85 protein-coding genes (2 of these 85 only partly in view) are annotated in these 115343 nt (G+C 72.1%); 55 read left to right on the top strand and 30 right to left on the bottom strand.

Annotated features, from left to right (window positions below; genetic code table 11):
* Window positions 1–393, top strand: partial view of a nucleoside/nucleotide kinase family protein gene (locus LC193_RS04630; RefSeq protein ID WP_226071801.1) — the 3' portion only. Its footprint begins 261 nt before the window's first position; the window shows 393 of its 654 coding nt (coding positions 262–654); its start codon lies off the left edge, out of view; its stop codon occupies window positions 391–393.
* A gap of 112 nt (window positions 394–505) precedes the next feature.
* Window positions 506–946, top strand: coding sequence for a DUF6224 family protein (locus LC193_RS04625; protein ID WP_226071799.1), 441 nt, complete (start codon window positions 506–508; stop codon window positions 944–946).
* A 48-nt stretch (window positions 947–994) separates the two neighbouring features.
* Here LC193_RS04625 and LC193_RS04620 read toward each other — a convergent pair whose 3' ends face one another.
* Window positions 995–2422, bottom strand: a complete 1428-nt coding sequence (locus tag LC193_RS04620) for a WGR domain-containing protein (RefSeq protein WP_226071797.1) — start codon at window positions 2420–2422, stop codon at window positions 995–997.
* A 133-nt stretch (window positions 2423–2555) separates the two neighbouring features.
* On the opposite strand from LC193_RS04620, the gene LC193_RS04615 reads away from it, so the two are divergent.
* The 4 genes from LC193_RS04615 to LC193_RS04600 all read left to right on the top strand — a co-directional run bounded on the left by LC193_RS04615 (window position 2556) and on the right by LC193_RS04600 (window position 5779).
* Window positions 2556–3005: a type II toxin-antitoxin system PemK/MazF family toxin gene (locus LC193_RS04615; RefSeq protein WP_226071795.1), complete on the top strand. Its 450-nt coding sequence runs from the start codon at window positions 2556–2558 to the stop codon at window positions 3003–3005.
* A gap of 147 nt (window positions 3006–3152) precedes the next feature.
* The gene (locus LC193_RS04610; RefSeq protein WP_226071793.1) at window positions 3153–3866 is read left to right on the top strand and encodes an exonuclease domain-containing protein; all 714 of its coding nucleotides are present in this window, start codon (window positions 3153–3155) and stop codon (window positions 3864–3866) included.
* Window positions 3867–4043: 177 nt separating this feature from the next.
* Window positions 4044–4766: a PIG-L deacetylase family protein gene (locus LC193_RS04605; protein WP_226078480.1), complete on the top strand. Its 723-nt coding sequence runs from the start codon at window positions 4044–4046 to the stop codon at window positions 4764–4766.
* A gap of 392 nt (window positions 4767–5158) precedes the next feature.
* A complete protein-coding gene (locus tag LC193_RS04600) occupies window positions 5159–5779 on the top strand; it encodes a M23 family metallopeptidase (protein ID WP_226071792.1) in 621 nt (206 codons plus the stop codon).
* A gap of 105 nt (window positions 5780–5884) precedes the next feature.
* Here the strand turns inward: LC193_RS04600 and LC193_RS04595 are convergent, their stop codons facing one another.
* Complete coding sequence (locus LC193_RS04595; protein WP_226071791.1) at window positions 5885–6490, bottom strand: hypothetical protein; 606 nt, start codon at window positions 6488–6490, stop codon at window positions 5885–5887.
* A gap of 86 nt (window positions 6491–6576) precedes the next feature.
* The gene (locus LC193_RS04590) at window positions 6577–7497 is read right to left on the bottom strand and encodes a glycerophosphodiester phosphodiesterase (protein ID WP_226071790.1); all 921 of its coding nucleotides are present in this window, start codon (window positions 7495–7497) and stop codon (window positions 6577–6579) included.
* 155 nt (window positions 7498–7652) lie between these two features.
* On the opposite strand from LC193_RS04590, the gene uvrB reads away from it, so the two are divergent.
* A complete protein-coding gene (uvrB, locus tag LC193_RS04585) occupies window positions 7653–9761 on the top strand; it encodes an excinuclease ABC subunit UvrB (RefSeq protein ID WP_226071789.1) in 2109 nt (702 codons plus the stop codon).
* 40 nt (window positions 9762–9801) lie between these two features.
* Here uvrB and LC193_RS04580 read toward each other — a convergent pair whose 3' ends face one another.
* Entirely contained in the window at window positions 9802–13269 is a 3468-nt protein-coding gene (locus tag LC193_RS04580; protein WP_226071788.1) for a phosphodiester glycosidase family protein, read from the bottom strand.
* 121 nt (window positions 13270–13390) lie between these two features.
* Complete coding sequence (gene uvrA / locus LC193_RS04575) at window positions 13391–16381, bottom strand: excinuclease ABC subunit UvrA (RefSeq protein ID WP_226071787.1); 2991 nt, start codon at window positions 16379–16381, stop codon at window positions 13391–13393.
* A gap of 197 nt (window positions 16382–16578) precedes the next feature.
* On the opposite strand from uvrA, the gene LC193_RS04570 reads away from it, so the two are divergent.
* From LC193_RS04570 to pgi, 12 genes are all read left to right on the top strand, one after another.
* Complete coding sequence (locus tag LC193_RS04570) at window positions 16579–17268, top strand: maleylpyruvate isomerase family mycothiol-dependent enzyme (protein WP_226071786.1); 690 nt, start codon at window positions 16579–16581, stop codon at window positions 17266–17268.
* Between the two features lie 12 nt (window positions 17269–17280).
* A complete protein-coding gene (locus LC193_RS04565; protein ID WP_226071785.1) occupies window positions 17281–17937 on the top strand; it encodes an MBL fold metallo-hydrolase in 657 nt (218 codons plus the stop codon).
* Between the two features lie 42 nt (window positions 17938–17979).
* The gene (uvrC, locus tag LC193_RS04560) at window positions 17980–19953 is read left to right on the top strand and encodes an excinuclease ABC subunit UvrC (RefSeq protein WP_226071783.1); all 1974 of its coding nucleotides are present in this window, start codon (window positions 17980–17982) and stop codon (window positions 19951–19953) included.
* Between the two features lie 59 nt (window positions 19954–20012).
* Window positions 20013–20936 (top strand): RNase adapter RapZ, encoded by a 924-nt coding sequence (gene rapZ, locus LC193_RS04555; protein ID WP_226078479.1) that lies wholly within the window; start codon window positions 20013–20015, stop codon window positions 20934–20936.
* On the top strand, window positions 20937–22010 hold the full coding sequence (locus LC193_RS04550; RefSeq protein WP_226071780.1) for a gluconeogenesis factor YvcK family protein: 1074 nt from the start codon (window positions 20937–20939) through the stop codon (window positions 22008–22010).
* Entirely contained in the window at window positions 22001–22978 is a 978-nt protein-coding gene (gene whiA / locus LC193_RS04545) for a DNA-binding protein WhiA (protein WP_086161196.1), read from the top strand. Before LC193_RS04550 ends, whiA begins: the two co-directional genes overlap by 10 nt.
* Before the next feature lie 167 nt (window positions 22979–23145).
* Window positions 23146–24150 carry a type I glyceraldehyde-3-phosphate dehydrogenase gene (gene gap / locus LC193_RS04540; protein ID WP_226071778.1) on the top strand — a complete coding sequence of 335 codons (1005 nt, stop codon included), beginning with the start codon at window positions 23146–23148 and terminating at the stop codon, window positions 24148–24150.
* Between the two features lie 107 nt (window positions 24151–24257).
* A complete protein-coding gene (locus LC193_RS04535; RefSeq protein ID WP_226071776.1) occupies window positions 24258–25460 on the top strand; it encodes a phosphoglycerate kinase in 1203 nt (400 codons plus the stop codon).
* Window positions 25461–25464: 4 nt separating this feature from the next.
* A complete protein-coding gene (gene tpiA / locus LC193_RS04530; protein ID WP_226071775.1) occupies window positions 25465–26241 on the top strand; it encodes a triose-phosphate isomerase in 777 nt (258 codons plus the stop codon).
* Window positions 26242–26337: 96 nt separating this feature from the next.
* On the top strand, window positions 26338–26568 hold the full coding sequence (secG, locus tag LC193_RS04525) for a preprotein translocase subunit SecG (protein WP_226071772.1): 231 nt from the start codon (window positions 26338–26340) through the stop codon (window positions 26566–26568).
* 107 nt (window positions 26569–26675) lie between these two features.
* Window positions 26676–27011: an RNA polymerase-binding protein RbpA gene (locus LC193_RS04520; RefSeq protein WP_077062098.1), complete on the top strand. Its 336-nt coding sequence runs from the start codon at window positions 26676–26678 to the stop codon at window positions 27009–27011.
* 246 nt (window positions 27012–27257) lie between these two features.
* Entirely contained in the window at window positions 27258–28910 is a 1653-nt protein-coding gene (pgi, locus tag LC193_RS04515) for a glucose-6-phosphate isomerase (protein ID WP_226071770.1), read from the top strand.
* A gap of 52 nt (window positions 28911–28962) precedes the next feature.
* Here pgi and pgl read toward each other — a convergent pair whose 3' ends face one another.
* Genes pgl through tkt form a run of 5 tightly spaced genes read right to left on the bottom strand, consistent with a single transcriptional unit; the run spans window position 28963 to window position 35589 of the window.
* Entirely contained in the window at window positions 28963–29715 is a 753-nt protein-coding gene (gene pgl / locus LC193_RS04510) for a 6-phosphogluconolactonase (protein ID WP_226071769.1), read from the bottom strand.
* Window positions 29712–30827, bottom strand: coding sequence for a glucose-6-phosphate dehydrogenase assembly protein OpcA (gene opcA, locus LC193_RS04505; RefSeq protein WP_226071768.1), 1116 nt, complete (start codon window positions 30825–30827; stop codon window positions 29712–29714). The genes pgl and opcA overlap by 4 nt, the downstream gene beginning before the upstream one ends.
* The gene (zwf, locus tag LC193_RS04500) at window positions 30824–32359 is read right to left on the bottom strand and encodes a glucose-6-phosphate dehydrogenase (RefSeq protein WP_226071767.1); all 1536 of its coding nucleotides are present in this window, start codon (window positions 32357–32359) and stop codon (window positions 30824–30826) included. Before zwf ends, opcA begins: the two co-directional genes overlap by 4 nt.
* 6 nt (window positions 32360–32365) lie before the next feature.
* Window positions 32366–33484 carry a transaldolase gene (gene tal / locus LC193_RS04495; RefSeq protein WP_226071766.1) on the bottom strand — a complete coding sequence of 373 codons (1119 nt, stop codon included), beginning with the start codon at window positions 33482–33484 and terminating at the stop codon, window positions 32366–32368.
* Between the two features lie 35 nt (window positions 33485–33519).
* Window positions 33520–35589, bottom strand: a complete 2070-nt coding sequence (gene tkt / locus LC193_RS04490) for a transketolase (protein WP_226071765.1) — start codon at window positions 35587–35589, stop codon at window positions 33520–33522.
* 443 nt (window positions 35590–36032) lie between these two features.
* Here tkt and LC193_RS04485 point away from each other — a divergent pair, with 443 nt between their 5' ends.
* Together LC193_RS04485 and LC193_RS04480 are read left to right on the top strand one after the other, a co-directional pair.
* Window positions 36033–36980, top strand: coding sequence for a heme o synthase (locus LC193_RS04485; RefSeq protein WP_404819347.1), 948 nt, complete (start codon window positions 36033–36035; stop codon window positions 36978–36980).
* 74 nt (window positions 36981–37054) lie between these two features.
* Window positions 37055–37618 carry a hypothetical protein gene (locus LC193_RS04480; RefSeq protein ID WP_226071763.1) on the top strand — a complete coding sequence of 188 codons (564 nt, stop codon included), beginning with the start codon at window positions 37055–37057 and terminating at the stop codon, window positions 37616–37618.
* Between the two features lie 69 nt (window positions 37619–37687).
* Here the strand turns inward: LC193_RS04480 and LC193_RS04475 are convergent, their stop codons facing one another.
* The 3 genes from LC193_RS04475 to LC193_RS04465 form a co-directional block, all read right to left on the bottom strand.
* The gene (locus tag LC193_RS04475) at window positions 37688–38704 is read right to left on the bottom strand and encodes a COX15/CtaA family protein (RefSeq protein WP_226071761.1); all 1017 of its coding nucleotides are present in this window, start codon (window positions 38702–38704) and stop codon (window positions 37688–37690) included.
* Window positions 38705–38836: 132 nt separating this feature from the next.
* The gene (locus LC193_RS04470) at window positions 38837–39553 is read right to left on the bottom strand and encodes an ABC transporter permease (protein WP_404819516.1); all 717 of its coding nucleotides are present in this window, start codon (window positions 39551–39553) and stop codon (window positions 38837–38839) included.
* A 65-nt stretch (window positions 39554–39618) separates the two neighbouring features.
* Window positions 39619–40554 (bottom strand): ABC transporter ATP-binding protein, encoded by a 936-nt coding sequence (locus LC193_RS04465; RefSeq protein WP_226071757.1) that lies wholly within the window; start codon window positions 40552–40554, stop codon window positions 39619–39621.
* Between the two features lie 194 nt (window positions 40555–40748).
* Here LC193_RS04465 and LC193_RS04460 point away from each other — a divergent pair, with 194 nt between their 5' ends.
* From LC193_RS04460 to LC193_RS04425, 8 genes are all read left to right on the top strand, one after another.
* Window positions 40749–41522, top strand: a complete 774-nt coding sequence (locus tag LC193_RS04460; protein WP_086161209.1) for a helix-turn-helix transcriptional regulator — start codon at window positions 40749–40751, stop codon at window positions 41520–41522.
* Window positions 41519–42940, top strand: coding sequence for a Fe-S cluster assembly protein SufB (gene sufB / locus LC193_RS04455; protein WP_086161210.1), 1422 nt, complete (start codon window positions 41519–41521; stop codon window positions 42938–42940). The genes LC193_RS04460 and sufB overlap by 4 nt, the downstream gene beginning before the upstream one ends.
* Before the next feature lie 122 nt (window positions 42941–43062).
* A complete protein-coding gene (gene sufD / locus LC193_RS04450; protein ID WP_226071756.1) occupies window positions 43063–44244 on the top strand; it encodes a Fe-S cluster assembly protein SufD in 1182 nt (393 codons plus the stop codon).
* Window positions 44241–44582: a non-heme iron oxygenase ferredoxin subunit gene (locus LC193_RS04445; RefSeq protein WP_226071755.1), complete on the top strand. Its 342-nt coding sequence runs from the start codon at window positions 44241–44243 to the stop codon at window positions 44580–44582. The genes sufD and LC193_RS04445 overlap by 4 nt, the downstream gene beginning before the upstream one ends.
* 9 nt (window positions 44583–44591) lie before the next feature.
* Window positions 44592–45353, top strand: a complete 762-nt coding sequence (gene sufC / locus LC193_RS04440; protein ID WP_086161213.1) for a Fe-S cluster assembly ATPase SufC — start codon at window positions 44592–44594, stop codon at window positions 45351–45353.
* Window positions 45350–46621 (top strand): cysteine desulfurase, encoded by a 1272-nt coding sequence (locus tag LC193_RS04435; RefSeq protein ID WP_226071753.1) that lies wholly within the window; start codon window positions 45350–45352, stop codon window positions 46619–46621. The genes sufC and LC193_RS04435 overlap by 4 nt, the downstream gene beginning before the upstream one ends.
* Before the next feature lie 15 nt (window positions 46622–46636).
* Window positions 46637–47101, top strand: coding sequence for a Fe-S cluster assembly sulfur transfer protein SufU (gene sufU / locus LC193_RS04430; RefSeq protein ID WP_086161215.1), 465 nt, complete (start codon window positions 46637–46639; stop codon window positions 47099–47101).
* The gene (locus LC193_RS04425) at window positions 47098–47427 is read left to right on the top strand and encodes a metal-sulfur cluster assembly factor (RefSeq protein ID WP_086161216.1); all 330 of its coding nucleotides are present in this window, start codon (window positions 47098–47100) and stop codon (window positions 47425–47427) included. Before sufU ends, LC193_RS04425 begins: the two co-directional genes overlap by 4 nt.
* A 64-nt stretch (window positions 47428–47491) precedes the next feature.
* Here the strand turns inward: LC193_RS04425 and LC193_RS04420 are convergent, their stop codons facing one another.
* A complete protein-coding gene (locus LC193_RS04420; protein WP_226071751.1) occupies window positions 47492–47728 on the bottom strand; it encodes a hypothetical protein in 237 nt (78 codons plus the stop codon).
* Window positions 47729–47947: 219 nt separating this feature from the next.
* On the opposite strand from LC193_RS04420, the gene dapD reads away from it, so the two are divergent.
* Both dapD and LC193_RS04410 read left to right on the top strand, forming a co-directional pair.
* Window positions 47948–48940 (top strand): 2,3,4,5-tetrahydropyridine-2,6-dicarboxylate N-succinyltransferase, encoded by a 993-nt coding sequence (gene dapD, locus LC193_RS04415; protein WP_226071749.1) that lies wholly within the window; start codon window positions 47948–47950, stop codon window positions 48938–48940.
* A gap of 95 nt (window positions 48941–49035) precedes the next feature.
* Entirely contained in the window at window positions 49036–49791 is a 756-nt protein-coding gene (locus LC193_RS04410; RefSeq protein ID WP_226071748.1) for an EI24 domain-containing protein, read from the top strand.
* Between the two features lie 23 nt (window positions 49792–49814).
* Here the strand turns inward: LC193_RS04410 and dapA are convergent, their stop codons facing one another.
* Entirely contained in the window at window positions 49815–50768 is a 954-nt protein-coding gene (dapA, locus tag LC193_RS04405) for a 4-hydroxy-tetrahydrodipicolinate synthase (RefSeq protein WP_226071747.1), read from the bottom strand.
* A gap of 78 nt (window positions 50769–50846) precedes the next feature.
* Complete coding sequence (locus tag LC193_RS04400) at window positions 50847–52697, bottom strand: endonuclease/exonuclease/phosphatase family protein (protein ID WP_404819346.1); 1851 nt, start codon at window positions 52695–52697, stop codon at window positions 50847–50849.
* Window positions 52698–53018: 321 nt separating this feature from the next.
* Here LC193_RS04400 and LC193_RS04395 point away from each other — a divergent pair, with 321 nt between their 5' ends.
* Entirely contained in the window at window positions 53019–54536 is a 1518-nt protein-coding gene (locus LC193_RS04395; protein ID WP_226078477.1) for a hypothetical protein, read from the top strand.
* A 114-nt stretch (window positions 54537–54650) separates the two neighbouring features.
* Here LC193_RS04395 and LC193_RS04390 read toward each other — a convergent pair whose 3' ends face one another.
* Together LC193_RS04390 and brxD are read right to left on the bottom strand one after the other, a co-directional pair.
* Entirely contained in the window at window positions 54651–56783 is a 2133-nt protein-coding gene (locus LC193_RS04390; RefSeq protein WP_226071746.1) for a DEAD/DEAH box helicase, read from the bottom strand.
* Window positions 56780–58102 (bottom strand): BREX system ATP-binding protein BrxD, encoded by a 1323-nt coding sequence (gene brxD, locus LC193_RS04385; protein ID WP_226071745.1) that lies wholly within the window; start codon window positions 58100–58102, stop codon window positions 56780–56782. Before brxD ends, LC193_RS04390 begins: the two co-directional genes overlap by 4 nt.
* Before the next feature lie 153 nt (window positions 58103–58255).
* Between brxD and LC193_RS04380 the strand changes: the two genes are divergently transcribed.
* Both LC193_RS04380 and LC193_RS04375 read left to right on the top strand, forming a co-directional pair.
* Entirely contained in the window at window positions 58256–60061 is a 1806-nt protein-coding gene (locus LC193_RS04380) for a GmrSD restriction endonuclease domain-containing protein (protein ID WP_226071744.1), read from the top strand.
* A 7-nt stretch (window positions 60062–60068) separates the two neighbouring features.
* Complete coding sequence (locus LC193_RS04375) at window positions 60069–61106, top strand: CBS domain-containing protein (RefSeq protein ID WP_226071743.1); 1038 nt, start codon at window positions 60069–60071, stop codon at window positions 61104–61106.
* Between the two features lie 6 nt (window positions 61107–61112).
* On the opposite strand, the gene pglZ is transcribed toward LC193_RS04375, so the two are convergent.
* The 6 genes from pglZ to LC193_RS04345 form a co-directional block, all read right to left on the bottom strand.
* Window positions 61113–63968 (bottom strand): BREX-2 system phosphatase PglZ, encoded by a 2856-nt coding sequence (gene pglZ / locus LC193_RS04370; RefSeq protein ID WP_226071741.1) that lies wholly within the window; start codon window positions 63966–63968, stop codon window positions 61113–61115.
* A gap of 35 nt (window positions 63969–64003) precedes the next feature.
* Window positions 64004–67912 carry a BREX-2 system ATPase PglY gene (gene pglY / locus LC193_RS04365; RefSeq protein ID WP_226071739.1) on the bottom strand — a complete coding sequence of 1303 codons (3909 nt, stop codon included), beginning with the start codon at window positions 67910–67912 and terminating at the stop codon, window positions 64004–64006.
* 22 nt (window positions 67913–67934) lie between these two features.
* Window positions 67935–68399, bottom strand: coding sequence for a type II toxin-antitoxin system VapC family toxin (locus tag LC193_RS04360; protein WP_226071731.1), 465 nt, complete (start codon window positions 68397–68399; stop codon window positions 67935–67937).
* The gene (locus tag LC193_RS04355; protein ID WP_226071728.1) at window positions 68389–68658 is read right to left on the bottom strand and encodes a type II toxin-antitoxin system Phd/YefM family antitoxin; all 270 of its coding nucleotides are present in this window, start codon (window positions 68656–68658) and stop codon (window positions 68389–68391) included. The genes LC193_RS04360 and LC193_RS04355 overlap by 11 nt, the downstream gene beginning before the upstream one ends.
* A 133-nt stretch (window positions 68659–68791) precedes the next feature.
* Window positions 68792–68983, bottom strand: coding sequence for a DUF397 domain-containing protein (locus LC193_RS04350; protein ID WP_226071726.1), 192 nt, complete (start codon window positions 68981–68983; stop codon window positions 68792–68794).
* Window positions 68980–69864, bottom strand: coding sequence for a helix-turn-helix domain-containing protein (locus LC193_RS04345; RefSeq protein WP_226071724.1), 885 nt, complete (start codon window positions 69862–69864; stop codon window positions 68980–68982). The genes LC193_RS04350 and LC193_RS04345 overlap by 4 nt, the downstream gene beginning before the upstream one ends.
* A gap of 193 nt (window positions 69865–70057) precedes the next feature.
* Here LC193_RS04345 and LC193_RS04340 point away from each other — a divergent pair, with 193 nt between their 5' ends.
* Window positions 70058–70771 carry an ATP-binding protein gene (locus LC193_RS04340; protein ID WP_226071722.1) on the top strand — a complete coding sequence of 238 codons (714 nt, stop codon included), beginning with the start codon at window positions 70058–70060 and terminating at the stop codon, window positions 70769–70771.
* A gap of 23 nt (window positions 70772–70794) precedes the next feature.
* Here LC193_RS04340 and pglX read toward each other — a convergent pair whose 3' ends face one another.
* Window positions 70795–74562 (bottom strand): BREX-2 system adenine-specific DNA-methyltransferase PglX, encoded by a 3768-nt coding sequence (gene pglX, locus LC193_RS04335; protein WP_226071720.1) that lies wholly within the window; start codon window positions 74560–74562, stop codon window positions 70795–70797.
* 4 nt (window positions 74563–74566) lie between these two features.
* Entirely contained in the window at window positions 74567–79231 is a 4665-nt protein-coding gene (gene pglW / locus LC193_RS04330; protein ID WP_226071709.1) for a BREX system serine/threonine kinase PglW, read from the bottom strand.
* Between the two features lie 227 nt (window positions 79232–79458).
* Here pglW and LC193_RS04325 point away from each other — a divergent pair, with 227 nt between their 5' ends.
* The 13 genes from LC193_RS04325 to LC193_RS04265 all read left to right on the top strand — a co-directional run bounded on the left by LC193_RS04325 (window position 79459) and on the right by LC193_RS04265 (window position 101647).
* A complete protein-coding gene (locus tag LC193_RS04325) occupies window positions 79459–82743 on the top strand; it encodes an AAA domain-containing protein (protein ID WP_226071707.1) in 3285 nt (1094 codons plus the stop codon).
* A 112-nt stretch (window positions 82744–82855) separates the two neighbouring features.
* Window positions 82856–87736 (top strand): DUF3320 domain-containing protein, encoded by a 4881-nt coding sequence (locus tag LC193_RS04320; protein WP_226071705.1) that lies wholly within the window; start codon window positions 82856–82858, stop codon window positions 87734–87736.
* A gap of 195 nt (window positions 87737–87931) precedes the next feature.
* Window positions 87932–89356, top strand: a complete 1425-nt coding sequence (rox, locus tag LC193_RS04315) for a rifampin monooxygenase (RefSeq protein ID WP_226071702.1) — start codon at window positions 87932–87934, stop codon at window positions 89354–89356.
* A 185-nt stretch (window positions 89357–89541) separates the two neighbouring features.
* Complete coding sequence (locus LC193_RS04310; protein WP_226071700.1) at window positions 89542–90234, top strand: GntR family transcriptional regulator; 693 nt, start codon at window positions 89542–89544, stop codon at window positions 90232–90234.
* Window positions 90231–91139 carry a dihydrodipicolinate synthase family protein gene (locus LC193_RS04305; protein WP_226071699.1) on the top strand — a complete coding sequence of 303 codons (909 nt, stop codon included), beginning with the start codon at window positions 90231–90233 and terminating at the stop codon, window positions 91137–91139. Before LC193_RS04310 ends, LC193_RS04305 begins: the two co-directional genes overlap by 4 nt.
* Window positions 91136–92872 (top strand): L-arabinonate dehydratase, encoded by a 1737-nt coding sequence (araD, locus tag LC193_RS04300; protein WP_226071696.1) that lies wholly within the window; start codon window positions 91136–91138, stop codon window positions 92870–92872. Before LC193_RS04305 ends, araD begins: the two co-directional genes overlap by 4 nt.
* Before the next feature lie 113 nt (window positions 92873–92985).
* Window positions 92986–93915, top strand: coding sequence for a carbohydrate ABC transporter permease (locus tag LC193_RS04295; protein ID WP_086161228.1), 930 nt, complete (start codon window positions 92986–92988; stop codon window positions 93913–93915).
* Complete coding sequence (locus LC193_RS04290) at window positions 93912–94805, top strand: carbohydrate ABC transporter permease (protein ID WP_086161229.1); 894 nt, start codon at window positions 93912–93914, stop codon at window positions 94803–94805. The genes LC193_RS04295 and LC193_RS04290 overlap by 4 nt, the downstream gene beginning before the upstream one ends.
* On the top strand, window positions 94802–95953 hold the full coding sequence (locus LC193_RS04285) for a Gfo/Idh/MocA family protein (protein ID WP_226071695.1): 1152 nt from the start codon (window positions 94802–94804) through the stop codon (window positions 95951–95953). The genes LC193_RS04290 and LC193_RS04285 overlap by 4 nt, the downstream gene beginning before the upstream one ends.
* Window positions 95950–97491: a glycoside hydrolase family 43 protein gene (locus tag LC193_RS04280; protein ID WP_226071694.1), complete on the top strand. Its 1542-nt coding sequence runs from the start codon at window positions 95950–95952 to the stop codon at window positions 97489–97491. The genes LC193_RS04285 and LC193_RS04280 overlap by 4 nt, the downstream gene beginning before the upstream one ends.
* 80 nt (window positions 97492–97571) lie before the next feature.
* The gene (locus LC193_RS04275) at window positions 97572–98900 is read left to right on the top strand and encodes an ABC transporter substrate-binding protein (RefSeq protein WP_226071693.1); all 1329 of its coding nucleotides are present in this window, start codon (window positions 97572–97574) and stop codon (window positions 98898–98900) included.
* Between the two features lie 59 nt (window positions 98901–98959).
* Complete coding sequence (locus tag LC193_RS04270) at window positions 98960–100297, top strand: pectate lyase family protein (protein WP_226071691.1); 1338 nt, start codon at window positions 98960–98962, stop codon at window positions 100295–100297.
* Between the two features lie 243 nt (window positions 100298–100540).
* Window positions 100541–101647 (top strand): serine hydrolase domain-containing protein, encoded by a 1107-nt coding sequence (locus tag LC193_RS04265; RefSeq protein WP_226078476.1) that lies wholly within the window; start codon window positions 100541–100543, stop codon window positions 101645–101647.
* Window positions 101648–101650: 3 nt separating this feature from the next.
* Here the strand turns inward: LC193_RS04265 and LC193_RS04260 are convergent, their stop codons facing one another.
* Window positions 101651–102502, bottom strand: coding sequence for an NAD-dependent epimerase/dehydratase family protein (locus LC193_RS04260; protein ID WP_226071690.1), 852 nt, complete (start codon window positions 102500–102502; stop codon window positions 101651–101653).
* A 161-nt stretch (window positions 102503–102663) separates the two neighbouring features.
* Between LC193_RS04260 and LC193_RS04255 the strand changes: the two genes are divergently transcribed.
* From LC193_RS04255 to LC193_RS04240, 4 genes are all read left to right on the top strand, one after another.
* Entirely contained in the window at window positions 102664–103593 is a 930-nt protein-coding gene (locus LC193_RS04255; protein WP_226071689.1) for a 5-dehydro-4-deoxyglucarate dehydratase, read from the top strand.
* Window positions 103593–104810 (top strand): hypothetical protein, encoded by a 1218-nt coding sequence (locus LC193_RS04250; RefSeq protein WP_226071688.1) that lies wholly within the window; start codon window positions 103593–103595, stop codon window positions 104808–104810. The genes LC193_RS04255 and LC193_RS04250 overlap by 1 nt, the downstream gene beginning before the upstream one ends.
* Before the next feature lie 95 nt (window positions 104811–104905).
* A complete protein-coding gene (locus tag LC193_RS04245) occupies window positions 104906–106351 on the top strand; it encodes an NCS2 family permease (protein WP_226071687.1) in 1446 nt (481 codons plus the stop codon).
* The gene (locus LC193_RS04240; RefSeq protein WP_226071685.1) at window positions 106348–106836 is read left to right on the top strand and encodes an NUDIX hydrolase; all 489 of its coding nucleotides are present in this window, start codon (window positions 106348–106350) and stop codon (window positions 106834–106836) included. Before LC193_RS04245 ends, LC193_RS04240 begins: the two co-directional genes overlap by 4 nt.
* A 19-nt stretch (window positions 106837–106855) precedes the next feature.
* Here LC193_RS04240 and pknB read toward each other — a convergent pair whose 3' ends face one another.
* On the bottom strand, window positions 106856–108799 hold the full coding sequence (gene pknB / locus LC193_RS04235) for a Stk1 family PASTA domain-containing Ser/Thr kinase (RefSeq protein WP_404819515.1): 1944 nt from the start codon (window positions 108797–108799) through the stop codon (window positions 106856–106858).
* A 217-nt stretch (window positions 108800–109016) separates the two neighbouring features.
* On the opposite strand from pknB, the gene LC193_RS04230 reads away from it, so the two are divergent.
* Window positions 109017–109670 (top strand): TetR/AcrR family transcriptional regulator, encoded by a 654-nt coding sequence (locus LC193_RS04230; RefSeq protein WP_226071682.1) that lies wholly within the window; start codon window positions 109017–109019, stop codon window positions 109668–109670.
* 82 nt (window positions 109671–109752) lie between these two features.
* Here LC193_RS04230 and LC193_RS04225 read toward each other — a convergent pair whose 3' ends face one another.
* Window positions 109753–110523 carry an IclR family transcriptional regulator gene (locus LC193_RS04225; RefSeq protein ID WP_226071681.1) on the bottom strand — a complete coding sequence of 257 codons (771 nt, stop codon included), beginning with the start codon at window positions 110521–110523 and terminating at the stop codon, window positions 109753–109755.
* A gap of 135 nt (window positions 110524–110658) precedes the next feature.
* Here LC193_RS04225 and LC193_RS04220 point away from each other — a divergent pair, with 135 nt between their 5' ends.
* Both LC193_RS04220 and LC193_RS04215 read left to right on the top strand, forming a co-directional pair.
* Window positions 110659–112200, top strand: a complete 1542-nt coding sequence (locus LC193_RS04220) for an aldehyde dehydrogenase (NADP(+)) (protein ID WP_226071680.1) — start codon at window positions 110659–110661, stop codon at window positions 112198–112200.
* Window positions 112201–112355: 155 nt separating this feature from the next.
* Entirely contained in the window at window positions 112356–114314 is a 1959-nt protein-coding gene (locus LC193_RS04215; protein WP_226071678.1) for a PhoX family protein, read from the top strand.
* 81 nt (window positions 114315–114395) lie between these two features.
* Here the strand turns inward: LC193_RS04215 and LC193_RS04210 are convergent, their stop codons facing one another.
* A protein-coding gene (locus LC193_RS04210; protein ID WP_226071676.1) for a PP2C family protein-serine/threonine phosphatase crosses the window boundary here: on the bottom strand, window positions 114396–115343 show its 3' portion. It continues 234 nt past the right edge of the window; 948 of the gene's 1182 nt are visible here — the last part of the coding sequence; the start codon falls outside the window, past its right edge; its stop codon occupies window positions 114396–114398.

The raw sequence follows: 115343 nt of genomic DNA, 5'->3' as shown, positions 1-115343 counted from the left end.
TACGACCTGTGGCTCGACACCGGGGCGCTGTGGCGCGAGGTGTTCACGCCCACGGACGCGGGCGGCAGCGGCCGGGTGCTGCCCGATCTGTGGGACGCCGAGCGCGACCGGGCCACGCGCAGCCCGTACGTCACGCTGCCCCCGGGCGGCGTGCTCCTCGTGCACGGCACGTTCCTCCTCGGGCGGTGGTTCCCGGCCGAACTGGCCGTGCACCTGAGCCTGTCACCCGCCGCCCTGGCCCGCAGGACGGACGAGGCGGAACGGTGGACCCTGCCCGCGTTCGCCCGCTACGAGGCGGAGGTGGACCCGGCGGCGGTCGCGGACGTGGTCGTGCGCGCCGACGATCCGCGGCGCCCGGCCTGGAGCGGGGCGGGGCGGCTCTCCGCCGAGTGACCGAAAGAGCATGCGACGGGGGGCAATCCCCCGCGGACCGCCCCGCCCCCGCCCGCGAACTGCCACACTGGGTGCCCATGTCGTCGACGCAGAGTTATCAGGGGTGGTAGCGATGGAGGACGTCGAAAGGCCGTACGACACCGAGGAAGTGCTGCACGCGGTCGCCCTGATCCAGGCGCATCTCGCGGAGGACGAGGAGGCCGTCAAGGCCCTCCAGGACGAGACGGAGGAGAGCGCCCGGCAGTGCGCGCGGTCCATGTTCGCGCTGGCGCACGTCATCGTGTTCGGCCAGATCATCCCGGAGATGTGGGTGATCAGGCAGAACATCGACTTCGGCCATACCAGCCGGGTACCCGAGCTGAACCTCGCGATCCACGTCCTGAAGCGCATGGAGGAGCGCATCGGCCTCGCCCACGTGCACCCGGTGGTCGGCGCGCTCTCCGCGGGCGACGTGATGGACCTGATCATCCAGTGCACCGGCACCACCATGGAGGAGGTGCCCGGGTTCCTCGACTCGGTGCGGGAACGGACCCTGCGCACGGCCCGCTTCTGATCACCGCGACGCATCACCGCGACGAACGCCCGCAGCCGCGGGGCCCGTTCAGGCGAGCCGCCGTATCTCCCCGCGCACCCGGTAGAACCCGCCGTCCGAGGCGTGCACCGAGTCCACGACGTACCGCGCGCCGGCCTGCCGGATCCGCCGGGGGAACTGCACGTTCCACTCCGGGTCGTAGCCGTCCGTCAGGACCCGCATCCGCAGCCGGGGACCGTCCTGCACGCACTCCACGAGCACGCCGCCGCTCGGCATCGCGGACACCGTCCGCGGCGCGGCGGCCGGCGTGTACGTGGGCAGCGCCGCGGCCGACTTCACGTCCAGCGCGGTGGGGACCCGGCCGTTCTGCGCCGCCGCGATGGCCGCCTCGCTCGCGTCGATGCACGCGAGGGAGCCGTCGGTGGTCACCACGAACAACTGCTCGTTCAGGTACTGCATCGACAGCGCAGAGCCCGCCCCGGTGCCCAGCTTCCACAACCGCGTGCCGTCCTGCGCGAAGCAGTACACCGACGAGGCGCTGTCGCCGGCGAACACGTACCGGCCGTCGGGCGCCGCCGCGCACGAGTACACGACCGTGTCGCACGCGTACGTCGCCTCCACCCGCCCGCCGCGCTTGGCCAGCCGCTGCACCACCCGCCGGTCGGTGCCCGCGTACACCGCGTCGTGCTCCTGCCAGCCGAACAGCACCGCGCCCCTGGTGGCCGTGTGCCACAACTCCCGTCCGCCGTCCGGTGAGTAGGCCGTGACCCCGCGTCCGTGGCCGTGGTACACGGCCCCGGCGTCCCGGCGCACCATCCAGGCGTGGTCCCCGGTGCTGCGCCGCGACCACTGGAACTCGTCCTCGTGGTCGATGACCGTCAGCCCGCCCTGGCGGTCCGCCACGTTGAGCACACCCTCGTGGATGTCGAGCCAGAAGATGTCCACGTCGGCCGCTATCTCGTAGGCGGCGAAGGGCAGTTTCGACGACAGGTCGTACACCGTGCCGTCGTCGCAGCCCGCGTAGATCCAGAAGTCGTCCGCCACGAGGCACTTCACGCCGTCCGGCAGCCGGTAGTGGGCCAGCACCTCGCCGTCGTGCGCCAGGGTGTGCACGTCGCCGTGCTGGTTCCCCACCCAGCAGCGGTCCTCGTCGATGTGGATGCCGAACGCGGCGGCGCCGGTCCTGAACCGCCAGAGCACCGGCGCGACCGCACGGGCCGTTGAGGGCGCCGAGGTCACCTGGCGCCGCGTCACCGGCCGCGCCGCGCGCCCTCCCCGCACCGCGGGCTCGTACCCCTTGCGCACCTTCTCGCCGATCTTCCTGGCGGCGGCGTCCCTGGCCTTCTGCGGTGTCGCGAACGCCGTCGTCCGCAGCTGCCCCTCCGTACCGATGCGGCCGTAACGCACGGACACCTCGGTCCCGTTCACCGACACCTCGTAGAACTTGTGCGCACCGCCGCCGTCCTCGGACAGTTCCAGATAGGTGGTCTCGGGCACGGCAGGCTCCTTCCCCCTCCGGCCGCCGGTGCGGCCGGACTCGATGCGGGAAACGTTAGGTGACGCCACTGACAGCCCCGGCGGCGCACCACGACCCGCGGTGCTGTCGGCGGGCGGCGATACGGTGTTCGCCATGGACCGCATGGACACAGTCCGCATACCGGGGCGCGGCGGCCCGGCCGCCACCGTCGAGATCGCGCCCCGCGCCGTCGGGCCGGTGCGCACCGCGTACGCCCCCGAGCCGGACGGCGATCCGGACCCCGGGGAGATCGTCTGGACCTGGGTGCCCTACGAGGAGAACGACGGGCGGGGCAAGGACCGCCCCGTCCTGGTCGTCGCGCGGGAGGCGGGACGTGACACGCTGCTCGCCGTTCAACTCAGCAGCCGCGGGCGGGCGCAGGGCGACGCCTGGCTCCCGCTCGGCACCGGTCCCTGGGACCGCGCCGGGCGCGACTCCTGGGTGGACCTCGACCGGGTGCTGCGCGTGCACCCGGACGGCATGCGGCGGGAGGCGTGCGCGCTGGACCGCGCGCGCTTCCACCGTGTGGTGCACAGCCTCCGGCTGCGGCACGGCTGGCGCTGACGGGATGGCCACGGGAGGGGATTCGGCCGGTGGACCGGTGAACCCGCGTGCGGGCGCGGGGAGTTGCGCGGGCGGCGCGCGCGGGACTGGGGCCGGGCGGGGCGCGCCGGCGTCCCGGCGTCCCCCGCTGGGGCCGGGCGGTGCCCGATGAGCTGGCTCGACGAACCCCTGATGGCGTTCGATCTGGAGACCACGGGGACCGACGTCGAGGCCGACCGCATCGTCACGGCGGCGGTGGTGCGCCTGGCGCCCGACGGCGCCGTCTCGGACGAGCGGACCTGGCTGCTCGATCCGGGAGTCGCGATACCCCGGCAGGCGTCGGCAATCCACGGCATCTCGACGGAGCGGGCCCGCGCGCACGGGCGGCCGGCCGCCGCGGCCATAGCGGAGATAGCCGGGGCGGTCGCGGAGGGGCTGCGTTCGGGGACGCCGCTGGTGGTGATGAACGCGCGCTACGACCTGTCGCTGCTCGACCGCGAGTGCCTGCGGTATGCGATCGCGTCGGTCACCGAGCGCCTGGGCGAGGCGCCGCGGCCGGTCATCGACCCGCTGGTGATAGACAAACATGTCGACAAGTGCCGGCGGGGGAAGCGGGCGCTCCACGCGCTGTGCGCCCACTACGGGGTGCCGCTCGACGCCGCCCACGACGCGCGTGCGGACGCCGTGGCCGCCGCTCTCGTGGTGCGCCGCATGGGCGAGCGGCACCGGCCCGTCGGGACGATGCCGCTGTCCGACCTGCACGCCCTCCAGGTGCGGGCGGCGGCCGAGCAGTCGGTCTCCTTGCAGGCCCACCTGCGGCGCACAGGGAAGCCTGCGGCCGTCGTCGAGCCGGCCTGGCCGCTCATCCCCCGGCGGGGGTGACCGCGCCGGCCGCCAGGACCGCGGGCGGCGGAGCGCCGTGCCGGTCGGCCGGGGTGACGCGCCCCTCGCGGTCCGGGGACGCCGGCGTGGGAGACGGCTTAGGGTGACAGGCCGGAGGACGAAGATCAGCGACCGGATCAGCGAGGAGACTTCGCGGTGACCGAGCCCCTGGCCCCCATGCCCACCGACTGGCGGCGCGCGCTTGCCGTCGTCGCGCACCCGGACGACCTGGAGTACGGCGCGGCGGCGGCGGTCGCCGAGTGGACGGACGCCGGCCGGGAGGTGGCCTACCTGCTGGTCACCCGGGGCGAGGCGGGCATCGACACCATGCCGCCCGAGGAGAGCGCGCGGGTGCGGGCGGCCGAGCAGCGCGCGAGCGCCGCGCTCGTCGGCGTCGAGTCGGTGACCTTCCTCGACCACAAGGACGGCGTGATCGAGGGGGGCGTCGGACTGCGCCGGGACCTGACCGCCGCGATCCGGGCGCACCGGCCTGACCTGCTGATCACGCTCAACCACCACGACACCTGGGCCTGGGACGGCCGCGTGTGGAACACGCCCGACCACCGGATCGTCGGCCGGGCCGTGCTCGACGCGGCGGGGGACGCGGGGAACCGCTGGATCTTCCCCGAGCAGCTGGGCCAGGACGGCCCCGGCCCGTGGGACGGGGTGCGCTGGGTCGCGGTCGCCGGGTCGCCGCAGGCCACCCATGCCCAGGCCGTCGGGGAGCCGGCCCTGGAACGCGCCATCGCCTCGCTCGCCGAGCACCGCGCCTACCTCACGGCGCTCGGCGACCAGGAGCCCGCGGCCTACGCCCGTGAGCTGCACACCACGATGGCGGACGAGGCCGCGGCCAGGTTCGGCGGGCGGCGGTGCGTTCCGTTCGAGCTGTTCACACGCTGACGGCGTGCGCCCGCCCGCGCCCCGGCGCAACGGCGCGCACCCCGGGCCGTGACGCTCCTCACCCCGCCTCCCGCGACTACGAAGCACCTTCGCAGCGGCGGGAGGCCAAGGACCCAGGACCCAGGTCCCGAGCGGCCGGGACCCATGCCGCAAGGCGCCGGCCGACCTGGTGCCCGGGGGCGCGCCGTGCCAGGTCGCGGGCCCGCTGCCCCGGGGTCCCAGGACCGCGGGTGGCGCGCCCCGGCCGGCGCGCGAGCCCCCGTATTCCGCCGGGCGCGGCTACGACCCCCCTTCGTGGCGCGGTCGCTTGCCGGGTTCGGGCGCCACCGCCTACCCAGGAGATTCACCCGGCCGGGCAAGGCCGGAACCCCGACTCTCCCGAGGTGGTCCCCATGACCGAGCACGTCACGCACCGCGCCCGCGGCCTCCACCGCTTCCGCACCCGCGCCGTCGCCGTCGTCACGGCCAGCGTGTGCGGGTCCGTCGCCCTCACGGGTGCCGCCGCTGCCACCGGTGGCGGCCCCCTCACCACCGAGGCGCCCTCCGCCGTGTCCGGGGCCACCGCGGGCGAGCCCGCGGCCGAGCGGACCGGCTCCTGGGTCGCGCCGATCGAGGAGGACTACGCGCTGACCGCCACGTACGGCAACAGCGGTGACCGCTGGGCGAGCAAGCACAGCGGCCAGGACTTCGCCGTGGACGTCGGCACCCCCGTGCGCGCCGTCCACGAGGGCACCGTCGTCAAGGCCGGCGGCAACGGCGCCGGCGACGGCCCCGCCTACGGCAACGCCGTCGTGGTCAAGCACGACGACGACACGTTCACCCAGTACGCGCACCTCTCCGAGGTCGGCGTCGAAGCCGGGCAGAAGGTCGGCACCGGCGAGGAGATCGCCCGTTCCGGCAACACAGGAAACAGCAGCGGCCCGCACCTGCACTTCGAGGTCAGGACCGCGGCGGGCTACGGAACGGCCATCGACCCCATGGCGTTCCTGCGGGAGCAGGGCGCGGACGTGTGACCCGACGGCGCACCCGCGACTCGCGAACCCGAGGGGCGCTCGGCACCTCGCCTGCGCCCCACCGCAACGCAACGCTCCGCCCGGCGCACCCCCGCGCCGGGCGCATCAGCGCGTCAGCGCGGCGGTCCGCTGCCTGCGGCACTCCGGTTCCAGCGCCGGATAGGCGGCCGTGATCGCTTCGAAGATCCGTTCGGTGAGGAGCCGGCGACCCTCGGCCCTGCACGCCCCGGGCGGCAGCGCCTCAAGCAGTGCCCCGTGACCGGCCAGCACGTGCCGCAGGTACTCGACCTGCCAGCGGGCCAGCTCCCCGGGCCGCGCACCGGCCGCGCTCGCGGCCCTCGGCCGGTACCCGAACGACGCGACCGCGCGCTGGGCCTCCCGCAGGTTCCGGTGCACCACCGCGCGCTCCGCCAGCTCGGCGGGCGACAGCGCGGGCAGGTCGAGGCCGGCCTCGCGGATCGCCGCCAGGGCGCGCTCGCGCCGCCCGGCCCGCGCCCGCCGCAGCACGTCGGCCCGCCGGCGCCCCAGGGCGCGCGCCGCGACGAAGTCGGGCCTGCGCTCCGCGTCCAGCACGCGCGAGGCCAGGAAGAGGCCGGTGGGCGTGGCCAGGTCGGGCCCGCCGAGGAACGCCCGCACCAGCCCCGGCGTCCAGCCGCGGGCGCGCAGCGCCTTCCACGTGAGGGCCGCCGCGGGCCGGGCGGGCGCAACCATCGGGGCCTCCTCCTGGCGGTGCCGGGCACGCCGCCGAAAGGGGTGATGCCCACGCCGCCCGGCCGCCATACGTCGGCGCGGGGCCGTCAGCCGTCGAGTGCCGCGCGGACCACGTCGGGGAAGTTGCTGATGATCCCGTCCACGCCGAGATCCGCGACGGCCCGCGCGGTGGGGCCGTCGTCGACCGTCCACGTGTGGACCTCGACGGGGCGCCCGTGCGGGCCCTCGGCGGCCTGGATGCGCGCGACGTAGTCCGCGGTGAGGTCGCGGTGCCTGGGGTTGATCTGGTCGGCCCAGGTCGCGTACGCCGGGATGTCGGCGACGGCCGGGGTGCCGATGAACCCGGTCTCCAGCTCCGGCGCGAGTTCGTGCACGGTCCTGACCGAGCCCGCGTCGAAACTCTGCACGACCAACCGCTCGCCCGGGTGCTGCTCGCCGGGCCAGCCCTTCGCGGACAGTTCGGCCAGGATGTCCGCTTCGATGCCCGGGTAGAGGTGCGGCGCCTTGATCTCCAGCAGCAGCCGCTGGTCGTTGCGCGCGAGGCGGTCGAGGAAGCGCGCCAGCGTCGGCACCGGCTCACCGGCGAACTCCTCGCCGAACCAGCTGCCCGCGTCCAGCCGCGCGATCTCGGCCGCGGTGAAGTCGGACACGTTCCACGGCGCCCGGTCGGGGAAGACCTGCTCGACGTTCGTGGTCCTGGCGAGGGTCGTGTCGTGCACGAGTACCAGCTCGCCGTCGGCGGTGCGCTGGACGTCGGTCTCCACCCAGGTCGTGCCGAGGCGGTCGGCCGCGTCCGCCGCCGCCAGCGTGTTCTCCGGGGCGTGCCCCGACGCGCCGCGGTGCGCGACGACGAGCGGCCCCTGGCCGGCGCCGGCCGGCCGCGCCCACTGGACCGGCGCATCGCCCTGGTCCGCCGAGGCGGTGGGGGCCAGGCCGAACGCGGTCAGCGCGAGGCCGGCCAGCCAGCCGACCCAGCCGATCCAGCCGGCGGATGTGGTGAACGGCATGGGGGGGACTCCTTGGGTTCTTTGAGACCGGACGGGGGGAGGCTGCCCGGCCGGCGGAAACGAGCGGGGAGGGGGCCGGTGACCGACAGTTGAACAGCGGACGGCGGACGGTAGGCGGTCCCCGGTTGTCAGTGGCGAGCCGTACGGTGGAGGACATGCGGCCCGTTTCAGAGATCGAACGCACGGTGGCGCCCTTCGAGGTCGTCAGCCCGTATCAGCCCAGCGGCGACCAGCCCGCGGCCATCGCCGAGCTGGAGAAGCGCGTGCGGGGGGGCGAGAAGGACGTGGTGCTGCTCGGCGCCACGGGCACGGGGAAGTCCGCGACCACCGCGTGGATGATCGAGCGGCTCCAGCGCCCGACGCTGGTCATGGCGCCGAACAAGACGCTGGCCGCCCAGCTGGCCAACGAGTTCCGCGAGCTGCTGCCGAACAACGCCGTCGAGTACTTCGTCTCCTACTACGACTACTACCAGCCCGAGGCGTACGTGCCGCAGACGGACACGTACATCGAGAAGGACTCCTCGATCAACGAGGAGGTCGAGCGGCTGCGGCACAGCGCGACCAACGCGCTGCTGACCCGGCGCGACGTGGTCGTGGTGGCCTCGGTCTCGTGCATCTACGGCCTGGGCACCCCGCAGGAGTACGTGGACCGCATGGTGCCGCTGAAGGTGGGCCAGGAGATCGACCGGGACGCGCTGCTGCGTCGTTTCGTCGACATCCAGTACACGCGCAACGACCTGGCGTTCACCCGGGGCACGTTCCGGGTGCGGGGCGACACGATCGAGATCTTCCCCGTGTACGAGGAGCTGGCCGTCCGGATCGAGATGTTCGGCGACGAGATCGAGGCGCTGTCGACGCTGCACCCCCTCACCGGCGAGGTCATCTCCGACGACACGCACCTCTACGTGTTCCCCGCCTCGCACTACGTGGCCGGGCCCGAGCGCATGGAGCGCGCGGTCTCCGCCATCGAGGCCGAGCTGGGCGGCCGGCTCGCGGAGCTGGAGCGGCAGGGCAAGCTCCTTGAGGCGCAGCGGCTGCGGATGCGCACCACGTACGACATCGAGATGATGCGCCAGATCGGTACCTGCTCCGGCATCGAGAACTACTCGCTGCACATCGACGGCCGGGACACCGGCTCGCCGCCCTACACGCTGCTCGACTACTTCCCCGAGGACTTTTTGCTGGTCGTGGACGAGTCGCACAACACCGTGCCGCAGATCGGCGCCATGTACGAGGGGGACGCCTCCCGCAAGCGGACCCTGGTCGAGCACGGCTTCCGGCTGCCGTCGGCCATGGACAACCGGCCGCTGAAGTGGGAGGAGTTCCAGCGGCGCATCGGCCAGACGGTCTACCTCTCGGCGACTCCGGGCGCCTACGAGCTGTCCCGGGGCGACGGCGTGGTGGAGCAGATCATCCGGCCCACCGGCCTGATCGACCCCGAGGTGGTCGTGAAGCCGACCGAGGGGCAGATCGACGACCTGGTGCACGAGATCCGGGTGCGCGCGGAGCGCGACGAGCGGGTCCTGGTGACGACCCTGACCAAGAAGATGGCCGAGGACCTGACGGACTACTTCGTGGAGCTGGGCATCCGCGTGCGCTACCTGCACAGCGATGTCGACACGCTGCGGCGCGTGGAGCTGCTGCGCGAGCTGCGCTCGGGCGAGTTCGACGTGCTGGTGGGCATCAACCTGCTGCGGGAGGGGCTCGACCTGCCGGAGGTGTCGCTGGTCGCGATCCTCGACGCGGACAAGGAGGGCTTCCTGCGCTCGGGCACGTCGCTGATCCAGACCATCGGCCGCGCCGCGCGGAACGTCTCGGGGCAGGTGCACATGTACGCCGACCGGGTCACCCCCGCGATGGAGAAGGCGATCGAGGAGACCAACCGGCGCCGGATCAAGCAGATCGCCTACAACGAGGCGCACGGCATCGACCCGCAGCCGCTCCGGAAGAAGATCAACGACATCGTGGCGACCATCGCCCGCGAGGAGGTCGACACCAGGGACCTGCTCGGGACCGGCTACCGGCAGGGCGCGGAGAAGGGCAGGGCGCCGGTGCCCTCGGTCCCCGCGGGTGGCGGGAAGAAGGACGCGAAGGAGCTGACCGACCGGCCGGCGGCCGAGCTGGCCGAGGCCATCGAGCAGCTGACCGAGCGGATGCGGGCCGCGGCGGCCGAGCTCCAGTTCGAGATCGCCGCCCGGCTGCGGGACGAGGTGTCCGACATGAAGAAGGAGCTGCGGCAGATGCGGGAGGTCGGCCTCAAGTGACCCCGCGGGGCCGGCACCGCCGCCGGCCCCGCGGCCGGCGTCAGCCGGTGACCCGCAGCCGTGTCGACTCCCGCGTGTCGCCCACGGTGGCCTGGAGCGTGACCGTGCCGGCGCGCAGGCCGGTCAGCTCCCCGGTCGCCGGGTCGAACGCGGCGACGTCGCGGGGGCCCGCCTCGTCGGCCGCGCCGACGTGCAGCCCGCGCGAGCCCGACCAGTCGGTGCTCACCCGCGAGGCCGCGGGTACCTCGCGGCCGTCCTGGGTGACCACGGCCCCGGCATCTGCGGTCTCGCCCACCCGCAGGGCGGTGGGGGCCTGGAGCGCCAACGCGTCGACGTGCGGCCTGGTCTGCACCGTCAGCCAGTCGGGCAGGGCCTCGTAGGGGTGCTGCCTGGCCCACATCTGCTCGCCGCGGGACACCTCGTCGACCCCGACGAGCGCCCACCCGGTGAAGCCGCCCTCGGCCGCGGGGGCCGACGGGTTCTTGCCCGCGTTGCCGCCGATGAAGTACGGCACGCCGGACTGGTGGTAGGAGTCGAAGAGGCCGACGTGGGCGCCGAAGTAGGCGGCACCCTTGCCGGTCTCCCTGCGGAACTCGGCCAGCCAGTCCTCCAGGAGGTCGGCCTCCAGCCGGTCCGTCAGCTGGCTCGCCGGCTGCGGCGTGGTGTCGCGCGGCGGCACGTGGCCCATGACCACGACCGACCCGACGGACCGGTCGGACGCCGCGTCGTCGAGTTGCTCGCGCAGCTCGTTGACCTGGTCCCAGCCGCCGCCGCGCAGCGACAGCGACGAGGTGTCGAGGGTGATGAAACGCGTGCCCTCGTGGTCGAACGTGTGCGGGCTCTCGCCGAACTCGGCCTCGAACGTCTCGATCGAGCCGCCCATCACCTCATGGTTGCCCGGCAGGTAGTACCAGGGCAGGTCGTCGCCCAGCTCCTCCTCGATCATGTCCCGGGCGAACTCCAGATCGGCGGGTGAGCCCTCGTCCACCCAGTCGCCGTTGATGACGACGAAGTCCGGGTCGGCCGCCCGCGCCTCGCGCAGCGTGCGGCGGGCCGCGGCGACCAGGTCGCTGTCGGGGTTGCGGGCGACGAACTGCGCGTCGGAGACGACGGCGAACTGCCAGTCGCGCGCGGCGGCCTCGGCGCCCGTGCCGATGAGCGGGTCGTCGAAGGGCGCGGCGGGCGGCAGGTCGACCGCGGGCGGCGTCTGGGCCCGCAGGTCGTCGATGACGACCTCGTCCGCGTACGCCGCGTCCTGGCGGGTCTCCGCCAGGTAGAAGCGGCGCACCGACAGCGGGTACGCCACGCCCTCGGGCACGTCGAAGGTGAGCTGGCGCCAGCCCTCCCAGGTGACGTGCTCGGCGCGCAGCACCTGGCTGGTGCCGTGGGCGTCCGTGAGGTGCAGGGACGGCCAGGAGCCGTGGCCGTCCCCCTCGACCCACAGGGTGAAGCTCTGCGGCTGGCCGGGCACGGGGATGTTCGCCGGCGGCGTCGCGTAGGCGGCCCGGGTGGCGGTGCTCAGCCCGAAGTCGTAGCTCATGCGGAGCGCGGTGCCGTCGTACCCCTCGGGCTCGGCGGCCAGGGAGCCGGCGGCGCGGGCGTGGCTGAACGCCCAGTCCTCGGCGTCCTCGAAGTCGGCGACGACCGTGTCCTCCAGGCCGACGGTGATGGCCAGGGCGGTGGTGACGCCGCCCACCGAGACCTCGACGACGCCGGAAGCGGAGGCCGCGGAGGAGAGCGAGGAGACGCGGAAGCCCCCGGCCCCCGGGTCCGGCTCGATGCTGAACAGCGAGGTGTCGTACGAGAGTTCCGCGTCGGCGGGCTCGATCGGCGCGGAGTTGCCCGCCGCGTCGTAGCCGAGCAGCCCGAAGGAGCCCTCCGCCTCGGGCCCGGCCAGGCCCACGCGCTGCGTGGTCGGCTCGACCCGCCGCAGCTCTCCGAGCACGGTCAGCTCCATGGCGCCGCGGGCGAGGTGCCGGGTGGCGGTGACCTGCGCGGTGCCGGAGCGTTCGGCGTGGAAGACGCCGCCGGCGTCGACCGTTCCCACGTGGGGGCGCGCGGAGCGCCAGCGGGGCGCGGGGGAGTCGGCGGGCCCGTAGGTCTCGTCGTGCGCGATCGCCGTCAACTGCCGGGTGAGGCCGGGGAAGACGCGGTCGGGGTGGCCGCCGGCCACGGTGTCCCCGGTGGGGGAGGCGGCCGGGTCCGCGGTGGTGGTGACGCGGAAGCCCGTGACCTCACCGCTGCCCCGGGGCGCGGTGATGGCGAGGCCGTTGGGTACGGAACGCTGGTGGCCGTCCGAGGGGCTGCCGACGACCTCGGGCGCGGCGTCCCCCGGTTCCCGCGCGAGGAACGTGGTCGAGCCGCCGCCGTCGAGGTTGAGCGCGTTGTGGGCGCCGAGGTCGGCCATCATGACGGCCAGTTCGGTCAGGGTCACGCCGCCCGAGTGGGACTGCCGGCCGTCGACGGTGAGGATGTACATGTCCTGGCCGTCGCGCGAGAAGCCGACCGCGGTGCGGGGCGCCGTGGCGTTGTTCGGCCGGCCCTCCCAGTTCTGCGGCTCGCCGTCGACCACGAGCAGCCCGCGACCTCCGACGGCGGTGTGCGGAACGGGACCGCCGTCGCCCGTGCGCGGCGCGTACTCGGTGGTGACCGCGTCACCCGCGGCCAGCGACGCGAGGGTCGCGGCCCCGGAGTCGCGGCCGAGCAGCACGAACGCGCCATCGGGTATCGGGCCGCTGCCGGGCTTGTCCGCGACGGACGTCACCAGGCCGTCCTCGACGACGACTTCGGTGACATCGGCCGCGGACTCCGTGGCCGGGGCGCGGTCGGCCTCGCCCCACCGGGGGGTGTAGAGGCCGATGCCGCCGGCGGGCAGGCGGGCCGCGTTGTAGGCCGCGAGCGGCGCCTCGCCGTCCGGCAGGGTGACGGTGCCGTCGAAGTACAGTTCCAGGATGCGGCCCGCGCTCTCGGGGCCGATGCCGACGGCCTCGGTGACCGGAGTGCCCGCGCCGCGGGGGCTGGGGGACTGCACCAGTTCGCCGCCCGAGATGCCGGCGCCGAGCGGCGCCTGGGTGGCGTTGATGTCGAAGAAGTCGCCGTTGATGGCCGCGACGGTGGTGCGGCCCTCGCCCGGGTCGTGGGCGGCGGCGAGTTCACCGACGGGCGCGGACGCGGCGACCTCGTCGCCTGAGAGGTAGTCGACGCGCAGGTCGCTGGTGAGGTCGACGGTGAGCGCCTGCGCGCTCAGCCACTTGTCGGATTCGAGGCTGCGAAACGTCGTCAGCTCGGCGCCGGGCGCGACGGGGTGTTCGGTGCGCGACAGTTCGAGACCGTCGCCCTCGGCCACTCCCGTCGTTGCCGCGGCGGGCGCCGCCGCCGCGACGGCCGCGGCGGAGGCCGGCGCGGCCGTCGCGCCCGGCGGGGCCAGGCCGACGGCCAGGGCCGAGGCGGCCCCCACCGCGATGAGCGAACGTGCGCCCAGTCTTCGGCGCACCACCAGTCGTGACACAGGAACTCCCTTGGAACGCTTGCCGTGGCCGCGCGTTCACACGGCCGGCGGTCAGCGTTCCAAGGGAGTGCGTCCCCCGCCAGGGTGCCGTCGGGAACTTCCGGAGAACAACTGCCCTATATCAGCCCTTGCGTGACGACCGGGCACGTCCCGCGGACCGCTTCCCCGCGGTCCCGGCCCCGCCTGCGGTGCCGCCGGTCCCCGCGGCCTTGCCGCGCGCGGACCCTCCCGTGCCGTTCGGGGCCGGGCGCAGTCCCGGGGAGTCGGTGACGGCGTCGCCGAGCAGGTCCCGCAGGAACTTGCCGGTGTGGCTGGACGGGACGGAGGCCACCTGCTCCGGGGTGCCCTCGGCGACGACGAGGCCGCCGCCGCTCCCGCCCTCGGGGCCCATGTCGATCACCCAGTCCGCGGTCTTGATCACATCGAGGTTGTGCTCGATGACGATCACTGTGTTGCCCTTGTCGACCAGGTTGGACAGGACGCCGATCAGCTTGCGGATGTCCTCGAAGTGCAGTCCGGTGGTGGGCTCGTCCAGCACGTAGGCCGTGCTGCCCGTGGAGCGCCGCTGCAACTCCGCGGCCAGCTTGACGCGCTGCGCCTCGCCGCCGGAGAGCGTGGGGGCCGGCTGGCCGAGCCGCACGTACCCGAGGCCCACGTCGTTCAGCGTGCGCAGGTGGCGGGCGATGGCGGGCACGGCCTCGAAGAACTCCACCGCCTCCTCGATGGGCATGTCCAGCACCTCGGCGATGGACTTCCCCTTGTAGTGCACGTCCAGGGTCTCCCGGTTGTAGCGGGCGCCGTGGCAGACCTCGCAGGGGACGTACACGTCGGGCAGGAAGTTCATCTCGATCTTGATGGTGCCGTCGCCCGAGCAGTTCTCGCAGCGACCGCCCTTGACGTTGAACGAGAAACGCCCCGGCAGGTAGCCGCGGACCTTGGCCTCCACCGTTTCCGCGAACAGCTTGCGGATGTGGTCGAACACGCCCGTGTACGTCGCCGGGTTGGACCGCGGGGTCCGGCCGATCGGCGACTGGTCGACGTGCACCACCTTGTCCAGCAGCTCGTCCCCCGTGACCCGGGTGTGCCGCCCGGGCACCGCCTTCGCGCCGTTCAGCTCGCGGGCCAGGTGGGTGTACAGGATGTCGTTGACCAGCGTGGACTTGCCCGAGCCCGAGACCCCGGTGACCGCGGTGAGCACACCGAGGGGGAACGAGACGTCCACCCCGCGCAGGTTGTGCTCGCGGGCCCCGTGCACGGTGAGCCGCCGCCCGGGGGCGACCGGGCGCCGCAGCTCGGGCGTCGGGATGGACCGGGCGCCCGACAGGTACTGGCCCGTCACCGAGTCCTCGTTGGCCAGCAGCTCGGCCAGCGGCCCGCTGTGCACGACGCGACCGCCGTGCTCGCCGGCGCCGGGACCGATGTCGACCACCCAGTCGGAGGTGCGGATGGTGTCCTCGTCGTGCTCGACGACGATCAGCGTGTTGCCCAGGTCGCGCAGCCGGACCAGCGTCTCGATCAGCCGGTGGTTGTCCCGCTGGTGCAGCCCGATCGAGGGCTCGTCCAGGACGTAGAGCACGCCCACGAGGCCGGACCCGATCTGCGTGGCGAGCCGGATGCGCTGCGCCTCGCCGCCCGAGAGCGTGCCGGCGGCGCGGTCGAGCGAGAGGTAGTCGAGGCCGACGTCGACCAGGAAGCGCAGCCGCTCGTTGACCTCCTTGAGGACGCGCTCGGCGATGGTCTTCTCGCGGTCGGACAGCCGCAGGCTCCGCAGGAAGTCGGCGCACTCGCTGATCGACATGCCGGCGACCTCGGCGATCGACCGGTCCTGCACGGTGACCGCGAGGATGAGCGGCTTCAGCCGGGTGCCGTGGCAGGCCGGGCAGGGGGCCTCGCGCATGTAGCCCTCGAAGCGCTCGCGCCCCGCGTCGCTCTCGGCCTCGGCGTGCCGCCGCCGGATGAACGGCAGCACCCCCTCGAACGCGGTCGTGTAGGCCCGCTCCTGGCCGTGCCGGTTCTCGTAGCGGACCTCGATCTTGGTCTTGTGGCCGTTCAGCAGCGCCTTCTTCGCGCGCTGCGGCAGGCCCTGCCACGGAATGTCGGTCCTGAAGTTGAGCGCGTCGCCGAGCGCGCCGATGAGCAGGTTGAAGTAGCCCTTGGTCTGCCCGTGGGACCACGGGTGGATCGCGCCCTCCTCCAGCGTCTTCTCCGGGTCGGGGACGATCAGCTCCGGGTCGACCTCCATGCGGCTGCCGATGCCGGTGCACTCGGGGCAGGCGCCGAACGGGGAGTTGAACGAGAACGACCGCGGCTCCAGCTCCTCGAACGACAGGTCGTCGTAGGGGCAGTACAGGTGCTCCGAGTACATCCGCTCGCGCTGCGGATCGTCCTCGGGCAGGTCCACGAAGTCGAGCACGACCATGCCGCCCGACAGGCCGAGCGCGGTCTCCACCGAGTCCGTGAGGCGGCGCTTGGCGCTGTCCTTCACGGTCAGGCGGTCCACGACGACCTCGATGGTGTGCTTCTCCTGCTTCTTCAGCTTCGGCGGGTCGGTGAGCTGCACCGTGGTGCCGTCGACGCGGGCCCGGCTGTAGCCCTTGGTCTGGAGATCGGCGAAGAGGTCGGCGAACTCGCCCTTGCGCTCGCGCACCAGCGGGGAGAGCACCTGGAACCTGCTGCCCTCCTCCAGGTCGAGCACCTTGTCGACGATGGCCTGCGGCGACTGCCTGGCGATGGGCCGCCGGCACTCGGGGCAGTGCGGCTTGCCGATGCGGGCGAACAGCAGCCGAAGGTAGTCGTAGACCTCCGTGATCGTGCCGACCGTGGAGCGCGGGTTGCGGGAGGTCGACTTCTGGTCGATCGAGACGGCGGGTGAGAGCCCCTCGATGAAGTCGACGTCGGGCTTGTCCATCTGCCCGAGGAACTGCCGGGCGTACGCGGACAGCGACTCCACGTAACGGCGCTGGCCCTCGGCGAAGATCGTGTCGAAGGCGAGCGAGGACTTCCCCGATCCCGAGAGCCCGGTGAAGACGATGAGCGAGTCGCGCGGAAGGTCGAGCGAGACGTTCCGCAGGTTGTGCTCGCGAGCGCCACGAACGATGAGTCGGTCGGCCACGCCGAAGGGCACCTTTCTTGTGTGGTCCGGGGGCTCCCGGGAGCGGGGGACCCCCGTCCCAGGGTATGGGTGGCGTCGGACAAACGTCCCTCGAACGGCCACGCCCCTGCTCTCCGCACCCTATAGCACGCCCGTTCGATTACCGGCGCTTTCGTGCCACCTTCCCTCGATCGGGTGACTCGGCTAGCGTGACGATCATGACCGGACCCGAGGCGGACCTCGCCGCACTCAAGGACGCGACCGAACGCCTTCTCGCCGCCGTCGAGCCCCTGGACGACGACGCGGTGGCGGCTCCCTCGCGCCTCCCGGACTGGACCCGCGGCCACGTCCTCGCCCACCTCGCCCGCAACGCGGACGCGCTGGTCGACGTCATCCACGGACGCCCGATGTACCCGAGCGAGGAGAGCAGGAACGCGGACATCGAGCGCGGTGCCCGCCGGCCCGCCGCCCTCCACCGGGCGGACCTGCGCGAAAGCGCCGCCCGCTTCGCGGAGACGGCCGCCGGGCTCTCCGGCCCGGCGTGGCAGCGCACGGCGGCCCTGCGCAACGGCGTCGTCGACACCCTGGCCGGCCTCCCGTTCCGCAGGCTGACCGAGATCGAGCTGCACCACATCGACCTGGACATCGGCCGCACGGTCGCCGACCTGCCCGGCACGTTCGTCGACCGGTCCGTCGAGCAGCTGGCCCGCCGCTTCGCCGGCCACCCCGCCCTGCCGCCGCTCGAACTGCGGGCCGAGGACGGCCGCCACTGGCGGACCGGCGCCGCGGAGGGCGAGCCGCGGGTCGTGGCCGGCACCCCCGCGGCCCTGGTCGGCTGGCTCACCGGGCGCACCTCGGGCAGCGGCCTCACCAGCGGCGGCCCGCTGCCCCAGCCGCCGCCCCTCTGACAGACTGCCGCCATGACCTACACCGGCACTGTCACGGTCGGCGGCCCGGCCGACGTCCACGAGCTGGCGAAGTTGATCATCACCAAGGTCGCGGTCGGCCCCATGGAGAACAACGCCTACCTGCTGCGCTGCCGTGATACCGGCGAGCAGCTGCTGATCGACGCCGCCGCGGAGCCCGACACCCTGCTCGGCCTCATCGGGGACGACGGACTCGCCGGCGTCGTCACCACCCACCGGCACGGCGACCACTGGCAGGCGCTCGACGAAGTGGTGCGCGCCACCGGCGCGCGCACGTACGCCGGGCGCCCCGACACCGAGGGCATCCCGGTGCCCACCGAGCAGCCGCTCGACGACGGCGCGGAGCTCGCCGTCGGCGTCTGCCGGCTCGCCGTGCGGCAGCTCGTCGGCCACACGCCCGGCTCCGTCGCGCTGGTGTACGACGACCCGGAGGGGCACCCGCACGTCTTCACCGGCGACTCGCTCTTCCCCGGCGGCGTCGGCAACACCCGCGGCGACGCCCGGGCGTTCGAGCAGCTGCTCGGCGACGTGGAGGCCAAGCTGTTCGCGCCGCTGCCCGACGAGACCTGGGTCTACCCGGGACACGGCGCCGACACGACCCTGGGCGCGGAGCGGCCCCACCTCGGGGAGTGGCGCCAACGCGGCTGGTGACACCGTCACTCGCCGTCAGTGCGCGGCAGTAGGGTGGCGTTCATGGCCGACCCCTCAAGCTACCGCCCAAGGCCGGGCGAGATTCCCGACTCGCCCGGGGTCTACCGTTTCCGCGACGACCACCGACGGGTCATCTACGTCGGCAAGGCCAAGAGCCTCAGGCAGCGGCTCTCCTCCTACTTCCAGGACCTGGCGGGCCTGCACCCCAGGACGGCCAGCATGGTCACCACGGCCTCGTCCGTGGAGTGGACCGTCGTCTCGACGGAGGTCGAGGCCCTCCAGCTCGAATACTCCTGGATCAAGGAGTACGACCCCAGGTTCAACGTCAAGTACCGCGACGACAAGAGCTATCCGTCGCTCGCCGTCACGATGAACGAGGAGTACCCGCGCGCCCAGGTCATGCGCGGGCCCAAGCGCAAGGGCGTGCGCTACTTCGGCCCCTACGCCCACGCGTGGGCCATCCGGGAGACCGTCGACCTGCTGCTGCGCGTCTTCCCGATCCGCACCTGCTCCGCCGGCGTCTTCAAGCGGGCGCGGGCCGTCGGCAGGCCCTGCCTGCTCGGCTACATCGACAAGTGCTCCGCGCCCTGCACCGGCCGGATCGACCCCGATGAGCACCGCGCGCTCGCCGAGGAGTTCTGCGACTTCATGGCCGGCCGCACCGGCGCCCACCTCAAGCGCCTCGAAGAGGAGATGCACCGGGCGGCCGAGGCACTGGAGTACGAGCGGGCAGGCCGGCTGCGCGACGACATCGAGGCCCTGCGCCGCGCCCTGGAGAAGAACGCGGTCGTGCTCGCCGACGCCACCGACGCCGACCTGATCGCCCTCGCCGAGGACGATCTTGAGGCGGCGGTGCAGATCTTCCACGTCCGCGGCGGCCGGGTGCGCGGCCAGCGCGGCTGGGTCACCGACCGCGTCGAGAACGTGACCACGGCCGACCTCGTGGAGGCGGCGCTCCAGCAGCTCTACGGCGAGGAGAGCGGCGAGAGCGTGCCCAAGGAGGTGCTGGTCCCGGCGCTGCCCGAGCCCTCCGAGCCGCTGGTCGAGTGGCTGGGGGAACGCCGCGGCTCACGCGTCGGCCTGCGCGTTCCGCAGCGCGGCGACAAGCGCGACCTGATGGCGACCGTGCAGCGCAACGCCCAGCAGTCCCTGGCCCTGCACAAGACCAAGCGCGCCTCGGACCTGACGACCCGCTCGCGCGCCCTTGAGGAGATCGCCGAGGCCCTGGGGCTCGACTCGGCGCCGCTGCGCATCGAGTGCTTCGACGTCTCCCACCTCCAGGGCGACGACGTGGTCGCCTCGATGGTCGTCTTCGAGGACGGCCTGGCGAGGAAGAGCGAGTACCGGCGGTTCCAGATCAAGGGCTTCAGCGGCCAGGACGACGTCCGCGCCATGCACGAGGTCGTCTCCCGCCGGTTCCGCCGCTACCTCAGGGAGCGGGAGAAGACCGGTGAGTGGGCCGTCGAGGAACCGGAGGAGGACGCTCCGGCGTCTCCCCGGGACGAGGACGGCCGCCCCAAGCGGTTCGCCTACCCGCCCCAGCTCGTGGTGGTGGACGGCGGGCAGCCGCAGGTGGCCGCCGCCCGCAGGGCGATGGACGAGCTCGGCGTCGACGACGTCGCCGTGTGCGGACTCGCCAAGCGCCTTGAGGAGGTCTGGCTGCCGGGCGACGACGACCCGGTGATCCTGCCCCGTTCCAGCGAGGGGCTCTACCTCCTGCAACGGGTCCGTGACGAGGCGCACCGCTTCGCGATCCGCTACCAGCGGGGCAAGCGGTCACAATCGATAAGGAAGGGTCCCCTCGACGCCGTACCCGGCCTCGGGGAGACCCGGAAGAAGGCCCTGCTCAAGCACTTCGGATCGGTCAAGCGACTGCGCGCCGCCACGATCGAGGAGATCTGCGAGGTACCGGGAGTGGGCCGCAGGACCGCGGAGACGGTCGCCGCGGCCCTGGCCGGGGACCGCCAGGCCGTCCCCGCGGTCAACACCGCGACCGGCGAGATCATCGAGGACTGAGCGGGAGAGCGAACCCACCCACTTCACGCACGGAAACAGACACGCGGGGGACTGCGATGATGAGCGAACAGAGCAGAGGAGCCGAGCAGCCGGGCACGCCGCCCGGCGGCGAGGAGACCCTCACCACCCCGGAGCTGGTGATCATCTCCGGCATGTCCGGGGCCGGGCGCAGCACCGCCGCCAAGTGCCTTGAGGATCTCGGCTGGTTCGTCGTGGACAACCTGCCGCCCGCCCTGATCCCCACCATGGTCGACCTCGGCGCCCGCTCCCAGGGCAACGTGGCGCGCATCGCCGTCGTCGTCGACGTCCGCGGCCGGAGCTTCTTCGACAGCCTCCGCGAGTCGCTGACCGACCTCGACACCAAGGGCGTCACGCGCCGCATCGTCTTCCTTGAGGCGTCGGACAACGCGCTCGTGCAGCGGTTCGAGTCCGTCCGCCGCCCGCACCCGCTCCAGGGCGACGGCCGGATCGTCGACGGCATCGCGGCCGAGCGCGACCTGCTGCGCGAGCTGCGCGGCGACGCCGACCTGGTGATCGACACCTCCAACCTGAACGTGCACGAGCTGCGCGCCAAGATGGACGCCCAGTTCGCCGGCGGCGACGAGCCGGAGCTGCGCGCGACGGTGATGTCGTTCGGGTACAAGTACGGCCTGCCGGTGGACGCCGACCACGTCGTCGACTGCCGCTTCCTGCCCAACCCCCACTGGGTGCCCGAGCTGCGCCCCTACACGGGCACGAGCGAGGAGGTCTCGGGCTACGTCTTCAACCAGCCGGGCGCCAAGGAGTTCCTCGACCGCTACGCCGAACTGCTCCAGCTGATCGCCACCGGCTACCGCCGCGAGGGCAAGCGGTACGTCACGATCGCCGTGGGCTGCACGGGCGGCAAGCACCGCAGCGTCGCGATGTCCGAGCGGCTGGCCCGCAGGCTCGCCGCGGAGGGAGTCGAAACGGTCGTCGTCCACCGGGACATGGGGCGCGAGTAGATGCCGCGCAAGGGCCTGTGGCACCGCAGGGGCGCCGAGAGCCGGCCGCTCGGCCGCACCACCGCCCGCCCGCCGCGCGGCGGGCGGCGTGGCGCCCAGCCCAAGGTCGTGGCCCTGGGCGGCGGCATGGGGCTCTCCGCCTCGCTGACCGCGCTGCGCCGCATCACGGGCGATCTCACGGCCGTGGTGACCGTCGCCGACGACGGGGGGTCGAGCGGCAGGCTCCGCGACGAGCTCGGCGTCCTGCCGCCCGGCGACCTGCGCAAGGCTTTGGCCGCGCTCTGCGGCGACGACGAGTGGGGCCGCACGTGGTCGGAGGTCGTGCAGCACCGCTTCACGAGCGAGGGGGCGCTGCACGACCACGCCGTGGGCAATCTGCTCATCGTCGCGCTGTGGGAGCAACTCGGCGATCACGTGCGGGCGCTCGACCTGGTCGGCAAGCTCCTCGGCGCGCACGGCCGGGTCCTGCCGATGTCGGCCGTGCCGCTCGAACTCGAGGCACTCGTCCGGGGCCACGACCCGCGGCACCCGGGGGAGCTGAGCCGGGTCCGCGGGCAGGTGGCCGTCGCCCTCACCCCCGGCGAGGTGCAGCGGGTCGTGCTCGTTCCGGGCGACCCGCCGGCCGTTCCCGAGGCCGTCGAGGCGGTGCTCGACGCCGACTGGGTGGTGCTCGGACCCGGCTCGTGGTTCTCGTCCGTCATCCCCCACCTGCTGGTCCCCGAGCTGCTCGACGCCCTCGTCGCCACGAGGGCCCGCCGCGTCCTCTCCCTCAACCTGGCTCCGCAGCCGGGCGAAACTGATGGCTTCTCCCCGCAGCGTCATGTGGAGGTTTTGGTACAACACGCCCCTAAACTCGCCTTTGACGTGGTGCTGGCAGACCAGGCCGCCGTTCCGGACCAGGAGAGTCTGCGCCGGGCGGCCGAGCGGCTGGGAGCCGGAGTCGAGCTGGCGCCGGTGGCCGCCCGCGGCGACCGCTCGGTTCCGGGTGGTTCTCCCCGGCACGACCCGGAGCTGCTCGCCGCCGCGTACGACCGTATTTTTCGGATGCATGGAAGGATCGGCCCATGGCGATGACGGCTGCGGTGAAGGACGAGATCTCCCGGCTCCCCGTCACCCGCACCTGCTGCCGCAAGTCGGAGGTGTCGTCCATCCTGCGCTTCGCGGGCGGCCTGCACCTGGTGAGCGGGCGGATCGTGATCGAGGCGGAGCTGGACACGGGCATCGCCGCGCGGCGCCTGCGCCGGGACATCCTGGAGATCTTCGGCCACTCCTCCGACCTGGTGGTGATGGCGCCCGGCGGGCTGCGCCGCGGCAGCCGGTACGTGGTCCGCGTCGTCGCGGGCGGCGATCAGCTGGCCCGCCAGACCGGCCTGGTCGACGGCAGGGGCCGCCCGATCCGCGGCCTGCCGCCGCAGGTGGTCTCTGGGGCGACCTGCGACGCCGAGGCGGCCTGGCGGGGCGCGTTCCTCGCCCACGGCTCCCTGACCGAGCCGGGGCGCTCCTCCTCGCTCGAAGTGACCTGCCCGGGACCCGAGGCCGCGCTCGCCCTGGTCGGGGCGGCCCGCCGGCTCCAGATCGGTGCCAAGGCCCGCGAGGTGCGCAGCGTGGACCGTGTCGTCGTGCGCGACGGCGACGCCATCGGTGCGCTGCTCACCCGCCTGGGCGCCCACGAGTCGGTGCTGGCCTGGGAGGAGCGCAGGATGCGGCGCGAGGTACGGGCCACGGCCAACCGCCTGGCGAACTTCGACGACGCCAACCTGCGCCGTTCGGCCCGGGCCGCGGTCGCCGCGGGCGCCCGCGTGCAGCGCGCCCTGGAGATCCTGGGCGACGAGGTGCCCGACCACCTCGCGGCGGCGGGCCGGCTGCGCATGGACCACAAGCAGGCGTCCCTGGAGGAGCTGGGCGCGCTCGCCGATCCGCCGCTGACCAAGGACGCGGTCGCGGGCCGCATCAGGCGGCTGCTCGCGATGGCGGACAAGCGGGCCCAGGACCTGGGCATTCCCGGCACCGAGGCGAGTCTCACCGAGGAGATGGTCGGCTGAGCCGACCGGTGGGAAAGGCCGTTCGGGCCCGTATTTCCGGGCCCGAACACGCCTGGCCGATGTCACCGGGGGAACCCGGGCGCGGTAGGGTCGGAAGTGGTCGGGGACATCCCAATACAGCATCGCCGGTGCTCGATTCGCCGGCGTACCAACGAGGAGATCGGTTCGTGACGATCCGCGTAGGCATCAACGGCTTCGGCCGCATCGGTCGCAACTACTTCCGCGCGCTCCTTGATCAGGGAGCGGACGTCCAGATCGTCGGTGTCAACGACCTGACCGACAACGCCACCCTGGTGCACCTGCTCAAGTACGACACCATCCTCGGCCGCCTCAAGGAAGAGGTCACCCACACCGAGGACACCATTTCCGTCGGCAACCAGACGTTCAAGACGTTCGCCGAGCGCGACCCGGCCGCGCTGCCGTGGGGCGACCTGGGCGCCGACATCGTCATCGAGTCCACCGGCATCTTCACCAAGCGTGACGACGCCGCCAAGCACCTGACCGCCGGCGCCAAGAAGGTCCTGATCTCCGCGCCCGCGAAGAACGAGGACCTGACGGTCGTCATGGGCGTCAACCAGGACGCCTACGACGCCGGCACGCACCACGTCATCTCCAACGCCTCCTGCACCACCAACTGCGTGGCGCCCATGGCCAAGGTGCTCGACGAGAACTTCGGCATCGTCAAGGGCCTGATGACGACCGTCCACGCGTACACGAACGACCAGCGCATCCTCGACTTCCCGCACAAGGACCTGCGCCGCGCCCGCGCCGCCGCGCAGAACATCATCCCCACCACCACCGGCGCCGCCAAGGCGACGGCCCTGGTGCTCCCGCAGCTCAAGGGCAAGCTGGACGGCATCGCCATGCGCGTGCCGGTCCCGACCGGCTCCGTCACCGACCTGGTCGTCGAGCTGGGCCGCGAGGCCGACCGCGACGAGGTCAACGCGGCCTTCCGCGCGGCGGCCGAGGGCGAGCTGAAGGGCATCCTTGAGTACACCGAGGACCAGATCGTCTCCTCGGACATCGTCAACTGGCCGGCCTCCTGCACCTTCGACTCCTCGCTCACGATGTCGCAGGGCACGCAGGTCAAGATCGTCGGCTGGTACGACAACGAGTGGGGCTACTCCAACCGCCTCGTCGACCTGACCCGTTACGTCGGCGAGCGGCTCTGACCCGTCCGCGCCCGCAGGGCCCGCAGTGTGCTCCACCGCCCGCTGCGGGCCCTCGTGCCATGGCAGAGCAGCCTGTAGGAGTTCAGACCCCAGGAGTCCGGACAAGCATGAAGACGATCGAAGATCTCCAGGTCGCGGGGCGGCGGGTCTTCGTCCGCGCGGACCTGAACGTTCCGCTCGCCGACGGGACCATCACCGACGACGGCCGAATCCGGGCCGTGGTGCCCACCCTCAAGAAGCTCGTCGAGGCCGGCGCCCGCGTGGTCGTCGCCTCGCACCTGGGCCGGCCCAAGGGGGCGCCGGACCCGCAGTACTCCCTCGCGCCCGTCGCCGGGCGGCTCGGTGAACTGCTGGGCGCCCCGGTGGCGTTCGCGACCGACACGGTGGGCGACAGCGCCAGGGCCGCCGTCGCAGGACTGGCCGACGGCCAGGTCGCGCTGCTGGAGAATCTGCGCTTCAACGCGGGGGAGACCAGCAAGGACGAGGCCGAGCGCGGCGCGTTCGCCGAGCGGCTCGCGGACCTGGCCGACGTGTACGTCGGCGACGGATTCGGCGCGGTGCACCGCAAGCACGCCTCCGTCCACGACCTCCCGGCGCGGCTCCCGCACGCGGCGGGCGGGCTCATCGCCACCGAGGTCGGTGTGCTGGAGAAGCTGACCGAGAACGTCAGCCGCCCCTACGCCGTGGTCCTCGGCGGCGCGAAGGTCTCGGACAAGCTCGGTGTCATCGAGCACCTCCTCACCCGGGCCGACCGCATCCTGATCGGCGGCGGCATGGCCTACACGTTCCTGAAGGCCCAGGGGCACGAGGTCGGGGATTCGCTGCTCCAGGAGGACCAGGTGCCCACGGTGCGCGCGTACCTGCGCCGGGCGGACGAGCTCGGCGTGGAGTTCGTGCTCCCGGTCGACGTCGTCGCGGCCAAGGAGTTCCCCGACCTCAGGACGAAGGCGCCCGCGGACCCGGTCGTGGTGCCCGCGGACGCCATCCCCGCCGGTCAGCAGGGCCTGGACATCGGCCCCGAGACGCAGGCCCGTTACGCCGCCAGGCTGGCCGACGCGGCGACCGTCTTCTGGAACGGGCCCATGGGCGTCTTCGAGCACCCCGACTTCGCCGCCGGCACCCGGGCGGTGGCGCAGGCGCTCGCGGACAGCCCGGCGTTCACCGTCGTCGGCGGTGGCGACTCGGCGGCGGCGGTGCGCCTCCTCGGCTTCGAGGAGTCGGCATTCGGCCATATCTCGACCGGCGGCGGAGCGAGCCTTGAGTACCTCGAAGGCAAGACGCTCCCCGGCCTCGCGGCACTGGAGGACTGACACGATGGCTGCACGCACTCCGCTGATGGCGGGCAACTGGAAGATGAACCTCAACCACCTTGAGGCCATCGCCCACGTCCAGAAGCTCGCCTTCGGCCTGTCGGACAAGGACTTCGCCGAGGTCGAGGTCGCGGTGCTGCCGCCGTTCACCGACCTGCGCTCGGTGCAGACGCTGGTGGACGGCGACAAGCTCAAGATCAAGTACGGCGCCCAGGACATCTCGGCGCACGACTCGGGCGCGTACACCGGGGAGATCTCGGGTCCGCTGCTCGCCAAGCTGAACTGCGCGTACGCGGTCGTCGGGCACTCCGAGCGCCGCCAGTACCACGGCGAGGACGAGGCCATCTGCAACGCCAAGGTCAAGGCCGCCTACCGGCACGGGCTCACCCCGATCCTGTGCATCGGGGAGCCGCTCGATGTCCGCAAGGCGGGCGGGCACGTCGCGCACACCCTCGCCCAGCTCGACGGCGGCCTGAAGGACGTGCCGGCCGAGCAGGCCGCCACCGTGGTCATCGCCTACGAGCCGGTGTGGGCCATCGGCACCGGCGAGGTCGCCACGCCCGATGACGCCCAGGAGGTCTGCGCGGCCATCAGGGGCCGGCTGGCGGAGCTGTACGACGACGCGGTGGCCGACGCCGTCCGCATCCAGTACGGCGGCTCGGTGAAGTCGGGGAACGTGGCCGCGATCATGGCGCAGCCGGACGTGGACGGCGCCCTGGTCGGCGGGGCCTCGCTCGACGCGGAGGAGTTCGTGAAGATCGTCCGCTTCCGCGACCAGTAGAGACCGGCGCGCGAGCGAGCGGTACCCTGTCCGGGGGCCGGCCCACGCCGGCCCCCGGCAATACGTTCATCCGTCCCTCAGAGAGTTGGTCCAGTCGTGGAAACGGCGTTCCAGATCGCCCTGATCGTGTTCAGCGCCCTGCTGGCGCTGCTCGTGCTGATGCACAAGGGCAAGGGCGGCGGCCTCTCCGACATGTTCGGCGGTGGCATGCAGTCCTCCGTCGGCGGTTCTTCGGTCGCCGAGCGCAACCTGGACCGGATCACCGTGGTCGTCGGCCTCATGTGGGCGGCGATCGTCGTGGTCCTCGGTCTGCTGATGAAGTCCTGATCCTGTCGCCCAGCCGAGACCTGTCTCAAGTAACTCCCAGCACTGGACGTGCGTTGAGCCTTGCATAGACTGAGGACTTCGCAGGATGTCAGGCAGGAGTAACGACCGTGGCAGGTGGCAACGCGATCCGGGGCAGCCGGGTCGGGGCGGGGCCCATGGGTGAGGCCGAGCGCGGCGAGTCCGCGCCTCGGCTGAGGGTCTCCTTCTGGTGTGCGAACGGGCACGAGACACAGCCCAGCTTCGCCAGCGACGCACAGATCCCGGAAACGTGGGACTGCCCGCGTTGCGGATTCCCGGCGGGCACACAGCGCGACGCCCCGCCGGACCCCCCGCGCACCGAGCCCTACAAGACGCATCTCGCCTATGTGCGCGAGCGCCGCAGCGACGCCGACGGCGAGGCGATCCTCGCCGAAGCCCTGGCGAAGCTGCGCGGCGAGATCTGACGGGGGCACGACCGGCCCGAACACGCGACCGGCCAGTGGCACGCCGCACGGCGCCCACTGGCCGGTCGCGTGTCCGGGGCCGGCCGCGTCCCGGCCCGGCCGTCCGGCGGTGGCGCGGCGGCGATCGACTAGGGTCCGTTGTCAAGAGGGGCGTTCGATCAGCGAGCCGGGCGGCTCCTCGCGAAGGCGGGCCCCGGCGTGGGACCGGCCTGGAAACTTCACTGCGACGGATGGGCTGAGGGCGAGATGAACGTGGCCGGCCGAGACAGGCTCGATCGGATGACCGAGTGGAGCGCGCTGGGCAAGCACCGCGACGAGCTGGGGGAGGTGCACCTGCGCGAGCTGTTCGAGCGGGACCCGGACCGGGCCGGGCGGTACGTCCTGCGGGTCGGGGACCTGCACATCGACTACTCCAAGCAGCTCGTGACGGACGAGACCCTCGCGCTGCTCCGGCGGCTCGCGACCGCGACGGGCGTGGCCGGTCTGCGGGACGCCATGTTCCGCGGGGAGCGCATCAACGTGACCGAGGACCGCGCCGTCCTGCACACCGCGCTGCGGGCACCCGCGGACGCGGTCGTCGAGGTGGACGGCGAGAACGTCGTGCCCGCGGTGCACGCCGTGCTCGACCGCATGGCGGACTTCGCGGAGCGGGTGCGGTCGGGGGAGTGGAAGGGCCACACCGGCCGGCGCATCCGCACGGTCGTCAACATCGGCATCGGCGGCTCCGACCTCGGCCCCGCGATGGCGTACGAGGTGCTGCGCCCCTACACGGCGCGGGACCTGGCGTTCCGCTTCGTCTCCAACGTGGACGGCGCCGACCTGCACGAGGCCGTGCGCGACCTCGACCCGGCCGAGACCCTGTTCGTCGTGGCCTCCAAGACGTTCACGACCATCGAGACCATCACCAACGCCACGTCCGCGCGCCGCTGGCTGCTCGACGGGCTCGGCGGCGACAGCGCCGCCGTCGCACGGCACTTCGTCGCGGTGTCGACCAACGCCGGGAAGGTCGCCGAGTTCGGCATCGACACGGCCAACATGTTCGAGTTCTGGGACTGGGTCGGCGGCCGGTACTCGTACGACTCGGCCATCGGCCTCTCCCTCATGGTCGCGATCGGTCCCGACCGGTTCCGCGAGATGCTCGACGGATTCCGGCTGGTCGACGAGCACTTCAGGACCGCGCCGTTCGAGGAGAACGCGCCGCTGCTGCTCGGCCTGCTCGGCGTCTGGTACGGCGCGTTCTTCGACGCCCAGTCGCACGCCGTCCTGCCCTACAGCCACTACCTGTCCCGCTTCACCGCCTACCTCCAGCAGCTGGACATGGAGTCCAACGGGAAGTACGTCGACCGGCAGGGCCGCCCCGTCGCCTGGCAGACGGGACCCGTCGTGTGGGGCACCCCGGGCACGAACGGGCAGCACGCCTACTACCAGCTGCTCCACCAGGGCACCAAGGTCATTCCCGCCGACCTCATCGGCTTCGCACGGCCCGTCGCGGAGCTGAGCGACGACCTCGCGGCCCAGCACGACCTGCTGATGGCCAACCTGTTCGCGCAGGGGCAGGCGCTCGCCTTCGGCAAGACCGCCGACGAGGTTCGGGCCGAAGGAGTCGCGGAGGAACTGGTGCCGCACCGCACCTTCCCCGGGAACCGGCCCACCACCACGATCCTCGCCCGCGAGCTGACGCCGTCCGTTCTCGGGCAGCTCGTCGCGCTCTACGAGCACAAGGTGTTCGTCCAGGGCGCGGTGTGGGACATCGACTCCTTCGACCAGTGGGGCGTCGAGCTGGGCAAGGTGCTCGCCAAGCGCGTCGAGCCGGCTCTCACCGAGGGCGGCGAGGTGGCCGGGCTCGACGCCTCCACGGCGTCGCTGGTCGCCACGTACCGCGAGCTGCGCGGGCGCTGAGCCCGGGCCGTCCCCGCGAGGGGGAGGCGGCCCGGGCCCGGCGCCCGGGCCGTCAGGCCCCCGGCAGGCGGGCCGCCGCGGCCTCGTCGAGCAGCCACAGCGTGCGCTCGCCGGCCACGGCGGCGGCGGGCGCACCGCTCGCACGGCCCTCGGGGCCGAGCGCCGTGCCCACCGCCTCCGCCTTGTCCTCCCCGGCGGCGAGCAACCACACCTCGCGCGCCGAGTTGATCACCGGCAGGGTGAGCGACAGGCGCGTGGGCGGCGGCTTGGGCGCCTCACGGACCGCGACGACGGTCCGGTCGGCGACGCCGGTGGCGGCGTGCCCGGGGAACAGCGAAGCGACGTGCGTGTCCGGCCCGACGCCGAGCAGCAGCACGTCGAACGGGCCTGCCGCGGCGGCCAGTTCCTCCGCGTAGCCGGCCGCGGCCGCCTCCGGGTCGTCCCCGAAACGGCCGTCGGACGCCGGCATCGGATGGACCCGTTCCGGGTCGAGCGGCACCGCGTCGAGCAGTGCCGCCCTGGCCTGGGTGTCGTTGCGGTCCTGGTGGCCGTGCGGCAGGAAGCGCTCGTCCCCCCACCACACGTCGAGCCGGCCCCAGTCCACCGCGTCCCTGGCCGGCGAGGCCGCGAGCGCGGCCAGCAGGCCGTTCCCGTTGCGCCCGCCGGTCAGCACCACAGAGGCCGCGCCGCCCGCGGCCTGGGCGTCGGCCAGGGCGGTGACGAGCCGGGCCGCCGCCGCGTGCGCGAGCAGCTCCTTGTCGCGGTGGATCACGACCGAGAGCCCGGGGGGCGGCGTGGGCGTCATGACGGCTGCTCCGCCTTCCTGCCGCCCTTGCTCCCCTGCGCGGGCTTCTGCTCGGACTTCTGCTCCGGCTTCCCCTGCGGGCCGCCGGCCGCTCCCTTGCCGGAACCGGCCGCGCCCTTCCCGGCCACGGGCCGCTCGGTGCCCGGCGCGCCCGCCGACCCGTCCGGCGCGGTGCTCGTCCCGCCGCGCCGCTTGTGCAGCTGGCCGACGCCGTGCCGTACCGCCTGGGCGTACGCCTCGTCCGGGTCGAGACGGCGCAGCTCCTCGGCGATCAGCTCGGCCGTGCTGCGCCGGTGCAGGGCCACCTGCCGGTCGGGCTGGCCCGGCACGGCGAGGGTGGCGAGGGAACCGCTGGGGCGGTCGAGGCGGATCACGCCGTCCGCCACGTTCAGCCGGACGGCGGTGATGCCGGGTCCCGGCGAGATCACCCGCTCCACGGGCACGCACAGGCGTTCGGCGAGCCACAGCGCGAGCAGTTCCGTGCTCGCGTTGTGCTCCTCGCCCTCCACCTCGGCCGAGACGATCTCCGTGTGCTTCTGGTCCAGGGCCGCCGCGAGCACACTGCGCCAGGGGGTGACCCTGGTCCATGCCAGGTCGGTGTCGCCCGGCGCGTACACCTCCGCCTGCCGGCACAGGGCCGCCACCGGGTCCTCCGCGGCGGCCGTGTCGGTGATCCGCCGCTGCGCCAGGGCGCCGAGCAGATCCTCCGCCGGCCGTTCCGGCGCCTCCTCGGGCCACCACACCACCACCGGGGCGTCCGGCAGCAGCAGCGGCAGCACGACGCTGTGGGCGTGCGCCGCCAGTTCGCCGCGCAGCCGAAGCAGGACCGTCTCGCCGTTGCCGACGTCGCCGCCGACACGCACCTCGGCGTCGAGCCTGGCGGAAGCGCGCTCGCGCGGCGAGCGCCCCGGGCGTTTGATGACGACCAGGATGCGCGACGGGTGCTCCTTGGAGGCGTCGCTCGCCGCCTTCAGCGCGTCGTAGTGGTTTCCCTCGTCCGTCACGACGACCAGGGTGAGCACCATGCCCACGGTCGAGCCGACTGCTCGCCGTGCCTTGACCAGAGCCGCGTTGATCTGGCTCGACGTGGTGTCCGTCAGGTCGATGTTCATGGCCGTCGCCAGCTCCGTCCGTCGCGCCCGAGCATCTCATCCGCCGCCTTGGGGCCCCAGGTGCCCGCCGTGTACGGCTCCGGCCTGCCGTGCTCCGCCCAGAACTCCTCGATCGGGTCGAGGATCTCCCAGGAACGCTCGACCTCCTGGTGCCGGGGGAAGAGGTTGGCGTCACCGAGCAGCAGGTCGAGCAGCAGCCGCTCGTACGCCTCGGGGCTCGACTCCGTGAACGACTCGCCGTAGGCGAAGTCCATGGTGACGTCCCTGATCTCCATCTGCGTGCCCGGCACCTTGGAACCGAAGCGCACGGTGACGCCCTCGTCCGGCTGCACGCGGATGACCAGGGCGTTGTGCCCCAGTTCCTGGGTGTCGGTGGTGTCGAACGGCGAGTAGGGCGCCGTCTGGAACACCACCGCGATCTCCGTCACGCGCCGGCCGAGCCGCTTGCCGGTGCGCAGGTAGAACGGCACGCCCGCCCAGCGGCGGTTGTCGATCTCCAGCCGCATCGCCGCGTAGGTGTCGGTCACGGAGGCCGGGTCGATGCCTTCCTCCTCCAGGTAGCCGGCCACCTTCTGGCCGCCCTGCCAGCCCGCGGTGTACTGCCCGCGCACGGTGTGCCGGCCCAGGTCCTCCGGCAGCTTCACCGCGTCGAGCACCTTCAGCTTCTCCGTCACCAGCGCGTCCGCGTCGAAGGAGGTCGGCTCCTCCATCGCGGTCAGCGCGAGCAGCTGGAGCAGGTGGTTCTGGATGACGTCGCGCGCCGAGCCGATGCCGTCGTAGTAGCCGGCCCGGCCCCCGATGCCGATGTCCTCACCCATCGTGATCTGCACGTGGTCCACGTACGACCGGTTCCAGATCGGCTCGAACATCGTGTTGGCGAACCGCAGGGCCAGGATGTTCTGCACCGTCTCCTTCCCCAGGTAGTGGTCGATGCGGAAGACCTCGTGCGGCGGGAAGACCTCGTGCACCACCTGGTTCAGCTGCTGCGCCGAGGCCAGGTCGTGCCCGAACGGCTTCTCGATGACCGCGCGCCGCCAGGAGTCGGCGGGCGGGTCCGACAGGCCGTGCCGCTTGAGCTGCTGCACGACCTTGGGGAAGAACTTGGGCGGCACCGACAGGTAGAAGGCGAAGTTCCCGCCCGTGCCGCGCTCCTTGTCCAGGGCGTCGATCGTCCCGCGGAGGTTGACGAACGCGTCGTCGTCGTCGAAGGTCCCCGAGACGAACCGCATCCCGTCGGCCAGCTGGCGCCACACCTCCTCGCGGAACGGCGTGCGCGCGTACCGCTTGACGGACTCGTGGACGACGGCGCAGAAGTCCTCGTCCGCCCACTCCCTGCGGGCGAAGCCCACCAGGGAGAAGCCCGGCGGCAGCAGCCCCCGGTTCGCGAGGTCGTACACGGCGGGCATGAGCTTCTTGCGGGACAGGTCACCGGTGACGCCGAAGATGACCAGGCCCGACGGCCCCGCGATGCGCGGGAGCCGCCGGTCCTGCGACGAACGCAGGGGGTTGATGTGGTTCGCGCTGCCGCTCACCGGTGTTCAGTCCTCCCCGCCGGCCAGACGCTCCAGCTCGGCCTGCGTGGAGTCGAGCAGCCCGGTCCAGGCCGTCTCGAACTTCTCCACGCCCTCGTCCTCAAGCAGCTGCACCACGTCGTCGTAGGACACGCCGACCCGCTCAAGCGCGTCCAGGTCGGCGCGGGCCTGCTCGTAGGTGCCGCCCACGGTGTTCCCCGTGATCTCGCCGTGGTCCTCCGTGGCCCGCAGCGTGGCGTCCGGCATGGTGTTGACGGTGCCGGGGGCCACCAGCTCGGTGACGTACAGCGTGTCGGCGTAGGCCGGGTCCTTGACGCCGGTGGACGCCCACAGCGGGCGCTGCGGGTTGGCGCCGGCCCGGGAGAGCACCTGCCAGCGTTCGCCGGAGATGACCTCCTCGTACGCCTGGAAGGCGAGCCTGGCGTTCGCGACGGCGGCCTTGCCGCGCAGCGCGGTGGCCTGCTCGGTGCCGATGGCCGCCAGCCGCTTGTCGATCTCGGTGTCCACGCGGGACACGAAGAACGACGCCACCGAGTAGATCGTCGACAGGTCGAGGCCCTTGGCCTGCGCCTGTTCCAGACCCGCCTGGTACGCCTCCATCACCTCGCGGTAGCGCTCAAGCGAGAAGATCAGCGTCACGTTGACGCTGATGCCCCGGGCGATGGTCTCGGTGATCGCGGGCAGCCCGGCCCGGGTCGCCGGGATCTTGATGAACGTGTTGGGCCGGTCGACCAGCCACGCCAGCTGCTTGGCCTCGGCCACGGTGGCGCGCGTGTTGTGCGCCAGGCGCGGGTCGACCTCGATGGACACCCGGCCGTCGAGCCCGCCCGTGGCCTCGTAGACCGGGCGCAGCACGTCGGCCGCGTCCCGGACATCGGCGGTGGTGATCATGCGCACCGCCTCCTCCACCGTGACCCGGCGCGCGGCCAGATCGGCCAGCTGCTCCTCGTAGCCCTCGCCGGCGGAGATCGCCTTCTGGAAGATCGAGGGGTTCGTGGTGACCCCCACGACGTGCTGCTGGTCGAGCAGTTCGCCGAGGCTTCCGGACGTGATCATCGAGCGGGACAGGTCGTCCAGCCAGATCGCGACACCCTCCTGCGAGAGGCGCTTCAGTGCGTCGGTCATGGGATTCGCTTCTCCTGCTGTCTCGTGTACCGGTGTCAGCGCCCGGCGGCCGTCAGAGATTCCCGCGCCGCCTGGGCGACCGCCTCGGGCGTGATGCCGAACTCGCGGTACAGCGTCTTGTAGTCGGCGGAGGCGCCGAAGTGTTCGAGCGACACGATGCGTCCGGCCGTTCCGACGTAGGCGTGCCACGTCAGCCCGACGCCCGCCTCGACGGCCACCCGCGCCTTCACGTCCGGCAGCAGCACGTGGTCCCGGTACGCCTGGTCCTGCTCCTCGAACCACTCCACGCACGGCATCGAGACCACGCGGGTGGGCACGCCCTCGGCCTGGAGCTCCTCGCGGGCCCGCAGCGCGAGGTGCAGCTCGGAGCCGGTGGCGAGCAGGATCGCGCGCGGCGCGCCGCCCTCGGCCTCGGTGTGCACGTAACCGCCCTTGGCCGCTTCCTCGTTGGCGGCGTACGTCGGCACGTTCTGCCGCGTGAGGGCGAGCCCGTGCGGGGCGTTGTCGCGCCGGAGGATCTCGCGCCACGCGATGACGGTCTCGTTCGCGTCGGCGGGCCGCACGATGTTCAGGCCGGGGATGGCCCGCAGCGCCGCGAGGTGCTCGACGGGCTGGTGGGTGGGGCCGTCCTCGCCGAGGCCGATGGAGTCGTGCGTCCACACGTAGGTGACCGGCAGCTTCATCAGCGCGGCCAGGCGCACGGCCGGGCGCATGTAGTCGGAGAAGACGAGGAACGTGCCGCCGTAGACGCGGGTGTTGCCGTGCAGCGCGATGCCGTTCATGGCCGAGCCCATGGCGTGCTCGCGGATGCCGAAGTGCACGGTCCTGCCGTACGGGTCGGCCTCGGCCAGCGGGTTGCCCGCGGGCAGGAACGACGAGGAGGCGTCGATGGTGGTGTTGTTGGAGCCGGCGAGGTCGGCCGAGCCGCCCCACAGCTCGGGGATCACCGCGCCGAGCTTCTTGAGCACGGTGCCGGACGCCTTGCGGGTGGCCACGTCGGTGCCGGGGTCGAAGACCGGCAGCGCCTTCTCCCAGCCCTCGGGCAGCTGCCCGGCGCGGATGCGGTCGAACTCCGCCGCGCGCTCCGGGTTCGCCTGCCGCCAGGCGGCGAGGCGCTTGTCCCATTCGGCGCGCGCGGTCTGCCCGCGCTCGACGGCGCTCCTGGCGTGCGCGAGCACCGCGTCCTCGACCTGGAACTGCTGCTCCGGGTCGAAGCCGAGCACCCGCTTGGTGGCGGCGACCTCGTCGGCGCCGAGCGCGGAGCCGTGCGCGGCCTCGGTGTTCTGGGCGTTCGGCGCGGGCCAGGCGATGACGGAACGCGCCGCGATGATCGAGGGCCGGTCCGTCTCGTCCCGCGCGGCGGTGAACGCGGCGTGCAGGGCGCGCGGGTCGAGGTCCCCGTTGTCCTTGGGGGCCACGCGCTGGACGTGCCAGCCGTACGCCTCGAAACGGGCGAGGACGTCCTCGGAGAAGGCCGTCTGGGTGTCGCCCTCGATCGAGATGTGGTTGTCGTCGTACAGCAGGACCAGGTTGCCCAGCTTCTGGTGCCCGGCCAGGGAGGCGGCCTCGGCGGCCACGCCCTCCTGGAGGCAGCCGTCGCCGGCGAACACCCAGATGGTGTGGTCGAACGGCGAGGTGCCCGGCTCCGCGTCCGGGTCGAAGATGCCGCGCTCGTAGCGGGCGGCCATCGCCATGCCCACCGCGTTGCCGATGCCCTGGCCCAGCGGTCCCGTCGTCGTCTCGACGCCGGCCGTGTGGCCGAACTCGGGGTGGCCGGGCGTGCGCGAGCCCCACGTGCGGAACGACTTCAGGTCGTCGAGCTCCAGGCCGTAGCCGGCCAGGTAGAGCTGCACGTAGAGCGTGAGGCTGGTGTGACCCACGGACAGCACGAAGCGGTCGCGCCCCGTCCAGGCGGGGTCGGACGGGTCGTGCCGCATCAGCTTCTGGAACACCAGGTAGGCGGCGGGCGCCAGGCTCATGGCCGTGCCGGGGTGGCCGTTACCGACCTTCTGCACGGCGTCGGCGGCCAGGAGCCGGGCGGTGTCCACGGCCCGGTCGTCCAGATCCGTCCATTCGAGGTCTGAGGTCGTCGGCTTGCTGCTCACCCTGCGTCAGGGCTCCTCTCCGCATAAGGCAGGCCGGTGATGGGGCCTCTCCGCCGGGTGGCGGATACGGCTCACGGGCGCTGTCGAGCCTACCTCCGGCGGGCCGGCCGACCCGGGGGGACGGGCTCCGATGTCAGGTCGCAGTCGGGTCGCGTCCAGGTCGTGGTGAGGGCGTGGTCAGGTCGTGGTCAGGGTGGGGCCAGGGCGGGGAACGGCGTGCGGGCGGCTCCCGGCGCCGTGCCGCTGCGTCGCGCCCTCCGGGCGCGTTCCCCGGTGTGAGCGCCGACACGGGCGCCCCCGCAGCGGTACCCCGCCGCCAAGGTGGGCAAGCCGGGCGTCTAGAGTGACGACGTACGCGCGAGTTCCGACCGCCGCCGGTCCGCCCGGGGCCGGGACCCGCCCTTTCGCCCGCAGCGCCAATCGCTGATGTCGCATGATCAGGGGTGTCCGTGACGGCCGTCGATTCCCGTCCCGTGGCCGGGCCGGTTCCGGATTCCGCCCAGTGGACGGCGGGAGACCGGGTCAAGGCGTTCATCGCGCTGACGAAGCCCCGCATCATCGAACTGCTGCTCATCACGACCGTTCCGGTGATGTTCCTCGCCGAGCAGGGCGTGCCCGACCTGTGGCTGGTCTTCGCCACCTGCCTCGGCGGCTACCTCTCGGCGGGCGGCGCGAACGCGCTGAACATGTACATCGACCGCGACATCGACGCGCTCATGGAGCGCACCCGCAACCGGCCGCTGGTGACCGGAGTCGTGCGGCCGGGGGAGTGCCTGGCGTTCGGCATCCTGCTCGCCGTGGTCTCGACGCTGTGGTTCGGGCTGACGGTGAACTGGCTGTCGGCCGGCCTCGCGCTGGGCGCACTGCTGTTCTACGTGCTCGGGTACACGATGCTGCTCAAGCGCCGCACCGCGCAGAACATCGTGTGGGGCGGCATCGCCGGATGCCTGCCGGTGCTCATCGGCTGGTCCTCGGTCACGAACTCGCTCTCGTGGGCGGCCGTGATCCTCTTCCTCGTCATCTTCTTCTGGACGCCGCCGCACTACTGGCCGCTGTCGATGCGGGTCAAGGAGGACTACGCCCGGGTGGGCGTCCCCATGCTCCCGGTGATCGCGGCCAACACGGTCGTCGCACGGCAGATCGTCGTCTACAGCTGGGTGATGGTCCTCGTCTCGATGGCCCTGTGGCCGCTCGGCTACACCGGCTGGTTCTACCCGGTGGTCGCGGGCCTGGCCGGCGGGTGGTGGCTGTGGGAGGCGCACAGCCTGCTGGCGCGGGCGCGCGCCGGGCAGCGGGGCGCGAAGCTGAAGGAGATGCGCCTCTTCCACTGGTCCATCACCTATGTGTCGGTGGTGTTCCTCGCGGTGGCGATCGACCCGTTCCTGCGCTGACCGGTGCGGCCCCCGGGCCGCTCCGCTCGCCGCGGCCTCGGGCCAAAGAGGCTACCGGCCAGTAGGATGCGGACATGGCTGACGCTGAATCCGCGAAATCCCCCGCCGCCGCACCGGAGGCCACCGGCCCCGCAGGGAGCCGTGAGGCCGGCCGGGACGAACGCCGCGTGGCCCGGCTGACCAAGCGCATCCGATCCTTCGCCGCCGCGCACGGCGGCGGCGCCGAGGGCCACGTCGCCCACCTCGGTCTCCGCGGGCACCGGCTGGTGCTCGTGGCCGCCGACGGCGCCTTCGGCGACCTGGTCGACCGGGACCGCGCGGCGCTGGCCGCCGCGGCGGCCCGGGCGGGCGTTCCGCTCAGGGACGCGCTGGACGGGGAGATGGCCGCGCGGCTGCGGACCGGCCGCTACGAGTGGGAGCGGATGGCGGGCAGCCAGCTCGGCGGCCCCGGCGAGGCGACGGCCGGCGCGGCGCCCGCCGCGGCCGTTCCCGACGCGACGGAACGCGCGGGGCGGGACGGCGCCGGTGACGCGGACGGCTCCGGCGGCTCTCATGGTGCGGACGGGGCGTCCGGCGGTTCCGAGGGGTCGGGCGGCGCGGGCGCGGACGGCGGTGGTGGTGGCGGCGGTGGCGAGTGAGGAGACGGCCTGACGCCCGCCCGGAGCCCTCGGGTCAGGAGGGGCCCAGGGCGGGCGTCAGGGCCGGTGTCAGGAGGCCGGGGCGGGCTCGGGCTCGGTGCGCCGCTCGGCCGCCCGCGACCGCGCCGGGTCCCGCGGCGACGGCGTGTCCGCCGGGGCGGGCGCGGGACCGCGGTCGCGCGTGGCGAGCAGCAGCCTGAGGGTGAAGATCCACACCAGCGCGGAGCCGAACAGGTGCACGCCGACGAGCAGTTCGGGCTCGTCGAGGGCGTACTGCGTGTAGCCGATGACGCCCTGCGCCATCAGGACGGCGAACAGGTCCCTGGCCCTCGCCCGCACCGCGTGCGGCGCGTCCGCGCGGCGCAGCGCGAACCAGATCGCCGCCGTGGCCAGCACGACCGCCCAGGCGAGCGCCGAGTGGACGCGGGTGATGGTCTCCCAGTCGAACGGCATGCGCTCGATGTCGCTGCTGTCCCCCGCGTGCTTGCCGCTGCCCGTGACCCCCGTGCCGACGACGATCAGCGCCGCGGTGAGCGCGGTGAGCCCGAGGACGGCCCGCCGCAGCCGCACCCCGACCAGCGGGCGGGGCGCCTCGTCGCCCTCGCGCGTGCGCTGCCAGGTGACGGTGGCGGCCGTGATCAGCGCCGTGGCCGCCAGGAAGTGCGCGGCGACGATGAACGGGTTCAGCTCGGTCAGCACGGTGATGCCGCCGAGGATGCCGTTGCCCGCGACGACCCAGAACTGCGCCCAGCCGAGCCGGGTCAGTCCGCGGCGCCGCGGCTTGGCCGAGCGCGCGGCGACGATGGTCCAGCCCACGGCGGCGCTCACCACGTACGTGAGCATGCGGTTGCCGAACTCGATCAGCCCGTGCCAGCCCATCTCGGTGGTCGCGACCAGGCTGTCGTCGCTGCACTTGGGCCAGGTCTCGCAGCCGAGCCCCGAGCCGGTGAGCCGGACCGCGCCGCCGGTGACGACGATGCACACGCTCATGACGAGGGCGGTCAGGGCCGCACGGCGCACGGTGCGCGGGTGCGGCGTCCAGCGGCCGGCGATGAAGGCGAGGGGGTTTCGCACTGCTTTCAGCACACTCTCATGCTAGGCCCCCGCTTGTGCGCGCTTTCACGAGGGGGGCCGACCGTCCGCGCCGCAAGCGCGTCCCAGCAGGTCGGGGGCTTGGCGGGGGCGCAGGGCCGGCCGGGCGCGCGCGGCCCGCGGGGGTCACTCCCAGCGGAAGAAGCGGGCCGCGGCGCCGAGGCCGAGCACGGCCCAGCAGGCGAGGACCGCCGCGTCCCCCCACGGCATTCCCGCGCCCTCGCGCAGCACCGACCGCAGGCCGTCCGACAGGGCGCCGACGGGCAGCAGCCCGAACACGTCGCGCAGCGCGCCGGGGAAGTCGTCCAGCGGGATGATCACGCCGCCGAAGAACAGCAGCAGCACGAACACGAGGTTCGCCGCGGCGAGCGTCACCTCGGCGCGCAGCGTGCCCGCCATGAGCAGGCCGAGACCGGAGAACGCGGCGGCGCCGAGCAGCATCAGCAGGGCCGCCGCCGCCGGGTTGCCCCGCGGGTCCCAGCCGAGGGCGAGGGCGACGCAGGTGAGCAGCACGGTCTGGAGCGCGAGGGTCACCAGGACCGCGCACGTCTTGCCGCACATCAGCCCCCAGCGCGGCAGCGGCGAGGCGCCCAGGCGCTTGAGTACCCCGTACCTGCGTTCGTAGCCGGTGGCGATGGCCTGGCCGGTGAACGCGGTGGACAGCGCCGCGAGCGCGAGGATGCCGGGAGCGAGGAAGTCCACGCGTTCGCCCTCGCCGACGTCCACGACGTCCACGCTGCTGAAGAGCACGAGCAGCAGCGTCGGGATGACCACCGTGAGCAGCAGCTGCTCGCCGTGGCGCAGCAGCATCCTGGTCTCCAGGGCGGCCTGCGCGGCGATCATGCGGGGCAGCGGCGCGCCGCCCGGACGCGGGGTGTGGCGGCCGGTGCCCCGGTCGGTCTCGGCGCTCACGGCCGCAGCTCCTTGCCGGTCAGTTCGAGGAAGACGTCCTCAAGGGTGTGCCGCCTGGTGGTGATCCGGTCGGCGAGCACGCCGTGCTGGGCGCACCAGGCGGTGACGGTGGCGAGCAGGCGCGGGCCGACGTCGCCGGTGATGCGGTAGTTGCCAGGACTCGGCTCGGTGGCCTCGCTGCCCACCGGCAGCGCCTGGCGCAGCGAGACCAGGTCGAGGCCGGGCCTGCCGGTGAAGCGGAGCACGTCCGAGGCACCGCCGCGGCTCAGCTCGGCCGGGCCGCCGTGCGCGATGACGCGCCCGGCGTCGACGATGGCGACCTCGTCGGCCAGCTCCTCCGCCTCCTCCATGTGGTGCGTGGTGAGCAGCACGGTCACCCCGTCGTCGCGCAGCTCCCTGATCAGCGCCCACGTGGCGTGCCTGGCCTGCGGGTCGAGTCCCGCGGTCGGCTCGTCGAGGAAGACCAGCTCGGGGCGGCCCACGAGGGCGAGCGCCAGCGCGAGCCGCTGCCGCTGCCCGCCCGAGAGCCGCCGGTAGGTGGTGCGCCCGAAGCTGTCGAGGCCGAGCCGGCCGGCCAGTTCGCCGACGTCGAGCGGGTGCGCGTGCAGCCGCGCCACGTGGCGCAGCATCTCCATCGCGCGCACGCCCGGGTAGACCCCGTCGCGCTGGAGCATCACGCCGATGCGCGGGCGCAGCGCGGCGGCCTGCGCCACGGGGTCGAGCCCGAGCACGCGCAGCCGGCCGGCGTCGGGGACGCGGTAGCCCTCGCAGGACTCGACGGCCGTCGTCTTGCCGGCCCCGTTCGGCCCGAGCACGGCCGTCACGGTCCCGCGGCGCACGGTCAGGTCGAGACCGTCGAGCGCGGTCGTGCGGCCGTACCGTTTGACCAGGCCGACTGCTTCGACGGCCGGTCCGGCCCCTGGGGTGTGCATGCAGGGGAGTCTAGAAAGGCCGCGGCCCCGGTCCGCAGGCCGCCCCCGGGAGCCCGGGCGCGCGCGGCCGGCGCGCGCCCGGGGAAGTAAGGTTCGCCTTACGTGATGCACTGCATTCGGCCAGGTCAGGACCGAGCTTGCTCGCGCCGCTCGAATTACGCAACAATGGCGTTGTGAAAAAGCGGAGCCAGCGCATGGAGGTGCCGGGGGCCACCGAGGCCGTCGGCGGACCCGCGCTGCCCGCCGCGCCCGAGGAGCAGTCGGGGACGCGGCGTCGCGTCGCGCGTTCCATTCTGGACCACGGCCCGTCCACGGCGGCCGACCTGGCCGGCCGGCTCGGGCTCACCCAGGCGGCCGTGCGCCGCCACCTGGACGCACTCGTCGCCGACGGACTGGTCGAGCCCCGCGAGAAGCGGGTGCACGGTTCGCGCGGCAGGGGCCGCCCCGCCAAGGTCTTCGCGGTCACCGACTCCGGCCGTGAGGCGTTCGGCCACGCCTACGACGAGCTGGCCGTCGAGGCGCTGCGCTGGATCGAGCGCGCCGCCGGCGACCAGGGGGCGGCGGCCGTCATGGCGTTCGCCCGGGCCAGGGCCGAGGCGCAGGCCGAGCAGTACCGCCCGTTCCTGGAGCGGGCGGCGCCCGAGGACCGGGCCCGCGCCCTGGCCGAGGCCCTGTCCCACCACGGCTACGCCGCCGTGGCGCGCGGGGTCCCCGCGCCCGCGGGGGAGCAGCTGTGCCAGCATCACTGCCCGGTGGCGCACGCCGCCGCCCGCTATCCGCAGCTGTGCGAGGCGGAGACCGAGGTCTTCTCCCGCCTGCTGGGCACCCATGTGCAGCGCCTGGCCACCATCGCCCATGGTGACGGTGTCTGCACGACCTTCGTTCCCCGCTCCGAGCAGGCGGCCGGGGCCGCGGAGGGCACCGAGACCACCGCACCACCACGCATCGCCGGGAGGAACCCCGCATGACGCTCCCCACGGAGACGGCACACCCCGAACTCGAGGGTCTGGGCAAGTACGAGTACGGCTGGGCCGACTCCGACACGGCCGGTGCCGCCGCCAGGCGCGGCCTGTCGGAGGACGTCGTCCGCGACATCTCGGCCAAGAAGTCCGAGCCGGACTGGATGCTCAAGCTGCGCCTGAAGGGCCTGAAGCTGTTCGGCAAGAAGCCCATGCCGAACTGGGGCTCCGACCTCAGCGGCATCGACTTCGACAACATCAAGTACTTCGTGCGCTCCACCGAGAAGCAGGCCCAGAGCTGGGAGGACCTGCCGGAGGACATCAGGAACACCTACGACCGGCTCGGCATCCCCGAGGCGGAGAAGCAGCGCCTCGTCGCCGGCGTCGCCGCGCAGTACGAGTCGGAGGTCGTCTACCACCAGATCCGCGAGGACCTGGAGCGGCAGGGCGTGCTTTTTCTCGACACCGACACGGCGCTGCGGGAGCACCCGGAGCTGTTCCAGGAGCACTTCGGCACCGTGATCCCGGCCGGGGACAACAAGTTCGCCGCGCTGAACACGGCCGTCTGGTCCGGCGGATCGTTCATCTACGTGCCGCCGGGCGTGCACGTGGACATCCCGCTCCAGGCGTACTTCCGTATCAACACGGAGAACATGGGGCAGTTCGAGCGGACGCTGATCATCGTCGACGAGAACGCGTACGTGCACTACGTCGAGGGCTGCACCGCGCCCATCTACAACTCGGACTCGCTGCACTCCGCGGTCGTGGAGATCATCGTCAAGAAGGGCGGCCGCTGCCGCTACACGACCATCCAGAACTGGTCGAACAACGTGTACAACCTGGTGACCAAGCGCGCCGTGGCCTACGAGGGCGCCACCATGGAGTGGGTCGACGGCAACATCGGCTCCAAGGTCACCATGAAGTACCCGGCGGTCTACCTGATGGGCGAGCACGCCAAGGGCGAGACGCTGTCCGTGGCCTTCGCGGGCGAGGGGCAGCACCAGGACGCCGGCGCCAAGATGGTGCACATGGCGCCGCGCACCTCCTCCAACATCGTCTCCAAGTCGGTGGCCCGCGGCGGCGGGCGCACGTCCTACCGCGGCCTCATCGAGATCAACGAGGGCGCCGAGGGCTCGAAGTCCAACGTGCTGTGCGACGCGCTGCTCGTCGACACCATCTCGCGGTCCGACACCTACCCGTACGTGGACGTCCGCGAGGACGACGTGACGATGGGGCACGAGGCGACCGTCTCGAAGGTGAGCGACGACCAGCTGTTCTACCTGATGAGCCGCGGCCTGTCCGAGGACGAGGCGATGGCGATGATCGTGCGCGGCTTCGTCGAGCCGATCGCCAAGGAGCTGCCGATGGAGTACGCCCTTGAGCTGAACCGGCTGATCGAACTCCAGATGGAGGGCGCCGTCGGCTGACCCCGGCGTACCCGCGGCACAGCGGAACCAGACTGAAGCAGACCTGAAGCAGATTCGAAGCAGACCTGGGGCGGACAGAGCCGTTCAGCAGGCCGATCAAGAGAGTGAGCACGACGACACCCATGGCTGAGGCCCAGAGCACCCCGGCCGGTGCCGGCTCGGGAGGAGCGGTCGCGGTGGCCGCGGAGTCCACCGTGGCCACCCGGATGAGCGCGCCGCCGTCCTTCGACGTGGCGGACTTCCCGGTGCCCCACGGGCGCGAGGAGGAGTGGCGCTTCACTCCTCTGGAGCGGCTGCGGGGGCTGCACGACGGCACCGCCACCGCGGACGGATCGATCAAGGCGGAGATCACCGCCCCCGACGGCGTCACCGTCGAGACCGTGGACCGCGACGACCCGCGGATCGGCCGGGCGGGCAAGCCCGCCGACCGGGTCGCCGCGCAGGCGTTCAGCGCCTTCGAGAAGGCCACGGTCGTCACGGTGGCCGCGGAGGCCGTCCCGGCCGAGCCGGTGCGCGTGAGCCTGCACGGCGAGGGCGGCGTGACGTTCGGGCACACCGTCTTCGACGTCGGGCGCTTCGCCGAGGTGGTCCTCGTCCTCGACCACACCGGCGACGCGGTGCGCGCGGCCAACGTGGAGTTCCACGTCGGCGAGGGCGCGAAGGTGACCGTGGTCTCGGTGCAGGACTGGGCGGACACGGCCGTGCACTGCTCGCAGCACAGCGCGCTCGTCGGGCGCGACGCCTCGTTCAAGTCCGTCGTGGTCACCTTCGGCGGTGACGTGGTGCGGCTCCACCCGCGGGTGGACTTCGCGGGCCCGGGCGGCGAGGCCGAGCTGTACGGGCTGTACTTCACGGACGACGGCCAGCACCAGGAGCACCGCCTGCTGGTGGACCACTCCGCCCCCAACTGCCGCAGCAACGTGGCGTACAAGGGCGCGCTCCAGGGCGAGCGGGCGCACGCGGTGTGGATCGGCGACGTGCTGATCCGGGCCGCGGCCACCGGCACCGACACCTACGAGCTGAACCGCAACCTGGTCCTGACCGACGGGGCGCGGGTGGACTCCGTCCCCAATCTGGAGATCGAGACCGGTGAGATCGCCGGCGCGGGCCACGCCTCGGCCACGGGAAGGTTCGAGGACGAACAACTGTTCTATCTGATGGCCCGCGGCATCACGGCCGAGGAGGCCCGCCGCCTGGTCGTGCGCGGCTTCTTCGCCGAGCTGGTGCAGCAGATCGGCGTCCCGGACGTCGAGGAGCGGCTGATCGCGCGGCTCGAAGCCGAGCTGGCGGAGTCCATCGCATGAGTGGCACCGAGGGATTCGTTCCCGTCTGCACGGTGGGCGACCTGGAGGAGGACGTCCCCCGGCGGGTCGAGCTGGGCGGAGTCCCCGTGGCCGTGGTGCGCACCGAGGGTTCGGTGTTCGCCGTCGACGACACCTGCTCGCACGCGAACGTCTCGCTCTCCGAGGGCGAGGTGACCGACTGCCGGATCGAGTGCTGGCTGCACGGCTCCAGCTTCGACCTGCGCACGGGCGAGCCCTCGGGCCTGCCCGCGACCCGCCCCATCCCCGTTTACCCCGTCAAGATCGAAGGAGACGGCCCCGGCGCCGCCGTGCTCGTCTCCGTCACCCAGGAGTCCTGAGGCATCCCCATGGCAACGCTTGAGATCCACGACCTGCACGTTTCCGTCGACGGCGAAGGCGGCCCCAAAGAGATCCTGCGCGGGGTCGACCTGACCGTGAAGCAGGGCGAGACGCACGCCATCATGGGCCCGAACGGCTCCGGCAAGTCCACCCTGGCGTACTCGCTCGCCGGCCACCCCAAGTACACCGTCACCGGCGGCACCGTCACCCTCGACGGCGAGGACGTCCTGGAGATGTCCGTCGACGAGCGCGCCCGCGCCGGCGTCTTCCTCGCGATGCAGTACCCCGTCGAGGTGCCCGGCGTCTCCGTCTCCAACTTCCTGCGCACCTCGGCCACCGCCGTGCGCGGCGAGGCGCCGCGCCTGCGGACCTGGGTCAAGGAGGTCAAGGAGGCCATGGAGCGGCTGGAGATGGACCCCGCGTTCGCCGAGCGCAACGTGAACGAGGGCTTCTCCGGCGGTGAGAAGAAGCGGCACGAGATCCTTCAGCTCGAACTGCTGAAGCCGAAGGTCGCCATCCTGGACGAGACCGACTCGGGGCTCGACATCGACGCGCTGCGCATCGTCTCCGACGGCGTGAACCGGGTCAGGGAGAGCGGCGAGGTCGGCACCCTGCTGATCACGCACTACACGCGCATCCTGCGCTACATCAAGCCCGACCACGTGCACGTCTTCGCGGGCGGCCGGGTCGTGGAGTCCGGTGGCGCGGAGCTGGCCGACAAGCTTGAGGCCGAGGGCTACGAGCAGTACACCAAGGGAGGCGCCTCATGACCGAGGCGATTCCGGCGGCACCGCCGGGGCTGCTGGACACCGAGGCGATCCGCAAGGACTTCCCCCTGCTGGACCGCACCGTGCACGGCGGCAAGCGGCTGGTGTACCTGGACAACGCGGCCAGCTCCCAGAAGCCGCGCCAGGTGCTCGACGCGATGAACGCCTACTACGAGCGCCATCACGCCAACGTGCACCGCGGCGTGCACGTGCTGGCCGAGGAGGCCACGGCCCTCTACGAGGGGGCGCGGGACAAGGTGGCCGCGTTCGTCAACGCGCCGAGCCGTGACGAGGTGGTCTTCACCAAGAACGCCTCCGAGTCGCTCAACCTCGTGGCCAACATGCTGGGCTGGGCCGACGAGCCGTACCGGGTGGACTCCGGCACGGAGATCGTCATCACGGAGATGGAGCACCACTCCAACATCGTGCCGTGGCAGTTCCTCGCGCAGCGCACGGGCGCGAAGCTGAAGTGGTTCGGCCTCACCGACGACGGCAGGCTCGACCTGTCCGACCTCGACCAGGTCATCACGGAACGGACCAAGGTCGTCTCGTTCGTGCTGGTGTCCAACGTGCTCGGCACCGTCAACCCGTACGAGGCGATCATCCGCCGCGCCCAGCAGGTCGGCGCCCTCGTGGTGATCGACGCCTCGCAGGCCGCGCCGCACATGCCGCTCGACGTGCAGGCGCTCCAGGCGGACTTCGTCGCGTTCACGGGCCACAAGATGTGCGGCCCGACCGGCATCGGCGTGCTCTGGGGCCGCCAGGAGCTGCTTGAGGACCTGCCGCCGTTCCTCGGCGGCGGCGAGATGATCGAGACGGTCACGATGAGCGCCTCGACGTACGCGCCCGCGCCGCACAAGTTCGAGGCGGGCACGCCCCCGATCGCGCAGGCGGTCGGCCTCGGCGCGGCCGTCGACTACCTGTCCGGCATCGGCATGGACCGGATCGCCGCGCACGAGCACGCGATCACCCAGTACGCGCTCGAACGGCTCTCGGAGGTGCCCGACCTGAGGATCATCGGCCCGGTGTCGGGGGAGGACCGCGGGGCGACGATCTCGTTCACGCTCGCGGACATCCATCCGCACGACGTGGGCCAGGTGCTCGACGAGCAGGGCATCGCCGTGCGGGTCGGGCACCACTGCGCCCGGCCGGTCTGCCTGCGCTACGGAATTCCCGCGACCACGCGGGCGTCGTTCTATCTGTACTCCACGCCGGCCGAGGTCGACGCCCTCGTCGCGGGCCTGGAGTACGTCCGTGGCTTCTTCCGATGAGGGCGGTTTGACGACGTGCAGCTGGAATCCATGTACCAGGACGTGATCCTGGACCACTACAAGCACCCGCACGGGCGCGGCCTGCGCGAGGGCGACGCCGAGGTGCACCACGTCAACCCGACGTGCGGGGACGAGATCACGCTGCGGGTCCGCTACGAGGGGGAGGTGCTCGCCGACGTCTCCTACGAGGGGCAGGGCTGCTCGATCAGCCAGGCGAGCGCCTCCGTGCTCAACGAACTGCTGGTCGGCAAGGACCTGGCGCACGCCCGGGACATCCAGGAGACCTTCCTGACGCTGATGCAGTCCCGCGGCCAGGTCGTGCCGGACGACGCGATGGAGGAGGTGCTTGAGGACGCGGTCGCGTTCGCGGGCGTCTCGAAGTACCCGGCGCGCGTCAAGTGCGCCCTGCTGAGCTGGATGGCATGGAAGGACGCCACCGCCCAGGCGTTGGGCGAGGGCCCGGTGAAGGAGAAGCTGTGAGCGAGACGACGACCGCGCCGGCGGGCGAGGAAGAGATCCGCGAGGCGATGATGGACGTCGTCGACCCCGAACTCGGGATCGACGTCGTCAACCTCGGGCTGATCTACGGCGTCCACGTCGACGAGGACAACGTGGCGACGGTGGACATGACCCTGACCTCGGCCGCCTGCCCGCTGACCGACGTGATCGAGGACCAGGCGAGGACCGCGACGGAGGGCCTGGTCCGCGAGCTGAAGATCAACTGGGTGTGGATGCCGCCGTGGGGCCCCGACAAGATCACCGACGACGGGCGCGAGCAGTTGCGCGCCCTCGGCTTCAACGTCTGAGCCGCCGCCCGGCGGGCGGGCCGCCCGGCCCGCCCGCGCGGCACGCCGCGGCCCGGGACGGCGTTCAGGCGTGGTCGACGAGCTGCGCGTGGCCCTGGGCGCGGGCGCAGTGCGCGCAGCAGTAGAAGTGCCCGTCCTCCGTCTCCAGGCCGTGGCCCAGGATGCGGCACTGGCAGTTCTCGCAGACCGGCGCCATGCGCTGGGCCGCGCACTCCAGGCTGTCGAAGACGTGCACCTCGCCCGCGGCGCGCACCTCGAACGCCATCCGGTAGTCGTTGCCGCAGACCTCGCATTCGGCCATGTATGTCTCCTTCGGTGAGAACGGTGAAAACCGTATGAGCTGAACGGTGCCGTGCGCCGCAAGGATCGCCGCCGCCCGCTCCCGGCAGAAGCCGACGCGCAGGCGCGGTCACTCCTCCGGCGCTCCGGCCGCCCGGACGCGTGGCTCCTGAGGAGTCTGGGCGACCGCTTCCCGGGACCGGTTCGCCGCCGCGGCCACCCACCGGTTAGCGTCGGACCCATGACCGACACCACCGCCGCCACGACCACCAGCGGCGCCATCGCCGCCGGGCTCGCCACGATCACCACGGAAGGCGCCGTTCTCGACACCTGGTACCCCGCCCCCCGACTCGACGAGGCGCCCGGCCCGGCCGGCACCGAGCGACTGAGCCCGGAACAGGCCGCCGAACTGCTCGGCGAGCACGCCGCCGGCGCCGTCGGCCCCGACCCGGCGCGCGGCGTCGAGGTCGTGGCGGTGCGCACGGTCATCTCAGGACTCGCGGAGAAGCCGCTCGACGCCCACGACGTCTACCTGCGCCTGCACCTCCTCAGCCACCGCCTGGTCCGCCCGCACGGCCTCAGCCTCGAAGGCATCTTCGGCCTGCTCGCGAACGTCGCCTGGACCAGCGCGGGCCCGGTGCCCGTGGACCGCGTCGAGCAGGCCAGGCTCGCCGTGCGCGCCGCGGGCGGGCACCTCGCGGTCACCAGCGTCGACAAGTTCCCCCGCATGACCGACTACGTCACGCCGTCCGGCGTCCGCATCGGTGACGCCGACCGGGTCCGCCTCGGCGCCCACCTGGCCACCGGTACGACCGTCATGCACGAGGGCTTCGTCAACTTCAACGCCGGCACGCTCGGCGTCTCGATGGTCGAGGGCCGCATCAGCGCGGGCGTCGTGGTGGGCGACGGCTCGGACATCGGCGGCGGCGCGTCCATCATGGGCACCCTCTCCGGCGGCGGCAAGGAGGTCGTCTCGATCGGTGAGCGCTGCCTGCTCGGCGCCCAGGCCGGCATCGGCATCTCGCTCGGCGACGACTGCGTCGTGGAGGCCGGGCTGTACGTCACCGCGGGCACCCGCGTCACCCTCCCCGACGGGTCCGTGGTCAAGGCCCGCGAGCTGTCCGGCGCGCACAACCTCCTCTTCCGCCGCAACTCCACCACGGGCGCCGTCGAGGCGTTGCAGCGCACCGGGGCCTGGGGCGGCCTGAACGCGGCGCTCCACCAGCACAACTGACCGTCCGCGCCCGGGCGTCCGCGGCGGCGGGCGCCCCCGTCCCGCCGGGCGTACGCGGTGCGGGACGGGGGAGCGGGCCGGATAATCTTGCCGCCGTGAGAGATTTCGCGGCGGGGATACGGTACGTGGTGCGGGGCCAGGCGTGGGTGTTCACGCACCGGCGGTGGCTGGCGTGGGGCCTGCTCCCGGCCCTCATCACCCTGGTGCTCTACGCCGCGGCGCTGGTCGTCCTCGCCCTGTACGCGGGCGACGCCGCGGCCTGGGCCACCCCGTTCGCCGACGACTGGGACGACACCTGGCAGGCGGTGCTGCGCACCACGTTCGCCTTCCTGATGTTCGCCTTCGGGCTGCTGCTCGCCGTCATCACCTTCACGGCCGTGACCCTGCTGATCGGCGACCCGTTCTACGAGTCCCTGTCCGAGCAGGTCGAGCGCGACGAGGGCCACCTCCCGGCCGGTCCCGACCGGCCGCTCGTGGTCGAGCTGTGGATCTCGCTGCGCGACAGCGTGCGGGTGCTGCTCCGGGTCCTGATGTTCACGCTGCCGCTGTTCGTGCTCGGCTTCGTCCCCGTGCTCGGGCAGACGGTCGTGCCCGCGCTCGGCTTCTCCGTCTCCGGCTTCTTCCTGACCGTGGAACTGGTCTCCCTCGGCATGGAACGGCGCGGCATCCCCCTGGAGCACCGGCTGCGGCTGCTGCGCGCGCGGCTCGGGCTCGCGCTCGGCTTCGGCGTGCCGCTGGTGCTCGCGTTCCTGGTGCCGCTGGCCGCCGTGGTGCTCATGCCGGGCGCCGTGGCCGGAGCCACGCTGCTGACGCGCGACCTCGCCGCGGCGGCGCCGCCCCGGCCGGAGTGAGGCCGGGCGCGCGCGCCGCCGTTTCACCCCTCCGCGCCGCCGAGCACGTCGGTGAGCACACCGGCCAGCCGGGCCGTCAGCTCCTCGCCTGCCGGCAGCAGCGGCCCGCGCACCGGGCCGCCCGGCAGCCCCGCCGCGCGGAACAGCGCCTTGACCGCCACCGTGCCAGGCACCTCGTTCATCAGCGCGTCCACCAGCGGGAGCAGCGCGAGGTGCCGCCTGGCGGCTCCCTCGGTGTCGCCCGCGGCGAACGCGTCGATGACGCCGCGCACCTGAGGACCCGCGACGTTCGCCGCCGTGCTGACGCAGCCGGCGGCGCCGAGCGCGAGCAGCGGCAGGGTCAGCTCGTCGCTGCCCGCGTACACGGCGAGGCCGGTCTCGCGCAGCACCAGGCCGGCCTTCAGCAGGTCGCCCGAGCAGTCCTTGACCGCCACGATGCGCGGGTGTTCCGCGAGCGCCCGCAGCGAGTCGGCGGTCAGGGCCGTGCCCTCGCCGGTCCTGACCGGGTTGTCGTACAGCATCACGGGCAGGTCGGTCGCGTCCGCCACCGTCCGCAGGTGGTGGACGATCGCCTCCTGCGGGGGGCGCGAATAGTACGGCGTCGCGACGAGCAGGCCGTGCGCGCCGGCGCCCCGCGCCGCGCGCGCCAGCGCGACGGTGTGCGCGGTGTCCGCCGTGCCCACCCCGGCCACCACGGCGGCCCGGTCGCCCACGGCCTCGGCCACCGTCGCCACCAGCGCCGTCTTCTCCGCGTCCGTGGTGGTCGGCGATTCGCCCGTGGTGCCGCTGACGACCAGGGCGTCGCAACCGCCCCGGTCCACCAGGTGGGTGGCCAGCCGCCCGGCGCCGGCCCGGTCGAGCGTTCCGCCGTCGGCGGAGAACGGGGTGATCATGGCCGCGGCGCACCGGCCGAACGGCGCGCCCGGCGCGGCCACGGGAGCCGGGGCGGGCGCGGGTGTCGTTGTCGCATCGTGCATGCCGGGCAGTCTCCCGGTGCGGCGCGGCGCCGGTCCACTCAGTAGACGGCGCCGCGACCGTTCAGCACCGCTGCACGGTCAGGGCCGCATGCGCAGCACCTGCGGGTCGTGGTCGCTGGCCTGGTCGGCGAACTCGGCGTTGATGTGCACGATGTCGTACTCGAAACGGCGGATCGCCGGCGATACCAGGATCTGGTCGAGCACCTGCGAGTTGCCCTGGAACACGTAGGTGTACCGCTCGGCGGGCGGCAGCGTGAGCACCGCGCTGCGCAGCGCGCCGCCCGCCGTGAGCGTGCGGGTGACCGGCGAGAACTCGAAGTCGTTGATGTCACCGAGCACCACCACGCGGGCGTCCCGCTCGACCCGGCGCAGCTCCCGCACGAACGAGTTGACCTCCCTCGCCTGCGCGACGCGCTGCTCCTCCGTCACCCGCGCCGGAGGCTGGAACCGCGCGTGCAGCGGCTGGTCGCCGCCCTTGGACGCGAAGTGGTTGGCGACCACGATGACGGTCTCGCCGCGGAAGACGAACTCGCCCGCCAGCGGCTTGCGGCTGTCCGCCCACGCCTCGTCCTCCGGCGTGACGCGCCCGGGCGAGTGGCTCAGGGCCGCGCGGCCGTCGACGGAGACCGCCTCGGTGCGCGTGGTGGCGCCGCCCCCGGGCCGGTCGGTGAACGACACCCGCTCGGGGTTGAACAGGAAGGCGTTGCGGATGTTCCCGCCCGGCTGCCCGCCGTCCCTGCCGTCCTCCGGGTCGATGCCGCGCCACGCGTAGCGCGGGCCGCCCGCGGCGACGATCGCGTCGGTGAACCGCCGCAGTGTCTCCTCCGCCGACACCGTTCCGTCGTCGCTCGGGCCGCTGTCGTCCTGGATCTCCTCAAGCGCGATGATGTCGGGGGCGGCGAGCGAGGTCACCACGCCCGCCGCGAGCCGGTCGAACTTGGCCTGGCCGCTGCGCGGGTGCAGGTTCTCCACGTTGTAGGCGGCGACGGCCAGTTCGTCGGGGGCCTGCGGCCGGGTGGCCTCGGGGGCGCGACCGCCGTCCACCACCTCCCCCAGTTGCCGCGCGGCCAGCGTGTAGCCGCCGAACTCGTCGTAGTCCAGCGGGCCTTCGGTCGGTCCGGTCAGGACGTCACCGACGTCGGCCGAGGGGAACGGCACCTGGGAGACCGGCACAAGCGACTCGATCTTCAGCCGGCCCGGGTTCTGCGCGTCGTAGGAGGCGTACCGGGTGCCGCCGCCCGCCGTCCGGTTGCGGTGCGGCTCCAGCGTGACCCACAGCTCGTAGTAGGCGGTGCTCGGGCCGACGACGGGCGCGTCGCCGATGGAGACGTTCATGCCCTCAAGCGACTCGTAGCGGTCGAGCGCGTAGTACTCGGGCCGCAGCGGCAGATGCTCGATGCCGTCGGCGCCCGAGGGGGCGTAGTGGCGCGGCAGCGAGCGCGCGTCGAGAACGACGGGCGGGGGCAGCGCGTTGCCCGAGGACAGCACCGTCACCCGCGGCTGCGACAGCTGGGTGACGGACTGGCCGCCGGCGCCCTCGCCGCCGTAGTAGTACTCGCCGACCAGGCCGGTGACCAGGACCTCGTCGCCCGTCTCGACTCGCGGCGCCGACCCGGTGAAGACGAAGATCCCCTCGCTCGTGGCGGCGGAGCCGTCGGGCTCGGGGTCCTGGAGCCAGAAGCCGCGGGAGCCGTAGCCGCGCACACCGGTGACGATGCCGGGCACGTCGGTGACGGTCTCGCCCTCGAACGGCGAGAGCCGGGTGTCGCCCTGGATGTCGTGCACGCGCAGCCCCTCGCGCGCGCTCGCGGCGGAGGCGGCGGCCGGCGCCGGGCCGGTGAGCAGCGTTCCGCAGAGCCCGGCGGCGAGCAGCGCGGCGGCGGTGCGGCGCGGCCGGTAGGGGGACGGGGCGGTCGGTGCAGCGGTCACGGAACCCTCCGGAGCGGGGAGAACAGCCTCTACGCGCGTCAAACTCCCGCAGCGCGCCCGGCGTTGTCAACGGCCGCCGGCGGTCGGGCCCGCGACGTTCCGGTGAACGGCAAGGCCGCCGCCCCGCCGGGGCGGCGCTCAGGCACCTCACGATTGGTGCCCGCGCGGTGACGCCAGGTGGCGAAACGGGCCGCGCGCCGCGCGAGTTGCCGCCCGCGAGCGCGGTCGTCGCGCACGGGGGTGCCGGCTGATCTAGGCTGGTGATCTGCCAGGCCGCCGCGTCAAGGAGCCTTCGTGAACCCCGGTGACGACCGTCCCGCCATGCCGCCCGTGCGGCTGCCATCCGAGGAGGAGCTGGCCCGTGAGGCGCTGGCCTCCCCCCTGTTCGCGCGTGCGGTGCGCCTGGCGCGCTGGGTGGAACCGGGCACGGAAGTGGGCGCGAGCGGCGAGCTGCCCGACGACCTGCTGCTGTCCGCCGTTTCCGAGCTGGGCCTCGAAGGCACCGAAGGGGGCCAGGAGTTCGCCGCCGACGCCTGGCACTTCGCCATCGACACCGGGCTCGTGGAGATCACCGGCGCCGCGCCCGACGACGACACCGAGGCCATCGGGAACGCGTCGCCCGGGCCCGACCTGGAGCTGGTGGCCGAGGGCGACCCGGGGGAGATCCTCGACCTGTGGTCCGTCGGCCTCGACGCCGTGCTCGCCGACGCCGCGGCCCCGACCTTCGAGGAGCTGCTCGGGGAGATCGGCGTCCTCGACGGCTCGTTCGGCGCCGACGGCGAGATCGACCCGGACACCATCGACGCCGACGCGCTCGAATGGGACCAGGAAGAGGCCGCGGGGCACCTGGACGCGGCACTCGGCAGCCTGTATCTGTTCGCGGTCACGGACGAGGCCGGGCAGGCCGCGTCCATGGTGCCGCTGCCGATGGTCGCCGCCGCGTCCGTCGTGCCGGAGGACATGGACGAGCTGTCCCCCGAGGCACTGGACGAGCTGTCGGCCGCCGTCCTCAAACTCGACGGCCAGTTCGGCGCGCTCTCGGGGACCGGGCTGCTCGAATACCGGCCGGTGGACGACTCGGTGCTCGAAGAGGCCGAGGAGGGCGACGCGGGCGGGCACCGGTTCGCCGAGGACGAGCGGCGGGGCGACGAGGACGGCGAGGACGACGAGGACCTGACCCGCTACGGGCTCGCGCGCCTCACCCCGCTCGGCCTCTACGGAGTGCGCCGCCGGATGCTGGACGCGGGCCTGGACGTTCCGCTCATCGGCGAGCTGGCGGAACGCGACGCCACCGTGCTGCTCGCCGTGCTGCCCCACCGGCCCGAGCCCGCGGCCCGCGAGGAGGCCGAACTGTGGCTCGCGCGGCGCGAACCCGCCGACGCGGCGCGTTCGCTGCTCGCCGCGGCACGCGGAACCGACTCCGGCGGCCCGGGGCGCCGCCTCGGCTGCCAGCTGGTGCTCTCGATGCTGGACGGGCGGGCCGAGCCCGCGCTCCGCGAGGTGCTGGACGACGGCGAACTCGGCGGCCTGGCGCGGGTCTGGCTGGCCGACAGCGGCGCGGCCGACGTGCCGCCGCCGGACGAGACGATGGTCTTCTGGCTGACCATCGACACGCTGGCCGCGCAACTCGGCGACGGCGTCGCGGAGGAGGAGGCCGACGAGCTGAGCGGGCTGGTCGGGGACCTCGTCGGGCAGCACAGCGGGTTCTTCGACCGGGCCTGGCGCACCGGCCACCCGGCGACGGCGGACGTGCTCGAAGCGGTCGGCCGGCTGCACCCCGACAAGCAGCTCGCGAAGCAAGCGCGCAAGGCGGCGTTCAAGGCCAGGTCACTGCACTGACCCGGGGCGCCGCCCGGCGTCCGTCGCGGGCCCTTCCCATGGGCGCCCCGCCCGCCTTCGCCGCCCCGGGGCGCGCGTGGTCCGCGCCGGTGGCCGGGGGGAGGGCCCGGTCACTCAGCCGCGCTGGAGAAACGTGGCCGGCTCACGGAGGACGGACGCCGCCCCTTCGAGATCGGCGAGCCGGTTGGCGAGCGTCAGCTCGGCGAGACGCCGGGGCAGGGCGGCATTGAACTTGAGACCGGCCACCGCACGTGGATCCACGGCGGGCAGAGCGAGGTGCCGTGAGTGCTCACGGACGGCTTCGCCCCATTCCCCGGGGGAAAGATCCTCACGTAGCCGAATGTAGGCGTCGGTCGGACGTTGAAGTGGATCCGCGACGGTATGCAGCGTCGCGGCGAGCGTGGCGTTGGCCCGGTAACCGGCCCATGTCCACCATCGGACATTGGTGTCCCGGCCACCTCTCGTCACGACCGTGCCGTCCGGGACGACCAGGTCGGAGAGTTCCTCTCGTAGCTGCTTCAGCGCGTTTCCCGCGCGCCGGGTGAGGACGACGGGAGGTTGCCTTCCGAGGGCTACCTCACGTGCGGCCCTGGTCAGCGCGTAGGACATGCCCCGTGCGGCCTGGCCGGATGACCAGCGGGCACGCCCCCCCGAGTCCACCGGTTCCACGAAACAGCGGCGACGCGACCAGTCGATGTAGGTGACCTGCCAGCTCCGCCCGGCAAGCAACAGTCTGCGGGGCCCTGGGACCCGTTCCGTCAGCAGAGACGGGTCGGTTCTGCCGATCTCCGTCCGGCCGGACAGCACGGTGAATTCCGGTGCTGCCGTGAAAACGGCGGTAAGGTCCATGAAGTGGCGGAATCCGAAACGCTGCTCGGCTTCCGGGCCGATGAACAGCATGCCGTCGTCCTCGCTGAGAAAGCCGGCTTCGAGCAAATGACGCACGACCGGAGCGGCAGCGCGTCCGAACGGGCCGAATTCTCCCCACCAGGCGTACCACTCCCGCGTGCCGACCCGCTTCTCCTGGAGGCACAGCGCCAGGAGTTGCTGCGCGACGATGTGCCGAGGCTCCGGTGGTGCCGTCACCGGCTCGACCCAGTGGCGTGACCAGAGCAGCAGCAGAGCGGCAGCCGCCAGCAGACCGTCCGGGGCTGTGGCCAGGAACAGGCAGTTGCGACCGCTTCCGGGACGGCGTCCGGTGCGCCCCAGACGTTGCAGAAACGACGCGACGGTCACCGGGGCATCGATCTGGATGACACGGTCCAGATCGCCCACGTCGATGCCGAGTTCGAGGGTGCTGGTGGACACGATCACGCAGTCCCTGGCCTCGGCGAACGCCTCTTCCGCCCGCCGCCGCTCCGCGGCGGCCAGCGAGGCGTGGGACAGGAACGTGGTCACCCCTCGGGCCTGGAGCGCCGTCCCCAGCTCCTCGACCTCTTTCCGCGACTCGCAGAAGACCAGGCGCTTCTCGCCGCGATGCAGGGCGGCGATGATGGCGGACGCGTTCGCGAGAGAGCCGACGTAATCCAGTTCGACGTCCGCGTCGGGCGGCCCGACCGGGCGTGTCGTGTGGCGAGCGTGCGGCGCGACGACGACCGCGTCGCGCTGTCCGGCGCCCGGCCCCTGAAGCCAGGCCAGGAGCCGGTCAGGGTTTCCGACTGTCGCCGACAGGCCGACACGCTGTACCGGGCGTCCTGCGACGCGGGACAGACGCTCCAGTACCGCCAGGAGGTGCCAGCCACGATCGTCGCCGGCGAACGCGTGCACCTCGTCCACCACGATGGCCCGTAGACCGGAGAAGAAGGAACGATGCTCGACCTTGGTACTGACCAGCATCGCTTCCAGAGACTCCGGCGTGGTCAGCAGGACATCGGGGCGCTCCGTGAGGATGCGGGCGCGTCGCGACTGCGGCACGTCGCCGTGCCAGAGCGCGGCCGTGCGCCCCAGCCAGGCCGCGTAGGTCTCCACCCGCGGCAGCAGGTTGTTCAGCAGTGCCTTCAGCGGACAGACGTACAGGACCGATGTCCCGGCCCACTGTTCCCGCGCCATTCTCGACAGCAGCGGGAAGCACGCGGCTTCTGTCTTACCGCCGGCCGTGGGTGCCAGCAGGAGGGCATCGGCGCCCTTGAGGAGCGGGTCGACGGCTTCCTGTTGCAGAGGGCGGAGACCTCGCCAGCCCAGTGAGTTGACGAGATGGTGGATCAGCCCGGGATGCAGCAGATCGACCGGGTCCGGACCGGTGGTCACGGCAGGTCCGGGTCAAGCTCGATGTCGTCGGCGCGAGCCCCCGCCGCGGCATTGCGTTCCACCTGGCTCAGCTCATCCGTCCGCACGGTGAGCGCGTAGTGCCTCCTGGGGTCGAAATCCTCGAACTGGTCGATGCGGTCCAGCACATCGCCGACCAGCTTCTTGAGGTACAGCCGCGGCGCCACCCCGACCTTTCCGCCCAGCGCTCCGCCGACGGCCTGGGCAAGTTCGTGGAGGTAGGCGTCATCGGCCAGCGTCCTGACACGTTCGGGAGCCGACGCCCCCGTCACGTACAGATCCCGCATGCGCTCCCCGAGTCCGGCGAGGGAGGCCAGATCGAAGCCGGGCAGCCGCAGCTGCACCGCGCGGGGGTTGTCGAAGCGGGGGTCGGTGGTGAAGTCGGTCGCCAGCCGCTGGGCGAGTGGAGCGAGCCGCTGGACCCCCTGCCTGCCATCGAAGAAGGCGGGCGTTCCGGTGATGAGTACGTACAAGCCGGGGAAACGCCCGGAGTGCACCTCGTCGATCAGTTGCCGCAGCGCGTTCAGGGCTTTGTCCCTGGCGTCCGAGCGGACGCGCTGCAAGGTCTCCACCTCGTCGAGCACGACGAGCAGCCCCGCGTGGCCCGAGTCGCGCAGTACGGTGAGGAGACCCTGAAGGAATCCGAGGGCACCGAAGTGATCGAGGTCTCCCCGGACGCCGGCGGCGCGGCGCGCGGCGGCGGGTACGTGTGGCTGGCCGCCGAGCCAGGCCAGCACCGCGGCTGCCGTGGCGTCGTCCCCCGCGGCCAGGGCCGCACGGTAGCCCCTGAGCGCGGTCGCGAACGCCGGCGCGTGCCGTGAGACCTCGGTGAGCCGTGCCGCCATCAGCCGTTCCACCTCGGGCGCGAGGTCCTGTTCCGCGACGCCGGCGGCCAGCGAGTCCTCCTCCAGGGCGTAGAACCAGGCATCCACCACGGGACGCAGCGCGCTGGGTGGGAAGCCGGACGTGGTGAGCCGTTCGGTGAGGCGGCGGTACACCGTCTCCAGCTTGTGCAGTGGCGTCTCCGTCTCGGACACCTGGATCTCAGCCACGGCGAAGTTCCGCCGCTTGGCACGTTCTCCGAGCCAGCGGGTGAAGAAGGTTTTCCCGGAGCCGTATTCCCCCCGGACCGCTTTGAAGACCGCCGCGCCGCGAGCCACCGCGTCCAGTTCGGCGTCGAGCGCGCCCTGGAAGCGGTCGAGGCCGGTGGCGAGCAGATCCAGGCCCGTCTCCGGAACGGCTCCGCGACGCAGGGCATCGATCACATCACGACGGCGCGCGGCGCTGACGGCATCGGTCATGCCAGAGCGGTCTGTCCTCACGCGGACAGTCTCGCATCCGGCGCCGGTCACCCGGCGACGCAGGGCACTCACCAAGTGACTTGACGCATAGGCGTTTGCTTGCTGCAATCGTCCGTTACACCAACTTCGGCTCTTGGTGGGGGATTACGCGACGTGGGAATCGACACGCAGAAACTGGGCGACGTGCTGGGCGATGTCGCCTCGGGCGTCCTACAGCTTCCCGACTTCCAGCGCGACTGGGTATGGGACGACGAGCGCATCAAGGCGCTCATCGCCACCGTGACGCTGGACTACCCGTTGGGCGTGGTGATGGCGTTGCAGACAGGAGGCACGCCCCCGTTCAAGGCACGCCCGCTCAATGGCGCCGAGGCGGTGGAGAACCGGGTGCCGGATCTTCTGCTCCTGGATGGGCAGCAGCGGCTCACCTCGCTGTTCCAGTGCTTGCATCGCGACGAGCCGGTGAGCACGAGGGACGCTCGGGGCAAAAGCATGAAGCGCTGGTACTACGTCGATATCGCCAGGGCGGTCGGCTCGCCGGCCGACCGGGACGAGGCGATCGTCTCGGTGCCGGAGAACCGGGTCCTGACCTCGAACTTCGCGAGGGACGTGGTCCTGGACCTGAGTACGACGGAGCTGGAGTGCGCCGCCGGCTACTTCCCGCTGCACATCGTGTTCGACACGCATCGGGTGAGTGCCTGGCACCGGGCGTTCGTGCAGCGAGACGACGCCAACTGGGACCTGTGGCCCCAATTCGAGGACCAGGTGCTCAAGCGGGTGGAGTCCTTCCCCGTGCCCATGATCAAACTGGACGCGTCGACGACGATGGACGCGGTTTGCGCCGTCTTCGAACGGGTCAACACCGGCGGGGTGCCCCTGAACGTGTTCGAGCTGCTGACCGCCACTTACGCGGGCGATCAGCAGCATGTGGCGGAGCACGGCGACTACTACCGGCTGCCCGACGCCTGGAAAGGCATCAAGCAGGAACTGACGGGCTTCCACCCCGTCTTCGGCCGCATCGAGGCCGGTGTGGAGGACGGGCTCAGCAGCAGCGACTTTCTTCAGGCGGTAGCCCTGGTCCGTACGTGGGAGCGGAAGCAGGAAGGTCTGGGCATGGCCGTGTCGTGCAAGCGCCGCGACCTGCTCGATCTGCCGCTGGCCGATTTCCGGCGGCTGGCCCCTCGTGTGACGGAAGCGTTCATGTGGGTGGGCGCCTTTCTGGAGAAGCAGTGCATCGTCCGCACGACCGACCTGCCGTACCGCACACAACTCGTCCCGCTGGCCGCCGTACGGGCGTTGATCGGCGAGCGGACGGACGCGCCGGGCGCCGAGGAGCGGATCACCCAGTGGTACTGGTGCGGCGTGCTGGGCGAGATGTATGGCGGGTCCACAGAGAGCCGCTTCACGCGGGATGTGGAACAGCTGATCGACTGGGTGCGCAGGCCGGAGGCAACGCCTCCCGACACGATCACGGAGGCGGCCTTCCTCTCCGACCGGCTGGACACCCTCGCCACCCGTAACAGCGCGGCCTACAAGGGCATCTACGCGTTGCTGATCAAGCAGGGCGCGGTGGACTGGTACTTCACGGACGCCCCGCTCAATCCGGGACGACTGGTCGAGCACAACGTGGACGTGCGGCACATCTTCCCGAAGGGCTGGACCTCAAGGAACGGCATTACCTCGACCCGTGCCAATTCGATCGTCAACAAGACCCCTCTGTCCGCCCGCGCGGCTCGGAGCATGAACGGCTCGCCCGGCGCCTACGTCCGTTCGCTCGCCCTGGAGTCCGGCATGCGATCCGAATGGTACGACGATGTCATCGGCACGCACCTGATCGATCCGGCGACGCTCCACGAGAACGACTTCGAGCGGTTTTACGAGAACCGGGCCAAGCAACTTCTGGAACTGGTCATGGCCGCGATGGGCAAGCGGACCGTGTTCCGTGACACCACGGGCTGGTGACACGGTCGTGGCGCAGACACCCGACGAGGAGACGTTGCTGGCCCTCAAGGGCACCAGGATCACGGTCGCGGAGCTGCTCGCGCTCTTCGGCACTCGGGTCAGGAACGACCAGAGCGTCCTGATCATCACGCAATGCCTGCGGGACGCCGGTTTGTCGACACTGCCGGATTTCGCGAACTGCAACAAACAGACGGATGTCCATATCGTCGCCCTCACCTCGGTCGGTGCGGCGGCGCCGGAGGAGCCGGACGACCTCGACGACGGCCTGGCAGCCGGGGCCCTGCCGCAGCACTCGTTCCGTATCGGCGATCTGCCGGCCGCGCGTGGCGGTGTCGAATCCGTGCCGCCGACGGCATCGCTCACCCAGGCCACGTATCTGATGCGCATGAAGAACTACTCGCAACTGCCGGTCATCGAGGGACAGTCCACCTTGCGGGGCGTCGTCACCTGGAGTTCTGTAGCGCGCATGTACGAGACGGGCCAGGCCCCGCTGCTGGCCAACGCGTGGGTGCCCGACCCGCCGGTGGCTGAGAGTCACCAGGAGTTCTTCTCCCAGCTGCCGCAGGTCAGCGCGCACGGCTACCTGCTCGTCCGGGGCACCGATGGCGGCCGTTTCACCGGCATCGTCACTGCTGCGGACATCACCGAACGGTTCGACGCGACGGCTTGGCCCTTCTTCGTCATCGGTGAGATCGAGTACCGGTTGCGCAAGTGCCTGGGCACGAAGCTCAGCGCGGACGCCATCCGGGCCGTGCAGGAGAAAGGCGCCGGACAGCCGACAGGCCAGATCGCGGATCTCATGTTCGGTGGCTATGTGAAGTTGCTCGACGGCGATCAGAAGAGCACGAGCCTGCGGGCCGCGGCCGACCAGAACTGGGCCGCACTGGGCTGGGGCGGCGTCGACCGCATCCAGTTCGTGCACCAGCTGGACCGGGTGCGCCGCATCCGCAACAAGATCGCGCACTTCGACCCGGAACCGCTGTCGCAGCAGCTGAACGACGAGCTCCGCCAGTTCGTCGGACTGCTGCGGCAGTTGTCTCCCTGAGCGCGCTCAGTCCAGCTCGAACTGCTCCCGGAGCAGGGCGGCGTGCAGCCGCACCGTGCGGCCGTCCGGCAACGGCTCAAGCACCTGCACGCTGTCCCGGTTCAGCACCTGCCGTAGCTTGGCGGCGAAACCGTCGGCCCGGGTGGGAGGCAGTCCCACGCGCTGGGCGAGGGCGGTCACAGGCAGGGTGCCGCCCGCGTCCAGCAACGCGTGCACGGCTCGCTCCACCTGGTGCGGCGACGGCGCCCGGGCGATCATCTCGCGTTGCTGCCCGAGGACATCGGAGGTCAGCAGAGCGGCGGCGAGCGCCGCGTGCGGATCGACTGGCGTCGGCGTGAGGAGGGCGCCGTCGTGGGCCGGGGCGAGCGTCATGTCGAACAGCGAATCGTGGCTCCGCGCGACAGCCGACGTGCCCCTGGCGCGCCTGCCCCTCGACGACCTGCGGCGCGCCTGGACCACCTCCGAGACGCTTCGGTCGGGCTGCGTCGGCTGCGGGGAGGCGGACCCGTCCAGCCGCCACCAGGCGGGTTGCTGACTGCCCAGCTCCCGCCACCCCGCCGGGGGTTGCGCTCCCAGTGGCAGGAACGCCAGCACCGGAATGGCCACCTCGGCGAGGGCCGCGCCGCCGTGATAGCCGGCCCGCCGTTCGCCGTAACGGGCGTCCGTGTCCCAGAGCGCGACGATGTCCCCGCCGGGGTCGGATGTGACCACCCGGGGGCCCGTGAGCCGGACCTCGGACGCGGAGGTGGAGCCGTCCGGGAGGCGATGGCGTGCCGAAAGGGCACGTTCGGTGTCGACCCGGCCGCTGTTCCGGTCGACGACATGCCCGTGGTCACTGGTGAGGAGAACCGCGCGGCCGTGCGTGGCGGCTGCTCGCAGCAACTCGGGAAGTTTCCCTATGTCGCCGACCCGCCAGGCACCGTCGACTGCCCGGTCTTCCGTGGCCAGTCGGTCGTCGATCGTGTTGAGGACGACGGCGACATGCGTGTGGTCCCCAGCCAGCGCCTCGGCCAGCTCCGGGCCGAACGGCGCTCCTCCGGAGTCGGCGCGTAGGTCGCTCTTGTGGAAAACGGCCGCGTCCTGGCCATTCCAGAACGCGTGTGCGGGGAAGTCGCGCTTTTCGTCGGCCTGACCACCGGACGCCAGCCGGCCCGCGAACAGCGATGTGCGGGATACGGCGGTGACCGTTGGCAGGGCCGCGGCCATGCCACGACGGCGCGGCAGGTCCCGGGCCTTCGGCCACGGATCGTACTCGGCCCACTGCTCGCGCAGTTCTTCGCCCAGTTCGGCCGCGACCGCGGCGCTCATTCCGTCCAGTACGAGCAGCAGCAGCCGGCGGCTGCCCGAGGCGACGAGCGGAGCCACGACATCGGGCAGGAAACGTTCCACGGTCAGCATGGCGCCGGAAGAACCGCCGCTCGCTGTCCACGTCGCGAGGGTGCCGGCGAACCGCTCGTCGATGGCGCGGCGATGCCGCCGCACGGAGGCGCACACCCTGTCGTACGCCGCCCTGAGTGCCGGATCGGAGTCACCGGCGGATTCGACGTGTTCGAGGGCGAGGTCCACCCAGCCGGTCTCGGCGATGTGCCGCCCGATGCCATCGGCGACCGAACGGCAGCCGGCCTCGGGCTCCATGGCCAGCCACCGGGACAGACGCCGGGCCATGTGCGCCCGCCGGACCCGCGGCCGAATGTCATGCTGCGTGCTGAGCGCGTGCGCGTTCAGCTCCCGCACCGATGCGTCGGCCCGTACCTGGTCGTTGTCGAGCAACGCCGCGCCCAGAGCGGAGAAGCGCGCTTCGAGACCTTCGAGCAGCACCGGGCTGTACCGAGCCGCCGTCTCCGCACCGAACTGCCGGACGAACGAGGACGCCCGGCCGAGCACGCCCGTGGTCAGCCGGCGGATGGCTGCGTCCGCATCGTCCGCGGCGGACCGGCCCGTGAGCAACTGGCCGTTGAAAAACTCCTCGCACGACCGGCCGAAGGCAGTCGCGAGCGCGTCGAGCTGTCCTCCCGCGACCGGCGGTTCGTCCCCGAACCAGCGTTCGGCGCGCCCCCGTACCCGGCTGATACCGGCATCGGACGCCTCCTCGGCGTGGCACCACAGGGCGGCGCACACCAGCCCGAATGCCACCGCGTCCTGGCCGTGCTCCGCGTGGACCAGAGCGAGTAGTGCCTGCCCCGCCAGGCCGGCCTCCTCTCCGAGGAACCGGGTCAGACCGGCGCGTTCGGGAGCCCGTAGTGCCAGCAGACGTTCGGGGCCGCCGGGCGTGAGGGACCAGCGCAGCAGCGTGTGCGAGTCCAGTTCGTCGGCGTGTGGCCGCCCGGGAGCCGCGGCGGCCCGCTCCGGCTGGTAACGGCCCATGCCGAGCCTGCGGAGGGCCAGCGCGCTCAGCGCCTCGCGGCGTGAGAGCGTCTGCTCGCCTGACAGCGCGGGCCAGCCCCCCGGTGGCGCGGCGTCGAGCAGCGCCTCGGCGGCCCAGTGCTCTTCGACCAGCCAGTGGTCGACGCCCTGGGCACCGAACGCCTCCCGCACCACATTCCAGGTGTCGACCGTGTTGACCCGCTGCTTGTAGACCTTGGCCAGCAGATCGGGGCCGAGTTCGGCGTCCTCGCGGTCGGTGAGGACCACCAGGACATCCGGCCCCCGGCCCCCCCTCCCCAAATGCGCGAGCACGAGTTCATGCACGGCGAGTGGCGACGGCGCGGCGGCCACGGAGGCGAACCGTCCATCGCCCCAGGGCAGGTCCTTGGGGCCGTCCCAGACGGGCTCCGCTCGCAGCAGCACGACACGTCGTTTGCCGGGCACCAGTCCTGACCGCGATGCCAGGTACTGGGTGATGGTCGCGTTGTTGAGCCGCAATCCGTGTGTGGTGGCCGCCGCCCCCGCCGGACCATTCACTCGACGACCCGCCAGCTGATCTCGATGGTGGCGTCCGGCTCGGCAGCGGCGAGGGCGGCCAGTTCGGCGCGAAGTTCCGCGACCGCACGGGCCGCGGTGGTCCGTCCTCCGCCGGAGCGTCGCGCCGAGCCGCCCGGAATCGGGTGCCGGGTCGACACCGGGGGGCGAGCCGTGTCGGTGGCCAGGCTGATGGCGTCGGGGGAAGTGACCGCCGCGGGTCTCGGCTCGGGAACCGCCCGCGGTGGCTCGGTGACCACCCGGCTGCGTTCGATGACCGCGACGACTCCGCGCCTGGCCTCCCGCAGGGCCGCACCGAGATCCGTAGTGCGCTGGTCGACGCCGGCCGCGCCGCGCAGCGCCGCCAGGACCGCCTCGCCCTCGGGTCCGTAACCGGAGGCGAGCTTGAGCATGTCCCAGGCGCCGCCGGCGAGCGCGGCGGCCACCGGCTCGGCCTGCTTGATGGAAGCGCCGTAACGGCTGGCGGACGCCTCGCCGAGGTCGAAGTCGGCGAAGGCGGTGATGACACGCTTGGCCGCGGACGAACCACCGGAGGTGCTTCGGTCGAGGCCGGCCAACTCGGTGAGCAGGTCCCGCGACCGGCGGGCGAGGAACAACCGGCCCGACTCGTCCTCCCCGTCCAGATCAAGGACAGCCGCGCGTTTCTCCAGCTCCTTGACGAGATCGGCGGTGTGCGGCTGATAGCGCCTGGCCTTCTCCGCGATCTGCCGGGCGAACTGGGTGACCAGCCGGCCGCGTCGGAGGGCCGGCGGCTGTTCACCGAAAATCTCCTGGAAGCGGCGGCCCGCCTCCCGCCACACCGGTTCCTCCGGCAACGGCTGGGACCGCAACGCGTCCTGGGGCTTCACGGCGGCAGGCTCGGGGGAGGGGTCGAGCAGGGCTCCGGCCCGCACCCACACCCGGTCCTCCATTTCGGCCCAGCCGGCGATGACCAGGTGGGCGAGCAGCGGGTCGAGTCCCATCGGGCGTGGCTCGTCCAGCCAGGAGGCCAGCTGGACGACGCTCAGGTCGCCCGGCCGTCCGTCGTTGCGGGCCTGGAGGGCGAAATGGTCGGGCCAGTGGCTGGTGAGCCGGAAGTACGCCTCCTTCTGCTGTCCGATGTTCAGCGGCACCGCCAGGCGACGCATCGCCGCCCGGTCCTTGGCGGGAATCTCCGCCTGCCGGTCGCCGGATTCGGCGGCGGCCCTGATGTGCCCGAACACAGTCCGCACGTCACCCGGCTTGTAGGCCGTGCCGGTGCCGTCCGGGTCGAAATCAGGGTGCGCCGGGTACTGGAAGGCCAGCAGCTTGCCCGCGATGTGCCGCACGGCGTCGTGCAGCGACTGCCCGATGGACACGCGCAGGTCGGGCACCTCGGGCAGTGGCTCGAAGTGCTGCTCGATCCCGACCTCGACATCGCTCGGCTTCTTCTCGGCGCAGCCGTACGCCTGCCGGAACGCGGATTTCACCTTGCGGATCAGTGACTCGCGCTGCCCCTCGAGCAAGGCCCGGGCGCGTGCCCGGTTGTCCGCGTTCAGGTGCTGGGCGTACACCGTGTCGAAACGGCGCTGGTCGGCGAGGGCGTAGTCGATGACGACGAGCCGCTGGAAGTCCTGGAAGCGTGCGGCGGACAACTGGGCCGGAATCCACGCGACCGTCCTCGGCCGTTCGCTGGCACGCTCCCTGAAGCCGCGCACCCGGTGCCCGTCCTCGGCGAAGCCGAACTCGCCCTCCCGGTAAGGCAGCCCGATCAGCAGCCGCCACTGGCCCTCCTGGCTCGGGGAGAACTCGTGGTCGGCCAGGTCGTCCGGGTTGGCGATCTCGCCGAAGACGACTTCCGCGCTGCGGTGGGTGCCGCGCCACACGTGCCGCAGCTCGTCGGCGGAGAGCCGGTCCATCAGCTCGACGCCCAGCTCCTGCGCGAGGAGCCGTTTGGCGAGGGACCGCCGGTTCGCGCGGCTGTTGTTCACGTTGGCGTTGGCGATGACCGAGTCGACATCGACACCGGCGAGTTCCAGTCGTACGCCCGGGTTGACGTCGGTGCCGGTCGGCTTGATTTCCGGGAACCGTGCCGCCCAGTCCTCGACCTTGGCCTTGATGACGCCGGCCTCGGCACCGGGGATCGGGGTCAGCACCGCGCCGTGGTTCAGCGCGCTCAGCCGCCGGTTGGTCAGGTCCCGCAGCGCGGGAACACTCGGCGCCAACGCGGACAGCAGCAGCGTGCAGATCAGCCGGTCGTCGCCGATGAACCCCTCGCAGCGGCGTCGCAGCGCCTGGTCATCGCCGGGGGACTGCCGGTGGCGGAACCGTTCGATGTCCTCCTCGGTCACCTCATAGGTGGCCAGCAGGTGGGGACGCAACTTCGTGCGGTACAGCTTGTCCGCGGCCTGGAACTCGACCTTCAGACTGTCGACGAACGGGCGGTCGCCGCCGTCCGCGATCACCGGATACAGGTCGCCCAGCGGGATCACCTGGTCCAGCCTGGCGTCGTCGCGGTGCTTCGCCAGCAGCTGGCCCATGAGCTTCAGGCCGGTCCGCGACCGCTGGAGCGCGGAGGAGATGTGGACGAGAGTGTCCATGAAGGCGGGGGAGAACGGGTACGTCAGCCGGAACGCGTCCTCGTCCGCTCCGGTCGTTCCCGTGTCGGACCCGAGCAGCACGTCCCATACGTGCGGCCCTGCCCTTTTGATCCGGGTGAACGCGGCCTCGAGCTGCGCCGCCGCCCCGGCGTCCTTGGGACGCAGCAGGCGCGCGTGCGCGACCTGCGGCAGATTGCGGTCCTCAAGCGTGATCTTGTCGAACCGGCCGGACGCCAGGTTCAGGCTGTCCTGGATGGCCGTCTCGGCCGCCCCCGAGGTCTCCTCACCGACCAGCTCCCGCAGGTCGCGCTGCCTGGCGATAAACGACACCACGGGCACCGCGCGCCGGGAGTCCGCGCCCTCGACGAAATTCGTGATCTTGTCGGCCTCGCGGGACACGAACCGCTGGTCGTGGATGCGGTTGGCGAGCCACAGGATCAGCTCGTCCATGAACAGGATCAGCGCGTCGTAGCCGAGTGACCTCGTATGCTCGGCGATCACCGCGAGACCGGCGTCGAGTGAGATGAACCCGTGTTCGTCCTCCGCCGCGTTCCGGGTGAACCCGGGGAACCAGGTCGCGCTCGCCTCCTGCACCAGCTTGGCCCGCAGCTCCGCCGGTGTGACCGGATTCAGCAGGTTCAGCTCGGTCTCGCTGCCGTCCAGCTCCTCCGCCGCCAGGGCGGTGTCCAGCAGTTCCGGTGTCCACGCGAACGAGTCGCCCCACTCGTCCTCGCCGTCCGACCCGCCCAGCCCCTCGATGAACTGCTCGTCGCCCACCCGGTCCCGCAACGCCCGGATGTCCTGGAACAGCGCGTCCGTACGGTACACCTGCGGCGTCGGCGCGTCCGGGTGCAGCGCCTTCACATGCCGCACGTAATCGCCGAGCACCCGCTGCTCCAGCGACTTGGCACCCAGCATGTGGTACGGCACCAGCAGAAAACGCTTGTTCTCCGTGCCCAGCCACTCGTGCCTGGCGAGGACGGGATCGAAGTCCTGCCGACCGCGGACTGCCGTGTCACCACGCAGCAAGGCGTGCAGCACGGCCATGAAGTGCGACTTACCGGAACCGAACGAGCCGTGCAGGTACGCGGCCTTCGAGGTGCGGCCGTCCAGCGCGGCCCTGATCAGGCTCAGCGCCTCGTCGAAGTTGTCCAGCAGCCGCTCGGTGAGGACGTAGTCCCGCACCGCCTGCGCGGCGCCCTCCTCGGTCACGGCCTCGGCGAGCTTGAGGACGTAGTCGGAGGTGGAGATCGTCGTCTTGATGTCGATGACGTCCCGGAGGAGCGGCGCCTGCGGTGCTCCTTGCGTGGCCATGGTCAGCTGGTCCATTCGGTCTGCGGTCTGTCGCCCGTCAGGGGGCGGTGGCCGGGCGGGTCACCGGAACTACCGTAAGGAGGTCGTCCAATCCGGCGAAATCGGCGGGGTTCGTTGTGTACAGCGGTAGGTCCTCGGCGATGGCCACGGCCGCGATCATCAGGTCCACCACACGCCGCCGCGGCTCGCGCCCGGCGGCGATCACGCCGGCGCACACGCGCCCGTAGACGCGGGCGGCCTCGGCACCGAAGGGGATCGGGTCGAACTCGTTCTCCGCGCGTTGCAGCACGTCGAGTCGCCGCGCCCGTTCGGCGTGCTCGTCGTACGCGTCCTGCTCGTCGTTCCGTCGCACCTCGTGCGGTCCGGCGGACAGCTCGGCGAGCGTGAGCGAGCTGATCGCCATCTCGTCGGGCAGCTCCGCGGGGTCGAGCCACTTGCGGAGGATCATGATGTTGGTGTCGAGCAGGCCCTGGCGCTGCCCGGTGGGCGCGTCAGCGGGCATAGGGGTCGTCGGCCTCCCGCTCTGCCGTGGCATTCTGGTCGTCACGGAACGCGTCGAGCGAGAGGCCGGGAGCGCCGCGGGACATGGCGGCGAACTCGGCCCGGGACACGAACCGGCGCCGGCGCCGGAGTGGGATCAGCTCACCGATGCGGTGCCCGTCCCGGGTCACGGTGAACGACTGACCCGCCTGCACGGCATCCATGATCTCTTTCGACCTACTACGGAGATCGCGTTGCGTGATCTCGGGCTGCCCACTCATAACCCCACCGTATCGGCCCGCGCCGCGCGGTGCTACCCAGTAGCACCGCAGGCGGCGCGGGTCCGGATGGCTGCGCGCTGAGAACAGCCGCGCGTGGCCCTTCGAGGCGCCGGCCGGTCGCGCCGCCGACCCCTCAGCGCAGCGAGGCGAGGAACGTGTCCCACGTCTCCGCGCCGAACACGACCACCGGCCCCGCGGGCCGCTTGCTGTCCCGCACGGGTATGCGGCCCCCCGCCTGCACCGCCACCTCGACGCATTCGTTATTGCCGCCGCTGTAGGTGCTGCGACGCCATGTGCCTTGCGGTAGTTGGGATGCGCGGCTCATGCCTCATGCTCCTTTGCCCTGCGATGGATGAGCGTCCGGGACTCCGTCGGCGTCAGGGCCGACGTTCGCGCCGCGTCGAACAACTCATGGTAACGATTGACTTGAGTCGGCTGTTCCAGCCATGTGGATCCCGTCGGATTGTCCGCGAGCACAACATCGAGCGCCCCCGATTCCGGGAAGCCCAGCACCACGTAGGGCCCGAACATGCTGGCATGCGCGCCACACGAGAACGGCAGGATTTGCACCGTGACGTTGGGGCTGTCCGATGCCTCGATCAGATGCCGTAGTTGGCCACGCATGACCTCGGCGCCGCCCACTTGTTGAAGGAGCACTGCTTCGGAGAGGACTGCCCACAGCTGGAGGGGCGGCTCATCGGTGAGGCGTTGTTGCCTGGCGAGCCGGACCTGTACGAACTGCTCGATCTCATCGGCGGTTCGCCACTGCCGTGAGGCCACGGTCACCGCCCTGATGTACTCCGGGGTCTGCAAGAGCCCCGGAACCAGCTGAGCTTGAAAGGTGCGGATGGAGGTCGCCACGGCTTCGAGGCCGATGTAGTCGCGGTAGGTGTCGGCGAGGACTGAACCGTACTGACTCCACCAGCCCTGCCTACGACGGCGGTTGGCCTTTTTGGAGAGGGCGGCCAGCCGGTCGAGAGTCTCCGGTTCTCTCACCCCGTAGGCGTGGAGCATCGCCGTCAGATCCGGGAGTCGCACCGCGACGCGTCCATTCTCGATCCGGCTGATCTTGCCTTTGGTGCAGTCCAGGGCGACGGCGGCCTGTGCCGTGGTCAGGCCGGCCGACTCACGGAAGCCTCTCAACTCATCGCCGAGTTGGCGGCCCAGGACAGTGGACGGCGTAGGACTGGTGGTCTTCGGGCGCATAGCCACACCAGTAGCAGAGTCCGCGTCTTCCACAGGCGGCGGTTCACTCACAGGAGGGAAGTTTGCCCCCATCCTAGTCGGCAACGTTGCGGAAAGGCATCATCCGTGTACAAGCTGCTTCCGCGGTTTCGACGCCGCAGGCCAACCGACCTGCGTGCCGAGGAACGTCGAATGCCGACCGGCGGGAGCTGTCATGGCCGCACTGGACGAAGTCACCCTCAAGCTGTCCGCATGCCGTCAGAGCACTGGTAGGGCCCGCGCGCTGCTACGCGCGTCGCTCGCCGGGGCGGAAGCGGATGACGAGGGCATCGGAGACGCGGAGTTGGTGTTGTCCGAGCTGGTCACCAACGCCCTGCGTGCGACCGACGTGCCCGAGGGCCGGATCGAGATCCGGATCGTTCTCTCGGCCGATGAGGGAATGCTGCTGCTCGAAGTGAGCGATACGGGCCCCGGGGTACCGACGATCCGCACTCCCACGGACAAGGACACCGGCGGGCGCGGACTACTTCTGGTGGAAGCCATCGCGCACTCGTGGGGCTTCGAAAACTTCACGGACGGCTTGGGGAAGCGCGTGTGGGCCGAACTCAAGGTTCCCGGCCTCGCACCGCCTGCCCCGACCACCATCATGGCTGCTGCGGCCGTGAGCGTCGGCCAGGCCGTGCGGGTCCGGGGCGAGTGGCGCGCGATCCGTACCGTGCGCGGCGAGCCTTATGCCACCGGAGGTCTCGCCATCCTCCTCGGTCTGGAGGACGGCACCTCGCTCAGGCTTCCGGCGATCGAACCCCTCACCGTCCGGAACCCTCCGCAACCGGAAACTCCCCAACGCGACTGCCGCGCCGAGCCACACGCGGCCTCCCGGAGGGCAACGGTGGACCGGCCGTCGCGGCCGCGTTTCCCTCCGGGGTGAGCCGACATGCTGGGCCGGAGCGGTCAGGAATCACCGGCCTTTTTCCGGCCCCGGCGGGCGGCGGGCGCGGGACGCCAGGCGCGCAGATCGTCGTCGGTCAGCCCGTGCTTGCCCTGTTCGCTGGTGCGGTAGCCCTGGAAGAACGCGGCCGGGGAGCCGCCGTACAGCGGATCGAACTCGTCGTGCCACTGGCCGAGCCACGGTTGCAGTTCGAGCAGACCGGCGAGGAGCGGGGTCATCTCCTCGGCGGACAGCTCATCGTGGTTGGTGAAGTAGGTGGCGAGTGCCTGGGCCTGCTCCCGGTGGTCCCACCCGGCCCAGCCGAAGAGTTCCGGCACTCCACTGATCGCCCTGGTCGCGTACGAGATGAACCGCTCCTTGGGCACATCGAGCTTTCCGCGCGCCCGCCAGTACGACGGCTTGAGGAAGTCGGCGGAGGTGTACTTCGGGGGAACGGGGATCGAGTCCCGGATCTTCCGCTTCGCCGGTTCATCCGGCGCGGCGTCCTCTTCGCGCTGGAGCTGCCACACGTGCTCCCAGTCGGCGCGCTTCTTCATCCCCGCGGGCTTGTAGCGCAGGGCGGCGAGGAACGGCACGTGCTCGTCTGCCAACAGGTCGCTGACGACGGTCCCCAGCTCCTTGCGCGGGGCATACAGCTCGGCGACGGAAACGAAATCCTCGTCGAGGGCCAGCGCCGAGGTCAGCTGCTCCTTGGTCAGGATCGTCGGTTGCTCGTCCTGGAACCACAGCCCCCGCGACTCCATCCGGTCCAGCAGCCAGTTGCGGAGCGCCCGCTCCTGAAGAACGTCCCACCCCTCAGTCGCCCACCGCCGCTTGTACTCCGGCCGCTCGATCATCCCGATGGCACGGTTCGACTCGATGGCATCGATCCGCTTCTGGACAACTTCCTTGTAGGCGTCCGGCCAGTGCTCGGGGATCTCAGTGATCGGCGTCGACCCATGCCGCTTGAACCACTCGTCTGACGCTTCCCCCCTCGCGACGCGCCGCGCGAGAACGATCTCGAAGGCTCTTTGGCCCAGCGCGATGTCGGGTGTCTTCTCCGTCGTAACGCAAAGATCGACATCAAGTAGCCGGTAGAGTCGGTAAAACTGCCAATCCGCTTCCTCTTGGAGAGCGATGAGTTTCGCGCGGACTTTTTCCCATCTTGAGTGGGCCTCCTTGAGTTTCATGGCGAGTGGTGGAGTCGAGCGCGTAATGTGCTGTGGGGCGGAATCTGCTAGCTCAAGGGCCAGGTCCTGCATTTGCGCGGGTAGCTCTGAAGTGATACCGAAAGGGATCGGGAATTCGCCGAGTTTGGTTCCTGTGAATTCATAGAAGTCTTCAAAGGGGACCGTGGATTGTCTGGCTCCCCGGGTGTCGATCGTGCTACCCTTGTTGTGGCTGACTTGTTTGAGCCAGAAGCAGGCTGTCGAGCTATTGAGCGCGCCGAGCAATTCGAGGTAATCTTCCGTTCCGGCGTTGCCGCGCAGAATGATAGTGGGCGCTGTCCGGATGAATACTTTCTGGGTCTGATTGAGGAAGAAGTGGTTATGGGTGGCGACGAATGGGAAAGCTAGCGACATCGCAGAGTTGAAGCGGGAGCGGAAAAACATTGAGTATTCGAACCAGTTCAGTCCCCTTTCGATTTGATTTTTCCCGAAAGCCACTCGACTCCGTAGCCGTGCGCGGTAGGGCCACAGAATCCGTTCGGTGCTTGTTGACGCGTGAGGGCGCAAGGTCGTCTCGGAGTATGGCCATAGTGCCAGCACTGGATCCTTTAGCGAGTAGTCCCGTACCTCTGTGCCTTCGACGAGAAAGCGTTGGTGCTCTGGTTCAACGCGCAATCGCTCCAGTGCCGCCCTCCCAATCATGTAGACGTCATCCTCGCGTGTGACTGCCCCGGCGCCGATGACTTCAGTGATGGCGGCTAGTTTACATTTGGCACTCTTGTTTAGGGTCTCAATCATTTCCAGCCCGCCATCGGCAAGGACCCAGGGCTGCCTGTTGAAATATCGAGTACGGTCTAGGTCGTCCACCGATACCCATGCGCTCTTGCTGCCCGGAAGATCGATTTGGTGGCTGATCGCGTGCCACACAAGTCCTCTCGCAGGGTCATCAGGTACGGTCGGCTCTCCTCTAACGCTACGCACGGTCCGTACCGTCGACTCTCGCGCTGCACCAGACCGTCTGCGGCCGATCAGAATGACGGTTGGAGTCCCGTGTCCAGGGACATAGGCGCCTGAAGTGTCCACGACCTCGGTGAGCTCGACCTTGTGTGCGAAAAACTCTTCGATCAGCTTGGTCCCGAACTCCCGCTTCATAAAAGAGTTCGCTGTAATTTGCCCTACCATGCCGTATGGCGTGCCGTCGAGCGTGGCGCCTTTGGCTAGTTGGAAGAAACGTTCCGCGAAAGGCACCGAAAGAGCGTAGGAGCCAGAGCATGATTTGTATAGCTTGCGATACAGCTTGTTCAGACGGCTGTCTTTGACGGTGATATATGGCGGGTTGCCGACTACGATATCGTAGCGGCCTGGGGTGAGGATGCCGGCGTGTTCATGTGTATTCTCTGTGGAGTAGGTGAACTCTGTCGCCTCATCTGATTGATGAGTCGCGAACTCCAGCTCCCCTTGCCCCGTGGTGTTGCGTACGCCAATTTCTGTCTGGCGATCTGTGATCAGAGAGTCGCCTACCGCCATATGGATAGGCCAGTCGTACCTGTTGGCGTGTGCGAGGGTACGCACGTTCGCTGCTGCCATTCCAGCCAGCAGCAGGCGGAAGCGGGCGATCGCCACCGCGAAGGGGTTGATGTCCACGCCGTGGACCGCGTCCAGGGCCATGCGGACGCGTTCGTGGAGGTCCTGGCCCGGGCGGCGTTCCGCGAAGAGGCGGACCATGCGGCGGAACGCGCCGAGTACGAAGTGGCCCGAGCCGCAGGTCGGGTCGATCATCTTCAGTTCGCCGAAGCGGTCGCCCATCTCCCGCACCACCGGGTTCATGGTGCGGTCGAGAATGAACTCCTCGACGAACTCGGGAGTCTGCAACAGCGCGTACGTCTTCCGCGCCGACTCCGACAGGTCCTGGTACAGGTCGCCGAGGAACCGGGTGTCCCATCCCTCGGTGCCGTCCTCGTTCAGCGGGTCGGTGAAGTCGTGGACCAGCGAGCCGTCCTCGCGGCGCTCTCGCCAGAACTGCACCAAGGCCCGCGCCCCGTCGTGTGACAGAGGGATCTGGTACAGCGGGTTGTGACGGCGGTCGAACAGCAGCTTTCCGGCCTGGCCCGCCCCGATCTCGTCGAACGCCTGCTCAAGCCAGCCCCGGTAGGTGGGGTCGGGATCGACCTCGACGTACTGGGCGTAGCGGGCTTCCGCCAGGTCCCGGCGTTCCTCCTCGGCCCCCGCGAGGAACGGCTCCGGGATCAGGCGGTTGTCCTCGCAGAATCGCACGAACACCGTGCCGAGCACCCACGCCACCGCGACCTGCGTGACGCGCTCGCCGAGCCACGCCGACCAGGTCGCGCCCGTACGGCCGAGCTTGAACGCCGTGTCGTACTCGGCGCGCAGCCGCCCCGCCACCGCTTCCGCCGCTCTGAGCCGGTCCGCCCGTTCCTCGGGGACTTCGGCCAGCTTCTCCTCAAGCCACGGGCTCCACGCCCCCGCGTCCTTCAGCTCGCCGAACTCCGTACGGAGCGGCTTGAGCAGGGCCTCGCCGTCCGCGACCTGCTGGCCGAGGTCCGCCTCGGCCGCCTTCACCTGCTTGATCAGGTCGGTCAGCAGTGCCTTGCGATCGATCACTTCGTCACGTCTCCCGTCGTCCCACCACTCCGGACCGGTGCACGTTGTCCACCCACCCGTCCGTCACCACGATCCACTCGCCGAGGCCCGCCTGGTACGGCACCGCCGTCACGCCAAGACGCGGCGGGCGCGTCGGGTCGCTCTGCGGGCACAGCAGCCACAGGCCTCGGCCACCGCCACGCGCGCGTTCGGCCAGCCGGTCCAGTACGCCCATCGCGTCGTACCGGGCGAACGCGCCGGCGTCCGTCAGCAGCACCGGCGTCCGGGCCGAGGCCGTGTCATCCACGGTGAGCAACGCGCTCAGCCGCGGTTCGGCCACGCCCCACGCGGTGCGCGCGTACTCGGCGAACTTCATCGCCGCCTTCGTACCGGGCTCCGCCCCGTCCGCCTTGAGGATGGTCTCCCACGTCGGCTTCGGCCGGGCATCGACCAGTTCGTGCAGCGCGTCCAGGAACACCGCCGTCACCGACACGGCGCGGGTGATCCCGAACCGTCCGCTCTCCAGCTCCCGTTCCGCCTCACGCGCCAGGCCCGTCCGTACCGTGAGCACCCGGAAGCCGTCCCGGGGTGCCGAGGCGACCAGCTGGTCCTCCGCGGTGGCCGCGCTCGCCAGTTCCGGGTCGTCCGCGTACAGCAACGACGCGGCGGCCGTGACCAGATCCGTCTCCTGGCGGCGGACCCCGGACGACAGGTAGCTCGACTCGGTGTGCGCCCGGCGCGGCAGGTACCGCATGGTGCGGGTGTCCTCGCGAGTGGAGAGCACCAGGTCGAAGCCGGCCTCTCGGAGCGCCTTCGTGAGCTGCGCGCCCGAGGGCAGGGAACGCTCGCCCCGGTCGTTGAGCAGCTCGGGGAAACGGGAGAGAACCCGCTCGTGGATCTCGGTGACGGTCAGCCCCGGCTGGTGCGAGTCCGGCACCCCGGGGATGCGCCGCACCAGACCGGCCTGCGTGAGCCGCAGCGCCCGCACCAGCGGCAGGCGCCGCGGATAGATTTCGAGGCGTGGGGTCGTGGCGGCTTCCCGCGAAGCCGCCGCCGCGATCTCCACAAGGCGACGCTCGTCCCACTCGACGACCGCGCTCGGTGGTGCGATCGCGGCCAGTTCGCCCAGCACCGTGGCGGCCGTTGGCAGGGTCTCCAGGCGTGCCAGCCGGTCGGCGACCTTGCCCAGCCGCTGCGCGTAGTTCAGCAGGCCGGGGCCTGATGGGGTTTCCGGTGCGTCGTCCGGGCCGACCTCAAGGGCCAGCAGCCCGGCGCCGATGCTCGCGTCCACCGCGTCCCGGTTCGGCACGTGCCGGAAGCCGGCCTCCTCCGGGGCGTACTCCTCGACCTCCACCACGGCCCGTACCGCCGCCAGGCCCAGTGCACGACGCTGTTCGCGCCGCGGCAACAGGGTGCCGCGACTCAGCACGAGCGCGTCCGCGATCTCCGCGGCCGACGCGGTGCGGCCCAGGCCACGCAGCAGGTCGAGGATCTCGGCGCGCAACGCCTGCACCGGAGGCATCTTCTTCCACCGTGGGCGCTGCTTCTTCAGCATCTGCGGGATGCGGCCGGCGGAAAGGCCCAGCTTTTCCGCGACGTCCTTCTGTTTCGGCCAGACCCCTATGTCGGGGACGGCTCCGCGCTCGTCCGGCAGCCGCAGGAGGAGCCGGACCATTTCGCACTCGTTGCGGTTCGTGCCGTCCTTGCGCAAGGGCGGGACGAACAGCGTCGCCAGCGTGTCCAGGCTGATGGTGCGCAGCGTGCGTTCCGGAATGGCGGCGGCGTCGCCGTGCGCGGCCACCTCTGTCGCGATGGTGTCCGCCGCGGCGGAAAGCTCTTCCTTGGCGGCCTTCCGGCCCGCGGGGGTCAGGGGTGCGGCGGGCTGTTCCGCGAGCCGCTGCCGCCATTCCTTGATCCGGCCAAGTACCTCGTTGCGGGTCTTGGCGCCAAGGCCGGGGGCGTTGACCAACTGCCGCTGGCTGTGGTCGAGCAGGTCGCCGACGTTGTGGAGGCCCAGCCCGTACACGAACGACTCGGCGGCGGGGCTCAGGCCGGAGGCAGAGATCGGTGTGCCGCGTTCCGCCTGGGCCGCCAGACGGTCGCGCAGCTCCGCGGCGCTCTCCTCTTCGGCTTCCGGCAGAACAGGGAGGGAACCCTCGACCGACTCGGCCTCGGCCGGCGCAGAGTGAGAGGTGGGGCGGGCGCGCCTCGACGAGGGTTTGGTCTCCGACAGGTCGAGGAAGATCTTCTTCCAGGCGTCCCGCATGGGTTTGAGATCGGGAAAGCGTTCCCCCGCGTCGCGGTGCAGCGCCTTCTGGAAGAAGGCCACCAGCCCATCGCGGACCGCCGGATCGAAGGCATCCGCCATGATCCGTGGGTAGGGCTCGGCCGCCGGGTCGGTCTGCCGCGGTGACACCTTGCCGTCGCCCCACACCGGCAGTTCGCGGGACGCCATCTCGTGCAGGGTGACGGCGAGGGCATAGCGTTCGGCGTGCGCGTCGTACACCGAGCGCCCGGTGAGCGTCCCGATGAACGGGTCCAGGTAGCCGTCTGTGCCCGCCGTGGTCTCCCGCACCGGGTAACCGGCCAGGGAGAAGTCGATCAGTACCAGTTCGCGGGTGCGATTGGGGCGGACGCGGATGGCGATGTTGTCGGGCTTGATGTCGCGATGCCACACCCCCTCGCCTTCGAGGAAGTCGACCGCGCCGAACAGGTAGTCGCCGTAAGCCTCCAGCTGGTCCACCGACAGGCGCCCGAGGTCCCGCAGCTGCCGCGCGACCGTGTCCGCTCCGCGCAGCCGGGTGCGGCCCGTGCCCGACGCGGTGGATTCGGCCTCCCGCTCGTCACCGACGTACTCAAGGACCAGGACCGTCCGGCCGCCCATGGTCTGCGGCTCGGGCTCGATGAGGCGGATGATCCCCGAGTGGGGCCGCAGCCGTGCCATCACCTCCGCTTCGCGGGCCAGCACCTCGCCCCGGCTCTCCGACAGGGCGACCTTCAGTACGGCGAGCGTTCTGCCGGCGCTGTCGTCGGCCGCGAGATCCTGGACGAGGAACGCGCGGCTCGTCGACCCGGTGCCGAGCCTGCGGAGCACCGACCAACGGCCCGCGAGCACATTGCCCGCGACCGCCTCCAGAGGGTCCTTCTCGGGAGCGGCGGGCGGAGGAGGGGCCTGCGGGACGGCCGGCGCGGTGAGTTCGTCCTCGACGACCTCCAACATCTCCAGGAAGTCCTCGACCGAGGAGAGCCGCTCGTTGGGGTTGTAGGCCGTCGCAGCCTGTACCAGCTCGTCGACGTACTCCGACATGCCGTCCACCACGGCGCTCGGCCGCAGGCCCTGACCGGCCTCGAAGCGGGTCAGCAGCTCCGCCTGGCTCGCGGCCGGTGCCCTGCCCGTCGCGAGCAGATAGGTCAGTACGCCGAGCCCGTACACGTCCAGTCGCACCGGGTCGGGGCGCAACGCGGTCAGCTCCGGCGCGAGGTAGGGGTCGGAGCCTTCGGCGACGTGGGCGCCCGCGTGCGAGAACGTCGAGAAAGTGGTCGGCGCCGGAGGGCGGTCGGAGCCCGGGGCGCCCTGGTCGGGGGCGCGCTGGACCGCCACCTGCCAGTCCGAGATCTGGAGGAACGGGTGCAGCCAGCCGGCGTCCTCCGCCTCGCGGCCCGGCTGCCGGCCGCGGTCGCGAGGCACGATGTGAATGGCGCGCGCGGCGAGCGTCCGGTGGTACAGGCGCCTGCGGTGCGCCGAGTGGACCGTTTCCGCGAGCTGGCGGACCAGCGCGAAACGGCCGAGCATGTCCAGCTTGTCGCCGAACTGGGCGAGGTACTGGTCCAGCCGCAGGGTTCTGGTGTCGTAGTCGAAGATCAGCGCGGGGCCGGCGGAATGGCCCGATGGGTGGTACTGCTTCATCCGGACCACGCCCGGGTGCCGGAAGCGGCCGAGTACCGCGGCCTCCCGGCGGGCTGCCGCCTCGACCGATGCGCGCAGTCCGGCGTCAGAACCGCGCTCCCGCAGGTAGACGCGGACCCGCGCCACCTCGGGCAGCTCTGTGTGCCTGGCCTCGTAGTCCGACCAGGTCGGGCCCGAGTCGAACGCCTTGCGCTTCAGACGGTAGGGGCCGACCTGGTACTCGGCGTCGCTGCGTGCGATGCCGACCCGTTCCAGCGCTCCCTTGATCTCCCGGGACCGCGTGCGGTCGATCCGCCTCCGTTCCTCGCGAGGCGGGGCGTTCAGCGTCTCCAGCAACTGCGGCACGGTGTAGATGCCGTGCCGGTCGTGGGCGGGCAGCCGCAGGCTCAGCGAGGGTTCGGTGAAGCACACGGCCTCGGACACCCAGACCTTCGGCCCGCCGTGCCGGGCCAGCAACCCCGCCAGTTCCTTGGCCTTCTTGTTCGCCAGGTGCAAGGGGTTGCCGTGCGGGACCTGCCGGCCGCTCGGCTGCGTCTGGAACCAGGTGCCGTTGCGTGACTCGACCGAACCGTGCCAGTCCTTCAGCTCGATCAGGTAGATCCCGCCGGGGGCGACCACCAGCAGGTCCACCTCCCGGACGTGTCCGGTGGCGGCGGTGAAGGTGAAATTCGACCAGGCCCGCCACGGGTCGGCGTCCGGCAGCCGCTCCCGGATCGCGTCGAGTCCGCGCCGCTCGTGCTGGAACTCCGATTCGGTGACCGTCACCCACCGGCCGTCCCGCATGCGCCGTCCCCCGCCTCGTCCTGTCGCCGTTGGTGCCGCGCGTATCCGTTGGATCTCCCAGCCCAGATCGTAACGGGTGCGGACGACAGGTGAAGGACCTACCAAGCCGGGAGGAGCGGCCGGAAACTTCCGTGATCTTCTGTGCCGTTCCGCACACGCCGCGACCAGCCGGATGGTAGGACTGGAAGGTTCCGCATCGCCTGCACGTCACGAGGACAGGAGGGTTCGTGGGCTGGCGGGAAGAGGTCGTCACGGCACTCGACACGCAGATCGCGCGGGAAGGCACCTCCAGGCGCCGACGGTGGCGTCGCATAGGCCGAGCCGTGGCCGGCGCGGAGCCGGGCCGCTACCTGGTCGACATCCGTGGCTCCGAGGTGTCACCCGACCAGTTGGCCGGCGACGGTACCCGGCTCGCGGGGCCCGACGAGGACGAGGTCGAGGCCGGCTACCCCGTCATGGATGTCTACCAGGACGGAACGGCGCTGCGGGTGCGTGTCGCCGAGTTCGCCGACCTGCCCGAGCCGTACCTGTGGGTCAGACCCCAGCCGCCGGCGTTTCTGCTGAAGGCCCTGCGCGAGGGCATCACGGGGTTGAGTGACGCGCCGCTGGCGGAGCAGGCTGCCCAGGGCCGAGCCGGTGGCCGTCTCGCTCCGGCCGGTCTGTCGGGGGATGTCCTCCTGCCTGCCCAGGACCTGGCCTACCGGGCCTGTGCCGGGGAGGGGTTGTGGCTGGTCTGGGGGCCTCCCGGCACGGGGAAGACCACGGTCCTGCGGCGCGCGATCAGTGACCTCATCTCGTCGGGGAAGCGGGTCCTCCTGGTTTCGGCGACCAACATCGCCGTGGACAACGCCCTGCTCGGGGTGGTCAAGGAAGGACGGCACGGCGAGGGCGACGTGGTGCGGGTCGGGCCGCCGCACCTACGTGACATCGCGGAGGACGCCTCGGTGTGCCTGTCCCTCATGGTGCGTGACCGCCTGGCCGGAGTCGAGGCGCAGCGTCGTACCCTCGCCGGGCAGCTGGCCGAGATGCGTGGTCGGGAGACGGAACTCGCAGCCCTGGTTCCTCGGCTCGCGGAGTTCGACGCGGAGGCGCACGCCCGCGACGGTGCGATGCTGGCCCGGGTCGGCGGTAGCCCCGAGCGGCTACGGGCACAGTTGGCGGAGGCCGAGCAGGCCGCGGAACGCGCCGTAACCCGCGCCGCCGAGGCCCGGGCGCGCGACGAGGCCGCCCGACGTGCGCTGCGGCTGGCAGAGGCGGCGAGGCGCGACTGGGACGCACACGACGAGGCCGTCGCGCTGCTTCAGCGTGTCGAGGAGTCCGTGGCGCAGTTCGAGGCGGGAGAACTGGTCGCGCGACAGGAGAGGGACAGCGCGCAGGCGCGCCTCGATGAGCTGGAAACGCGGTCGGGTTTCGCCAGGTTCAGGACCCGGGGCTCGCTGGCGGAAGCCAGGGAAGCGGCTCGGCGGTCCCGGGAAGCCACGGAAAGCGCGCGAGCCGACGCCGAGCATGCCCGCGCGGTGCTGGTCCGCTCCCGCCCGGCCATGACCGCCGACATCGAACGGCGGCGGGCCGGGATCACGTTGTCCAGGGACGACATCGCGGACCGGGAGAAGGGTGCCCGTGAGGCGGCTGCGAGCAGTCGTGCTCGGGCCCGGGAAGCGGAGGCCGCGACATCGCGTGCCGCTGAGCTGCGTTCGATGCTGCCGGAGACCGAATCCGCGTGGGCGCGGGTGGCGGAGGCCGAACGGCGTGGCCACCCGCGCGACCACGCGCGGGTCCAACGGCTGCGCGCCCAGGTCACCGCCGACAAGGCGCACCGTGACCCGTTGGAGAAGCGGTACGCGGAGGTGCAGGAACAGTACGAGAGGCTGGCACGCGACGCGCAAGGAGAGATCATTGGCGCCGCGCGGCTCGTCGCCACCACCCTGGCCCGCTTCCGCACCAACAAGGCGGTTTTCGAGGGGGCCTACGACCTGGTGCTGGTCGACGAGGCCGGGACGGCGACACTGCCGGAGATCCTGCTTGCGGTCGGCAAGGCCGGGCGAACCGCTGTGCTGCTCGGGGACTTCATGCAGCTCGGCCCGGTCAAGTCGTCGCTCGCCGGCAAGGGCCGGGCGGACGTCAAACGCTGGCTGCTGACGGAGGTCTTCGAGCACTTCGGTATTCACTCGGCGGCGGATGCCGCCCGAGACGACGGGTGCGTGGTGCTCGACGTCCAGCACCGGTTCGGCATGGACGTCATGGCGCTGGCCAACTCCCTGGCCTACGACGGCACGCTCAAGGCGGGGCCTGGCGTGGTCCGGCGGGCACAGGCCCGGTCCGAGGACGACCCCGAGATCGTGCTGGTGGACACCGACGGCCTGCGTGAGCTCGCCCTGGTCCACTTGGTGAGCCGCAGCAGCGGCTGGTGGCCGGCCGGTGCTCTGCTGTCACGCGCCCTGGTGGAACTGCACCAGGAGGACGGCGAGGCCGCCGGCATCGTCACGCCCTACACCGCGCAGGCCGAGATGACGCTGGAGGCGCTGCGCGACATCGAGGGGAGCGGCCGGCTGCCGGCCGAGGTGGGGACAGCACACCGGTTCCAGGGCAGGGAGTTCCCCATCGTCATCTTCGACATGGTCGAGGACGACTACAACAGCGGCTTGTGGATGGCCGAGGCCACCCGCCGGCCGCCGGACGGCCCGTGGGCACGGGACGGTCTGCGGCTGTTCAACGTGGCGGTGACCCGGACGCAGACGCGTCTGTACGTCGTGGGCAGCCGGTGGCGTGTCGACAACGCGCGGCCCACCGGTGCGCTCGGGCAGCTCAGGGAGCTGATCAGGGAGCGGCGCGTCCGGACGGTGCCCGCGAGTCGGCTCGTCGCGCCCGCCGATGCTCCGGGGCCGGAGCTGGGCCCGTTCGGCTCCCGGCTGGCAGATGTTCTGGAGCGGCATGTCGAGGTCGCGACGGTGGATGACGAGCTCTCCTTCTTCGACACGCTCAGCGCCCGGATCGCCGAGGCGCGCGCTTCCCTGTGGATCTGGTCGCCCTGGACGGCCAATCGCCTGGTCACCCTGCTTCCCGTGCTGGCGGAGGCGGTGGGCCGCGGCGTGCGGGTGACCGTGTTCGTCCGCGATCCCAGTGATCACCAGCAGGGTAAGCGGACCGATCTGGTGCGGCGGTTGCGGTCCGTCGTGGACACCGTCGTGCCGGTGCACGACATGCACCAGAAGATCGTCGTCATCGACGAGCGGACCGTCTTGCTCGGCAGCCTCAACGCGCTGTCCCAGAGCCGGTCCCGCGAAATCATGCTGACCATTCGCGGAGCCCATTTCGCCCGCAAGATCCTCGCGCACGAACACGCCGAAACGTTCGCCGTACCGCCCCGCTGCGGCGTTTGCGGGGGAGACGAGGTCGACCTGCGGCGGCGAAAAAGAGGGGACTGGTACTGGCGTTGCTATGCCGCCGGCTGCACCGCCGGAAGCGGCCGGGGAGCCTGGCACGCGCCGGTCCACTTCGGTGGCGGGCGGTGAGCCCGCCCGGCGCCGCGCTGCCCGCACGGTGTCGCTCAGGGCGCACGGACAGCTACGGTGGGCGGATCGGTCAGCGGACGAGGCGACGGCGAGCACGGACAGCGGAGGTCCCGTGAGGAGCAATGGCATCCATCCGGAAGCAGCAGCGTCGGCCGGGCCGGGTGATTCCGACGAGCAGGCATTGCGCAAGGTGCTGGCGACCTGGCGCGGTTCCCTGCTCGACATGGGCGGTCGCAACAGACTGCTCAACTTCCGCCACACCAGGCGCGGCACGCTGGAGCTCAAAGCGCCGGACGCGACAACCCTGCTGGCCGGCCTGGGCCGGGGACTGACCTTCGCACCGGTACGCGAGAGCGAGGACCAGGCCGTCGAGCCCGCGCACAACCAGGCGCGCGCCATTCTCACGCAGAAGCACTCGCAAGCCGCGCTGGACGACTCGCTGAACCAACTGCGCCGCAAGGCGAGCCAGATGTACAACGACTACGGTCTGTGGGTCCTGTGGCTCGGGGTCGCCATGCTCGACTGGCGGGAAGGCGGCGCCGAGGAGACCAGTAAGGCGCCGCTTCTGCTGGTGCCGGTCGAGCTGCGCCGGGGCAACGACGGGCGGCACCGGCTGCGCGCCGCCGAGGGGCAGGAACGTGCCCACAATCCGGCCCTCGCCGTGAAACTGGGCCACCTCGGCGTGAACTGGGAGCCGGTGACCAGTGCTGACCCGGCCGAGCCGGCGAAGGTGCTGGCCGCCGCCCGGGAATGCGTGCGGGAACAGCCGGGATGGCGTGTGGAGGAGAACGTGGTCCTCGGGCTGTTCGCTTCCCACAAGGAAGCCATGTACCAGGACCTGGCGCAGAACGAGGAGCGCATCCTGCGCCACCCTCTGGTCCGCGCGGTGGCGTTGGGACCGCGTGCCCGGTCCGTCGGCGACGGCATCGCGTTCGAGCCGCCGGACGCCGACCGCATCGACGAGGTGCTGCCGCCGGAGGACACCCCGCTGGTCATGGACGCCGATGCCTCGCAACGCCAATGCATCGCCGCGGCTCTGGCTGGGCGCTCGTTCGTGATGAGCGGCCCACCTGGCACGGGCAAGAGCCAGACCATCACCAACATGATCGCCGCGCTCATGCACGCGGGGCAGCGGGTCCTGTTCGTGAGTGAGAAGGCGGCGGCTCTGGACGTCGTGCGCAACCGGCTCCGCGCAGTCGGCCTCGACGACTTCGTCCTCGCTCTGCACAGCGGTGACACGTCCAAGAAGGCCGTCGCAGGAGAGCTGGCCAGGGTGCTGAGAAGCGAGGTGCGGGTCACGGGGGCGGCGGGTCACGAGCTCGAACGGGCCCGGCGGCTGAGGGCCGAACTGTCCGCTCACGCTGCGGCCATGAATGAGGTCAGGCAGCCGTTGGGACGCACGCTGCATGAGGTGCTCGGCCGGCTGGTCCGGCTGGAACAGCGTGAGACGCCCGGCCTCGCCGTACCCGCGAGTCATCAGGCAGGCCGGGGCGGCCTGACCGCTGACGGCCTTCAGCGGGTGCTCGACGCCGCGGCGGCCATCGGCCGCTCGTGGCGACCTGCCGCCGAGGGTCCGGCGTTCGTCTGGCGCGGGCTGGTCGGTACCGCCGAGACCTCCGTGCTCGCGGAGGCGGCGGAGGCCATGAGCGCGGTGCGGGCGGTGGCACGGGAGCGGCCGTTCGCGGGCTCAGGACCAAGGCCGCGTACCGAACGGGAGCTGCGCGCCGTGGTGGACGCGTTGCGTTCCGGTCTGCCGTCCTGGACGGAGAAGTCGACGGGGGGCATGGCCGAGGGGGCGAGCGGGCCCCTCGCGCAGCTGGCCGAGGAACTGGGAGCACGCGAGCCCGCGACGCCCGGTGAAGCGCTCGCGCTCCTGCACCTCACCGACCTGGCCGGGGCCGAGTTCCGGCCGCTCGCGGAGTGGTTGCGGCCCGAGGGGCTTGACCGGGCCAGACACGCCGCGGACCGGCTCCGACGGGCGATCGTGGCGGAAACCGAGGCGGCTGCGGCGGCCGAGAAGGTGTTCGACGCGCGGGTGACCGAAGCCGAAGAACTACCCGCGATCGTCGAGCGGTTCGGTACTCAGCACCGAGGCCGCCTGGCCCGCCTCTTCTCCGACCAGTACAAGGCCGACCGCGAGGCGGTGACGGCCCTCACCAGGGACCGGGTGTGGCGCAAGGCCCTGATCGGGCAGCTCGACCAGGCGCTGGCCTGGTATCGGGCAGCCGCCGAGGTCAGGCGGCTGGCGGACGAGACAACCCCGGTGCTCGGCCGGTACGCGGCCCGGGACGCCTCGGGCGTCGCCGGCCTGGAACAGGCCCTCGCGACGGCCGAGCGTGTCCTGGAACTGAGCACGGCCGTCGACCGGCCCCAGCTCCTCGCCGCCCACCTGGCCGACGGCATGGAAGCCAGCACACTCCCTGCCCTGCTCGCGACGAGCGCGCGTGCCGCGTTGGCCGAATGGTGCGACGCGGCGGAGCGCCGAGCGGAACGCTGGACCGGGGCGGTGACCGGCATACTCAACCTTTTCGGGCAAAGCAGGAGGAGAGAACTGGCTCCCGCTCTGCTCGGCTCGTTCGAACGGGCCGAGCCGGTCATCGAGCGGCTGAGGAGCGATCCGCAGGGGCCGGCCGAGTGGCAAGCCTTCCGGCGCGGGCTGGCCGTGCTCGCGGAACACCGCATCGATCCGCTCGTGACCAGTGCCGTCGAGCAGGGCTTGCGAGGAGAGGACTTCGGCACAGCCGTTGAGTACGCGGTACTGCGCGGCTGGGCGGATGACGTGTTGGAAAGCGACGAACGGCTGTCGGCCGTCCGGTCCGCCGACCTCGATGCCCGGGTGGAGCAGTATCGGGAGGCGGACAGGCGCCTGATCGAAGCCGCGAGCGGCGCCGTCGTCGAGACGTGCAACGGCCGCCGTCCGCGGAACCTGCTCGGTGGTGCCAGCGCGGAGATCATCCGGCAGTCGGAGATGAAACGGCCCCGCATGCCGGTGCGTACCCTGCTGTGGAAGGCCAGGGACGTGGTCGGGGCACTGAAGCCGTGCTTCATGATGAGTCCGCTGACCGTCAGTGAACTCCTCCCCCCGGGATTCACCTTTGACGTGGTGATCTTCGATGAGGCGTCCCAGGTGCGCCCGGCTGACGCCATCAACTGCGTGTACCGGGCCACATCCCTGATTGTGGCCGGCGATGCCAAGCAGTTGCCTCCGACGTCGTTCTTCGAATTGGCCGTCGAGGCTGACAGCGACGGCTACGACGAGGACGCGCCGGAGGACTCGCCGAAAGACTTCCCGTCGCTGCTCAATGCCTGCGCTGCCGCGGCCCTGCGGGAGATGCCCCTGCGCTGGCACTACCGCAGCCGGCACGAGGACCTGATCACGTTCTCCAACCGGGAGTTCTACGGGAATTCGATGATCACATTCCCCGGGGCGCTCGATGCGGGGAACGACGTCGGGGTCGGTTTCTTCCACGTCGCCGACGGCCGGTACGACCGAGGGGGCCGCCAGCACAACTGGCGGGAAGCCGAGTACGTCGCCCAGCGCGTCCTCCACCACTTCGATACCAGGCCAGGCCGTACCCTCGGCGTCGTCGCGCTCTCGCAGGCCCAGGCATCCGCCATCGACCTCGCCGTGCAGCAGGCCCGCCTGAACCGACCGGATCTCGATGCGCATTTCACCGAGGACCGTCTCGGCGGCTTCTTCGTCAAAAACTTGGAATCGGTGCAGGGCGACGAGCGGGACGTCATGATCCTGTCCGTGGGGTACGGGCCGGACGAACATGGCCGATTCAGGAAGGATTTCGGGCCCCTCAACCGGGACGGTGGCTGGAAACGCCTTAATGTGGCCGTCACCAGGGCTCGCTACCGGACCGAGGTGGTCGCCTCGTTCCTCAGCGGTGCCATGGGAGACGGTGGCAGCGAAAGCGTGCAGTACCTCAAGCGCTATCTGGACTATGCCGAGCGCGGGCCTGTCGCGTTGGCACACGATTCCGGTCCGGACGCGGACGCCACGCCGGAAAGCCCGTTCGAGGAGTCTGTTTACCATGTGCTGCGCGAGTGGGGTTATTCCGTGCAGCCCCAAGTGGGAGTCGCCGGATATCGCATCGACCTCGGCCTTCGTCACCCCGACGCGCCGGGAGGGTTCGCGCTCGGGATCGAGTGCGACGGCGCGATGTATCACTCGTCGAAGGCGGCGCGTGACCGGGACCGGCTGAGGGAAGAGGTGCTGACCGGTCTCGGCTGGCAGCTCTTCCGGATTTGGGGCACCGATTGGTACCGGGCCAGGGAGGCCGCCGAGGCGCGCCTGCGGGCAGCGGTCCAGGCCGCCGTTGCGAACGCGTCCGAAGCCCGGACGCGGAATGTCGAAGCGGAGGGCGCCCGTTCGAGCCAAGAGGATGTCGTCGTCACCTCTGTGGATCAAGAAAGGGTTCCTGTCACGACGGAGCCGGACCGCGGGTGGGCCGTGGACTACGTCGTGTACGTGCCGACGTTGTCGCCGACCGCGGAATTGCACACTCCAGAAGCCAGGCCGCAGTTGAGGCAGCTGCTGATCGGCGTCACCGAGACGGAGGGGCCCGTGCACGAGGATCTTCTGGTGCAGCGGGCCCGGGAGGCGTGGGGGCTGGCACGGGCCAGTAGCCGGAGCCGCGGCAGTGTTCAGCAGGCGCTGCGTGGTCTCGTCGGCTCGGGCACGATCGCTCGGGACGGCGATTTCTACCAGCTCTCTGGCCGGGACATCGGCGTGGCCCGGCGCCCGACCAGGGCCGTCACACGCCGGGTCGGTCAGATCGCGCCCGTCGAACGCCAACTCGTGCTGCGGGAACTGGCCGCCGAAATGCCCGGGATCTCCGGCTCCGAATTGATGACGCGGGCTGGCGACTTCTTCGGCTGGAAACGGCTGGGCCCGGATATTCGCAGCGCCCTGGAAAAAGACCTCGTCGCCCTGTTCGGCCTGGGACATCTGCACGGCGGCGAGGACTCCCTCACTGCCACCTGACCGGTGCCGTGGAGCCAATTCCGCGCTGTCCCGAGCCATTCGGCAGGCATCGCATTCACGGAGGGGGACGAAGAGGGCGAGGGAATCAACTCCTCGCCACTCTTAACGTATAGCGCACCCCGGGGCTTGCGGCAAGGCCCCCGGTATGCCGCACAATCGCCCGCCAAAGCGCACTACGCGCGGAAATGGGGCGTGATGATCGATGTGATCGTGGTCGGCGCGGGGCCGACCGGGCTGATGCTGGCGGGCGAGCTGCGGCTGGCCGGGGTGGGTGCGGTCGTGCTCGATGCGTTGGCCGAGCCGACCGTGCAGTCCCGCGCGCTCGGCCTGCACGCGCGCAGCGTCGAGGTGATGGACCAGCGCGGTCTGCTGGAGCGGTTCCTCGCGCACGGCGAACGGTTCGCGACCGGCGGGTTCTTCGCCGGCATCGACAAGCCGTGGCCCGAGGGGCTGGACACCGCGCACGCGTACGTCCTCGCCATCCCGCAGCGGATCACCGAGCGCCTGCTGGCCGAGCACGCCACCGGGCTCGGCGCCGAGCTCAGGCGTGGGTGGACGCTGACCGGGCTGAGCCAGGACGGGGACGGGGTGACGGCGGAACTGGCCGACGGCACGCGGCTGCGCTCGCGCTACCTCGTCGGCTGCGACGGCGGGCGCAGCACGGTGCGCAAGCTGCTCGGTGTCGGCTTCCCCGGCGAGCCGGCCAGGATCGAGACCCTGCTGGCCGAGGTGGAGGTGACCGCGTCGCCGGAGGCGATGGCCGCCGTGGTGTCCGAGGTCCGCAGGACGCAGACGCGATTCGGCACGATGCCGCTCGGGGGCGGGGTGTACCGCGTCATCGTGCCGGCGGACGGGGTGGCGGGGGATCGCTCGGGCCCGCCGACCCTGGAGGAGCTGAGGCAGCGGCTGCGGGCGGTCGCGGGCACCGACTTCGGCGTGCACGCGCCGCGCTGGATCTCTCGTTTCGGTGACGCGACCCGGCTGGCCGAGCGCTACCGGACCGGGCGCGTGCTGCTGGCGGGGGACGCCGCGCACGTGCACCCGCCGACGGGCGGGCAGGGGCTGAACCTGGGCATTCAGGACGCGTTCAACCTCGGCTGGAAGCTGGCCGCCGAGGTCAACGGGTGGGCGCCGGACGGGCTGCTGGACACCTACCACGCGGAACGGCACCCGGTGGCCGCCGCGGTGCTGGAGAACACGCGGGCGCAGACCGCGTTGCTCTCCGCCGATCCGGGGGGCCGGGCCATGCGCGGGCTGATCTCGGAACTGATGGACTTCGACGAGGTGAACCGGTACCTCATCGAGAAGATCACCGCGATCGGCGTGCGCTACGACGTCGGCGAGGGGCACGAACTGCTCGGCAGGCGGCTGCGGGACGTGAGGTTGCGGCGTGGGCGCCTCTACGGACTGATGCACGGCGGCCGTGGGCTCCTGCTCGACCGGACCGGGCTGCTGTCGGTGGCGGGCTGGGCGGACCGGGTCGACCACGTTCTCGACGGCAGTGAGGAACTCGACGTGCCCGCGGTGCTGCTGCGCCCGGACGGGCACGTGGTGTGGGCTGGCGAGGAGCAGCGGGAGCTGTGCGACCGGCTCGACACGTGGTTCGGCACGGCGGGCTGAGGAGCCGCGCCCGCTCGCGCGCCCATGCCTCGGCGGGCCGGCCCGCCGAGGCATGGGCGCGCTCCCACCAATTTTGTCCCAGGCGTTGACGCGGCCTCCCCTCGGGCCTACCTTCGTGCGCACCGCATGTCGTACGCCATATGTCATATACGAGATGCCATATGTGAGATCCGAGGCCCCGCTGTATGAATGCACCCCTGTCCGGCTCACCGCCGGTGCCCATTCCGTCCCGGACGCAGTTCGTTCTCCAGCACCTGACGCACGCGATCCTCACCGGACGGCTGGCCCCCGGCTCCGCGCTGGTGGAGACCGAACTGGCCGCCCACTTCGGCGTGTCCAAGACCCCCGTCAGGGAGGCGCTGAAGACCTTGGCCGGCCGCGGGCTGGTTCTGATGAGCGAGTACAAGGGCGCCGCGGTGCGCACGGTGGACGCGGAGATGGCCCGTTCCGTCTACGACGTGCGGCTGCTGCTCGAACCGGAGGCGGTGCGCCGCACGGTGGCATCCGGGGCCGGTCTCGACGCCGCGCACGACGCGCTGCGGCGCGCCGACACGGCCGTGGACACGGCGGAACGCTCCCTGGCGAACCGGGACTTCCACCGTGCCCTGTACCTGCCCTGCGGGAACCCGCTGCTGGCCCGGATGCTGGACGACCTGCGCGACCAGGCCGCCCTGGTCTCGTCCTTCGCCTGGCAGGCGGACCCCACCTGGGACCGCGAGGCGGAGGAGCACCGGGCGATCCTGGCCCGCGCCGAGGTCGGCGACGCCGAGGGCACCGGCGGGCTGCTGCGCGAACACATCGAGGGCTTCGTCCGGCGGGCCTTCCCGCAGGACGGGCCGCCGGAAGACCTGGCACAGGCACAGGAGGTTCAGGCGTGAACGACTTCGCGGCACAACGCGCGGCGCTCGCCGACGTGGTGGCCATTTCCGTCAGCCCGTTCGACGAGGCGGGCCGACTGGACCGGGACGTCTACCGGGCGCTGCTGCGTCGACTGCTGGACGGGGGCGTGCGCACGCTGACCCCGAACGGCAACACCAGCGAGTTCTACTGCCTGACCCCCGAGGAGCGCCGGGTCGAGGTCGAGCTGACGGTCGCGGAGGCCGAGGGGGCGGCGCAGATCGTGGTCGGCGTCGGGCACGACCTGCCGACCGCGGTGGCCGAGGCGCGCATGGCGCGCGAGGCGGGCGCGCAGATGGTGATGGTGCATCAGCCGGTCCATCCCTATGTGTCCCAGGAGGGGTGGGTGGCGTATCACCGGGCGGTGGCCGAGGCCGTGCCCGAGGTGGGGGTCGTGCCGTACGTGCGGAACCCGGTGATCGAGGGGGAATCGATCGGTCAGTTGGGCGCGGCGTGCCCGAACGTGATCGGGGTGAAGTACGCGGTGGCCGATCCGGTGCGGTTCGCCTCGGTGGCCAGGGACGCGGGACTCGACCGGTTCGTGTGGGTGGCGGGTCTCGCGGAGTTGTCGGCGCCCGGGTACTTCGCGTGCGGCGCGACGGGCTTCACCTCGGGTCTGGTGAACGTCGCGCCGGCGCTGTCGCTGGAGATGCTGGCGGCGCTGCGGGCCGCCGACTACCCGGCCGCGATGAAGGTGTGGGAAGTGATCCGGCCGTTCGAGGAGTTGCGCGCGCGGCAGCAGTCGGCGAACAACGTCTCCGCCGTGAAGGAGGCGCTGGCCGCGCTCGGGCTGTGCCGGCGCGAGGTCAGGGCGCCGAGCGCGCTGCTGCCCGCCCAGGAGCGGGCCCGGGTGGCCGCCATGGTCGAGGAGTGGGGAGCGCTGTGAACGACGCGGAGGAAAGGAGCGAGCAGGTGCTGCGCAGTGGCCGGTGGTTCGACGGGGACGGGGTGCGGTCGTTCAGCCATCGGGCGCGGACGCGGCAGTTGGGGTTCCTGCCCGAGGAGCACGCGGGCAAGCCGGTGGTCGCGGTGGTGAACACGTGGTCGGACATCAACCCGTGCCACCAGCACCTGAGGGAGCGGGCCGAGGCGGTCAAGCGGGGGGTGTGGCAGGCGGGGGGCTTCCCGCTGGAGTTCCCCGTCGCGACCCTGTCGGAGACGTTCCAGAAGCCCACGCCGATGCTGTACCGCAACCTGCTGGCGATGGAGACCGAGGAGCTGCTGCGCTCCTACCCGGTGGACGGCGCCGTCCTGCTGGGCGGCTGCGACAAGACCACCCCCGCCCTGCTGATGGGCGCGGCCAGCGCGGGCCTGCCCGCGATCTTCGTCCCCGCGGGGCCCATGCTGCGCGGCCACTGGCGCGGCCGGACCCTGGGTTCGGGCACCGACATGTGGAAGTACTGGGACGAGAAGCGCGCCGGCCGGATCGGCGACCGCGAGATCTCGGAGCTGGAGGCCGGGCTCGCCCGGTCCCCCGGCACCTGCATGACCATGGGCACCGCGTCCACCATGACCTCGGCCGCCGAGGCCCTGGGCATCACCATGCCGGGCGCCGCCGCCATCCCCGCGGTGGACTCCGCCCACACCCGCATGGCCGCCGCCGCCGGGCTGCGCGTCGTCGAACTCATCCGCGCCGGCACCACACCCGCCGACATCCTCACCCGCGACGCCTTCGAGGACGCCATCACCACCGTCCTGGCCCTGGGCGGCTCCACCAACGCCGTCATCCACCTCATCGCCATGGCCGGCCGCTGCGGCATCACCCTCACCCTGGAGGACTTCGACCGGATCGCACGGACCGTGCCCGTCCTGGCCGACATCCGCCCCGGCGGACGCTTCCTGATGGAGGACTTCTACTACGCCGGCGGCCTGCCGGGCCTCCTGGCCCGCCTCGGCGACACCCACCTCCACCTGGACCGCCCCACCGTCGCCTGCCGCTCCCTGCGCGAACAGCTCGCCGACGCCCTCGTCCACGACGACGAGGTGATCCGGCCCCTTGAGCGCCCGGTGGCCGAGCAGGGCGGCCTGGCGGTTCTGCGCGGAAACCTGGCCCCCGACGGCGCCGTGATCAAGCACATCTCCGCCGAGCCCCACCTTCTTCAGCACACCGGCCGGGCCGTGGTCTTCGACGACTACCCCTCGATGCAGCGGCGCATCAACGACCCCGACCTGGCCATCACACCGGACGACGTCCTCGTCCTGCGCGGCTCGGGTCCGCTGGGCGGTCCCGGCATGCCCGAGTACGGGATGCTCCCCATCCCCGACTACCTGCTCAAGCAGGGCGTCACCGACATGGTCCGCCTCTCCGACGCCCGCATGAGCGGCACCAGCTACGGCGCCTGCGTCCTGCACATCGCCCCCGAGTCGCACGTCGGCGGCCCCCTCGCCCTCGTCAACACCGGCGACACCATCACCCTCGACGTGCCCGCACGCCGGCTCCACCTCAACGTCCCCGACGCCGAACTCCACCGGCGCCGCCAGGCCTGGCAGCCCCCGCCGCCCCGCTACGGACGCGGCTTCGGCGCCCTCTACGAGGAACACATCACCCAGGCCGACACCGGCTGCGACTTCACCTTCCTCTCCCGGCCAGGACACGTCCCGGAACCGCACACCAGCTGACGTTCCGGACCTGGCGAACCACTCACCCGTCCCGTCCCATCCGGGGACCCACCTCCACGCACACGCGGAAAGCGCTTCCCGCGCCGCCCGCCAGCTGAGAACGGAGAAGCGGAATGGCCGATGCCGTCAAGGAACGGACCCGGCCCCCGCGGCGCCGCCGTGGCGGAAGCTCACCACGCTCCCTGCCGTACCTGCTGATCGCGCCCGCGGGGCTGCTGATGCTGGGCTTCATCGCCTACCCGATGCTCAGCGTCATCTACTACAGCCTCCAGCACTACAACGTCACCAAGCCCTGGCGGGACGGCTTCGCCGGGCTCGACAACTTCCGGGAGATCTTCACCGACGACCCCTTCTTCTGGGACACGCTCCTCTTCAGCGCGAAATGGGTCTTCGTCGAGGTCAGCCTCCAGCTGGTCTTCGGCCTGGCCCTCGCCCTGATCATCAACCAGACCTTCATCGGCCGCGGCCTGGCCCGCGCCCTGGTGTTCTCGCCCTGGGCCGTCTCCGGCGTGCTCACCAGCACCATCTGGCTGCTGATCTACAACCCGTCGACCGGCATCAACCGGTACCTGGCCGACGCGGGCATCGGCGAGTACGGAACGTCGGTGCTCGCCGACACCGGAACGGTCTTCTGGGGCGCCGTCATCGCCGAACTGTGGCGCGGCGTCCCGTTCTTCGCCATCCTCATCCTCGCCGACCTCCAGTCCGTGTCGAAGGACCTGTACGAGGCCGCGTCCGTCGACGGCGCGAGCCGGGTGCGCCAGTTCTGGCACATCACGCTTCCGCACCTGCGGGACGCGATCGTGCTCTCCACCCTGCTGCGCGCGGTCTGGGAGTTCAACAACGTCGACCTGCTCTACACCCTCACGGGCGGCGGTCCCGCGGGCGAGACGACCACCCTGCCGCTGTACGTGGCCCAGACCGGCATCCACGGCAACGAGTTCGGTTACGCCTCGGCCCTGACGACCGTCGCCTTCGTGATCCTCCTGTTCTGTTCGATCCTCTATTTGCGCCTGAGCAAGTTCGGAGGCGACGACAAATGACCGCCGCAGTCATCGACCGGGAGACGGCGCCCGCGTCCGCCCCTCCGGCGCCTCCCGCCAAGCGCCGCCGCAACCGGCCCATCGACCAGCCGCCCCGCTGGCAGATCTTCCTGCCGCTCGGCCTCTACCTGCTGTTCACCCTGATCCCTTTCTACTGGATGCTGCTGTTCGCGCTGCGCGAGCCGGGCTCCGACTCGCTCGTGCCCTGGCCCATGACCGGGCAGCACTTCGAAAAGGTGTGGAACGAGCGCGGGTTCGACACCTACTTCCTCAACAGCATGTACGTGGGCATCGCGTCCATGCTGATGACGATGCTGGTCGCGCTGTCCGGCGGCTACGCGCTGGCCCGCTTCAAGTTCCGCCTGCGGATGCCGTTCATGCTGGCGCTGCTGTGCTCGCAGTTCATCCCGGGCGCGCTCATGCTGGTGCCGCTGTTCGAGATCTTCCGCGAACTCCAGCTGCTGAACTCGCTGTGGAGCGTGATCATCGCCGAGACGGTGTTCCAGCTGCCGCTGTCGATGATCCTCATCGCGGGGTTCATCAGGAACGTGCCGCCCTCGCTCGAAGAGGCCGCGTGGGTGGACGGCTGCTCACGGCTGCGGGCCTTCCTCGCGATCGTGCTGCCGCTGCTGCGGCCCGGCCTGATCGCGGTCGGGTCCTTCGCCTTCGTGCACAGCTGGAACCACTTCCTGTTCGCGCTGATGTTCCTCAACGCGCAGGACAAGCAGACCATCCCGGTCGGCCTGAACACCCTGATCGGCTCCGACAGCGTGGACCTCGGCGCGCTCGCCGCGGGCGGTGTCGTGGCCGCGGTGCCGGTCGTCCTCGTCTTCGCCTTCATCCAGCGGTGGCTGATCACCGGCTTCAGCGCGGGGGCGGTGAAGGGATGACGGAGCCGTTGCCCATCGTGCTCGCCGGGGCGCGCGGCCACGGCCGCTGGCACCTGGCCAACATCCGCCGCCTCGCCGAGCGCGACGTGGTCCGGCTGGTCGGCGTGTGCGAGCTGACGCCGCTCGCACCGGCGGAACTCGACGGCCTCGGGCACCCCAGGCAGTCGGACGACCTGCCGGGGCTGCTGGCCGGCACCGGCGCCGAGGCGGCCGTGGTGTGCACCCCGATCCACACCCACGCCGACCTGGGCCGCGCCGCCGCGCGGGCGGGCGTCCACCTGCTGCTGGAGAAGCCGCCCACGCCGTCGCTCGCCGCGTTCCGGCGGCTGGCGGCCGACGTCGGCGGCGCGGGCGTCGCCTGCCAGGTCGGGTTCCAGTCGCTCGGCTCCGAGGCGATCGACCGCATCCGCGCCCTGGTCGCGGACGGTGCCATCGGCGCCGTCCGCGGCATCGGCGCCGCCGGCGCGTGGGTGCGCGAGGAGGCGTACTGGCGGCGCGCGCCGTGGGGCGGGCTGCGCACGCTCGACGGCCGCGACGTCGTCGACGGCGTGCTGACCAACCCGCTGGCGCACGCCGTGGCCACCGCGCTGCGCATCGAGGGCGCGGACCGCGCCGGGGACGTCGAGTCCGTCGACCTTGAGCTGTACCGGGTCAACGACATCGCCGCCGACGACACCTCCTGCGCGCGCATCCGCACCACCACGGGCCGTTCCATCGTCGCCGCGGTCACCCTGGCCGCCGAGCGTCCCGGCGACCCGTACGTCGTCGTGCACGGCGACCGCGGGCGCATCACCTTCTGGTACAAGGCCGACCGGGTCCGGGTCGAACGCGCCGGGCACGATCCTGAGACCACCGAGCACGGGCGGACCGACCTGCTCGCCAACCTCGTCGCCCACCTGCGCCACGGCGAACCGCTGCTCGTGCCCCTGGAGCGCACCGGCGCGTTCACCCGCGTCGTGGAGGCCGTGCGCACCGCGCCCGACCCGGTGGCGCTGCCCCCGGCCGCGTGGCGCAGCGAGCCGGGGGTGCAGGGGCCGCGCCGGGTCATCCCCGGCGTCGACGCGCTGACCGAGGCCGGCGCGCAGCGGCTCGCCCTCTACTCGGAGTTGGGCGCCCCCTGGGCGCGGCGCGCGGAGGCCGGCCGGTGACCGCGTGGCCGGGGGAGCACTACACCAACCCGGTGCTCGCCGCGGACTGGTCGGACCCGGACGCGATCCGGGTCGGGGACGACTTCTACCTGACGGCGTCGAGCTTCGGCCGCGTGCCGGGACTGCCGTTGCTGCACTCGCGTGACCTGGTCAACTGGCGCATCGTCGGCCACGCGCTCGACCGGCTCGATCCGGTGGGCGAGTTCGCCGTTCCGCGGCACGACAGCGGGGTGTGGGCGCCGTCGCTGCGGCACCACGCGGGCCGCTTCTGGATCTTCTGGGGCGACCCGGACCGCGGCATCTTCCGCGTCGAGGCGCCCGCCGTCACCGGCCCGTGGTCGCCGCCGCTGCTGCTCAAGGAGGGCAAGGGGCTCATCGACCCGTGCCCGCTGTGGGACGAGGACGGGCGGGCGTACCTGGTGCACGGCTGGGCCAAGTCCCGCTCCGGGGTCAAGAACCGGCTGACCGGCCACCGGATGAGCGAGGACGCCACCGCGCTCCTCGACGAGGGGCGGGTCATCGTGGACGGGGACGCGCTGCCCGGCTGGTTCACCCTTGAGGGGCCGAAGCTGTACCGGCACGGCGGCTGGTACTGGATCTTCGCCCCGGCGGGTTCCGTGGAGACCGGCTGGCAGGGCGCGTTCCGCTCCCGCGACTTCTTCGGCCCCTACGAGGAGCGCGTCGTGCTCGCGCAGGGGGACACCGACGTCAACGGCCCGCACCAGGGCGCCTGGGTGGACACCAGGGACGGCGGGCACTGGTTCCTGCACTTCCAGCGGCGCGGCGCGTTCGGCCGGGTGGTGCACCTCCAGCCCATGGAGTGGGGGCCCGACGGCTGGCCCGTGCTCGGCGACAACGGCCGGCCCGTCGCCTCCCACCCGGTGCCGGTCCCGGGCGGGCCGCGCGAGGCGCCGGCCACCGACGACGACTTCCCCGGCGGGCGGTTCGGCCCGCAGTGGACCTGGACGGCCAACCCCGCGCCTGGCCTGACCGCGCCGCCCGGCGGCGCGGAGGCGGGGGCGGACGGGCTGCGGCTGGTGTGCCGCCGCACGCCGCACGTGCACGACCTGCGGCGGCTGCCCTCCGTTCTCACGCAGCGGCTGCCCGTCGGCCCGGTCACCGTGTCCGTCGACCTGTCCCTGGACGCGGAGGAGCCGGGCGCGCGGGCCGGGCTCACCGTCCTGGGCGACGCGTTCTCCTGGATCGGGCTCGAACGGGCGGCCGACGGCGGTGTGCTGCTGGTGCACCGCTTCGCCGAGCAGGTCGCCGAGCGGGAACGGGACGCCGCCGTGCCCTACCGGGTCGAGGACGGCCGGGCGCGGCTGACCGTGCAGGTCACCGCGGACGGGCGGTGCGGATTCTCGGCGGCGGCGCCGCACGCGCGGGCCTCGGGCCCCGAGTTCGCGGCCGTCCCGTGGCGCTGGGTCGGCGCCCAGCTCGGCCTGTTCGCCGCGGCCCCCGCGGGGGAGGGGACCGCGGGCCCGCCGGGCGAGGACCGCGCGGGGCTCGCCACCTTCCGCCGCTTCCGCGTCACCTGAACACCCGGACGCCACTCCGGCGACGTTCCGGTTCGTCCCCCCGCACCACACGCAACTCATTCCTGCAAGGGAGCAGCCTGATGAGACGACACCTGCCGCGTGGCTTCGCCGCCGCCGTTTCCGTGCTCGCCCTCGCCGCGACCGCCACCGCCTGCGGCGACGACGGCACGGCGGAGGGCGGGGAGGGCGACGGCACCGGCACGATCACCTTCTGGGACAACAACGGCGGCGTCCGCACGGACGTGTGGAACGAGATCATCGCCGCCTTCGAGGAGGAGAACCCCGACATCGAGGTCGAGTACGTCGGTGTCCCGATCAACGAGGTGCAGTCCAAGTACGACGCCGCGATCCAGGGCGGCGAGGGCCTGCCGGACGTGGGCGGTGTCAGCACCTCCTACCTGGCCAACATCGTGGCGCAGGGCGCCCTCGACCCGGTCGCGGACCGGCTCGCGGAGAGCTCTTTGGACGGGCAGCTGATGCCGGCCATGCTGGAGAGCGTCGAGGCCACGGTCGGCGAGGAGGGCGAGCTGTACTCCGTGCCGACCTCGGCGAACCAGGGCGTGCTGTGGTACCGCACCGACCTCTTCGCCGAGGCCGGGCTCGAACCGCCCACCGACTGGGACAAGTTCTTCACCGCGGCGGAGGAGCTGACCGACCGCGGCGGCAACCGGTTCGGCTTCACGCTGCGCGGCGGCGAGGGCTCGGTGGCCCAGGCGCTCGACGCGATGTACGCGCAGTCGGGCATCGCCTCCTTCTGGGAGGGCGACCAGAGCACGGTGAACGCCCCGGCCAACGTCGAGGCCCTGGAACGGTACGTCGGGCTGTACAACGAGGTCACGCCGGAGGCCGACCTCAACAGCGACTTCACGAACATGGTCGCGACCTTCACCGGCGGAACGGTCGGGATGGTGCAGCACAACCTGGGCTCCTACCCCGACCACGTGGCCGCGTTCGGCGAGGACGGGGTCGCCGGGGTGCCGATGCCCGCGCCCGAGCCGGGCGGGGCGCACACGTTCGTGTCCAACCCGGTGGACGGGCTCGGCCTCTTCAGGGCCAGCGACAACAAGGAAGCGGCCTGGCGGTTCATCGAGTTCGCCGCGTCGCACGAGATGAACAGCCTGTGGAACGAGTCGGCCGGCCAGATACCCGCGAACACCGCGGCGCTTGAGGACGACTGGATCGCGCAGGCCCCGCCCACCGCGGCGGCGGTGGAGGCGCTGAGCGACGAGCGCACCACCATCGTGCAGCTGCCGTACTACCTGCCCGACTGGAACAACATCACCAAGGCGGACACCGAGCCCAACTTCCAGCGGCTGCTGCTCGGTGAGATGACCGCCCAGGAATTCGCCGACGACTTGGCCCAGCGCTTCAACGAGGCGGAGGCCGAGTGGCGGGAGCAGCGGCCCTGATCCCTCGCGGGCCGGCCGCGCGGCCGGCCCGCGCCCTTTCCTACGGCAGGAGAGCCGTGATGAACCGCACACACAGAAGACGCAGACACATCCGACTGACCGCTCTCACCGGCTGCGCCGCGCTCGCGTTCGGCCTCGCCGCCGTGCCGCAGGCGTCGGCCGCGCACGGGCGGGGCGGCGACCAGGCGCGCGCGGTGCTGCCGGCCGGCGACGGCTGGGGCTCGGCGGAGGGCTCGGTCACCGGGGGAGCGGCGGCCGGGCGCGGCGACGTCGTGACCGTCTCCACTCGCGAGGAGTTGGCCACCGCGCTCGCCGAGGGCGGCGACACCCCCAAGATCGTCCGCGTCGACGGCACGATCGACGCCAACACCGATGCCGCCGGGCGCCCGTTGACGTGCGAGGACTACGCCGTCGACGGCTACACGCTGGACGGCTACCTGGCGGCCTACGACCCCGAGGTGTGGGGCCGGGACGCCGAGCCGTCGGGGCCGCTTGAGGACGCCCGCGTCGCCTCGGCGGAGCGGCAGAAGGAACGCGTCGTCCTGAACGTCCCCTCGAACACCACGATCATCGGCACCGGGCGGGACGCGCGGCTGCTGGGCGCCACGCTGGACGTGCGCCGCGCGGAGAACGTCATCATCCGCAACCTGACGTTCGAGGACACCTTCGACTGCTTCCCGCAGTGGGACCCGACGGACGGCGATCTCGGCGCGTGGAACTCGGAGTACGACAGCCTCGTGCTGTACGGCTCCCGGCACGTGTGGGTGGACCACAACACGTTCACCGACGGCCGCAGGCCCGACGCGGAGCAGCCGGAATACTTCGGCCGGCTGTTCCAGCAGCACGACGGGCAGCTCGACATCGTGCGCGGCAGCGACCTGGTCACGGTCAGCTGGAACGTCTTCACCGAGCACGACAAGACGATCCTGCTGGGCAACAGCGACGGTGCCGCGGCGGACGACCGGGGCAAGCTGCGCACGACGTTCCACCACAACCTGTTCCACAACGTCAACGAGCGGGCGCCGCGCGTGCGGTACGGCCAGGTCGACGTCTACAACAACCACTTCCGGCAGGACGCGGGAGCCAGGTACGGGTACAGCTGGGGCATCGGCATCGAGTCGGCGCTGGTGGCCGAGTACAACGCGTTCACGCTGCCCAGGGGCGTCGCGCCGGCGCAGGTGCTGCACCGGTGGACGGCCGGTACGTCGGTGACCGAGCGGGGCAACTGGGTGAACCACAGGCCCGTGGACCTGCTGGGCGCCTACCAGCGGGCCAACCCCGACGCGCCGCTCGGTGACGACGCCGGCTGGCGGCCCGTGCTGCGCGACCGGGTGGACCACCCGCTGCTGGTGCCGCTGCTCGTGGACCGCTGGGCCGGGGCCGGCCGCCTGCGCTGACCCCCGCCCTCCGCTCCTCCCGCACCCCGGCCCTCCTCCCCTCACCCGATAGGGGGACAATCGGCCCTGGCCTGAAAGCAGTGGTCGGACGGAGAGGGAGGCACGCAGGTGCGGGAGGGCGGGAACAGCGCAGTGCGGGAGGGCGGGAAAGGCGCGGTGCGGGAGGATGTCGCCGCGGCGGGCAGGGTGTGGGCGGTGCACGAGCTGCTCGACGAGTCGGCGCGGCACGCGGCGCGCGGGGCGGTGCGGGGCACGGTGGAGCCGGGGTACGAGCCGCTGCGCGAGGCGTTCGCCGCCGTCGCGGGCGACGGCGCGCAGCTCGCCGTGCGGGTGGCCGGCCGCCAGGTCGCGGATCTGTGGACCGGCGAGGACGTCACGGCCGACAGCCTGACCGGCGTGTTCTCCTCGACCAAGGGGGCCGCGTTCCTGGTGCTCGCGCTGCTCGCCCAGGAGGGCTCGGTCCGTCTCGACCGCGAGGTCGCCGCCTACTGGCCGGAGTTCGCCGCCGAGGGCAAGGGCGCGGTCACCGTGCGGGACCTCGCCGGGCACCGGGCCGGCGCCATCGGCACCGCCGACGGGTTCACGCCGGCCGAGGTGGCGGACGACGCCGCGCTGGCCGCCCGGCTCGCGCCGCACCGGCCGTACTGGCGGCCGGGCGCGACGTTCGGCTACCACGCGCTGACGGTCGGGGCGCTGGTGGGCGAGGTCGTCCGCCGGGCCACCGGCGCGACCCTCAAGCAGGTCTACGACGAACGCGTCCGCCGTCCCTACGGCGTGGACGTCCACCTCGGCCTGCCGGAGGCGGAGGAGCCGCGGGTGCTGCCCGTGCTGCCGCCCGCGCCGGCGCCAGCGGACCTGGGCGCGGTGCCCGAGGCGCCCGACAGCATCGCGGGAATAGCGGGCAACCTGCACCACCGCGAGCCGACGGTGCTGGCCGCGCTGCCGAACGCGCGCGAGGTCCGCGCGGGCGGGCAGGCGTCGGTGGCCGGTGTCGGTTCCGCCCGCGGCCTCGCGCGGCTCTACGCCGCCGCCGTCACCGGTGTGGACGGCCGGCCGCCGCTGCTGAGCGCGGCGACGGCCGCGGAGTGCGCCCGCCCGTTCTCCGCCGGGCACGACCTGGTGCTGGGCGTGCCGCGGGCCTACGGGCTCGGCTTCATGACGGCCCGGCCGTTCCTCGGCGCCGACGCGTTCGGCCACGACGGGGCGGGCGGGTCGATGGCGTTCGCCGACCCCGCCCGCGCCCTCGCGTTCGGCTTCGTGCCCCGCCGGTTCCCCGGGCCCGGCGGCGCGGGCCCGGGGACGGAGCGTCTTGCCGCCCTGGCGCGGGACTGCGCGCGCCGGGCCGGCTGACGGTCAGCGGGGCCAGATCGGCGGGTCGTTGACGAACGCTCCGCCGATGTGCGCCTGGTCGGGGCGCGAGGTGTCCAGCTCGCCGTGCTCGGCGATCAGCCGGGCGGCGAAGACCTCGGAGTCGTCCTCGGGCTCGAAGCCCAGTGCCCGGGTGGGCGCGAGGTCCCACATCGTGCGGGTGTTGGCCGAGGAGCCGTAGACGACGGCGTGCCCGACGTTCTCGGCGCGCAGCGCGGCGTCGAACAGCCGGGCGCCGTCGGCGGGGCTGAGCCACACCGACAGCATCCGGACCGAGGTCGGCTCGGGGAAGCAGGAGCCGATGCGGATGGAGACCGTCTCGATGCCGAACTTGTCCCAGTACAGCTGCGCCAGGTCCTCGCCGAAGCACTTCGACAGGCCGTAGAAGGTGTCGGGCCGGCGCGGGGCGTCCACCGGGAGCGGCGGCGCGCCGGGCGCGGGCCAGGGAGTGTGGCCGACGACGTGGTTGCTCGACGCGAACACGACGCGGCGCACGCCCTCGGCCCGCGCGGCCTCGTACAGGTTGTAGGTGCCTTCGATATTGGCCCGGAGAATCTTGTCGAAGGTGGATTCCAGGGAGATCCCGGCGAGGTGGACAATCGCGTCGGTGCCCCGGACGGCGGCCCGCAGCGCGTCGTGGTCGGCCAGGTCCGCCGTGATCGCGGCGGGTTCCCCCGGCACCGGTACGACGTCGAGGAGCCTGAGGTCGTAGCCGTGCGGCGGCAGCAGCTCGCGCATCAGCGTGCCGACGCCCCCCGCGGCGCCGGTGAGGAGAACGGTGCGGCGTTCGGCGGACCGGTCCGCCGGCGCTTCAGGCATCGTGGAGTCTCCGTCCATGAATATATTCTTGAATACCATTCATATATGAAGACACGCTAGAGGGTGAGCGGGGAGGCGTCAACGACTCCTTGACCGCTCATTCCGGCCTCAACTAGCGTGTCTGTTCAGCTATATGGACGCCGATCATAATCGTGTACGGCCCAGGGAGTAGGGACACGATGACCGAACCCGCGCTCGCCCATCGCCTCGATGGTCTGCTGTTCTTTCCCGTGACCGCCTTCGCCCCCGACGGCTCGCTCGCCCTCGACACCTACCGCGCCCACGTGCGCGCGGGCGTCGACGCCGGGGCGGGCGCCGTGTTCGCCGCGTGCGGAACGGGGGAGTTCCACGCCCTCACGCGGGAGGACTTCCGCGCCTGCGTCACGGCGGCGGTCGAGGAGGTGGCCGGCGCGGTGCCCGTCGTGGCCGGCACCGGCTACGGCACCGCGACCGCCGTGGAGTTCGCGCGCGTCGCGGAGGAGTCGGGCGCCGACGGCCTGCTCGCCCTGCCGCCCTACCTGGTGCGGGCCGGCCAGCGCGGGCTGCTGCGGCACTACACGGAACTGGCCGCGGCCACGCGCCTGGACGTCATCGTCTACCAGCGGGACAACGCGGTGTTCACCCCGGAGACCGTCGTCGAGCTGGCCAGGACACCCGGCATCGTCGGCTTCAAGGACGGCCTCGGCGACCTCGACCTGCTCCAGCGCACCCTCTCGGCCGTGCGCACCGAACTGCCCGGCACGCCGTTCCGCTGGTTCAACGGGCTGCCCACCGCCGAGCTGACCGGCCTCGCCTACCGGGGCATCGGCGTCCGGCTGTACTCGTCCGCCGTCTTCTGCTTCGCCCCGGAGATCGCGCTCGCCTTCCACAGCGCGCTGGAGGAGGGCGACGAGGAGCGGGCGCGCCTCCTCCTCGACGGCTTCTACCGGCCCCTGGTCGAGCTGCGCAACCGCGGCAACGGCTACGCCGTCTCCCTGGTCAAGGCCGGCGTGCGGCTGCGCGGTCTCGACGTCGGCGAGGTCCGCCCGCCCCTGGCGGAACCCGAGCCGGCGCACGTCGCGGAGCTGGCCGCCCTCATCGAGCACGGCCTCGAACTGGTGGGCAAGTGATGCGCGCCGCGGCCTTCGTCTACCCCTGGGACATCGTCGGCGACCCGGCCGCCGCGGGCCGCCTCGCCGGACTCGGCGTGCGCCAGGCCACGCTCGCCGCCGCCTACCACAGCACGCGCGCGCTCACCCCCGACCACCCCGGGCACCGCGTCGTCACCGCGCGGCACTCCGCGATCTACTACCCGCCGGGCGAGGACCGGTGGGCGGGGCGCGCGCTGCGCCCCTACCGGCAGGACTGGGTGCCGGGCGCCGACCCCTTCGGCGAGGCAGCCGCCGCCCTCGCCGGGGCGGGGGTCGAGGTGCACTCCTGGGTGATCCTGGCCCACAACTCCCGGCTCGGCGAGGAGCACCCCGAGATCACCGTGCGCAACGCCTACGGCGACCGCTACCCGTGGGCGCCCTGCATCGCCCGCGAGGAGGTGCGCGCCTACGCCGCCGCCCTGGCCGCCGAGGCCGCCGTGCGCCCCGGCGCGGCCGGCACCGAGCTGGAGTCCTGCGGCTGGTACGGCCTGGCGCACCTGCACGCACACGACAAGATCGGCGGCGCGCCGCTCGGCCCGGTCGGCACCTACCTGATGTCGCTGTGCTTCTGCGAGGTCTGCCGCGCCGGCTACGCCGCCGAGGGCGCCGACCCCGAGGAACTGCGCGCGGCCGTCGTGCGCGCCCTCGACCCGGTGTTCTCGGGGCGGCCCGCCCCGGCGGCGGGCGACCGCGAGGCCGAGTGGACCGAGATCGCCGCGCTCCTGGGCGACCGCCTCGCCCCCGCCGTCGCGGCCTGGCGCGCCGGCGCGGCCACGGCCTTCCAGCGGGAGGCCGTCGCCGCGGTGCGCGCCGCGGCGCCGCCCGGTTTCCGCGTCCTGCTGCACGCCGACCCGGCGCCGCACCGCTGCGGCGCCAACGTCGGCGTCGACCCCGCCGGCGTCCTGGCGCACGCCGACGGCGTCGTGGTCCCCTGCACGGGGGACGCGGCGGAACGGGTCGCGGCGCTCGGCCCGTTCGCCGCGCACCGCGGGGCCGGAACGACCGTCGCGGCCAACCTCACCGTGGTCACCGGCATGGGCGGGCGGCCGGGGACCCTGGCGGCGGACGCGGAGCACGCCGCCTCGCTCGGCGCCGACGAGCTGCGGCTCTACCACGCAGGGCTGGCGACGCGCGCCGACCTCGACGCGGTCGCCGCGGCGCTCGGCAGGCTGGGCCGGGAGGGCGCAATCCCGTAACGGTGCGGCATCGTGTGACACCCCGGAAACCCGGGCGGGGCGCTGGTCAGGCAGAATGCCCCGGTCCCCGATGGAGTTCACCCTAGGATCCCGCCATGCCGTCACGCCCGCCGTCACGCACCACCGACCACGAACGCGGGCCCGCGCCCGGGCGCCTGGACGCGTTCTTCCAGATCTCCGCGCGTGGCTCCACGCTCGGCAGGGAAGTGCGCGGCGGCTTCGCCACGTTCTTCACCATGGCGTACATCCTGGTGCTCAACCCGGTGATCCTCAGCGGGGCCACGGACATCAACGGTGACCAGCTGTCCGTCGAGCAGCTGGTCACCGTCACCGCGCTCGTCGCCGCCGTGATGACGGTCCTGATGGGCGTCACCGCCAACCTGCCGCTCGCGCTCGCCGCGGGCCTGGGCATCAACGCGATGGTGGCCTACCAGATCGCGCCGAGGATGACCTGGCCCGAGGCCATGGGCCTGGTGGTGATCGAGGGCATCATCCTGTGCGTGCTGTCCGCCACAGGGCTGCGCGAGGCCGTCATGAACGCGATCCCCATGGGGCTCAAGCAGGCCATCGGCGTGGGCATCGGCCTGTTCATCGCGCTGATCGGCTTCGTGGACGCGGGCTTCACCTCGGGCCAGGAGATGTCCCCGCCGCTGGCGCTCGGCGGCACCGGCGAACTGAACGGCTGGCCCGTCCTGATCTTCTGCCTCGGCCTGCTGCTGACCCTCGCGCTGCTGGCGCGCCGGGTCAAGGGCGCCATCCTCATCAGCATCGTCACCATGACCGTGCTCGCCATCGTGGTGAACGCGATCGCCGACATCGGGGACGCCGAGTGGGGCCTGTCCGTGCCCAGCGTGCCGGACGACGTGATCGCGACGCCCGACTTCGGGCTGCTCGGTGAGTTCAGCCTGCTCGGCGCGTTCGGGGAGATCAGCTTCATCACCGTCGTCCTGCTGATCTTCACGCTGTTCCTCACCGACTTCTTCGACACCATGGGCACGGCCGTCGGCGTCACCAGCGAGGCGGGACTGCTGGACGAGAAGGGCCGCGTGCCGCGCCTGGGCCGGCTGCTGTTCGTCGACGGCCTGGCCGCCGTGGCCGGGGGCGCCGCGTCCGCGTCGTCCAACACCTCGTACGTCGAGTCGGCCGCGGGCGTCGGCGAGGGCGCGCGCACCGGGTTCGCCAACCTCGTCACCGGCGCGCTCTTCGCGCTCGCGCTGTTCTTCGCGCCGCTGGCCGCCGTCGTTCCCTCGCAGGCCGCGACCCCGGCCCTGGTCGCCGTCGGCTTCCTGATGATGACGCAGGTGGGCCGCATCGACTGGGCCGACCTCAACCTGGCCATCCCGGCGTTCGTGACGATCGCGATCATGCCGTTCACCTACTCCATCACCAACGGCATCGGCGCGGGCTTCGTGACGTTCGTGCTGCTCAAGGTCGTGCTCGGCCGCACCCGCGAGGTCACCTGGCTGCTGTGGCTGACCGCCGGGCTGTTCGTGGTGTACTTCGCGATCAACCCCATCGAGCAGCTGCTCGGCGTCTCATGACGCGCCTGATCCGCACCTCCGCGCGCGTCCTGCTGCTGGACGCGGCCGACCGGCTGCTGCTGTTCCACATGGCGGCGCACGGCACGTCGCCCGAGTGCTGGATGACCCCGGGCGGCGGCGTGCGCCGGCGCGAGACGCTGCGCGCGGCGGCGGAGCGCGAGCTGTGGGAGGAGACCGGGCTGCGCGTTCCCGAGGACGCCGCGTTCCCGTACGTGGCCATGACCGGCGGCCACGCCGACCTGTCCTGGGCCAGCGGCCGGTTCGAGGACCACTTCTTCCTGCTGCGCGTCCCGGAGCACGCCGTGGACACCAGCCGCATGGAGGACCGGGAGCGCGGCACGACGCTCGGGCACCGCTGGTGGCCGCCCGCGGAACTGGCCGCGACCACCGAGCGGATCATCCCGTTCGGCCTGCCTCCGCTGCTCGCCGCCGTGGCCGAGGGGCGCATACCGCCCGAGCCGGTCCCGCTTCCCTGGCACCACTGACCGGGGCCGGCGGCCGGCGTCAGCCCCGGTAGCAGTTGAGGTAGACCCTGCCGCCCGGCTCCACGCTCTCGCCGGCCGGCGGCTCGGTGTAGCGGACGGCGTCCTCCGGCAGGCAGCCCTGGGCGTCGTCCGGATAGCTGGACGGCATGGTGTCGAGCCCCAGGGCCTTGAGCGCCGCGTCGGCCTCGGCGAACGGCCGGCCGCTGACGTCGGGGATCCGCACCGGGCCGCCCTCGGCCGGCGGCTCCTCGCCCTCCTGCGGCCCCGTCGAGACGAGCAGGGTGACCATGCCGCCCACCGGGTGCTGCGTCCCGCCGGCGGGAGAGGTGCCCGTGACCTCGCCCGCCGGCGCCGCGCCGGGGGCGTCCTGCCGCCCGGTCTGGAACCCGGCGGCCACCAGGGCCGCCTCGGCCTCCTCGAACGGCAGGCCCGTGACGTCGGGCACGGGCGCGGTCTGCGGTTCCTCAGGCGGCGCCTCGGCGCGCACGGTCAGGGTGACGGTGCTGCCCGGTTCCACCTCCGCGTGCCGCCCGGGATCCTGGGCCAGCACCGTCCCGACGGGCACGTCCGTGTCCGTCGGCTGGGGCTCCTCGACGACGTCGAGACCCAGCGCCTCCAACTCCTCGCGGGCCCGGTCCACGGGGTCGCCGACGACGTCGGGGACCTCGACCGACTCGGAGCCCGAGGACATGATGAGGGTGACGAGACCGCCGGGGCCGATCTCCGTACCCGCGGCCGGGCTGGTCACGCAGACGGTGTCCTCGGCCGCCTCGCACGGCCTGCTGCCGCCCTCCGCGACCTCGAAATCGTCGGCCGCGGCCCGTTCCTCCGCCTCTTCGAGCGACAGCCCGGCCAGGTCGGGGACGGTCAGGTCCGCCGTGCCGCCGCCGCTGTCGTCGCCGTTCAGCAGGAACAGACCCGCGCCCACGGCCACGGCGAGCACCAGCGCGAGCACGCCGAGGACGACGGGCAGCCGGTTCCGCTTCGGCGCGGGGCGCCGCCGGCCGGCACGGTGGTGCGGCGCGGCTCCCGTCACCGGCGGGAGCGTCGCGGTCGCGGAGGCGGGCGCGGCCGGCAGCGCCGCGGTCGGCGGCTCCGGCGCGGCCCGGCCGGCCGCGGCCGGCGACCGCCCGCCGAGCACCGCCTCGATGTCGTCGCGCATCTCGGCCGCGCTCTGGTAGCGGTAGTGCCGGTCCTTCGCCAGCGCCTTGAGGACGATCGCGTCCACCTCGGCCGGGATGCCGGGCACCAGGCCGCTCGGCGGGCCGGGCTCCTCGGTGACGTGCTGGTAGGCCACGGCCACCGGCGAATCGCCGGTGAACGGCGGCCGTCCCGTCAGCAGCTCGTGGAGCAGGCAGCCGGTGGAGTACAGGTCGGAACGGGTGTCGACCTGCTCGCCCCTGGCCTGTTCCGGCGAGAGGTAGTGGGCGGTGCCGATGACCGAGTCGGTCTGCGTCATGGTCATCCCCGCGTCGCCCATCGCCCGGGCGATCCCGAAGTCCATCACCTTGACCCGGCCCGAGGCGGTGAGCATGACGTTGGCGGGCTTGATGTCGCGGTGCACGATCCCGTGCGCGTGGGCGTAGTCCAGCGCCTCCAGGACCCCCGCGCACATCTCAAGGCCCCACTCCGGCGGCCCCGGGCCGTCGGAGAGCAGTTCGCGCAGGGTGGAGCCCTGGGCGTACTCCATGACGATGAACGGCGTCGGGACGCCCTCGATCTCGTCCTCGCCGGTGTCGTAGACGGCGACGACGGCCGGGTGGTTCAGCGAGGCCGCGGACTGCGCCTCGCGGCGGAACCTGGCCTGGAAGACGGTGTCCCTGGCCAGGTCGCGCAGCAGCAGCTTGACCGCCACCTGGCGGGCAAGGCGCCGGTCGTGCGCCAGGTGGACCTCCGCCATCCCCCCGCGCCCCAGCACCCCCAGCAGTTCGTACCGGTCAGCCACCGAACCCGGTGCGCTCATCAACGTCTGTTCTCCCCGCACGCCGCCGACCAGGGGCGGGGCGGTCATCGCCGCACACCCCTCCGAGGCCAAACTACCGGAACGGGGCGGGGCAGTTGAGCGTGCCCTGCGGCAACGGCGGGCGGGCGCCGCGCCCACCCGCCGAGGAGGCGGTGACCCGTTCTGGGCACCGGCGGCGGGGGCCTGCGGAGGGGCGATCACCTTGAAATAACCTTGAATGGTGAACTATGCGAGCGGCAGCACCACGGCGGGCAGGCGGCCCCGGCAGCGCCGGGCCGGCCGGGGGGACCTGCGTGAGGACGCCCTGCTCGCCGCGGCCGAGGACCTGCTGCGGGAGACCCCGCCGGGGCGGATCACCGTCGAGTCCATCGCCGCCGCCGCCGGGCTCTCCCGTTCCTCCGTGTACTTCTACTTCGACGGCAAGAACGCGGTCGTCGCGGCCGTGGTGCACCGCGGCATCAGCCGCATGATCGCCGGGATCGAGGACGAGCTCGCGGCCGACCGCTCGGCGACCGCGGGTTCGGCCGCCGACCGGCTGATCGGCGTGGTCGTGGACAACTGGCGCGCCTACGGCTTCGTCTTCAGGGCCGGGGCCGCGCTGATCGACCGGGAGCCCGCCGTGCGGGAGGTGTTCGACGCGCTGTTCGACCGGACCGCGGACGTCCTCGCCGCGGCCGTCCGGCGGGACCGGACCCGCGGGGTGCCGGTGGCGGGGCCCGAGGACAGCGACTGGCAGCGCGCCCGCGCCCTCGCCTGCATGGCCGAGCGCAGCCTCTACCTGCTGTTCACGCGGGAGCACTCGGCGGAGGACGAGGCGGCGCTCGCCGACGCCCTGACCTTCCTCCTCCGCCGGGGGCTCGGCTACGCGTAGCGGGCGCCCGGCGCCGCGTCCGGACGCACCAGGCCGCGGGCCGAGCCGCGGCCGGGGCGTCCTGCCCCGGCGGGGGCAGGGCCTACAGGTGCCTGGTGGCCAGGGTCAGCCGGTCGCGGGCGTCGAACAAAGCCTCGCGGATCAGCTGTTCGTGCGCCGGCGTCAGCCGGGCCACGGGCACGGAGCAGCTGATCGCGTCCCTGGCGGGCGTGCGGTAGGGGATGGCGATGCCGAAGCAGCTCAGCCCCAGGGTGTTCTCCTCGCGGTCCGTGGCGTAGCCGCGTTCGCGGATCTGCGCCAGCTCGGCGATCAGCTGCTCGCGGTCGGTGAGGGTGTGCTCGGTCAGCCGGTCGAGGCGCTCGGGGAGCAGCGCGCGCACGCGTTCGTCGCTGTGGGTGGCGAGCAGCGCCTTGCCGAGCGAGGTGGAGTGCGCGGGCAGCCGGCGGCCGACGCGGGTGAAGGGGCGCAGGTAGTGCTCGGACTGCCGGGTCGAGAGGTAGACGACGTTGGTGCCTTCGAGGCGCGCGAGGTGGATGGTCTCGCTGGTGTCGTCCGAGAGCCGGTCGAGCGTGGGCCTGGCCGCCGCCACGACCTCGTCGCCGTCGATGTAGGAGGTGCCGACCAGCAGCGCCCTGACGCCGATGCCGTAGCGGGTGCCGGTGGCGTCGGTCTCGACCCAGCCCAGGTCCACCAGTGTGCGCAGCAGCATGTAGAGGCTGGACTTGGGGTACCCGACGGCCGTCTGGACATCGGCGAGGGAATGCATGCCGGGGCTGCCCGCGAAGAATTCGAGCAACTCCACCGTGCGGACCGCGGACTTGACCTGGGACCCGCCCGTCTCACCGGCTGGCATCGCCTTGCCCCCTTGTTCGAACCGCTATAGAGTCCCCAGCGATATTCACATACAGGGACGATGTTCAATATCTCGAACGCACTATAGCGAACGTCGCCCTGTGGCAGCAGACGTTCGGCAGGAGGAGCGATTCCGGTGGCAGAACCAGTGTGGAGTGTCGACCCCCGAACCGGAAACCAGCGCGAGCAGGTGGCGACCGAGGCCACGGCCGCGGATGTCGACGCCGCGGTCCGGGCGGGCGAGGCCGCGCGCGCCGCCCTGGCCGACCGGGAGGCCCGCATCGCGCTGCTGCGCGCCGCGGCCGACGAACTTGAGGCGGACGGCGAGCGGATCATCGCCGCCGCCGACGCCGAGACCGCGCTGGGCGAGACCAGGCTCACCGGCGAACTCGCCCGCACCACCGGTCAGTTGCGGGCCTTCGCCCGGGAGATCGAGGACGGCGCCTACCTGGGCGTCATCATCGACCACGCCGACACCTCCCTCACCCCGCCCCGCCCCGACCTGCGGCGCTACCGCATCCCGCTGGGCGTCGTGGCCGTCTACGCCGCCTCCAACTTCCCGCTCGCCTTCTCCGTGCCGGGCGGCGACACCGCCAGCGCCCTGGCCGCCGGCTGCCCCGTGGTCGTCAAGGCCCACCCCGACCACCCGGCCACCTCGGAGCTGGCCGGCGCCGCGCTGCGCCGCGGCGCGGCCAAGGCCGGCCTGCCCGAGGACGTCGTCTCGGTCGTGCACGGCTTCGACGCCGGCGTGGAACTGGTCAAGCACCCGCTGGTGGCGGCGGCCGGGTTCACCGGCTCCGTGCACGGCGGCCGTGCGCTGTTCGACGCGGCGGCGGCCCGGCCGGTGCCGATCCCGTTCCACGGTGAACTCGGCAGCCTCAACCCGGTGCTCGTGACCGAGGACGCGGCCCGCGAGCGCGGCGCCGAGATCGGCGCGGGCCTGGCCGGGTCCATGACGATGGGCACCGGGCAGTTCTGCACCAAGCCCGGCTTCGTGCTGGCGCCGGCCGGCGAGGCGGGCGACGCCCTCCTCGACGCGCTGACCGCGGGGGTCGCCGAGGCCGCGCCCGGCGTGCTGCTCGACGGCCGGATGCGGGACGCGTTCCTCGCGGGCGTGCGCGAGCGCGCCGCGCTCGACGGCGTGACGACGCCGGTGGCCGCGGGCGAGGGCGCGGCGGACGGCGCCGGCAGGACCGTCGCCGCCGGCGTCCTCGCCGTCGACGCCGGCCGCCTGGCCGCCGAGGGGCCGCACGACCTGCTGCTCGAAGAGTGCTTCGGCCCGGTCACCGTCCTCGCCCGCTACCGGGACGCCGACGAGGCCACCGCCGTCCTCGGTCGCCTGCCTGGCAACCTCACCGCCACGGTGCACCTGAGCGCCGCGGAGGGCGAGGGCGCCGGCGGCACGGGCGCGCGGCTGCTCGCCGAACTGACCCCGCTGGCCGGCCGCGTGCTGGTGAACGGCTGGCCCACCGGCGTCGCCGTCACCCCGGCCCAGCAGCACGGCGGTCCCTACCCCGCCACCACGTCCACCTCCACCTCCGTCGGCGCGACCGCCATCGAACGCTGGCTGCGTCCGGTGGCGTACCAGAACGCGCCTGCCGCGCTGCTGCCGCCCGAGCTGCGCGACGACAACCCGCTCGGCCTGCCGCGCCGGGTCGACGGGCGGCACGAGAGCTGACGTTCCGTGGCCGCCGCCAAGTGAACGGTTACGGTGAATCGCCCGTATGTGCGACGGTGGTCCTCTGTTCACTCGGGTGGCGGCTCGGCGCCACTGACGGCTCCTAATCTCACGGGAAACATCACATTCGTCACAGCAGCGAGTGAGGACCCGCGATGGAAGCGAAGCGCCCGGTGTTCCCCGAGTACGACCCGGACGACGTCAGCTCGAACACGTCAGGCAACCGGTCGTTCGGGGAGGTCGTCCAGCGGCGGATGTCCCGCCGCACCGCCCTGGTGGGCGGCACCGCGGCGGCGGCCGGCTTCCTCGCCGCGGCCGGCCTCGGCACCGGCACCGCGACGGCCGCCTCCGGGGGCCCGGGCGACGGCGGCTGGCAGGGCGGCGTCAGGCCGCGCCGCCTGCTCGGCTTCTCCCCGGTGCCCACCAGCACCGCGGACGAGTTCACCGTGCCCGAGGGGTACGAGACGCAGGTGCTCATCCCCTGGGGCACGCCGATCCGCCCCAGCGGGCCGCAGTGGCGCAAGGACGCCTCGAACTCCGCCGCCGAGCAGGCCGAGCAGATCGGCATGAACCACGACGGCATGCACTTCTTCCCGCTCGGCAACGGCCCCGCGGGCAGCCGCCGCGGCATGCTCGTGCTCAACCACGAGTACGTCGACCAGGAACTGCTGTTCCCCGACGGCCCGGAGGAGATGACGGCCGAGAAGGTGCAGAAGGCGCTCGCCGCGCACGGCGTCAGCGTCGTGGAGGTCGAGCAGCGCGGCGACGGCCAGTGGCACGTCGTGGAGTCGCCCCGCGCCCGCCGCATCACCGGCTCGACCCCCGTCACCTTCTCGGGTCCCGTGGGCCCCGACCACCCGGCGCTCGCCGCGGCGAACGAGCCGATGGGCACGCTGAACAACTGCTCAAGCGGCTACACCCCGTGGGGCACCTACCTCGCGTGCGAGGAGAACTGGAACAGCTACTTCGGCACCGAGGACCCGGACTGGGAGCCCACCCCGGCCCAGGCCCGCTACGGCGTCTCGGCCTCCGGCTTCGGCTACCGCTGGCACGAGGCCGACCCGCGCTTCGACCTCGCCGCCAACCCGGGCGAGATCAACCGCTTCGGCTGGATCGTCGAGATCGACCCGCGCGACCCCGACGCCAAGCCCGTCAAGCGCACCGCGCTCGGCCGGTTCAAGCACGAGGGCTGCACCGTCACCGAGTCCCGCGGGCACGTCGTGGCCTACAGCGGCGACGACCAGGACGGCGACTACATCTACAAGTTCGTCGGCAAGGGCAACTGGCGCGTGCACCGCGCGCTGGGCCGCAGCCCGCTCGACCACGGAACGCTCTACGTGGCCCGCTTCGACGACGACGGCTCCGGCACCTGGCTGCCCCTCGAACACGGCACGGGCCCCCTGACGTCGGCCAACGGCTTCGCCGACCAGGCCGACGTGCTGCTGCGCACCCGCGAGGCGGCCGACGCCGTGGGCGCCACCCGCATGGACCGGCCGGAGTGGATCGCGATCAACCCCAAGACCGGTGACGTCTACTGCACGCTCACCAACGGCAGCGGCTGGGACAACGCGGTCAACCCCCGCACCCCGAACCCGTACGGCCACATCATCAGCTGGACCGAGGAGGGCGGCCGGCACACCGCCACCTCCTTCTCCTGGGACATCTTCGTCCTGGCCGGCGACCCCGCCTACGACGAGCAGGTCGACCTGCGGCAGTCCGGCATCTTCGGCTCGCCCGACGGCCTCGCGTTCGACGCCGACGGCCGCATGTGGATCCAGACCGACGTGTCCAACTCCTCGCAGAACCTGCCGGAGCGCGGCTACGACAACATCGGCAACAACCAGATGCTCGCGGCCGACCCGCGCACGGGCGAGATCCGCCGCTTCCTGACCGGGCCGCGCGGCTCCGAGATCAGCGGCGTGGCCTTCACGCCCGACCAGCGGACCATGTTCGTCAACGTCCAGCACCCCGGCGAGTCCACCACCGCGTGGGGCGCGCCCTCGCCCGAGGACCCGCGCGCCGTGAGCAACTGGCCCGACTTCGACCCCGAAGGCCGGCCCAGGTCCGCCACCGTCGTCATCCGCCGCACCGACGGCGGGGTCATCGGCGCCTGACGCCCGCGGGCCCCACGCCGCCCGCCCGGGTCCGCGCCGGCGCGTTCAGCGCCGCGCGCGGCCCGGGCGGGCGGCGGCCGTTCACCCGTGCCAGTCCAGGCACACCACCATCGCGTCGTCCTCGGGGGACGGCCCGCCGCGGTAGCGCGCCAGCTCTTCGAGCACCGCGCGCGGCACCTGCCCCGGCGGCAGCAGCCCGGTGCTCGACAGCGCGCGGGCCAGCGCCTTCTCCTCGTACCGCTCACCCGCGGGCGAGGCGGCGTCGTACACGCCGTCGCTGAGGAAGAACAGCCGGTCGCCCGGCTCCACCCGGAACCGCTCGGGCCGGTACTCGGTGTCCTCGAACATGCCGAGCGGCAACTGCGCGTCGAACGGCGGCAGCTCCACCCTGCCGCGGCGCCGCAGCCACATCCGCGGCGAGCCGGCGTCGATCACCGTCACCAGCCCCGTGGCCAGTTCGAACCGCAGCAGCAGCGCCGACACGTACGCGACGCCCCGGTACTGCCCGTACACGGCCTGGTCGGCGAGGTACGCCTGCTCGGCGAGGCCGAGCCCGGCGCGCCGCGCGTTGCGCAGGGCGTTCACGGCCAGGTTGGTCAGCAGCGCGGCCTCTATCCCCTCGCCCATCCCGTTGATCACGGTCAGCGTCAGGTGCTCGGCCGAGGTGGACCAGTCGAAGACGTCGCCGCGGATCGCGTACGCGGGCTCCAGGTGCCCGCCCAGGTCGAACTCCGGGCGCGAGACGGACCGGCCCGGCAGCAGCTGCCACTGCATCTCGGCCGCCAGCGTGAGCCGTTCGGTGCGCCCGGCCCTGAGGTAGAGGTCGGTGTCCCGGTCGGCGACCGCGACGGCGTGCCCGAGCGCCTCGGCGATCTCGCCGAGTTCGGCGATCACGTCGGCCGCGAGCCGGTCGCGCGGCACGCGGACCGTCAGCACGCCCACCGCGTTCCCGCGCACGCTCACCGGCAGGTGGGCGGTCAGCAGCGCCGAGGGGTCCGCTGCCGCCGGCCCGTCGAGCGGCTCCACGAA

Source organism: Streptomyces marincola, assembly GCF_020410765.1.
GTDB lineage: Bacteria > Actinomycetota > Actinomycetes > Streptomycetales > Streptomycetaceae > Streptomyces > Streptomyces marincola.
This window is presented reverse-complemented; position numbering and strand designations above follow the sequence as displayed.

Bases quoted from the DNA above. Each gene is read 5' to 3' on its own strand.
- LC193_RS04625 (WP_226071799.1), top strand. From the start codon at position 506: ATGGAGGACGTCGAAAGGCCGTACGACACCGAGGAAGTGCTGCACGCG.
- LC193_RS04615 (WP_226071795.1), top strand. From the start codon at position 2,556: ATGGACCGCATGGACACAGTCCGCATACCGGGGCGCGGCGGCCCGGCC.
- LC193_RS04610 (WP_226071793.1), top strand. From the start codon at position 3,153: ATGAGCTGGCTCGACGAACCCCTGATGGCGTTCGATCTGGAGACCACG.
- LC193_RS04605 (WP_226078480.1), top strand. From the start codon at position 4,044: ATGCCCACCGACTGGCGGCGCGCGCTTGCCGTCGTCGCGCACCCGGAC.
- LC193_RS04600 (WP_226071792.1), top strand. From the start codon at position 5,159: ATGACCGAGCACGTCACGCACCGCGCCCGCGGCCTCCACCGCTTCCGC.
- LC193_RS04595 (WP_226071791.1), bottom strand. From the start codon at position 6,490: ATGGTTGCGCCCGCCCGGCCCGCGGCGGCCCTCACGTGGAAGGCGCTG.
- LC193_RS04590 (WP_226071790.1), bottom strand. From the start codon at position 7,497: ATGCCGTTCACCACATCCGCCGGCTGGATCGGCTGGGTCGGCTGGCTG.
- uvrB (WP_226071789.1), top strand. From the start codon at position 7,653: ATGCGGCCCGTTTCAGAGATCGAACGCACGGTGGCGCCCTTCGAGGTC.
- LC193_RS04570 (WP_226071786.1), top strand. From the start codon at position 16,579: ATGACCGGACCCGAGGCGGACCTCGCCGCACTCAAGGACGCGACCGAA.
- LC193_RS04565 (WP_226071785.1), top strand. From the start codon at position 17,281: ATGACCTACACCGGCACTGTCACGGTCGGCGGCCCGGCCGACGTCCAC.
- uvrC (WP_226071783.1), top strand. From the start codon at position 17,980: ATGGCCGACCCCTCAAGCTACCGCCCAAGGCCGGGCGAGATTCCCGAC.
- rapZ (WP_226078479.1), top strand. From the start codon at position 20,013: ATGAGCGAACAGAGCAGAGGAGCCGAGCAGCCGGGCACGCCGCCCGGC.
- LC193_RS04550 (WP_226071780.1), top strand. From the start codon at position 20,937: ATGCCGCGCAAGGGCCTGTGGCACCGCAGGGGCGCCGAGAGCCGGCCG.
- whiA (WP_086161196.1), top strand. From the start codon at position 22,001: ATGGCGATGACGGCTGCGGTGAAGGACGAGATCTCCCGGCTCCCCGTC.
- LC193_RS04535 (WP_226071776.1), top strand. From the start codon at position 24,258: ATGAAGACGATCGAAGATCTCCAGGTCGCGGGGCGGCGGGTCTTCGTC.
- tpiA (WP_226071775.1), top strand. From the start codon at position 25,465: ATGGCTGCACGCACTCCGCTGATGGCGGGCAACTGGAAGATGAACCTC.
- pgi (WP_226071770.1), top strand. From the start codon at position 27,258: ATGAACGTGGCCGGCCGAGACAGGCTCGATCGGATGACCGAGTGGAGC.
- pgl (WP_226071769.1), bottom strand. From the start codon at position 29,715: ATGACGCCCACGCCGCCCCCCGGGCTCTCGGTCGTGATCCACCGCGAC.
- opcA (WP_226071768.1), bottom strand. From the start codon at position 30,827: ATGAACATCGACCTGACGGACACCACGTCGAGCCAGATCAACGCGGCT.
- tal (WP_226071766.1), bottom strand. From the start codon at position 33,484: ATGACCGACGCACTGAAGCGCCTCTCGCAGGAGGGTGTCGCGATCTGG.
- LC193_RS04480 (WP_226071763.1), top strand. From the start codon at position 37,055: ATGGCTGACGCTGAATCCGCGAAATCCCCCGCCGCCGCACCGGAGGCC.
- LC193_RS04470 (WP_404819516.1), bottom strand. From the start codon at position 39,553: ATGATCGCCGCGCAGGCCGCCCTGGAGACCAGGATGCTGCTGCGCCAC.
- LC193_RS04465 (WP_226071757.1), bottom strand. From the start codon at position 40,554: ATGCACACCCCAGGGGCCGGACCGGCCGTCGAAGCAGTCGGCCTGGTC.
- LC193_RS04460 (WP_086161209.1), top strand. From the start codon at position 40,749: ATGGAGGTGCCGGGGGCCACCGAGGCCGTCGGCGGACCCGCGCTGCCC.
- sufB (WP_086161210.1), top strand. From the start codon at position 41,519: ATGACGCTCCCCACGGAGACGGCACACCCCGAACTCGAGGGTCTGGGC.
- sufD (WP_226071756.1), top strand. From the start codon at position 43,063: ATGGCTGAGGCCCAGAGCACCCCGGCCGGTGCCGGCTCGGGAGGAGCG.
- LC193_RS04445 (WP_226071755.1), top strand. From the start codon at position 44,241: ATGAGTGGCACCGAGGGATTCGTTCCCGTCTGCACGGTGGGCGACCTG.
- sufC (WP_086161213.1), top strand. From the start codon at position 44,592: ATGGCAACGCTTGAGATCCACGACCTGCACGTTTCCGTCGACGGCGAA.
- LC193_RS04435 (WP_226071753.1), top strand. From the start codon at position 45,350: ATGACCGAGGCGATTCCGGCGGCACCGCCGGGGCTGCTGGACACCGAG.
- LC193_RS04420 (WP_226071751.1), bottom strand. From the start codon at position 47,728: ATGGCCGAATGCGAGGTCTGCGGCAACGACTACCGGATGGCGTTCGAG.
- dapD (WP_226071749.1), top strand. From the start codon at position 47,948: ATGACCGACACCACCGCCGCCACGACCACCAGCGGCGCCATCGCCGCC.
- dapA (WP_226071747.1), bottom strand. From the start codon at position 50,768: ATGCACGATGCGACAACGACACCCGCGCCCGCCCCGGCTCCCGTGGCC.
- LC193_RS04395 (WP_226078477.1), top strand. From the start codon at position 53,019: ATGCCGCCCGTGCGGCTGCCATCCGAGGAGGAGCTGGCCCGTGAGGCG.
- brxD (WP_226071745.1), bottom strand. From the start codon at position 58,102: ATGACCGATGCCGTCAGCGCCGCGCGCCGTCGTGATGTGATCGATGCC.
- pglY (WP_226071739.1), bottom strand. From the start codon at position 67,912: ATGGACCAGCTGACCATGGCCACGCAAGGAGCACCGCAGGCGCCGCTC.
- LC193_RS04360 (WP_226071731.1), bottom strand. From the start codon at position 68,399: ATGCCCGCTGACGCGCCCACCGGGCAGCGCCAGGGCCTGCTCGACACC.
- LC193_RS04355 (WP_226071728.1), bottom strand. From the start codon at position 68,658: ATGAGTGGGCAGCCCGAGATCACGCAACGCGATCTCCGTAGTAGGTCG.
- LC193_RS04350 (WP_226071726.1), bottom strand. From the start codon at position 68,983: ATGAGCCGCGCATCCCAACTACCGCAAGGCACATGGCGTCGCAGCACC.
- LC193_RS04345 (WP_226071724.1), bottom strand. From the start codon at position 69,864: ATGCGCCCGAAGACCACCAGTCCTACGCCGTCCACTGTCCTGGGCCGC.
- LC193_RS04340 (WP_226071722.1), top strand. From the start codon at position 70,058: ATGGCCGCACTGGACGAAGTCACCCTCAAGCTGTCCGCATGCCGTCAG.
- pglW (WP_226071709.1), bottom strand. From the start codon at position 79,231: ATGCGGGACGGCCGGTGGGTGACGGTCACCGAATCGGAGTTCCAGCAC.
- rox (WP_226071702.1), top strand. From the start codon at position 87,932: ATGATCGATGTGATCGTGGTCGGCGCGGGGCCGACCGGGCTGATGCTG.
- LC193_RS04310 (WP_226071700.1), top strand. From the start codon at position 89,542: ATGAATGCACCCCTGTCCGGCTCACCGCCGGTGCCCATTCCGTCCCGG.
- LC193_RS04295 (WP_086161228.1), top strand. From the start codon at position 92,986: ATGGCCGATGCCGTCAAGGAACGGACCCGGCCCCCGCGGCGCCGCCGT.
- LC193_RS04290 (WP_086161229.1), top strand. From the start codon at position 93,912: ATGACCGCCGCAGTCATCGACCGGGAGACGGCGCCCGCGTCCGCCCCT.
- LC193_RS04285 (WP_226071695.1), top strand. From the start codon at position 94,802: ATGACGGAGCCGTTGCCCATCGTGCTCGCCGGGGCGCGCGGCCACGGC.
- LC193_RS04275 (WP_226071693.1), top strand. From the start codon at position 97,572: ATGAGACGACACCTGCCGCGTGGCTTCGCCGCCGCCGTTTCCGTGCTC.
- LC193_RS04270 (WP_226071691.1), top strand. From the start codon at position 98,960: ATGAACCGCACACACAGAAGACGCAGACACATCCGACTGACCGCTCTC.
- LC193_RS04260 (WP_226071690.1), bottom strand. From the start codon at position 102,502: ATGGACGGAGACTCCACGATGCCTGAAGCGCCGGCGGACCGGTCCGCC.
- LC193_RS04255 (WP_226071689.1), top strand. From the start codon at position 102,664: ATGACCGAACCCGCGCTCGCCCATCGCCTCGATGGTCTGCTGTTCTTT.
- LC193_RS04250 (WP_226071688.1), top strand. From the start codon at position 103,593: ATGCGCGCCGCGGCCTTCGTCTACCCCTGGGACATCGTCGGCGACCCG.
- LC193_RS04245 (WP_226071687.1), top strand. From the start codon at position 104,906: ATGCCGTCACGCCCGCCGTCACGCACCACCGACCACGAACGCGGGCCC.
- LC193_RS04240 (WP_226071685.1), top strand. From the start codon at position 106,348: ATGACGCGCCTGATCCGCACCTCCGCGCGCGTCCTGCTGCTGGACGCG.
- pknB (WP_404819515.1), bottom strand. From the start codon at position 108,799: ATGAGCGCACCGGGTTCGGTGGCTGACCGGTACGAACTGCTGGGGGTG.
- LC193_RS04230 (WP_226071682.1), top strand. From the start codon at position 109,017: ATGGTGAACTATGCGAGCGGCAGCACCACGGCGGGCAGGCGGCCCCGG.
- LC193_RS04225 (WP_226071681.1), bottom strand. From the start codon at position 110,523: ATGCCAGCCGGTGAGACGGGCGGGTCCCAGGTCAAGTCCGCGGTCCGC.
- LC193_RS04215 (WP_226071678.1), top strand. From the start codon at position 112,356: ATGGAAGCGAAGCGCCCGGTGTTCCCCGAGTACGACCCGGACGACGTC.